This window comes from Bacillus sp. FSL K6-2944 (assembly GCF_038005385.1).
GTDB classification, from domain to species: Bacteria; Bacillota; Bacilli; order Bacillales; family Bacillaceae_G; genus Bacillus_A; species Bacillus_A cereus.
This window is the reverse complement of sequence record NZ_JBBOTE010000004.1, coordinates 1-115,343: the sequence shown is the minus strand read 5'-3', so window position 1 is coordinate 115,343 and position 115,343 is coordinate 1. Positions and strand designations below refer to the sequence as shown.

The window sequence follows — 115,343 nt, the reverse complement described above, 5'->3', positions numbered from 1 at the left end:
CGCAGTCTTAACATTTATTGGGGGAGTTGCTCCATTAGTGACACAATTGTTAAAAGTATTTATGTAGTATATCTTTTCTAACATGTTGAAAAAGAGGTAAATACCCACGGCGTTAGTTATGGGTATCTACCTCTTTTCGTATTGAGAAAGTCACCTTTTAAATTCGGGACGACAAACAATATAAGTAATTCCCGTCCCAATTCTAAGGTAATACGCTGCAATAGGAAAGAAATCCCTATTGAAAATCAAGGGCAAATACGAGAAAAAATAAAAAAAGATTGAGTGAGTTCACTCAACCTTAAGAAGGAGACAAATGACAGATTATCACAAAGCTTATTAAATAGTATAACTCATATTGTCAGAAAATTAAATTCATTATTTGTATATCAAATGCCGTTTCTGTTGCAAAGTTTTACACTACCCTAAAAATATAGAATTAAAATACAAATAGGAAGAATAAATCGTATGAAATATACAAGATGAGGTATAGGCTATTCATAATTTTTGATCGTTTTTAAACTTTGCAACAGAACCCTCATCTAAATGCCAAACAGGGTGTGTCGCTTTGTTTTTCTTTTTCCAGATTTGATAAATCAAATTGCCATATTCATGAACTCAACGCATGATGGTCGTAGGATGAACGGATATGCCACGTTCTTTCAAGATTTCAGAAACATCACGATAGCTTAAAGAAAAACGACAATAATAGCCGACGGCTACCAAGATAATGTTTCTCTCGAATTGTTTTCCTTTAAAATATCCCATATGGTATGCTCCTCATCTCATTTTTTCTACAGTCTAGCTCAGCTCCAAAAACTTTGCAACAGAATCGTTCTAGGTCTTATATTCTAACTCCGACTCCTCTTGGAGATGTTTCTACAGGTATAGTCATTAATACAGAATTTGTATTTCCGTTTATTACTGATACATTATTTGAACCAAGATTTACAACATAAAGTAAATTTGTTAACAAATTTACTCCCACTCCTTGTGGAGTTGTTCCTACAGGTATAGTTGCTACTACAGAATTTGTATTTCCGTTTATTACTGATACGTCATTTGAGTTAAAATTTGTTACATAAATTAAATTTGTTAATGAATTTACTCCACCTTCTCGTGGAGATGATCCTACAGGTATAGTTGCTACTACAGAATTTGTATTTCCATCTATCACTGATACATTATCTGAAATGACATTTACAACATAAATTAGATTTGTTGATAAATTTACTCCCACTCCTTGTGGAGATGATCCTACAGGTATAGTTGCTACTACAGAATTTGTATTTCCGTCTATCACTGATACATTATCTGAAATAGAATTTGCAATATAGATTAAATTTGTTGATGAATTTACTCCGACTTCTTGTGGGAATGATCCTACAGGTATAGTCATTAATACAGAATTTGTATTTCCATCTATCATTGATACATTTGCTAAACTAGAATTTGTTACATACATCAAATTTGTTGATAAATTTACTCCCGCTCCTATCGGGGATGATCCTACAGGTATAGTTGCTACTACAGTGTTTGTGCTCCCGTTTATCACCGATACATTATTTGAACCGACATTTGTTACATAAATCAAATTTGTTAATGAATTTATTCCTACTTCTACTGGCGATGTTCCTACAGATATAGTTGCTACTACAGTGTTTGTGCTCCCATTTATTACCGATACATTATTTGAACCGACATTTGTTACATAAATTGTACCGATATTCAGACTTACTGGTGGACCAGTCGGTCCAGTAACTCCAGTAGACCCAGTAACTCCAGTCGGTCCAGTATCTCCAGTAGACCCAGTAACTCCAATAGACCCAGTAACTCCAGTCGGTCCAGTATCTCCAGTAGACCCAGTAACTCCAGTAGACCCAGTAACTCCAGTCGGTCCAGTATCTCCAGTAGACCCAGTAACTCCAGTAGACCCAGTAACTCCAGTCGGTCCAGTAGGCCCCGCACCGCCGCCAACATTATCAGCAGTTGTCAGAACGAGAGCAGATAAAATATTTAAAATTTGATTTCGTACGACATTTGTCATGATAAATTCAGATATCGTAATAGATAAAGTTGTATACAAAGATTGCAGCATAACGGCTACTTCAGAAGATTGTGAAGGAGTCGCCGAAACTAAGCGGTTGTTAACTGAAAGGAGAAGAAACATACTATACCGTGTAGCATCTCGTCCTTGCTGTGTAGGGAATTGATTCAGTAAAAAATTATATAAATTTAGCAGAACCGTGCGCAAAGCAGCATTATTTGCTGGAGTAGGGTTGTTCAGATATGTGTTCACTGCGACTTGCATTTGTTCGATCAAAGCAAGCAGTTGTGCTTCTTGTTCCGGTGTAATAGGAATAGTAGGTACCATCTCCGGCGAAATTGGAAGGTTATCAAATATATTGTTTTCGTTATTCATGAAAATTTCCTCCTTTTGTAAAATGAAATACACTACTTTTTCATTACGTATGCTTGGTTCGGCAAAAGCGTCGGATTCGCAAAATAGTTGATGATGACGGCCGTTTGTAAATTTTGAAACAGTGTAAGCAACTCTGCCTCTTGCGCCGGTGTAATGGGTATGGTTAGTACGAGCATGGGTGAAACGTAATGTTCATTGGTCATAAGGTCATACCTCCTGTATATTAATATTTAAGCCCTATAAATAAAAATAGTAACTACTCAGCCACCTTTCGGTGTCTTTTTTAAATTTTACTAGTTTCATATGCCTCCCATTTGTAAATACTGAGTATATCAAACAGGGGAGGTGAATCTTATGGTCGATCGAAAAATTATTTTAGATACATATAAAAAAGGACCTGAAGCTGTTATTTCTTTATTTGAAGAAACATTTTCTAAGTTAGAAAAACGTATACAAGAACTAGAAAATGCTTCAAAAAAAAACTCCAAAAATAGTCATAAGCCACCTTCTACAGATGGTTTGGGTAAGCCCGTTACAAAAAGTTTGCGCAAACCGTCTCATCGTCAAACGGGTGGCCAGTTGGGCCACAAGGGACATACTCTTGGTTTGACAGCGACTCCAGATCATACGATTACACATTCTCCTACATATTGTACTTGTTGTCATACTTCCTTGAACCACGAGCCTGTAAAAGGGTATCGCATTCGCCAAGTGTATGACTTACCACCTATTCAGATCGAAGTGACAGAACATAAAGTAGAACAGAAAGAATGCCCACATTGCCATTCTATCCAAGAAGCCCAATTTCCTTCGACAGTATCTCGTCCTGTTCAATATGGTCCAAATATAAAAAGACTGATTCCCTATTTAACGCATTATCAATGCATTTCTTTGAAGCGAACAAAAGAATTCTTTCAGGATTGTTTTGGACATTCTATAAGCGAAGGAACCCTGGTAAATCATACACAGGCTTTCGCTTCTCAATTGCAGCCATTCATAAAAGAAGTAAAGGAAAAGATTCTGCAGTCTCCTGTTGTCCATTTTGATGAAACTGGTATGCGTGTAGAAAACAAAACACAATGGTTACATACTGCCAGTACACCGGAGGTGACATTGCAACATATTCATCAAAAACGTGGAAAAGAAGCAATGGATGCTGGAGAAATCTTGCCATCTTTTTCTGGAATTGCGATGCATGATGGTTGGAAATCGTATGATGCGTATACAGATTGTCGTCACGTTTTATGTAATGCCCATCTCTTACGAGATTTACAAGGAATTATAGATAGTACTGGAGAACAATGGGCACAACAGATGCAGAAATTTCTAACGCAAGCGTTGACGATGAAAAAGCAATCCGAAGGTACCATGCCAAAAGCGACGCAAAAGAATCTGTTTATTATGTATCAATCCATATTGAAAGAACAACAGATTCTTTCCACGAAACAAAAGAAGAAAGGAAAGCAGACGCCTTCTCAAAATTTATGGAATCGCTTCGTCAAGTATTCTGACAGAATTCTAGCGTTTTTAGAACATCCAGCCATTCCATTTGATAACAATCAAGCAGAACGGGATATTCGGATGACGAAAGTAAAACAGAAAGTGTCTGGGACTTTCCGAAGTAAGAAAGGCGCAGAATCTTTTTGTCAGATACGAAGCTTTATGAGTACCATGAAAAAACAAAAACAATCGGTCTTACAAGCGATAAACCAAGTCATAGAAACTAGAACGGTTCCTTGGAATAACACGACTTCATAAGAGAATTTCTCTATTTGGCATAGATTCTTTCTCTGATTGGAGTATTTTCTTTTCATGTTTTCGAATCGGAAACATGTATTTGGCCTGTTTTTTTATTTGAAGAAGCTGAGTAGTTACTAAAAATACTTGGACGTCTCAAGATATTTCTAGATAATAATTTTAGGATCATTTGGGACAATTCTTTTACCTCCTGTGGATTTACCACATTTGAGGAGTGTTTCTCAGTAAACGTGCGGGCCTCCCTACTCGCAGGCTGAGCAGCCTGACCCTCGAACCTAGATGATAGTAGCTCTAGGGCGTCTTTCGATTCAGGACTAGCTCTCATACACGAGGTTATTGAGCGGCGTACACACTAGAGGATATCTCGAGACGTCCAAGAAATGATTCTAATATAGAAGGGAGGTCTCTTACATGAGATTATTTGTTGGTTTAGATGTAAGTTCGTTTGATATGAAAGCTTGCTTTTTAAATGGTGACGGAGAAAAACTGGATTCTTTTTCGGTCAGTAATGACCTACCAGGAGCTACTATACTCAAAGAAAAATTATTACAGTGTGTTGCAGGTAAAGAGGTCGACATCCTTAAGATTGGTTTAGAATCCACCTCTGTTTACAGCTTTCATCCTTCTATGTTTCTTCACCATGATATAGATTTACAGCGTTTTGGAGCAAAAGTATTTCTCCTAAACCCAAAGCAAATCGCAAATTTTAAGAAAAGCTATTCTGACATGAATAAAACCGATGAGATTGATGCCTTTGTCATTGCTGATTACTTACGATTTGACCGTAATCAAATGTCTATCGTAAAAGAAAGCCAGTACGTGGCACTGCAGCAATTAACAAAATCACGCTACCAACTCGTCAAAATGTTAGCGAAAGAAAAACAACACTTTCTTCAACACCTAAGTGTTAAATATAATACATTTTCACAAGAAGTGGATTCTTCTGTATTTGGTACCGCTACGATGGAACTCTTCCTTGAAAAATTTAGTTTAGAGGATCTTGCCAATATGTCTTTGGAAGAACTCGCTGAGTTCCTACAGGAAAAAAGCAGAAACTTATTAGCAGGTGTAGCGATTTTATTAAAAAGATTATAGACAACTTCTAAGGCACGCTTACGACGTTCTGCGTTCTTCACGCCACCGTATACGAGCAGAAGCTCAACATTTTCCACCGCAGAGAGACGCGGCAGTCAATTAAAATGCTGGAATACAAAGCCGATATATTTCATTACGAATTAAAGCGAGCTTTGACTCGTCTGCTATTAAGATATTCACATCATTCAGCATATATTCGCCTTCTGTTGGACGATCTAAATAACCAATAATATTCATAAGCGTTAACTTACCGGAACCAGAAGGTCCCATAATCGAAACAAACTCACCACTCTGAATCGTTAAAGGCGCACGGCAACATCGCCATCAAGCTAAGGAAACTGAGATACCCCAAAACCGAAAAAATGGGGTATCTCCTTTTTATATATCTAGTTCTATTTCTTTGTTCATACAACAAAATTTATACTTTTTTCCGCTATTACAGGAGCAATTCTCATAAATGTTTTCTGGCCGTTTATAATCTTTGAGGGCTCTTTTTAAATCTGATATATCTTCATTGAATTCCAATCCCACGATATAGTAGAAATTATGTGCATCACAAATGGTAGCTACTTTATGTGCCTTTTCTTTAGACGAAACCTTTACAATGATTGGATGTTCTTTCGAACCTAATGGGTACATAGTTGTTTTCCTCTTTTCTTTTTATCTCTATTGTATAAAATGTAAAGAAAAATGGAGGAGAATTTATGAAGAAATTATCAAATTTTAAAGAATTTCGTTTACTTGCAAAGGAATTACAACATGTATTTTCATCAAACTTTTTAACACATTTAGCGAAAGAAACACAGTTTGTTCAACGTACAAGTAAATTTAAAGCACAAGGGGTATGACAACCAAAAGCGAAATATGGGGCCATATGCAAAAATATTCCAATTAAACTCTTGATTGGTAGTTCAAAAGAATCTACAAATATAGTGGATTCTTTTTTATTTTTTCTAAAGAAAACCCGATAATGAAAATTCCCGTTGTCACAAAAACGACCATTTTTGTTACGGTTATTATTACTAAACTTTTAGTCTAATTAACTTGCATACTGAGTGTAACAAAAATATGTAACAATATTATTTGTAACAATATCCTCATCTAATCGTTTTTGGTACAATAGTTGGTGAAGGAGATGAGAAATATGAAGTTTGGTTATATGCGTGTTTCTACATTAGATCAAAATTTAGATCGCCAAAAGAAACAGCTTGAAGAATTTGGATGCGATCGTATTTTCTTTGAAAAAATAACCGGTACAAAACGAAACCGGCCGGAATTAAATAGTATGCTGGAATTTCTTCGTCCAGAAGATACAGTCGTTGTAACGGATTTAACTCGATTATCACGTTCTACAAAAGATCTCATTGAAATTACGGAACAAATTTCTCAAAAAGGAGCGCACTTGAAAAGTCTAAAGGAATCATGGCTTGATACAACAACAGCACATGGGAAAATGTTATTTACTATTTTCGCTGGTATTGCTCAATTTGAACGAGATTTAACATCTGAACGGACAAAAGAAGGGATTGAGGCTGCAAGGAAAAGAGGGAAACATCCTGGAAGACCAAAAACTGATGTGGAAAAGGTAGATTACGCTTTATATCTTATTAATCAAGGTATGAGTCGTACAGATGCCGCCGAGAAAGCTGGTATCTCGAGAATGACTTTGTACCGTAAAATGCAACAGTAAAATACATATAGTTTTGATTTTAGTATAGTAGGAGGAATTACATTGACCTCAATTGAACGTACAGCCTATCCAAGGTTTAAACAAAACTTAACTCGAAAAGAACTGAACGAGATTTATACCGTCACATATGAGGAGAACCAATTTGCCCATAGAGTAGCACGTGGAACTATTCCGGTCTTTAGCCTTTTAGTTATGCTAAAGTCTTTCCAACGACTAGGTTATTTTCCACGTCCAAAAGATATTCCATCTGTGATAATTCATCATATCCGTTCGAGTTTGCGTATATCAAATGAAACCGAACCAAACTTCCGAACAAAGTCCATATATCGACACCAGAAAGCAATTCGTGAGCATTTGCAAGTATTGCCCTTTGGGAAGGGTGCTTTACATATTGCTACTAATGCCATATATAAAGCATCTCAAGTGATGGATAACCCCGCTGACCTTATTAATGTTTCTATTGAAGAATTAATTAAGGAACGTTATGAATTACCAGCATTCAGTACACTAGATCGGCTTGCACGTCGAGTGAGAACGCTGGTTAATAATCTTCTTTGTAATACAATTCTCGCTCGTTTGTCTCATATAGATAAAGATAAACTCGATCAATTACTTCATACGTCAAAAGAAACTCAACATTCTGGTTTTAATTATTTGTAACTACTCAGCCACCTTTCGGTGTCTTTTTTAAATTTTACTAGTTTCATATGCCTCCCATTTGTAAATACTGAGTATATCAAACAGGGGAGGTGAATCTTATGGTCGATCGAAAAATTATTTTAGATACATATAAAAAAGGACCTGAAGCTGTTATTTCTTTATTTGAAGAAACATTTTCTAAGTTAGAAAAACGTATACAAGAACTAGAAAATGCTTCAAAAAAAAACTCCAAAAATAGTCATAAGCCACCTTCTACAGATGGTTTGGGTAAGCCCGTTACAAAAAGTTTGCGCAAACCGTCTCATCGTCAAACGGGTGGCCAGTTGGGCCACAAGGGACATACTCTTGGTTTGACAGCGACTCCAGATCATACGATTACACATTCTCCTACATATTGTACTTGTTGTCATACTTCCTTGAACCACGAGCCTGTAAAAGGGTATCGCATTCGCCAAGTGTATGACTTACCACCTATTCAGATCGAAGTGACAGAACATAAAGTAGAACAGAAAGAATGCCCACATTGCCATTCTATCCAAGAAGCCCAATTTCCTTCGACAGTATCTCGTCCTGTTCAATATGGTCCAAATATAAAAAGACTGATTCCCTATTTAACGCATTATCAATGCATTTCTTTGAAGCGAACAAAAGAATTCTTTCAGGATTGTTTTGGACATTCTATAAGCGAAGGAACCCTGGTAAATCATACACAGGCTTTCGCTTCTCAATTGCAGCCATTCATAAAAGAAGTAAAGGAAAAGATTCTGCAGTCTCCTGTTGTCCATTTTGATGAAACTGGTATGCGTGTAGAAAACAAAACACAATGGTTACATACTGCCAGTACACCGGAGGTGACATTGCAACATATTCATCAAAAACGTGGAAAAGAAGCAATGGATGCTGGAGAAATCTTGCCATCTTTTTCTGGAATTGCGATGCATGATGGTTGGAAATCGTATGATGCGTATACAGATTGTCGTCACGTTTTATGTAATGCCCATCTCTTACGAGATTTACAAGGAATTATAGATAGTACTGGAGAACAATGGGCACAACAGATGCAGAAATTTCTAACGCAAGCGTTGACGATGAAAAAGCAATCCGAAGGTACCATGCCAAAAGCGACGCAAAAGAATCTGTTTATTATGTATCAATCCATATTGAAAGAACAACAGATTCTTTCCACGAAACAAAAGAAGAAAGGAAAGCAGACGCCTTCTCAAAATTTATGGAATCGCTTCGTCAAGTATTCTGACAGAATTCTAGCGTTTTTAGAACATCCAGCCATTCCATTTGATAACAATCAAGCAGAACGGGATATTCGGATGACGAAAGTAAAACAGAAAGTGTCTGGGACTTTCCGAAGTAAGAAAGGCGCAGAATCTTTTTGTCAGATACGAAGCTTTATGAGTACCATGAAAAAACAAAAACAATCGGTCTTACAAGCGATAAACCAAGTCATAGAAACCGGAACGGTTCCTTGGAATCGCACAACTTCATAAGAGAAATTCTCTGTTTGATTTAGATTCTTTCTCTTATTGGAGTATTTTCTTTTCATGTTTTCGAATCGGAAACATGTATTTGGCCTGTTTTTTTATTTGAAGAAGCTGAGTAGTTACAATTATTTTAAAGAAGTTCCCAAAAGCCCTTCTATTACTCATATGAAAGATTTACAAAACAGACTTTCATTTATTACATCTTTCCTTCCAAACATTCATGGTAACTACTCAGCTTAATTAGGAAAAAGGGCATACCAAATACATGTTTTCATTCGAAAACATGAAAAGAAAAGACTCCAATAAGAGAAAGAATCTAAATCAAACAGAGAATTTCTCTTATGAAGTTGTGCGATTCCAAGGAACCGTTCCGGTTTCTATAACTTGGTTTATCGCTTGTAAGACAGATTGTTTTTGTTTTTTCATGGTACTCATAAAGCTTCGTATCTGACAAAAAGATTCTGCGCCTTTCTTACTTCGGAAAGTCCCAGACACTTTCTGTTTGACTTTCGTCATTCGAATATCCCGTTCCGCTTGATTATTATCAAATGGAATGGCTGGATGTTCTAAGAATGCTAGAATTCTGTCAGTATATTTGACGAAGCGATTCCATAAATTTTGAGCAGGCGTCTGCTTTCTTTTCTTTTTTAATTCTGTAGAAAAGACTGGTTGTTCTTTCAATATAGCTTGATAAACAGTAAACAGGTGCTGTTGCTTTACTTTTGGCAGATTTCCTTTGTATTGTTTTTTCAGCGTTAAAGCTTGCGTGAGAAATTTCTGCATCTGTTGCGCCCATTTTTGCCCCGTACTATCTATAATTCCTTGCAAATCTCGTAAGAGATGAGCATTACATAATACATGTCGGCAATCTGTATACGCATCATACGATTTCCAACCATCATGCATCGCAATTCCAGAAAAAGATGGCAAGATTTCTCCAGCATCCATTGCTTCTTTTCCACGTTTTTGATGAATATGTTGCAATGTCACCTCCGGTGTACTGGCAGTATGTAACCATTGTGTTTTGTTTTCTACACGCATACCAGTTTCATCAAAATGGACAACAGGAGACTGCAGAATCTTTTCCTTTACTTCTTTTATGAATGGCTGCAATTGAGAAGCGAAAGCCTGTGTATGATTTACCAGGGTTCCTTCGCTTATAGAATGTCCAAAACAATCCTGAAAGAATTCTTTTGTTCGCTTCAAAGAAATGCATTGATAATGCGTTAAATAGGGAATCAGTCTTTTTATATTTGGACCATATTGAACAGGACGAGATACTGTCGAAGGAAATTGGGCTTCTTGGATAGAATGGCAATGTGGGCATTCTTTCTGTTCTACTTTATGTTCTGTCACTTCGATCTGAATAGGTGGTAAGTCATACACTTGGCGAATGCGATACCCTTTTACAGGCTCGTGGTTCAAGGAAGTATGACAACAAGTACAATATGTAGGAGAATGTGTAATCGTATGATCTGGAGTCGCTGTCAAACCAAGAGTATGTCCCTTGTGGCCCAACTGGCCACCCGTTTGACGATGAGACGGTTTGCGCAAACTTTTTGTAACGGGCTTACCCAAACCATCTGTAGAAGGTGGCTTATGACTATTTTTGGAGTTTTTTTTTGAAGCATTTTCTAGTTCTTGTATACGTTTTTCTAACTTAGAAAATGTTTCTTCAAATAAAGAAATAACAGCTTCAGGTCCTTTTTTATATGTATCTAAAATAATTTTTCGATCGACCATAAGATTCACCTCCCCTGTTTGATATACTCAGTATTTACAAATAGGAGGCATATGAAACTAGTAAAATTAAAAAAAGCCACCGAAAGGTGGCTGAGTAGTTACCTTTTTAAATTCGATAAGTCTGTAAGACTTTTAATCTCAAATTCTGTTGAAATATCTAGTTTGATATACATACTAACCACCTCGGAGCTAGTATGTATAATCTTGTTGAAAATGTACATGTTTATTTAAGTGTGGCTGTACATATTTAAACTAGCATTTATAGGCAAAGCGTCGTTTTACCTGTCGATGATCTTGTTCAATAAGATTATTACGATATTTGATGGTACAGTGTTTGGTATGTGTATAATAATCGTCTTTCTTCAATTTTTTGAATGCACAAAGCAAAGCCGGGGCCTTGTCTGTCGTAAGAACCGATGGTTCTCCAAAATCTTTGACGAGTCGCTTCATAAACATATAAGCCGCTTGATGATCACGAGTTCTACGAAGTTGAATATCCAAAGTATGTCCATCTCCATCAATTGCACGATAAAGATAGCGCCACTCCCCTTTAACTTTGATGTAAGTCGCATCTAAATGCCAAACAGGGTGTGTCGCTTTGTTTTTCTTTTTCCAGATTTGATAAATCAAATTGCCATATTCATGAACCCAACGCATGATGGTCGTAGGATGAACGGATATGCCACGTTCTTTCAAGATTTCAGAAACATCACGATAGCTTAAAGAAAAACGACAATAATAGCCGACGGCTACCCATGCCCATCAACTTAAGAGAACAAATAAACTGAAATTCCCTTCAAAAGGGTTATAAACTGTTCAACAGATTGATTGTTCTTAAAAATCCGCATGCGAAATAAACTCTAACGAGTTTTGTTTTTTAAATTATGCAGCTTTCTTTTGTGCTCTAGCTATACTATACTCATAATGGACACCCATGATATCAAAGACAGTTTTCTTCTCATATCTGTGAGATTTCCGCCCGTTTTTCTCTAGAAGGTGGAACAGTGAACCAGAAACTTTGTTATCTCTTGGGTGTTTTGTATGGCTTGATAGAGGAGAAATAGATGATCTTGAATCATTCCAATCGCTTTATATTCACTTAATTCTTTTTGCTTCTTCTGTAACAAAAGTTGGCGCATTTTAAACATGGTAGAAGAACATAAGAAAATAGCAATCAGTTTCCCGTATAAATGGCACTCTATTCGTTCTTGTTTAACAGTGCGACAATGATCTATATGAAACAATGATCTATATGAAACAATGATTTCCACGTTTTAAAAACTATTTCTATCTGCCAACGTAAAGAGTATAGTTCATGGACTTGCTTCATCGAAACCCACTCCCACGGAGTGTTAGTTACATATACATTCAACCCAGATAATATTTTACTTTTTTTCGAATATGGTTTTCCTTTTTTCTTTTCACTTTCCATTTGTTTTTTTCGTCGTTCTCGTAATTGTTTTTCTGTTAGACGATACAGAACGAGTCGGGCAAACAAAACTTTTTGATCTCCTACATAAACATTACCTACTTCATAAGTTTCACCAGGTAACAAGCGCTCCATCATCATTTGCAAGTTGATTTTTACATATTCTGTCTGTTTTTTGAGTGCACCATTATGAAAAAATGTAGGATTAGGATTTTTGATATATACATTTGAATTTAACTTTAAGCGTGAAATAAAATATGTTCCCCGTTGATCCATTTGATCTAAATCCTCTAATGAAAAATACCCTAAATCACGAATACATAAATCGCCTGGTCGTAACGTATCTAAACATTCTGTGCCGAATGTTTTATCATTATTTTTTCCAGGCCCCACTTGAAAATTAAGAAATTGTCCACTATGTAAATCATATTCTAATTGAATTTTGATTCCAGCTGTTTGCGCACATCCACCTGAACCAGGGTATATATGCTCCAACGTATTAGGTACCTGAAACATGGTGGCATCCATGATGCGAATGCGTTGAAAATGAGCAAGAAGTTGATTAGAAATGTGAGTCTGTTCACAGATTTTTTGTTGTAATAACAAAGAAAAGATATGTTTTAAAAATAACACTGATTTTTCATTAAATCGTTTATTTAAGCCCTCCGGGCTAAGTACAGTACCTGTAACTGCATGAAGCCTACTACATAATCGGACTAAAGAATCACTGGCCACCCTTTGGCTAATCCAAATACAAATGGTAGCTAAATCTGCCCCTGAAAATTTGCGTTTTCTTTTTACAAATTTCATCTCTCTTGCTAGTTCTTCCAAAAAATCAGGTGTGATATAGCGCTGTAATTCTTCTGCAAATGGTTGTAACTCCTCTTGAAGCAAGAGATTCATAAAAAACGTCACCCTTTCTCATAGATTATTAAGAAAGAATAACGTTTTTTTGTACTTTGGGGTAGTAAAAAGCCTTAAGTTGATGGGCATGCGACGGCTACCAAGATAATGTTTCTCTCGAATTGTTTTCCTTTAAAATATCCCATATGGTATGCTCCTCATCTCATTTTTTCTACAGTCTAGCTCAGCTCCAAAAACTTTGCAACAGAATCGTTGTTCGAATGTATTTAACGTTATTTGTATTTGTTCCAACTTAATTTCGGACTATGAATATTTTCTCAATGTATAATAGATTGAATTTTCCGTTTTTAAAGTATAATACAGAAGAATAACTGTCATTATTCCCTTCTAAAAGGACGGACTATGAAATAGAACCGTTCTTTCTTTTCGCTCTTCACCTAGCTTACGGATTGCATGTTTACACTATCTATGCCTAGTATACGGTGAACGTTATGGACAAAAGAACTTCTTCCTAATGTATGTGTCGTACCAAAGGGAACGCCTAATTCTTTTGCTATCCGTACCACACCTTTAGAGCCGGAGGTTGCACCACCATGCCCCATATGTTCTAACATGAGCATGACAATATCTGCATTCCGTATCATTTTGCGTAATGTAACTTCTCGTTCCCTTTTCCCATGCGCCCACTGAAAATTTCCACCTCTAACGGTAATTTCTTCTTCAATGGCTGCTCGACCTGGTTCAAATCCTACCATCAAAATTGTCTTTCCTTCCAACGTTTGTACATACTCTTTTTGATTTTTTTCTTGCTTTCTCTTCATACGGGCTGGTTTACTAAAATCATTTACAAAACTAGACGGATACGTCCAAGCAACCCTGACAATGTCTGGAGAACTCTTGTAATAGGCAAGATCAATAATATCTCCCTGGACGACAGAAGCAGCATCTTTGGGCGGAATCCAAAATCGTTGAGGAGCTCCATTGACATATATACGATTCTGTTGCATGTCTTTCTCCACAAAAAATTGTTGTCGTTCTTCATCATATTCTACAATGGCATAGGAACAACAACCACGTTCTTCATTTGGTGGCATATGTCGCCTTTCGGCCACTTCAAATCTATGCTTATATCGTCCATCCGACACAGATGCATTTTCTGTTACATACACGCAATCCCCATGTTCTAATTCTAACGCTCTGACAATGCGTTCGGGGACAAAACATCCTATTCCTTGTAATTCGCCTCCCTTTAATTTACGCTGAAATACATACGATTCCCTCTTTTCAAAAGGTTCTGTTTTAGCAAGAGAATTTGTATGAAGGGGATTCGTCTCTGGTTCTGTGAGTTCCTTCTCTCTATGGGGTGTTTGTACGATGGTTACATCTGGTAAACGAAGGATATCTTTCATCACATGTAGATAGCTCTGTAGAACCTCCTCAGTTTTCACAATTGATTGTTCCTGTAATTCTATTTCACAAATGACCGCTTCCATACCTTTCTTTAGTTCCGACAAAATGTTTTGTTTATCCATCTTTTCCACCTCTCTAGTCACAAAATAGGTAAAGTTCAGAAAATTAAAACCTATTAGATTAATATTAACATATCCTCCATGTACAAACTACCGAATATAGAAACGTTTATATTGTGCTCATCTTCCGCCTGTTGGTCATGTATGGTGAAAAGACGGTCGAAAAAGGACCGTCTTCTAAAAAACTTCCTATATAACAACTACAAATCATATAGAAGACCGTGTACCATACTCCATCTAATTTAACAGCATTTCTCTTTTGTAGCTTTCATCATAGACATGGTAGAAGTCATCATTTCATCGCATTCGTGCATTTTGCTAACCATAGCTTTATCCATGTTTACATTCATTTGCATCATGTTGTTCATCATCATCTTCATACACTTCATTTCACACATCATTTTTTCCATAGACATCATCATACTTGTTGTACCTTCCATCATTGTTTTTTCCATGTTAACATCCTCCTACATTTTTAATTTTTTTATCTAGCAATTATAAACATTCTTTTTCTTTTTACAAATACCTCCAAATTTTTTCCTAGATAGATATTGATAAAAAAAATTTTAGTTAGGATAAAGAAAATTCCTATAAAAAGAATAATCTTTTTCATGTAAAAAACTTCCTTAACGTACGTTTTCTTTTTATGGTCATGTTTCTTTTAAGCAAAGAATAAACCTAGTAGTTCATAAAGGTGTACCTTTGCGAACTGTTAAATAAAAAAGAACAGACTATTGAAATAGTTTGTCCATAGGTAACAGATGAAATGAAAGTTACTCAAATTTATAGTATAATAAATTTCTAAATAATAAAAGGTATTAACAAAAAAGAACGGTTCTATTGGCATAGTCCGTCCTTCGAGAAGGGAATAATGGCAGTTATTCTTCTTAATTATACTTAATAAAACAGAAAATTCAATCTGTTATATATTGAGAAAATATTCATCTTCTGAAATAAGGTGGTTGTTATGAATAAAGGTGATGACATTTTAAGGTTGTTATCAGAAATCAAGTTGGAACTTAAAGAAGTAAAAGAACAGATGGAGAAAATGCAAACAAAGTTAGATACATTAGAACAACAAAATCAGGTGAAGAACAAAATAGAGCGAAAGAAGCCAAAAACAAAACCTGGTAAACAAGATAAGCGAGATTGGAAATACCCAGCTAAGCTGAAATGAAAACTGTACAGGACTAAAATCATACAGAAAAAGTGAGATAATATGAAGCGACCTCCTAGATTATCAAGTCAGGGATTTTAACCCATAATAATGAATGAAAACATTATGAATGGGGTTATACCCTATGATAATAGGAGGCCACTATGGAAAATATAATCTATATTGGGATGGATGTCCACAAGGAAAGTTTTAGCTTATGTGCACTACACGGAACAACTGGGGAAATTGTAAGAGAAGCACGATGTGCTTCAAATGTATCTCTCGTAAAAAAATTCGTTGAGAAACTGAAAACAAAATATGGTGAAGATATAAAAATTAAAGCTGGATATGAGGCTGGTTGTTTAGGGTATTCACTTCATAATCTTCTTGAACAAAATGGAATTGATTGTGATATTTTAGCTCCCACAACAATGTACAGTTCATCAAAAAATAAAATGGTTAAAAATGATAAATTCGATGCCAAAATGATTGCTCTTAATTTAGCAAATGGCACCTATAAAGAAGTATATGTTCCAGAAGAAGAGGATGTTGCCGTGAAAGAGTATATCCGCATGTTAGGTGATTTTAAAACATCTTTGAAAAAAATAAAACAACAGATAAAAGCATTCCTTTTAAGGCATGGCTATGTGTATGAAGGGAAATCAAGCTGGACAATCGCTTATATGAAATGGTTAAAGAATCTTGATCTACAAGGATTATTCAAAGAAACGTTAGGCGAATACCTATTACAGTATGATGTTCTAGTCGATAAAATTGAGCGGTTCAGTCTGAGATTAGAAGAATTATCTCATCGTGAAAGGTACGAAGAACCAATCGCAAATTTAAGATGCTTAAAAGGTATAGATACAACATCGGCAATGACTGTTCATGTGGAAATTGCAGACTTCACTCGTTTTCCCACGGCTAAAGCATTTATGGCTTATGTAGGATTGACACCAAGCGAAAGCTCAAGTGGAGAAAAAATCAGTCGACGTTCGATTACAAAACAAGGAAATTCGACCGTTAGGTCTACTCTTGTAGAATGTGCAAATGCGTTGGTAAAAGGAACAATCGGATTAAAATCGAAGCGAGTGAAAGCAAGACAAAAAGGGCAACGAAGCGAAGTGATTGCTTATGCGGATCAGGCTGTAGAAAGGTTACAAAGAAAATATTATCGCATGATATATCAAGGGAAACCTAGAAATGTTGCCGTTACAGCTATCGCAAGAGAACTGGGGTGTTTTATATGGGGATTAGAAACAGGTAAAATTCACCGAAAATAAAGAGGGAAGGATATGAAGTTGATTGATTCATTCATAGTTAGAAACCAAAGGTATCAATTGATGGCATAGATGAGCTTCAGAGATAGTGAATTACAGGTCTGGCTATCTATGACTCACCTCTTCTGGCATGGCTGAAATTCTGATAAACAAGCTATTTATTAGAATTTGAAAAGGTGTGATCCACGCAGTGAGATTATAAGAGCCTAACGACGAACCATTAACCTGAGGTAACCAATCCACGAATAACAGAGTGGTTAACTGTCGATAGATCTTATTTCTGAAGCTTTTGTATGCCATCAAGAAAAATATTATGGGTGAAAAACTATTGACAAAGGTCACTTCATAACAGGTGATAGGTACATGAATAGACAAGAATTTGAGGATACCTTACAAAATTTTTCTTTCTTTTTAGCTAGTCGTGGAAGAAAAGCATCCACAATTAAACGATATGTATATGATATTGAGGACTTTGGAAGATGGCTGCAAACATCGAACCGTTTTCAAGAAAAGAACGTATGGAACAAGATAGATAAAGAGGATTTTGAAGCCTATTTTCAGGAACTCATATACAAACGAAAGTATGGAGAGAAAACCATTCATCGTATTGCAGTCGTGTTAAAGAAATTGTATCAGTTCTTGGATATTCCAAGTCCTATTGTAGAAATGCAGGGAATTACTCCACCAAATCGGGCCCTACGCAAAGAGGATTTTATTACGAAGGAAGAAGAGAAAAAGCTGAAAACCATTCTTTCTTCACCTGAAGGATTGTCAGAAGAACAACTTTCTGTTCGACCGCTTCTCATAGATCGAAATGTATCCATCCTATCACTTCTTTTGGACTATGGGCTTACACTACAAGAACTTGTGTCGTTACAGATGCAACAGGTGCACTTTGGAAAGAATATGATTACTGTTTTACATAACAAAGGGACAGAGAGAAGGATCATGTTAAGGGAAGAGGATAAAATACGTTTATTTACGTACTATAAAGCGATACCTGAACCAGTTCGTCCTAGATATCATAGTACGGATCCTTTATTGGTCGCATTTGATTTTAAACGAGGTACATTTCGCTGGGTGTATGACAATGATGCTCCGAAAGCACTAACAGCCATTGCTGTACAAAAAATGATTCGATTAGAAGTAGCCAGAGCGCAACTGAGAAAAGGAATTTCCGCACAGCACTTACGGAATACCTTTATTCTACGTTGTCTAGAAAGAAATATGTCTACAGAGGAAATCATAAAAAGAACAGGATTCCTTTCTCATTTATCAGTAAAGCGTTATGTAGAATATGCAAATCAGCATTCACATGGAAAATAGTTTGAAAAGAATCAATTTCTATGGCATACTAAAATAGTATAAATTTATCTTTAGAAATGTAACGATGGAACCTTTTGCACTGTAGAAAGAATTGTCGTAGAACATGAAACATATGAAAAGCTCCCTAACTTGTTATATAAATCAGGGAGCAAAAGGTAGTACAGTATCGGTTGCGCTAAGTGTAGCATAAAAAGGTTCATTAGGTCTATATATTTCTGAATATTCAATTTACTTTTAAATATTAGTTCTTTAGGTTTAGAAGCTTCAGTGGAACAACTAACCTTTTGAAAAAGTGTACCGTACACTTTAATTGTCTAAAATATGGCGTATTTCTGACATATCCAGATTCGTAAACTTCGCAATATCTTCGATATCCATGCCGTTTTTATGCATGCCCTGGATCAATTGAATTTTCCCTTCTTGAATGCCTACTTCTTTTCCTTTTTCCATACCCTCTTGAAGCCCTTCTTCTCGTCCCTTTTCCATGCCTTTCTTTTCGGCATACTTATACTTAGAAGCTTCATCAATAAGAGCCTTTTGTCTCGCCTCATATGACATACGGAATGCAGGGTCTTGGCTCATCTTTTCCCACTTTTGCATCGCATCTTTTAAAATCGGATCTCGGTTCATGGCGATTTCCTCCAGTGTATGCGTTAATTGTGTATCTTCGTTTGCGGATAGTAACAGTAACCATCTCACAAAAGAGTCTTCCCACGGATTCACTTGTTCTTCTTTCCATTGTGCCATTAATTTTGGAATTTCAATTACGTGTAACTCTAAATCGTCTACGAGTAACTTTTGTAAATTGATATCCCACAGTTTTCCTGTTGTATGAAATGTTTCGTATTCTGAGAAAACAAGAAAGTTTAAAATGTTAATGGTGATGGTTTTTCTGAGTGCATCGTAAGAACCACCTTTTTGCATTTGAGAAGCATATAAGCGACTCCAATAATACAAACTACGTTTTAAAAAATCATGTTGGTCATTGAGCTGTATTTCAATAGAAATTTGAGTATTATCGTCTAAAGTTGCTAATACATCTAGAATGGACAATTTGTCCTTTTCATATTCTCGATGCAAGTGCGGGTCTTCTATTTGTAAGGTTTGAATCGGTGAAGAGAGCGAAGACGCTAAAATCACGTTCAAAAATTGCATTAAAATTTGTTCATTTCCTCTTGAGCCAAATAATTGCTTGAAAGCAAAATCAACTCGCAAATTGACTAAAGGTTGATCCATGGTTAGAGTCACCTTTCTGTTTCGTATACTATACGTTTTTTTATTCCCCTTTTTCGGGGGATGAGCAAAGAATCTATATGCCTATTGTATCGGAGAAGAGAGAGAAGAAGCAACCCTTGTGAAGATGTTTTTGGGGAATTTATTTTTAAATACATTACGGTGCGTGAAATTTTTTTCAGATTAAACATGCACCTATCTTTTTATGTCTTTTTCTATCGCGGATTTAACCTGAAATCTTTTTAACCTCCTTATCAGTTCCTGTGCAGGGATTTCGTCTTTTTACATGTAAATATATTCACTTTGTCTTTTTCTTTCATTAGAAAGGCATCTGAGCGTCCGTTTTTCTCCCTTTCCGCAAAAAAATGAACGATTTTCTCGGGTTCTAAAACTAATAAAACAAAATATACGGATTAAAGATGAACCGTCAAATGAGAAGAACAATAGTACACCGCCCGGTGTTTCAACTCTTCATACGTGTATAATTTTTGTTTATCAAATAATTTGGGCTGCTTCTGTCTATAGTATCCGAACAATTCTTCTCCGTTTTCCCGTATACGATACCGACGAGTTTGTCTGATGGTACCTGGTATTTCAGAAGCAAACTGTTTGAGTATTTGTAATGCTTGTGAAGATGGGATTTCTTCCCCTGTTACATAGGCATGGATAAAGATAAGTTCTTTTATTGTTATATAATTGTAATGTGAATTCCCACTCATAGAAGAATCCCTTCCTCGGTCATTATTTTCATCCTTACATGACTAGGCATATAAATGAATCTATCTGTTTAGCCTATAAGTATCTTCAGCGTTTGTTTCACTTTTTCATCGTCCACTCGATAAAATACTTCTAATCCTTTTCGCTCGTATGCTACGACTTTATGTGATTTTAACTTGCCAAGATGTTGCGAAACAGTGGATTGTGGCATGGCGAGATACCGTTGTAATTCAGAAACATTTAATGACGTTTTCTTTATTAATTGATGTACCATTTGGAGACGGACAGGATGTGCTAATACCCTTAATACTTCTGCAACACGTTCTAATTCATTGGGCCCCGTGTAAAAGACATTTTTCATCTTCTATTTCCTCCTTTATGTGATTTTTTATACGTCTCCTCCATCAAATTCATTTCTTTATCTCTTCATATCTATTTTATCACATCCTATCTTATATGGGCATATAATTAGGAACAGCAAAAAGGACATCTTCCCCATGAAGATGCCTTTTTTATGTAACTTTCTCTAGATGATAATACTATTATATGCAATTTACTCATACATATACTAAATAATTGTATGCTAGTAAATTAGACGTGTTATTCTTCACAAACACAACTATTCCATATGCTACGAAAGTTGCTGGCTCTACCACCCGATCCTTCACAACAATCTTGCTTGTGCCAGCGAAGAATCACGAACACGCTTTCGAATTATAAAATCTACCTCTCATTTTGTCAATAGCAGATAAATAACAAAACTATAAATAATAAACAGAATTACTTATAGTATCAGTCATATTTTAATTATAGGATTCATACCCAACTATTTTTATAAATTCGTTGCATATTTCGCAAGACGATCAGCTAAATCATTGTATTCATTACCGCTATGAGCCTTAACTTTTACAAATTGTATTTTAATATTCCGCATGTATTTTTGCATAAAATCTTGATACTCTTTTGTTTGAGGGTTTTTAGCTCTCCAAGCTTTTGTTGCGAAATTTTCAATACCTGTATAGTCATAATACAAAATCATGTGTTTCCAGCCATTCGCTAAAGCCAATTCTACCGCACGTCTTGCACCCATAAGCTCAGCACCTACATTATGAGTAGCTGTTACATCTAAGTAGGGATAGGCACTGAAATCCTTTAAGTACACTTGGTTTTGAACAATCATCACTAAGCCATATCCTGCAATTTTTCGCTTCATGTTATAACTTCCATCAATATAAACTTCTACGATGGATTCTTGTGAAACACCTGAAGAATATAACTTTGTTGGCTGTTCTTTTATGTTTTGAGAAGGAGGGGATACCTGGTACTTTTTATTTTGAATGAGAGTGGATGACAAATATTGTTGTGCTTCTTTTTTAGAAGGAAAAGAGCGGTACTGAGCACCTGAATACCCTTTTACATGCGTCTCACATTCTTTCCAAGAATAAAAAATACCGGTTTCCCTTCCTTTTCGCACAGCATATACTTTCTTTTTCATTCATCTTCCCCCTCATTTCTAACCAGCCCTCTTCTTATGTATTATGTAACTACACCTTTCCTGTAAATCCGGATTCTTTGTGATATCATTCTCTTATAATAAAGGAAAGGAAGGAAAAAATATATGGAGAATCAACCAAATTGGCAACCTATCCAAAACCTGCCTATCATTGCAAATCTAATAGATGGGCAATCTTCAGATGCTAAAGAACAATATGTAAATCTTTTAGAAGCCCTTAGCAAACCCCATGTGTTAAATGATGCAATAATTCAGCGCACCATCCATGTTTACACAGAACAACTTGAATTTGTATGGATATTTGAAGAACAGCTTTCCAAATGGAAAAAAGAAGAGCGTTTAACACCTATCGAGCAAAGTGAAATTGAACGTCTTCAAGAACAAGTGCAACAGTTACACAGTATTTTAACCGATATTTTAGCTATAACAGAAAAATTAAAAGACGGAACCTATGAAAAGGTAATGGCAAAAAGTGATTTGCAACTTGGAATAGAATCTTTGCAAAAGATTAAACGATCCGATTATTGAGAAGAAATGCTTACACAAAAACGGATTCTGCAAGAAAAACGAGAATTTGTACATTTCTAGTAAAAGCGTTATAATAGCAACCTAAAATGAATCATTACCTGGAGGTACACACATGAATAAAACAGAACTTATCAAACAAGTTGCCCAGGAAGCAAACTTAACACAAAAAGATGCAACTGCATCTGTGCAAGCTGTTCTAGATCAAATTACACAAGCTCTAGTAAAAGGCGACTCTGTACAATTAATTGGATTCGGTACATTTGAGGTACGTGAACGCTCTGCACGTACAGGACGTAATCCTCAAACAGGAGAAGAAATGTTCATTCCTGGAGGAAAAACACCTGCATTTAAAGCGGGGAAAAGCCTAAAAGAGGCTGTAAAATAGAGTACCATACATAAAAAGAAGAGGGATTCTTCATCTCTCTTCTTTTTCATATGAACCATTCCTTATTTCACTAAGTGCTGTTGCAATTCTTTCATCAGATAATCTGCACCTTCTGAGCTGACAATAATTTTACCGTTTGCTAATACAAAATTACGTTCTGAAACTTCTCCTGTCACCATGCAAATTCCATCAGGTTGATACTTCTGTAAAACAATTTTCTCTCCGTCTACAAAGATTTCAATTGGTGTTTTAGCCTCTATATCTAAGGTATTCCTTAATTCCCTAGGAAGCACAATACGCCCCAATTCATCGACTTTGCGAACTACTCCTGTTGATTTCATCAAATCTCTCCCTTTTTATCAAATCTATTTTAACAAGGTTTCTCCAAAAATCAAAAACATGAACATCCAGAAACACACACTAACAACTTGTTAGAAAGGTAAATCGTCGTCCGAAATATCAATTGGTTGACCTGAATTAGAGAATGGATCATCATTCTTTTTAAATCCAGAGTTACCAGAATTACTAGATTGATTAAATGAGTTCGAACCTTGATTACCAAAACCAGCTCCTACTGGCTGTTGATTGAATGAATTACGTTCTCCTCCACCACTATTACGTGGCTCTAAAAATTGTACGCTCTCTGCAACTACTTCCGTCACATATACACGCTTCCCGTCTTGCCCCTCATAATTACGTGTCTGAAGGCGACCATCTACACCAGCTAAACTACCTTTTTTTAGAAAGTTTGCTACATTCTCCGCAATTCTTTTCCACACTACAATATTTATGAAGTCTGCTTCTTGCTGTCCATCCTTCTTAAATTGACGGTTAACAGCTAGCGTAAATGTTGCGACCGCAACCCCATTTGGCGTGTAAAGCAAATCAGGATCCTTTGTAAGACGACCAACTAAAATTGTACGATTTAAAGACATATGGTAACTACTCAGCCACCTTTCGGTGTCTTTTTTAAATTTTACTAGTTTCATATGCCTCCCATTTGTAAATACTGAGTATATCAAACAGGGGAGGTGAATCTTATGGTCGATCGAAAAATTATTTTAGATACATATAAAAAAGGACCTGAAGCTGTTATTTCTTTATTTGAAGAAACATTTTCTAAGTTAGAAAAACGTATACAAGAACTAGAAAATGCTTCAAAAAAAAACTCCAAAAATAGTCATAAGCCACCTTCTACAGATGGTTTGGGTAAGCCCGTTACAAAAAGTTTGCGCAAACCGTCTCATCGTCAAACGGGTGGCCAGTTGGGCCACAAGGGACATACTCTTGGTTTGACAGCGACTCCAGATCATACGATTACACATTCTCCTACATATTGTACTTGTTGTCATACTTCCTTGAACCACGAGCCTGTAAAAGGGTATCGCATTCGCCAAGTGTATGACTTACCACCTATTCAGATCGAAGTGACAGAACATAAAGTAGAACAGAAAGAATGCCCACATTGCCATTCTATCCAAGAAGCCCAATTTCCTTCGACAGTATCTCGTCCTGTTCAATATGGTCCAAATATAAAAAGACTGATTCCCTATTTAACGCATTATCAATGCATTTCTTTGAAGCGAACAAAAGAATTCTTTCAGGATTGTTTTGGACATTCTATAAGCGAAGGAACCCTGGTAAATCATACACAGGCTTTCGCTTCTCAATTGCAGCCATTCATAAAAGAAGTAAAGGAAAAGATTCTGCAGTCTCCTGTTGTCCATTTTGATGAAACTGGTATGCGTGTAGAAAACAAAACACAATGGTTACATACTGCCAGTACACCGGAGGTGACATTGCAACATATTCATCAAAAACGTGGAAAAGAAGCAATGGATGCTGGAGAAATCTTGCCATCTTTTTCTGGAATTGCGATGCATGATGGTTGGAAATCGTATGATGCGTATACAGATTGTCGTCACGTTTTATGTAATGCCCATCTCTTACGAGATTTACAAGGAATTATAGATAGTACTGGAGAACAATGGGCACAACAGATGCAGAAATTTCTAACGCAAGCGTTGACGATGAAAAAGCAATCCGAAGGTACCATGCCAAAAGCGACGCAAAAGAATCTGTTTATTATGTATCAATCCATATTGAAAGAACAACAGATTCTTTCCACGAAACAAAAGAAGAAAGGAAAGCAGACGCCTTCTCAAAATTTATGGAATCGCTTCGTCAAGTATTCTGACAGAATTCTAGCGTTTTTAGAACATCCAGCCATTCCATTTGATAACAATCAAGCAGAACGGGATATTCGGATGACGAAAGTAAAACAGAAAGTGTCTGGGACTTTCCGAAGTAAGAAAGGCGCAGAATCTTTTTGTCAGATACGAAGCTTTATGAGTACCATGAAAAAACAAAAACAATCGGTCTTACAAGCGATAAACCAAGTCATAGAAACTAGAACGGTTCCTTGGAATAACACGACTTCATAAGAGAATTTCTCTATTTGGCATAGATTCTTTCTCTGATTGGAGTATTTTCTTTTCATGTTTTCGAATCGGAAACATGTATTTGGCCTGTTTTTTTATTTGAAGAAGCTGAGTAGTTACGACATATGTTTATTTCCTCCCTTAGTTCCCTTTATTTTTTAGGTTCACCAAACCATTCATACATGGCTTGACGACTAATAATCCATTCCTTCCGCTTTCCTTTCGGATGTAAAAAGAATTTGATTAAGCCTTCATCTAACATCCGTTGTAACTCTACTACTTTCTTTTCAGTCATACCTGAAGGGCTGATTTTGTGTTTCAACGTTTCACGAGGAATTCCCCAATAGAATGATGCTTCACTTGGCGTCATGTACTTTTCAATCTCTTTCATGAATATCTCCTTTATTGTGTTCCTTTTATGCTATACTGGTTCATGAAGGGAATGTGCTAGATTCCCTTCATAGTTTCACACTCATTCAAATTCCCTTCTGTTTGCTTTTTTACAACGGAGGGGTTTTATTTTTGATACTTAAATCTTGATTCTAAAATAGCCAAACGAATGAGTTTAACCTTAATTTCCTTACTCAAAGATAACCACTCCGGCGTATCAGTTGCTTCTAATGCGTAGCAAAACATTTGATAATACTTAAAATTACTAAGATGGAAATCAATTTGACCTCTTATAAGGAAATATCTTAAGTCTCGGATTACTTCAACTAACCTCTTTTCCATTGCAATCCCCCTTATTAACCACGACCTTATAAGGTAATTATAACTCCTTTCACACGACCTTACAAGGTGTTAATGTGGAATTTAAGAATTTTTATTTTTTAACACAACAGAATACGTGCAAATTAATATAAATTAACAAGAAACCCTTTAAAACATCCTTTGAGGCTCATATTCCACTTTAAATAAGTTTTTAATTCACCAGATACTTATTACATTACGGTCAATAATAAAATCCGATACAAGGTAATCTGGGAATCTTTTTTTATATGAACCTCATTTTTTGGAATAAAATAATAGATGAACTGAATATAGTCCTTTCAGCTCATCTATTAATTGCTTCAGTATGTGTACAAGAAGGAAATTGAGAGCAACCAAAAAACTTATTATCATTTTTCTTGGAATATCGAATGACTAATTGATTTTTACAGACCGGACATTTCCGTTCTGCCGGATCTACTTGCGTATAAACAGTTTCCGCTTTTTGTTCTGGATTCACTTTGTTAATTAAATTTTGAAGCTCCAAACGATCAATGAGTTTCACCTGGCATGCTTTTGCTAGTTCTTCAGCTTGTTTTGTAAATACACTATTTGTTACAATCCATGCCTCATCAGCCTTGTAGTATGCTTTCCCTGCATAAACTTCTTGTACAGCTCGAATCCCAACTCGATTTTTTATCCCATATCGTTTCGCCTGGATTACAATGCGATTTTTTCCTTTTAATATGACATCCACACCGTAGTCACAAGAGCGTTTTGTGACCTCTGGGCGGTATCCAAGCTCTCGAAAAAGAGCTTTTAGATATACCTCAAATTGAAATCCATCCATTTTGTCGATGTAACGAATCCCCGACTTCGCCATCCTCTTCAGAATTCGAATTTCACGTATTTTTCCCGCACTCCATTTTAAGATATGAAAGAACATATAAAGACCCATTCCATACAAAAAAAGCTGTAGTATACCTGGCATTGCTAATGTATTAGACACTTCGCTCCATCTCCTTTTTCGGTATTGGTTGCCTTTGTTCTAATTGCACTTGTTTATGAGGCTGTTGCTGTTTTTCTGTTGATTGTATGACTGCCTTCAGCACATCATTCCAATCTTTCACCTGTGATGGAAGATGCATTTGAACACGTGGTGTAATTGTTAAAGCTCCCATCTTTTCCGTAAATTCTTTCCCCGCTTTATCATTATCTACTGCGAGGACAATTCGATTCACGGAAAGTCCTTCATCTTTTGCCTCTTTAAATGTACGTAGAACTGTCTTCATCTTCAGACCATTCATACTGACTAGCCTTGCATTTTGAAGCCGATTTTGTTGTAACGTCCAATAGGAAAGGAGATCAATGGGGCTCTCAAAATAATAAATGGATGTTGGTTTCCCAACATCCACTGTAAATCCTGTATGCGGTTTTCCATTCGGTAAGATCTGTTTAAAAAAGCCTCGCTTATTCTCCATCTTAACCGTTCCTTGTCGTTCTGCACCTACTATATCTCCTGTTCCACCTTGTTCTCTCCATTTAAACACAACATTCTTCTTTTTATCTTGTGCGATAAGGTCCTGCCCAATCAACCAATTCACTAAGCGAGAATCAATTTTTCGCTCCTGGACTAAATATTTTTTAATTGCTTGTTTATCCTGGACTTCTAAATGTCCTGGATAACAGAATGGCCCGTTTTGTTTCGGCTCTTCTTCCTTAGAGGATGTAAAAGTCGGATAATCGCCAAGATTCACATCACGGACAGCTTCTTGAAAAGACATACCATAGTACATTCTCGCAAAACTAATGGCTCCATACCCTTTCTCTCCTCGGCTATTCCATGCATACATATTGTCACGAATTAACAAGCTATCGTGCTCCGTATGTCGGTAATAGTTTCCCTCTTGTTGAAATTTCTCCCCTTTGGCTTCTAAATACGACAACAAATCCACATCTTTTGCTTTCATGACTTCCTCCTCTGCCAGTCGATATGTCATGTTGGCACCTCCCCTTGTTGTGAATGGTTTCAAGAATAAAAAAAGAGAACTGTTTGTATCAGTTCTCTCCTATCCGTATCATATTCCCTATATTTTTATCCTTTGACTCTGTGATAAGATCAAATGGGTTTTTAGTAACCGTATAACAGCATAGCTTTTCATTCATCAACTTCATTACTTTTTGATTTTTTTCTATATAATAATTTTCAGTAAAATGAATCCAATCTACCACATTATCTTCATCAGTCGACGAGTATCGGAATAGCTTGTTTTCTTCTAATTTACAAATTAAATGCTTCATTTCTTGTAAGGGTAGCATAATCTCAAATTCAGACGTGTGAAACTCCTTGTCTAGCTCGAACAACACCGTTATATCACAGCAACCTGAACCATATGAATGCATAACATCGCATGACCAATCAACAATCGATAACAAGGTTAATAGTTTATATTTGTGTATGGATCGTTCAAAATGGACGATGGGAATATGCACAGAATCTGATTGTAACAATGCATTCATAATAATCGTTTGTTTAAGATCTAACATGGGTCTTTTTTTTGCTCTTACATGCTCCAATCGAGGTTCTAATTTGAGTAAAAGTTCATTCAAATGTGGCAAATTCTCTTCAGGTTTTTCTCTTTCTTCTAGAATATCTTGAAATTCCATTTCACCCTCTAAATAATGTTCAAGTGTTTCTCTGGTGAACAAATTAGAAAGAAAACGATAATATCTATAGTCACAAAAAATTCTTCCCTGCAATGTTTTTTCTTCAAAAAATAAGATTTCCAACGGATCACAACTTTGAAGGTCGATATTAAATTCGCTCATTTCTCTTATAAAATTCATACTGCGTTCACTCCCTCTCATTTTTTATTTTCCAAATAAAAATTTTAATCGTTTTTCTTGTGTACTGTAGGATAACCGAGCGTCAAATTTCTTCCCTGTATTTTTGGATTCAAACCCTTTAATTTGATCGGTCATATTCTTCTCTAATAATTTGATCACATTGTTACTACTAATTTTCTTTCCTGACACCGTCCCTGGGATAATAAATTCACAAGTCTTTTTATACTGTTCACATAAGTAGTTTGCTTTCCCTACAATTACTCGGCTCTTACAGAGCGGACATTTCCCTAATGTGCGGTCTTCCACCGTTGGAAAACGGAACTTTAATCCCTCTTTATCCAGATAGAGTGCCGCTGTAAATTCTCCGTTTTCTCCTTTAAACCCTTGAATGAAGTCTGAACATTGCCCCTTCAGAATTTTTTTCAGTTGAGAAGGAGGAATCGCTTTTTCTTTGATTTTGGCTGGTAACATGAACTTACAGCCATTTTTATATTCTGTGCATCCGAAAAATGTTTTCCGATGAAGAATATCCCCTTTTTTACAGTCTGGACACTTCCCAAGAGACAGCTCTTCTGTCGTCGGAAACTGGAATTGTACTTTCCCTTCTCGTAACACCAAATATGCTGAAAACTCTTTTTCACCGGATTTAAAGCCTTTTAACAGATCCGTTTTCTTGCTTTCAAATAGCTTTTTTATTTGTGCTTCAGGAATCGCTTTTTCTTTAATTTTCTTTGGCATACGGATCTCACACTCAGGATAGTTACTGCACCCATAGAAGTTTCCTTTATGAAGAATTTTCCCCTTTTTACATGGACAACGGCATACTTCAATTTGTTGATTCCAATTCAAAATCATTTCATCCGCTACTTTTTCTTCTGTTTCTCCCAGCTTCGCAACCGTATCTTTCACAAAAATATTTGTATTTTCCACAAACTCACCGTATGGCATTTCTTTCTTTTCGATCATATGAATCATCCCTTCCATTTCAGCCGTATAAGCTGGATTTTTAATTTCATCTATCGGAAACTTCTCTACAAATGCACGACCAATTTTCGTTGTACGAATCTGGCCATTGGTAACTGTGATGTAATTTCTCGTTGCAAGCTTAGGAATAAACGTCTCTTCTGTTGCGACTGTTCCAATCCGTTTTCCTTTCATTAACTCTTTTAAATGGTCATCATCTAACTTGCGACCGGCGGTCTCCATAAACGTTAGAATGGAGCTTTCTGTATGGAATGCTGGTTTCTTTGTTTTTGACTGAATGAGGTCATGTTTTACAATTTGGAATAAGTCTTCTTCATATAAAAAAGGGATTTGAAAGCTTTCCACAGACCCTTCTTCCATGTCCTCGTGAAATACGCTTAAAAATCCCTTCTCTTGAAGCACCTTCTCTTTTGTACTGTATATATTTTCATCTTGATCCATAAACTGTGCTTCACGCACCAAATAAACAGCCGGTGACATAAAGTTCCCAATAAATCGCTTTACAATCAGATCATATAATTGAATTTCTAATGGTTTTCTATCGGTCCCGTCATATGGTTTTGTTGTCGGGATGATGGCAAAGTGACTATCTACAAGTCCATCGTTAAAAGTTGCATGTTTTTCTGTAATGGTATGCGTATCTACAAGTTGCACCAAATTTGCATAATTGGTAGACTGCAAGGCTTGGAATACTTCTTGTACCCTGCCTACCTTTTCCGTCGGTAAATACCTGGACGACGAACGAGGATACGAAATCCAACCTTCTTCATATAAACTCTGAATATGCTTTTTTGCGGTTTCTGCACTTACTTTTAACTTCGCATGAGCCTCTTTATACAGATCGGTTAAGTTATATAACAATTTGGGTTTCTTTTTTCTAGTACTCTCTTTAAACTCCGTTACCGTTAATTCTGTACCAACTAATTTAGCACCAAGCTTTTGCAAAGGAGCCGGATCTAATAACTGGTCTTCTGTCTTCATAACTGCCTCTAAGCCATTGTCTGTGATGAGTTTTAGATTATAGTAGGTTTGCTCTCTATAATTCTCTATAGCTACCTCACGTTGCCAAATCTCATGTAACAGACACATTTGCACACGCCCCGTTGCCAATAAGAACTGATTTTTAGCAAGTTTTGTTGTGCATCCCCTCGTTACATTGATTCCAAGAAGATAGTCCAGGTATTGCCTCGCTTTTGCGGAGTTTGCAAGTCCGTCATAGCGTTCCCCTGGCTCTAATCTATTCAAACCTGCCTCTAATTCTGCTGGTTCATAAGAAGAAAGCCAAAGACGAGATTGTCTTTTATTTACGCCCGCATACTCATATATTTCACGATAAATCAGTTCACCTTCGCGATCTCCATCACAGGCGTTGGCCACATGATCTACGTCCTGACGTTGCAACAGGTCTACTAAAATATTGATTTGTTCAACATAGTCAGGTTTCACCTTATACTCTGGTTCGACTAAAATCGGTAAATGCTCAAACTTAAATTCTTTGTATTTTTCATCTATTTCTTCTGGATGTTTTAGCTCTAATAAATGACCCGAACACCAACTAATAATATAATCCTGATTTTCAAAGTATCCATAATACGGTTTACTACCCATATGTTTTTTGGCATTTCGAAAACGTGGTGATTTCAATAATTCGTATGCAACTTTCGGCTTTTCCGCAATAAATAATGTTTTTCCCACTATCCATTCCTCCTTATATATGTAAAATTATTAGTTTTAACGCTTCATTTTTCGTAGTTTGAATCGTTTTATCGCACATTGTCCCATCCATATACAAACGTTCATTATCACGACCACAAGCAACATGCAACCAGCAAATAACCAGGGATTCATGACATCTTTCTCCATTCCCAATCCTTCTGTAGAAAGACATACATTTGTTTTTTCTCTGATAACACCTCACGTGCAATTTGAATTTTTTCTTTCGGCAAAGAAATGAAAATTAGTTCTTCTGCACCTATCGTTTCTGCCCATACGCCGGTATAATCGATGTCTACAATCTCAACGATATTTACCATTCTTTTCTCCCCTTTCGTTGTTAAAAAGAAGAAGAGCACTGTTTAACAGTACTCTTCTTACAATGTGTCTATTAGGAACGTTCCATTTCCGTTTCCTTTTGCTGTTCTTTCTTTTTCACACCTTTAAACCGATGGAAAATCTGTGCGAATTTATTTTCGTTTTTTGGTTCTTTTTCCTGACTGGATTCTTTGTTGCTCTTTTTATCATATTCTTGTTTTTCTTGATCCAGGACTTTTTCGAGGTTAGTTAACTTTTCACGCTGAGAATCTGTTAGATTCAGCCCTTTTAATTCCTGAAGAGCTTCTTTTTTCAACCGATATACTTCAGAATAAGAATGTGTTTTCTCGAACTCTTTCATTTCTTTCACACGTTCTTCTCGACTCTTGGTATACGTTACTTCTTGTTGCCCTGGACGAGCTTCCTTCTTGACTTCTTTTGAAACCTGTTCTTTGGAATCAGAGGACTTCTCTTTATCAATCCCCAGCATTGCCAATACTTCAGTCTTATACTGATCTTTATATTGTTGCTCCTCACGGGAAGGAGCAATCTCTTCTAGTACTTGTTCCTTGTACGACTCTTTATAAGCATCTTTCGGAGTTTTTGGGGGTATCATTACCTTATCTTTTGTCTGTAATGGTTCTAAAGGCTCAAAAGACTGCTCTACATTATATTCCATCCTTTGAATGGATGTTTCCGCAATTACTCCTTGTTCAATTGCGGTTTTCCGTAATGTCGTATATTTGTCTTCTGTACGCATCACTCTCATCATACTGTCTGTATTGTATTCATCTTCTTGTCTTTTCGCTTCTACAAATGCTCGGTAGCGAGTTTCTAATTCTTTCGGTATATTTTTTACGATTTGATGTGTTTCTTTTTGCTTTTCTGTTTGCTCTTTTATTACATCAGAAAATGCCTTTTCCCCCTTTAATTGAAGAGAAGATTTCGACCAGTTCTCACCATCTATATCTTGTTCATATACTTTTACGATTCCACTATCATGATGAATATCAACTGTTACATCCCCTTGTCCCCAGTTCATCTCACTTGTAATAGAAGGGAAAGACAATCGCGTCATACCTGGTTCAACACCTCTTTCCACCTCATGCATATTCTCTTTTAGAAACCGCCCTTTTTCCTTTCCAGCCGTACTCATCGCATATTCATATAATGCATGTTTTACATCTTCTTGTTTGACTTGTTCTTGTATATTCATCTTCCATTCCTCCTTAAAATAAAAAATCACTTTTCGCTCCCAACGATAAGTGATGGTATTCTTTCTTGATTCAATTGTTTAACTAAGCCATCTATCGTTCTAGTTCCACTTCTTGTTTCTTTTTCTTTGTAACATTTTGGAACTGCGTAAAATTCGAGAATGGTTCAAATTGTTTCTCTCGATCAACTACTTTAGATGCGGTTTGTTTTGTAGCCGTAACTCCTTCTTTATTCAACTTTTCTTGCACTTTATGTTCTAATTGTGTGACAGACTCTTGTGTGATGAGTTCATTATCAATTGCTACATGTTTTGTCGCAAAATACCGTTCTTCCATTTGTACACGATGGATAATACTATCAATATCGTTTACTGTTTCATGAGATTGCGCTCGCTTAAACGATTCATATTTTCCACTTAATTCTTTTTCCATGGAAGCCGTAACATGTTTAGCTGTGTGCGGAAGCGGGTTTAATTTTTCTTCAAGAGAGCCAATCGGTGCATATCCTTCTTTTTTCATTTCTTTATATAATTCCACTTCTTTTTCACTAAACGCTGGATTCTTTTGCTCCTCTGCCTTATCGATTAAAACGCCATATCTTTCATCTTTTACAAGTTCATCTAAGCTCATCTGTGCATCCTTTTGATTTACAACAAATGATTGATTACCTTTACCATCAAAAATAGAATCTTGGACTTTTTCATATACATCTGGTCTTAAAATTTCATCCAAGGATACATTATCTCGTTCACCATACTTCTCCATTAACGAAACATACAAATCTTCACGATTCGATTTATCTGCATTCCATACTGACAAATAACTTATATCGTTTGTGACTGCATCCATCATGTGTATTCTTGCCACTTCCTCATCTTGTATATCTTTATCCAAGACCTCAATCGTTACCAAATGAGCGGGTGTTTCTTTTAAATTTTCTAATGCACTAGATTGATCCATATCCTTTATATTTTCCATACTTCCCACCTCTTTTTCATGTATTTGTTCTTTCACTTTTTCCAATGTGTTTTCAATCGTTTCAATAAATTCAGTAGAAGTTTCATGTACTTCTTTTAATAATTTAGATTTATCTTTCAGCTCTTTTCCTTGCGTCCAGTCTGCTAAATAGCCTAACGAATACGCGCTTGTATCCATTCCAAAATAGGAAGAAACCGTATAAGCTGTCATCTCTGCTTGAAACTCTTTTTCAGGTGCTGAGTAATTCATATGCGTTTCTGCTGTATGAAGTTTGGCATGGGCTAATTCATGAAGAAGCGTTTTTACATTTTGTAATTCACTATTCCTCGGATTCAAGGCAACCTCTTTCGTTAAGCTGTAGCTCACCCCCTTTGCGACCCCAAGTTCTTGTTTTGGCTCGATAATTTTCACACCGTTTTTTTCAGCAATGGCTTCCATTCCTTTGTACAAACTCCTATAATCTTGCACACTTCCTTCTAGCCAACGGTTTGGAAAGATACGAGGTAGATCTTCAGCTTTTGCGTTCGTCTGAGATACATCAAACACATATCCGACGGAGAAATATAAACGACCTGGTTTGACTTCTACATTTTTAGATTCAATCTGTTTTTTCTCTTCCTCACTTGCTTTCGCAACTGGCTTCCAAGTTCCAGTTTTATCTTTGAACTTTGCTGTTGTTCGGTTCGGAACAAGGATCTGTATTCCTTTCTCACCCTTATTAACCGAAAATCCTTTTTCGTAACTACTCAGCTTCTTCAAATAAAAAAACAGGCCAAATACATGTTTCCGATTCGAAAACATGAAAAGAAAATACTCCAATCAGAGAAAGAATCTATGCCAAATAGAGAAATTCTCTTATGAAGTCGTGTTATTCCAAGGAACCGTTCTAGTTTCTATGACTTGGTTTATCGCTTGTAAGACCGATTGTTTTTGTTTTTTCATGGTACTCATAAAGCTTCGTATCTGACAAAAAGATTCTGCGCCTTTCTTACTTCGGAAAGTCCCAGACACTTTCTGTTTTACTTTCGTCATCCGAATATCCCGTTCTGCTTGATTGTTATCAAATGGAATGGCTGGATGTTCTAAAAACGCTAGAATTCTGTCAGAATACTTGACGAAGCGATTCCATAAATTTTGAGAAGGCGTCTGCTTTCCTTTCTTCTTTTGTTTCGTGGAAAGAATCTGTTGTTCTTTCAATATGGATTGATACATAATAAACAGATTCTTTTGCGTCGCTTTTGGCATGGTACCTTCGGATTGCTTTTTCATCGTCAACGCTTGCGTTAGAAATTTCTGCATCTGTTGTGCCCATTGTTCTCCAGTACTATCTATAATTCCTTGTAAATCTCGTAAGAGATGGGCATTACATAAAACGTGACGACAATCTGTATACGCATCATACGATTTCCAACCATCATGCATCGCAATTCCAGAAAAAGATGGCAAGATTTCTCCAGCATCCATTGCTTCTTTTCCACGTTTTTGATGAATATGTTGCAATGTCACCTCCGGTGTACTGGCAGTATGTAACCATTGTGTTTTGTTTTCTACACGCATACCAGTTTCATCAAAATGGACAACAGGAGACTGCAGAATCTTTTCCTTTACTTCTTTTATGAATGGCTGCAATTGAGAAGCGAAAGCCTGTGTATGATTTACCAGGGTTCCTTCGCTTATAGAATGTCCAAAACAATCCTGAAAGAATTCTTTTGTTCGCTTCAAAGAAATGCATTGATAATGCGTTAAATAGGGAATCAGTCTTTTTATATTTGGACCATATTGAACAGGACGAGATACTGTCGAAGGAAATTGGGCTTCTTGGATAGAATGGCAATGTGGGCATTCTTTCTGTTCTACTTTATGTTCTGTCACTTCGATCTGAATAGGTGGTAAGTCATACACTTGGCGAATGCGATACCCTTTTACAGGCTCGTGGTTCAAGGAAGTATGACAACAAGTACAATATGTAGGAGAATGTGTAATCGTATGATCTGGAGTCGCTGTCAAACCAAGAGTATGTCCCTTGTGGCCCAACTGGCCACCCGTTTGACGATGAGACGGTTTGCGCAAACTTTTTGTAACGGGCTTACCCAAACCATCTGTAGAAGGTGGCTTATGACTATTTTTGGAGTTTTTTTTTGAAGCATTTTCTAGTTCTTGTATACGTTTTTCTAACTTAGAAAATGTTTCTTCAAATAAAGAAATAACAGCTTCAGGTCCTTTTTTATATGTATCTAAAATAATTTTTCGATCGACCATAAGATTCACCTCCCCTGTTTGATATACTCAGTATTTACAAATGGGAGGCATATGAAACTAGTAAAATTTAAAAAAGACACCGAAAGGTGGCTGAGTAGTTACAAATGATTAATTATTTATGATAATCTATCCCCTTTCCATCTGGCTGTGCAATCAAATTATTTCATTTCCCCAGAATACTTTGTAAATATTTTATGTTAATGTGTAATTCTTTTATCTACTGTTCGCTTTGCCAAAAACCGCTGGTAAATTTACATTACTAGCATAGTTGAAAAAACCTTATTCTTCCAATAATTCTTCATAGGTATTTTTATAAAAATCAAAGACTTCCTTCTTACGTAAATCTTCGAGTAAAAATTTTATGTCGTTGGACCTTAGCCTAGGCGAATAACCCGCTACAAGAGCTGGTAATGCTACCTTTTCTGAGTAGTAACAAATATAAGCTAAGTCATATTCAGTAAGTTTTATCATGACGACTCCTTTCTCCTCTATTTTATATTATGATTTGAGATTTAAGATGTATGTATTTTCCTCTTGACAAGCGCCTTATTATAATTTAAATCCATATTTATAAATAAAAGGGACAGGATCAAGTAAGAGCTTCGCCCCTCTGTTACATAATTATATAAAATTTTACAAAAACAATAAATTTACACCTACTGACACTAATTTCTCCTCTTCAGATTTTTTAGTGAGAAATTCTCTGTGAGAAGCTAATAAGTTTTCATTTTAATTAAAAATAACAGTCAGATTATTTTCTCAATAATAATCTGACTGTTATTTTTGTGAATAGATAGGACAACTACATGATTTCCCAGTGCCGGGAAGGGTTTTGTTGGCTTGTTTTTATAATAACATGCGGGAAGCCATATATTCAGTTCAAAAAGGCTGTTTGATAAAAGGAAAATAACTAAACATGAAGAATAGCGCAAATCTGTTAACCCGACGTCCACTCCAATCTGAGGGTGTATGTTCGGCAGGTCTTGCACTTCTGTGTTAACTAACCGTAATACATAATACAAATTAAATAAAATTTAGTTTTGACCACTTTAGTTTATTTCCCACAAAAGCAATGTTTTCATTCTTTTGTATTGTCAAGGAAGATTGTATGTTCTCTTCTAGAGTGTAGGGGGGACGTGTAGTATGTAAAATCAAAGACGCCTTCTTTAATGACTTGAAGGCGTTCGATTTATATAATTTTTTTCAACAACCTTCAAGATGAGGATGTATCATCGTCCCAACGATACCGCGGTGTTTCTCAGATTCGCATGGACACTTATATTTTCTATCTCGTGGTTTGTTCTTTTTCGTGCATGTTTGACTTATATAAAAAGGGGTCACGTATTCCCAACTACTTTCGTTTTGTACGCAATAAATTGCGCAAGAAGATAGAATATAACCAAACTTGTAGGTTTTTTTCGTTTTACGGCTTGTTTGTTAGTTGTTCTAATCAAATGACAGAAATAGTATGATTCGTTGCAAAATCAACGATTTCACGACTCACTCTCATCCCATGCCTAAAGGCGATGGACTTTCTCATTCGGGAAAGGCTGCAGTAGAACGTAAATAATTTTACATTTATAAAGAGTAAATTATAATCTACACAAATACAAAGTGCATATTATAATCATTCATATGCTAGTATTATTTTCATTTGATTTGTTTAGAATGAGAATCAACACCTTATCAATTTGAACAAATAATCCTGATACAATTTACGAAAAAATAATACTGCACACCTAACATGTACTATACTAGCCGAGACATCTAATAAAGGACAACATTCATCATTATTGAGTGTTGTCCCTTATTATGTCTTTTTTTATTTTCAAACAATAGGTTTTTTCATGATTTGAACTACCCCACTTTCACTTCGTGTAAACAAGGAGAATCCCTAAGTAAAGAGCTCTAGTTTATTAAGCTAGCTCCGTAACTCTTGCTGTTAGAATCCTTATCGATTCATCCTTTAGATTGAACTTGTAAATCCTCTATACCGATCACATCGTGGATTTTGATGATCTCAGTTGAGACTAGTAATTTTTTCTAGCATAGGTCATGTATTCATGAATGCTAGCTCTAGCTACTTTTATTCGCTGTTTATGCCAGCTAGAAGATCTTTTTATTCTTCTAGAAAGAACACGCTGCGCTTTCGCTAACTTCTTTTCGGATTTTTTATAGGTTGTTCAATCTGACAAAATGGTGAAATCTTTTCATCAAACATCCATTCCAATGTAAGATTATGTCTTCGGAAGTTTTGCACTTCTGTTTCAAATCACAATGATACACAGTATCTTCCAAAAGGTTTCTATCTAACTGTAGCATGTATAATACATCCTTTTTTCGCGGGTTTTGGCAAATCAAACAAGACCTTTTTTTGATAATTTCATTTTGTTTCCTACAACGACAATGTTTTCATTTGTTTATTTTACGGTATAAAATTGTACCTTGTTCTTCTTAGCTTTGAAACGTGGGGTACAATTTTATTTTTTTATAAGCGTGTATACGCAAGGTTGCGAACAGACGACTACATCGTAATACAATCCACTTCTTTTAGCCAAACACTTTCTTCCTGGTTCTTTGTATGCATGATTCCATATGGATAGGAAATGATTGCATACAAAATGAGAACAGCCAATCATTTTATTGATTAGAGGCGTTCGCATTTGATTTGGATAGATACAAAACGTATAGGTTTTATTCATCATCATTCGTTTCACCCCAAATATGATTCTATTACAAACCAAACATACATGCGATAGGTTCATAAATACATCATTTCAATGTCTGAGCAATCATATTAAGTTATAAATTCTTTTATTTTTATAAATAAATATCATTTCGACATGGAATCAGACAAATAATCCAACTCAATTTATACATCATATCTCACCATTATAAATGCAAGTCCCCCTGCAACCTGCAGCATAATTTATACAGTGATGCACACAGGTTGCAATATATATGTATGCTATATTCTGAAAAATTATGTTTATTTTTATCTTATATAATATATATATACCAAAATGCCAAAACTTTTTTGGTTATATATACCAACTGTAATTAAAAAAAAAGACATAATGAATCTATCTCAATATTAGATAGATATCTATTCGCATTTTTTATTATTAATTATTTTATCTATATATGGTAAATAATCCAATGGAATTTCCTTTTGATTGTGTACTTGATATCCATATAAATTACAATCATCTAACGGAATTGATTTCCGGCCACCTTGGTAAGCATTTTTTATATATTCATTCACCCGATGAAAAGACATTAAATACACTATATTTAATGTACGAAATTCTAATAAAAAAAAACACACTGCTCCCATTTTTTCCGCTTGTTCTAAATATAAAACTTGATGCTCGCGAATATTTTTCAATGGAAAACTACTAGAATTCATTGTTGATTTCGCCTCAAAAGCCACAGCATATCCATTGTATACACCCTCATAGTCTACAGTGCTTTTTTTCACGTACAAACCTGATACAATATGCCTCCCTTTGCTTTTTAACACTTGTATAGGTGTAGGTCTTTTGGTAATTAATGCACGACTTTTTTGTTGATAAATTTCATTAGATTGATTAATATTACTTTCTAATGATAGCCCTTTATTTTTTTGCCCCATAACATTCTCCTTTCTCTTTTCATAGAACTTACTAAATCCAGCCCCTATGTATTCTAAGGTATGTGGTTGTGCTTTATTTATACCATCAATTTTAATTTTAAATGGCAGTTATGAGACAAACTTTTTCTATCATATTTGTAATAATGTGCTATGTATTAATTTTGTACATAAGGGGGATATTCATGGCTATTCAATTATTCGTTCCGAAATTCGAAATTTCTGAATGTTTACAAGAAATTCAACAATGTTTAGAAAAGGGATGGACCGGTTTAGGTTATAAAACCGTAGAATTTGAACAAGAATGGAATAAATACACAGGGTTTCCTAATTCTCATTTTGTTAATTCAGCTACCGCGGGACTTCATCTAGCTGTCAAAGTTTTAAAAATGTACCACAAATGGGACGATGATGATGAAATTATTTCTACACCTCTAACATTTATATCTACAAACCATGCCATTAAATATGAAAATTTAAAAGTCATTTTTGCAGATGTGGATCAATACCTTTGTCTGAATCCACAAGATGTTGAAAATAAGATTACAAAAAAAACACGAGCAATTATGTATGTTGGAATTGGAGGAAACACCGGCCAATATCAACAGATTGTAGAAATATGTAAAAAGTATAATTTACTTCTCATTGTTGATGCAGCTCATATGGCTGGAACGCGTTTAATGGGAGAAATCCCCGGGAAAGAAGCTGATGTCGTTGTATATTCATTTCAAGCCGTAAAAAACCTGCCCACAGCTGATTCTGGAATGATTTGTTTTCAAAACAATGATTATGATAAATTATGTAGAAAATTAACATGGATGGGTATTGACAAGACCACTTATGAACGAGTTGAAAAAAAAGGTGCTTATAAATGGATGTATGATGTAGAGCATGTTGGCTATAAATACCATGGAAATTCTATTATTGCAGCTATCGGATTAGTACAATTAAAATATTTAGATCGCGATAACGCTTATCGTAGACAACTGGCACAGTGGTACGATGAACGATTAAGTCCTTACACTTCTAAAATAATGATTATTCCACAGCCTAACGGGTGTGAATCTTCTTATCATACCTATATAATTCAAGCTAAAAATAGAAATGAATTATTATTAGCATTGAATCAGGCCGATATATATCCTGGTGTACATTATAGAGATAATACCCAGTACCCAATGTATGCTTATGGAAAAGATACTTGCCCACGTGCTCATGAAATATCTGAACACGTAATTTCTTTACCTTTACATCTTCATTTATCAAAAAATGATGTGGATTATGTGTGTGAGCAAGTTATTAAATATGTAGAGCAGTAAGTGATGAAATGATATATTATTCCAAGAATGAAAAATTATCAATTCGAAACATTAAAGAAGCTGATATAGAAATGATACGAATGTGGAGAAATCAAAACAATATTAAACAGTATTTTATTAATACCGATACGATAACTAAACAACAAAAAAATGGTTTATTGATTATGTAAAAAAGAAGCCGATCAAATGTTCATGGTACAAGAACATGAACATTTTAAACCAGTAATCGGAACGACTGCCCTATATAATATTGATACAAAAAACATTCTGCAAATTTTGGAAGGTTAATGATTGGACATATCCCTGCTCAGAGAAAAGGATTTGGCACACAAGCTACTATCTTAACTTGTAAATATGCTTTTGAAAGATTAAATATGTCTGAAGTTTATTTGTACGTTTTACCTCTTAACACCCGTGCTATAACACTTTATAAAAAAATTGGGTTTCTACCTACTTAATATGCAAGATAATAAAATGTATATGGTACTAGATAAAAACAATTTCTTAATTAATCATACTGACTAAGCACATATTATTTATTTTAGTTGTTTGAAATCCCCCCACTTTCACTTCTTTTAGAAGAGGGGGATTCCTAAGTAAGGAGTTCTAACAAGCTCTAATTTATTAGGCTAGTTTCGCAGTCCCATTTAACTATGTTTACATTTTTAACCTCCTTGTTTTGATATCCTCAACAAGAACATCATTGGCTGGCAGTAAATGTTTTCGATACGACAATAACTTGTTTGCCGTACCACTATGCTCTGTATTCGAGCATAGTTCTGAATCGTGACCACAATACCTACCTACTTGCTTTTGCTAACGTATGCTTCCGCAATATATTCAATACTTGCAACCCTCTATACCAATCACATCGTGATTTTTGATAATTTCAGCTAAGACTTTGTCCCATTAATCTTTTCTAATGTTCGTCATGTATTCGTGAATGCTAGCTACTTGTACTCGCTGTTTATGCCAGCGAGTAGATCCTTTTATTCTTCTAGAAAGAATATAGCATTTTCACCAATTTCTCTTCTCATGACCGAAAAAACTTCGGATTTTTATAGGTTGTTCTATCTGACAAAATGGCAAAATCTTTTCATCTCACATCCATTCCGATGTAAGATTGTATCTTCGGAAGTTCTTGTACTTCTGTTTCAATTCATAATGACACAAAGCACCTACCAAAAGAATTCCGTCTACCTGTAGCATGTAAGTCCCTTTACTTCACGACTTTTGGCAAAGCGAATAAGCCTCGTTTCGGCAACTTTATTTTGTTTCCTACAACAGCAATGTTTTCATTTGTTTGCTTTATGGTATCAGATGATACCTTGTTCTTCTTAGAGTTGTTTTGTTTTTTTTGCAAAGTCTTGTATAAAAATCCGAAAAGTTGCGAACAGACAATTACATCGCAATGCTATCCACTACTTTCACTTAAAGCTTTTCCTTTTTTTTCATTCTAGGGACCGTATAGATATTTAAACGATCCATTTAGCAGATTTCTACGTGATATGAAGTGTGCCTAACTTGTGCTTCAACAAATCAAAATTACGATTATATATGTCGGTTACTACGGTATGAACCTTGAAACGATTTAACTTTCCATTTACCATGAATGAGATTGAAATGCGGGTGTAGTCAAATGAATCGTTTTGGCTATTCCACACACAAACGTGTCCACAGACTTAGTAAATGCTGAAGATGAGGAAATGCCTCTCTGACTTTTTTAGAAATCACTCCTTTGCTTTTCACCATTGTACCAGCAGGGCTACGTATCGGTAGTGTATGCAAAAAAACAAGTGAACATGGTGTGTCATATTTCATTGCGACTATTACAACATCCAGCTCGTTACATACCTCTTGAACCGATTCTATAAAACGTTCTTCTATAATCATGCATCATGAGTATATTGTATCCGTTTAATAAAAACTACAACAAAAAATACCCAGATTTCGGATATTTAAAGTGCTACAAACCTTCCAGTTTTTAGTAGCACTCTATATCCAACCTCCCTTTCATCCCGTGTCTAAAAGCGATAGGCTTTCTCGTTCGGAAAGGACTATAATCAAAGATTAAAACCGCTAAGGTACATATGATATTTTTCAATGAATTGGTTTTTAACAACCATTACAACTCACAAAAAATGGTATACAACTCCAAATAAATCACATACTAATTTACATCTAAACATATTGCAAATTAATTTACAAAAAAAGGAAGAATGATTTTATGGAACGACCATCCACATTATCTTGTAATTTAAGTCTCAATTTTGAAAACCTACAATATCGATTATCATCTAACTTTGATATTATATATCGGGAATTTGATATTCCAGATTTCTCACGGCACGCTGTTTTGATTTACTTAAAAACAATAACAGATGTACAAATGCTGCAAGATTATATCTTGCGTCCATTATTACAACGTTCAATAAAACAAAAATCTAAAAACGCTAATATCACTGTATCGACTGTTACAAACCGTATTGAATTATGCGATATCCAAATTTTTTCTGAATTAGATACTATCGTTTCTCATCTTTTCGCTGGTTCCTGTGTATTATTGTTAGAAAATATGAACATCGCTTTTATCTTAGATACTTCTAAAATAATGAATCGAGCGATTTCTGAGCCAACAACTGAAAGTAGCATACACGGCTCAAAAGAAAGTTTTGTAGAAATACTGTCTATCAATGTATCTATGTTAAGACGTAACTTTAAATCAGCTCATTTATCTATACAAAAATCAACAATAGGTGTGCAAACACAACGCGATGTAGCAGTAGTTTATTTAGATCATCTTACAAACAAAAAATTCGTAACTGCAATAACTGAAAGAATTTGTGCTATCGATATAGATGATATTTTAGACAATAGTTGTTTAGAACAACTTCTTAGCAATAACTCATATTCACCATTCCCTCAAATGATACAGACTGAGAGACCTGATCGAGTTATACAGGGTCTACTAAAAGGACAAGTTGCTATTATTTTAGATGGATCACCATTTGTTTTACTAACTCCCATTACCTTAGCATTATTATTACATACTCCTGAAGACGATACAGAAAGATGGTGGATTGGAACAACCTTCCGCCTATTACGCTTATTTTGTTGTTTATTGGCACTACTACTACCAGGCTTATACATCACTTTTATTTCTTTTCATCCAGGGCTTATTCCATGGCAATTGATTATCTTTATTCAATCTAGTAGAGGTGGTGTTCCTTTCTCAACATTTATAGAAACATTTTTAATGGCGTTTACGATTGAATGTCTAGGAGAGGCCGGAATTAGGTTACCTAGATCCAGCGGGCAAGCAGTAGGCATTGTTGGTGGACTTGTTATTGGACAATCCGCTGTAGAAGCTGGGCTTGTCAGTCCGGTTACAGTGGTTATAATTGCCCTAACGACATTATGTTCCTTTGCTATTCCTCAATATGGATTGGGGCTTTCTATTCGACTATTACGGTTTTTATTCATTATAAGTGCTGCCATTTTCGGGCTATATGGCATTATCTTTGCATTTCTTTTCTTATGTGCCCATCTTGTAAAATTGCAAAATTTTGGAGTGAATTATTTAGGGTATTTTGTTCATTATCAATCTCAAGACTGGAAAGATACTTTCATTCGTCTCCCAATACAATGGAATATATTTCGAAATTCTATTTTTAAAACCAAAAATCGTAAGCGTATCAACTTAAAAAAAAGAAAGAAAGGTGTAACATGAATCAAATGACCAAAAAAAAAATTTCTACATCTCAAGTAACAATTGCCATCTCAACAGCTTTAATTGCAGATGGTTTTATTGTCAATTCCCGTAGCATTGCTCAAAATATGCAAACACCTGATGTATGGATATCATTTTTTCTAGGTGGACTCGTCAGTTTAGTTTGTGGACAGTGTTGTGCCAAATTAGCTCAACACTATCCTCGACAAACCTTTTTTCAATTTGTACAACTCTTACTTGGAAAACCGATAGGTATATGTATAGGAATTATATACATAATATGGTATACTATGGTAGCCGCTTATCAAATTCGAATATTAGGCGAGTTCGCTCAACAATTCTTATTAAATCGTACCCCTCTATTCATTGTCATGTGCCTTCCTATTCTTGTTGGCTCCTATTTACTGCACAGCGGGATACAACCTATGGTAAGATTCTTTCAATTATTTTTCCCTCTCACAATTTTCGTAATTCTTATCATTTTAGCTAGTGGGTTTATTAGTTTTCAATGGCAGTATTTACACCCTATACTAGGCGATGGTATTTCACCAGTTATTCATAGCGTACCTTTAACTTTCTTCTCTTATTTCGGCTATGAAACCATTCTGATTTTTGCATCTTTTATGGATAAACCCAAGCAAAGTGGAAAAGCTGTTTTTCTAGGAGTTGGTATTACTTTATTATTATACACACTTCATAGCTTTGTTCTCGTGGGAACTTTATCTATCGAGGAATTAAAAGTACTAACATGGCCTACCATGGAGTTTGCCCAACGAATCCAGGCTTGGCACTTAGAACTTATATTTTTCGTTATTTGGATTATTCAATTATTTACTACCTATGTTATAGGGCACTTTATTGCTCATTTAGGTTGTTGTTACTTAATTAAAAATCAAAAAAATATTTCTTTATATGTCCTAATGGTGATTGCATACATTCTGGCTTGTATTCCTAAAAATTTAAATGAAACTCTATTACTAGGAAATTGGATTAGTAAAATGGGCATTATATGTAGTGTAGTATTACCTTGTATATTACTCTTAATTTCATTTGTACGGAGACGATATTTATGTCATTAAAATTAAAACAATTATGGTGTGTATGTAGCATTTGTTTTCTTTTTACGGGCTGCTGGGACAGCCACGAAATTTTGTCTTTGGGATTCGTTGATGGAGTAGCTATTGAATATAGAGAGGCCAAAAATATCCGACTTATTTTACAAGTAGCTCAACCATCTTCAGATAAAACCAGCGCTAAGTATTTAAATGTTTCTCAAATCGGCCCAACAATAGTAGCCGCACTGCATAGAGCAACTTATTATTCCAATAAATTATTGAATTTCACACATGTCCATACAATCCTTATGAATGAAGAATTAGGAAAATCCAAAGATTTCACAAAAATATTAGATGCCTTTTTAAAAAATAATGAATTTAACCGAACTGCATATATGGTATTTACGCAGTCTTCTTCCGAAAAAATATTAGAAAATAGAAATTCTGATATATCTACTCCAGCAGTTTCTCTCGCTACATTAATCCAACAAGCGCATGATTCTCTAAATACTCCAGCTATAATTACACTAGGTGAATTTTCTAAAAGAATGCTGAATCACTCCAGTTTTTTAATCCCAAGAATCAATGTATCAAATCGTAAAAACACTTTAATCGGAAGTGCTGTTATTTCTGGTGAAAAACAACAATTAATAGGTTGGCTTACTCCGACTGAAACACAGACGGTTACTTTATTAACAGGTGCTAAGTATAAAAGTGGGTTGCCCCTTTATATCAATTATCATGGATCACCTATCATATATCAAGTGGATAACGTCAACGTCAATATTTCTTCTCAACTACATCATAATCAATTATCATTTTATTTAGATTTAAAATTACGAGGAAAGTTAGTAGAGAATTGGACAACTTACCAACAATTCGACTTAAAATTTTTAAAGTCGCTAGAAAAGAAAATAAACACTCACGTAAAAAATAAAGTCCAGGCCCTCATTTTTAAGATGCAAAAAGAATTACACACAGATATCGGAGATTTTTCTCGTGTAGCAAGAACCCAACAATATCCAATATGGGAGAAACACAAGCAGAACTGGGACGAATATTTCACACAGGTTCCTATCAAAGTTAAAGTTACTTCGAAAGTTCAAAAATTCAGTGTGCAGGATAAACAATAACAAGACCTCTCCCATTCTATAATCTTACACCTATTTGAAATGGAACCTACAAACACCAATTTAATCGTTCGCTTTTTTTCACAGAATCTCCCCATAATTCTACGGTAATAAAGGGTAGGAGGACCTTGACTATAGTTCTAGTGAAAAGTTCAACAATGCATAAATACGTTTTTGACACTCCCGCGGCTAAAGCCGCAAGTCCTACACCTTCCGGTGTAACAGATGGGGTTCTTAAATGACCAAACGTGCGCAGTCCATTTCTGTTTCGAACAATTTTCAAAATGAGGGAGTATCATCCCCCAAACGATATCGCGGTGTTTCTCAAATCCATATGGACACGTGTATTTTCTATCTCGTTCCTTGTTCTTTTTCCTGCATTTTGGACATGTTTGACTTGTATAAGAAGGATCCACATATTCAGCCTTTATACCAACTACTTTCGCTTTGTATGCAATAAATTGCGCAAGACAATAGAATGAACAAGTATGTAGATTATTTTCGTTTTTACGGCTTGTTCGTACTGTCTGATGCTCGTTAGTTGTTCTAATTGAATGACAGAAGTAGTATGATTCGTTGCAAAATCAACGATTTCACGAATCATTTTATGGTCTTACACCCACTTTTGTGCCGTATCTCGTATCATCAAGTTGTCGCAGATCATTCAGCTTCTTCGCTTCTTACGAACACTACAAAACTTACGTTTCATGTATTTGTTTTTCCGTTTCCAAACAAACGAACTGTACCATCATTTGTAATAGCTACTACAGGCGCTTTGAGGCCTAATTCTACTCCTAAAATGTTTGTTCCTGTTTTTCTATTATAGGAATCGTGGCAGAAATTTGAGCGATTCCTTTACCAAATTCCTTTGTGATACGACATGTACTTAACTTATGCTTCAACAAGTCGAAATTGCGATTATATGTATTGGTTATCAGGCACATACTTTTAAACGTGTGGACTTCCCATTTACAATAAATGAGATTGAAATGTGTGTAGTCAAATAAATCGTTTTGGTTATTCCACACACAAAACGATCTTTTTACGTTGGCAGAGCACGTACCGTAGTCAAACCTTTTTCTGTTTCTTCATATGCAGAATTCCATAGGGATTAGAATCGCTTGTGTTTGATTTAGATAGATACGAAACGTATAGGCTTTATTCATCATCATTCGTTTCCCCCCATTTCGATATGGTTCCATTACAAACTAAATATACATGTAGTGAAGTAACAAATTATGTCTGCCGAACAAGTAAGATAGCTTCCGCTATCCAATGGAGTGGCCAAAATGATAGCCAACGAGGGATACGGCTATTTTCATTCTTCTATGATTACTTATCCTACTTACAATGTATCAGTTTTTTCCAAAATATTAAAACAAAACACCTCAAAAAAACTACAAATAATTAAATCACTATAGATTCTATAGTTTTAGTAGTACTGGGTAACCAGCCGTACTTTCAGACCCTGCTCTAAAGACGACTTCAAAAAATCCTATAAAGAGGTACACAGAATTATTTATAGCTTAAAAATATTGCTTTATACCATCCCTCTTTTTAATAAACCAATTAAATTTTCTCAAGGTAATTGGTTTATTAAACCTTTTCAATTCCAAAAGTATTCATTTATTATCTAGTTATCATTCACAAGTACGAATCATTTTTTGTATATTAAACCAATTCATTTTGTATACTACTATTTTTTTTCAACACTTATTTATGCGAATATACTATTTATTTTATTTACATTCATATATCCTCCTTCTATACTAGTACATAAGATACTTTTAATCTCACTAATATAGTTAAAAACCGGCCTTTAAAATAGTAAATTATATTTGATTATTAATACCTGTTTCCACCTTAATAAACCATACATTACAGATTAAACTCTGCAAAGATTTTAGCTCGAATCGAAGACTCCTAAAATATTATAATATAAGATTAAGATTATGATAAAAATTATATATTGCCCTATATAATACTTCCATGGTAATCTTTTTTAATGATGCGTTATATTTACATACGTATTAAGGCAAATCGACCCTAATATGCAACACCCTATTAAAAATCAAGAGTTCCATTCTTCACAGCGTTAACTAGTTTTAAATTAATCACGTAGTCGACAATAATTTATTGCACTTACATCTTAATTATAAACATTTTTAAGGAGGGTTTTTAATTGCGTACTCGAATTAAAGAGGTTCGAAATCAATTCGGCGATACTTTACAAAGTTTATCACAAAAAATAGATTACGATTATAGTAACTTATCTAAGATTGAACGTGGCATATATAAACCATCATTGGAATTATTAGATAAGATAGCGACGGTTTACAATATTAATATTAATATTAATACTTTATTAGTTTCCGATGATACAACTCATCCATTGCATCTAACCGAGACCCCCCAACCACTTTTTTTGGATGGTCAACAACTTTCTAAAGAAGAATTAGATTTATTAATTCAAAGTATCCGTCTCTTTAGAAAAACGCTTAACGCCTATAAACCTAAATAAGCTATTTATATTTTTTTGTACAAACATCAAGTACACTATCCCCACTATAGCTATTACGAGCTAGCTTGAAATAAGGGCTTTCTCGGTTAGTCGTTACTTTTTGTTAGTAAACGAATTCGTCCAAGGACAGCCGAGCTAACCCCTTTATTCCAAAGAGTCTTTTGTTCCTATTTCATGTACATACTAATAAATGTATAATTTATTTTTTTACTATTGGTAGCTACCGTTATAACTTCCTATATATCTACAAAAGCAATCTTTAGATAATGACCTATCTTTTCTGTCTCCATAATAACTATGCCTGTTGATAGAAAAACACTTATCTTTTTTGTTAATTTTCCCCATAATCTTATAGCTTATATACTAATCCCCTCAACTGTCGTCCACAACACCTTTCCCAAGAATAAACTACTAGTGTTTGATGCACGCCTTCTATTGTTAAACGTCAATAAAAATAAGCACCCCTTTAGGCTTATGCATAAAAACATTCTTATCCTACTTTACAAGTTGTTCCATTCTTTCGAGACAAACAGAATACTCAGGCTTTATCTGCAGCAAACGATGAAAAATTATAATACAGTATGAAAACACCTAAAATCAAAGGCGAAATAAACCAAAGATACTTTTTATTATATCCGATCAAAATCCCTCTCCCACCTATCGTTGATATGGTGTCCCATACATTTGAGGAAGGAGAAGTCTTTCGGTAAATTTATAATACACTATTCTCTATTTATTTTTTTTCAGAATTATATTAATATTCTTCATGTGAATTAATAATTGCATCATTAATTCTGCATATATATTACTTTCTAATAAAAATATTAACATTGTTTCGATTTGTTTTAATTCTACTTGAACCCCTTTAATCCTTTCTTTGTTTAGCTCATCTAAATTTCTCAACAGAAACGATTCTATTTTATACATTTTTTGCGAAATTTCTAATAAAATTTTTTGGTGATGTAAATACGAATCTGTCATAGATACTCTCCTCTATATTTGTTAATACATAGCATTAGATGCTTTTAATATTTTTTCGTTCTATTTTTTTGAATACTTCGATAAATCATTTGCATCACTGCTTCCTCCTTACTCTTCCAAACGTCCTCCGCTTTTTCTAAAGAAATATATTCCAATGCTATATGAATAAAAGCCTCTTTAACTAAAAATGTTGCTACTGTACCTGTTGTATTAGAATATTTTTCTACTACTTGAAGTACTATTGATTCAATAACATCCGATTTATTAAGTTCTTCTATTTTTTCTGAATTTTCAAAAATATCTTTTTGCTTTTTCTCCAATAAATTATTCAATCCGCTTTCCACATAAGCAATTGGCATTTTTATATCTGTACGGAAGCGTATGCATTCAATTATATCTAGAACCTCTTTCGGATACTTTCTCCATTTATCGAAAACTGCTGGATATACTTTTTGCTTGCACCTTTCTTCAAAGCTTTTAATTTCTCTTTCAAAAGTATCTACGTATTTAATCTCTTCCCAATTATCTCCTAATGTTCCATTTTTATTTTTTTTACTCTTAATTATAAATTTAATTTTCTGTACCTTTCTTCCTGATTTAATTTCTTCAAACTCAAAAAATATATCTGTTTTTCGTTTTAATTCTTGCTGAGATACATTTAAAACTCGTTGCTTAAAATTTGCATACTTTGGATATATATTAAGTGCGTCTAAATAGTATCTTAAATCTTCTAAATAAATAATTCGTTCCTTTAAATCTTCATATTGTTTTAATAATTCATAAATCCGTATAGAATACGTACTTTTTAAATTCATAACATTTCCTAAACGATAGCTAGTGAACTGACTACTTAGTTCTAACAAAAATGGTTTTAACAATGGATCAAAGCGAATATCAATCGTACCTCTATTTTTATTATAAATTACTGAAGAAACCCAAGAGAGCTGCATCAAGCCCTCTTTTGTACGAATTTCAATAACTTTAGATAATAAATCTTTTGTAATTCCACTCAATTCAGTATACTTCGTAGCACCATTTAAACCTAATAATTCATGAAATTGTTTTATAGGAAAAGTATATATTTTAAAATCTCGATCTGTGGGTTCAATATTACTTGCTAAACAAAGCAATATTTTCTGCTCTATTAAATTCAAACGAGAACTTGCTTCAATTAATACATTTGATTTTGACACAATATTATGTTCTTTTATTTGCACCCTTTGCTTTTGTAACATATCCACACTCTCCTCCCTATTGAACACATCCTTCACGCTATAAATTTGGTTTAAACGTCAAAAAATATAAATGTATACACAAATTATAAAGCATATAAAAGAATTTTTTAACTCCTTCCTATAAACTAAAGATACTATTTTTGTCTTTTTTAGGGACATTTTTGTTACCTTTAGAACCATTTTTGTTATCTTTAGAACCATTTTTGTTACCTTTAGAACCATTTTTGTTATCTTTAGAACCATTTTTGTTACCTTTAGAACCATTTTTGTTACCTTTAAAACCATTTTTGTTATCTTTAAGGAACCATTTTTGTTACCTTTAGAACCATTTTTGTTATCTTTAGAACCATTTTTGTTATCTTTAATGTCTTAAAACCTTGTTATACCAAATGTTCCCTCCCCCCTTAAAACATATAAAACATATAAAACAAAAATATATATAAACATATCAAACATATTATCAATTTGGTTATTGACACAAAAAAAAAAAAAGATAAAATATAGAGTAAGGAATTAATTTTATTATTTATAGAATAAACAAATATTAAAAAATCAATAAAACCATCACAAAATTTCACATCCAAATATATTGAGATAAAACTAACCAATATCCCAATGTATACTGTATTGAATAATTATTCTTACAATTCACAATATATAGAATTTACAACAACATGTATCAAACAATTGTTTCCTGGCTCTATTCTCAAAATCCCTCTTTACATACACATAATCTTTAATACATTAAATTACTCATGTATTAATCCCATGCAATATAGCGTAAAAACTTTACTTATTACATAAAAACCTTTGATTTCCATTTTTCAACAACTATAAATTCTACTAGTGACATTCATCTAACTTTCAAAACAAAAAAATATTCCGACTGAAAATTAAATACACTTTAATAAAAAACTGTTCAAGTAAAAGTATGTTATAAACTCCCCCGCTCTTACAATCTAACTGTATTAAAAATTCACAACAGAAATATCAAATTATAGTTAAATACAACAATAATTTTTTCAAAAAAACAAGATACAGATATCCGTACCGATGATTTACATAAGTTTGCTACAAAAATCGTTAAAAACACAATATCAATCAATATCGAATGTATACAGATTATCAATATATTCAAAAATAGAAAGCCAGCCGCAACGATTAATGACATGTTTTAGTCACAATTTTAGATTAAGTTAGAATATAAGGCAAAGCTATTCCTCTTAATCATAGAAATCTCCCACTTCAAATTATCTATAAAAATGTTAAATAATAACTAATTCGACGTATTATACACACTTAATAGCTCACCTTACTATCTTGATTATAACCAAGAAATATCAATAAAACATTTTCATTTATATTAAAAGATTATCCTATTTAGGATAATCTTTTAATATAAATGAAAATAAAATATTTATAGCATACAATAATGCCCATAACAAATACCTTTTTTAATCTACTCAATTTTATTTCTTTTTTGTATACTAAAACAATATAAAATTTAAGTCATTACATTAGTAATTTAATAGCTGGCAATAAATTTATACCCTTTTTACATATTATTAAGTATTCAATCTATAAAACTTTTTTATACTCCTCTAAGTATTATGAAATAGGCTATAAAAAGATATTCAGAATTAAAAGCTTTATTACTTTTAAACTCATATATATTCCCTATACAATTACATTTAACAGTAATAACCAGTTAGCTTACATTGTCACATAACGCCTTAAACAAGGAAATAAACACTCCTTAGCTTAAAGATTAATTTAAATAGAACTAGCGTCCAACTTTAATCATAAAATATGAAAGGAGGAAATCCATTATTAACAATGGATTTATCACATGTTTATACATAATCGACAACAAGAACTCATTACTTTGTTATTACAAGACAAAGAATGGCGCACTCTTGAAGAAATATCCAGCCATTTAAATTGTTCGGTAAAAACCGTTCGAAGAGATTTGATATATTTACAAGACTACTTACCTTTGGAATGGAAAATCCAAATTGAAAAAGGAAAAGGTGTACTTTTATATAAACCACCTCATTCTTCTAGCACCGACATCTATTTGTTCTTTAAACAAAACGATTTAACTTTTCAAATCTTAGATTATTTATTACAAGGAAAAATTCATACCGTTGCCAACTTAGCAGAAGTATTATATATGCAGGTTTCTTCTTTATCTATACATCTTCAAAATGTAGAAAAATATCTAAATCAATTTGAATTACAATTACATAAAAAACCCTTACGTATTGTAGGAAATGAAATTCATATTATATATATGTTTTACGAATTATATTATACAACTTATAAATTAGAAGATTATCCATTGCTCTATAAAAACGAAATTATACAATTTCTTCTAAATTTAGAAGAGAAGTTAAACATTCAATTTTATCCTACATATAAACAAAAATTAGTTTATTTATTAGCAATTACTTTACAAAGAAAAAAACAAGGTCATAAAATAAATATATCATCAAATCATATAACACATGTAATCGATTCCCCCTTCTATAGAAAAATTAAAACAATTTCTCATACCCTATGCGGTATTAAATTAACTGAAATGGATCAGATATTCATCACTGTTGCAATTAATTGTTGCTTATTTTCCTACTCGAATATAAAAACTAATAAAAAACATATTCTACAACATTTTTATAATAAAAATATTGCTCATTATCAACATATACATAATTTAATATCCAATTTAGAATATGAATTTAAAATTACATTAAAACATGATCAAGAATTTGTATTTCAACTATTACAATATATAAGACAAATTTCATACAAATATCAGTTTGTTACTACAAGTGTTTTCCAAACATCTACATTTCATAAAAAAGTAAAAAATAATCACTATGTAACATTTTGTAAAGTGAAAAACATTTATACAAAGTGGATACAACAATATAAGCTAATACCGTATGCTCATGAAGCAGATATAATTGCTATGACACTACAACTAGAAGCAATGTTTCAATTAACAAAATTATCTCCCAAAAAAGCATTACTCTACTTAGGAGATAGCATTTTATGGAAAAGATATATACAAGGAATATTACATCATTCATTTGGAAACACATTATCAATTGTTCAAGAAGAAATATTGGATATCCAAACATTAGATATTCAAAAACTTAATATAGACTTTATTATCACTACTATACCATTTGAAAAAATAAAAATACCGGTAATTCAAATATCACCTGTTCCTACAAAAAGAGAATTAAATGATATTAGAACATTTTTATATAGTGAATTAGATGAGTATCCGGCCAAACTTTTTTAATGTAAATACATCTTCTAACCATATTTCATAATAAAAATATTGAAATGAATATAAAAGGCCTTATTTTTATGAAAATGTACACTTCAGTACTTTTCTTTAAAATTTAGGCCCTGTTTTTTTTCTCACTAATAAATAGTCAATCCCAGACAATTCAACAGCAGCACGATGTCCACCTCGATTTTTAAATAATTTTCTAATTTCTTCATATAAGTTATTATAATTTTTTTCAAGTTCGATGATGATATATCTACCTCAAGTTTATATAGTACTTGTAAACTTTGGATAATAAATTCCTCATCCCAATTTCTACATGCTACTTTTTTGCGTATATGTTTGTAAGGAAGATTAGCTTCTAATATTGCTTTTCGATGCCCACCTTTTCCGAAAATTCTAAAAATCGCACTATATAAATCCGTATGTTTTTTCTGTAAAGCACTATCTGAAATGTCTGCTCTCTGTTTATATAACATCTGTAATTTTTTTATAATCTTGTCACGATTCCACTTATTACGTTGATATATACATTGGTTTGATAAGAATGATAAAGGAATAGATTCCATTTTTTTTCTCATAAAAATCCCCCTAATATTCGAGCAAAAAAGTCTTTACTTATATATATTATGTTGTTTCAATCAATAGGGAAATTATTTATTATAATAAATAGACGGGCAAATTGTAATAAAGGAAAACGCAAGTAAGCTTTTGTGGTAAAACTAATCAGTAGATAACTTTAGTATCTTTCGGGGGCACTTTCTCATCTAATTTCCATGTTTGATTTTGGCCGCGTACTGTTTGAATTATCATATAATAAAGGGTCTTTAATCATGCATACGTGCTTGTTGTATTTCTATATTTAATTATGGATTAGATGAATAAAACAACGTGTATCTCAGACTTTATCTTTGAAAAAGGCCATCTTTATTATTTTGTATTACGCTATTTGCTGTTATAGTAAAAGTATTCTTAACCTTCTTGATATCTAGGCATAGTTATCATGTTGTCTGTGGATGGTGATAACGTTTTAATTTTCATCATCCACTATTATTTTATTTAAATTCATTAATCCCCACAAAAACCTTATAAAAACATGCCCTTAGGACAAACTGTAAGTTCTTTAATATTCATATTCCCCATGAAAACTAACAAGTCGTATAAGTTCAGATGCTCTAGACCAATAGAACGAAAATCAAGATAGTGAACAAGTCTCATATGTTACAACAATATGAGACTAGGGCTTAATTTCCCCTTTCGTATGGTATCTTATGCAAAAACATATAGATAGTTACTATCTAGCTGTAAAATTTGATAATTTATTGTATGAACAGTTCTAAATATATGTATAACGTTATTAAGATTTTTCTTGTCTTTTTAATAATAAGTACTGGAATATATTTGATTTATCGTGTGAATGGTGTTGTAATCGAAAGTATTTTATTTAGTTTTTAATATGAATTAGCCCCAAAAATATATGTTAATTTCTGATCGTTGTTATAAGCGCCTAGAACCTTCTATAATGGTTTTTATTAATTAATAGTCCAAAAGGATTCAGATGTATTTAATCACTCAATTTACTAAGCTGAAAGCAATTATTTTGAGTTATATTGTCTTTGGGTTCTTTTTACACATAATATATCTAGTTCATTTTAATTATGTTGTTAATTGAATCATTGAATTAATTTCAACTTAATAAGTTAACGAATTGGCAAATTCAAACTATTTAGTAGTTTGAATTTTTTACATTGAAAAGATTTGTTTTAACTCATTTATTATAAACAGATTTCTCTTTTATCTAAAAATGAAATTGTTTATATACAGATTTATTTTCTAGAATAAATAATAAAATCTAATATATTATATATCTTTAAAATATAAATAAAAGATAAAACTACTATACAGAGGAAAAATAATCTTTAAATATTGTAGTAATAAAGATCCATAATTACTCTAGTCATAAAAAATCATAAAAGGTAATTACTGGAAATGTGTTTACTGAATTTGATACAGATTTAAAACCACAAAATATCATCAAATGGGGATCAGAAACCTACATATAATCAGCATTAATTTGATGCAACTAACTGAATAGATAATAAGTGAAAATTCCGGTGACTTATTAACATATTTTCCACATTTTTAAATAATTACACACAAACTATTCACAAAGTGATCAATATTAGGAACAGAATTCACTTTTTAAACAAAATTCACATAAATTTTGTTGATTTTTAGTAGGTTTAGAGATAGAACATGATAATAACGGTATTTAAAGCTCTTTATTATACACATATGGTCATAATTATTAAGATATCAACAAAATTTATAAATATGTTTATGTTTTTTTGTTGATAAAACCAGAAAAAAAGACAGAATATTCTTTGTTTTATGTCAATAATATGTGAATAACTGATTTTCTTTCATGCCAAATGTATAAAAGTGTATAAAAATAGAGAGTTGTAATCACTAAAATTGAAAACTTTCTCTCTGATTTGTTGGTAGTGATATATTCCGCTGGCTATTTCTATCACGAATAGCCCTCTATTTATGTTTTTTTCAAAAATAGAGGGCTGTATATTTATATTGCTGGAAGCAGCTGATCAACAGTATATGGTATGTCACTTGTTGAACGGTAGTATGATTCTAAGGATTGTAGAAACAGAGTTAAATTAAAGTCTTCAGGGACTGCAATTACACGAATCTTTTCCTTCGGCAATTTATCAATTTTTTCAATAAATAGTTCACGAATATCACTAGGCATGTTATTTCCGGTATGACCGTTAGATTTTAATAGTTCGCGAATGTGAATCTCTAATGCTGTATATGCGTTAATATTTACTCCTTGCTCATAAGCATATTTTCTAAATAGCGATTCCTCTTGATATTGCATGTAATTACGCTGGTAAGCATCTATGGTTACAGGTACAGCATATTTAGCATGAAGAAGATCATGAGCTTTATGGAATAACTTTTGAACATTCCGTAACGAGTATATAGCAAAATGCGTACCAAATTTGAAGATGGATTCTTCTTGTTTATGTTTTGGTACGTTATTTGTAATTAAAGGATAAATACCAGTTTTAGCAGCTGTGTCTAATACACGATATTGAGAAGATTGTTTTAATAATTTACTTAGTGTATAAACAAGATTTTTAGGATATTCTTCTTGTCGATCAATTATTTCTCGTAAGCCGCGAATTACCTGGCGGATTTGACGATGACAAGAGTACTTTAAGACATTAATAAATTGATTCATATCTTTTGTAAATTCGGCAATATTCATTTCAATTAACAAGTTCTCTATGAATTGAACTTTACGTTTATATGTATCTCTTGCTGTAAATGGATCACGGTAGTCTGTCCCCTCTTCTCTCATACATAAGAAATCCGGATGTACAGATAAATACAATGTTGTATATTGCTTTTTATTCTTTTTCCCTTTTTCTAACTTGCCAATTTTGAATAAAGGAGATCCAGTAGCAGGTAGCTTCGTTGTTAATTCCTCAAGTACAGTGTGAATCTGATGTGGGTATTTTTTATGTAAGTAACGATACATACCGCCAAAATGAGTTGAATTTCCTTGTTCATCAACTTTAAATAGAGAGCGTTTCAAGGTAGTTTCGCGTTTTTGTTGCATTGCTATATCTATGAATAGTTTCTTAGCTGCAATAGATAATTCAAAGAATTCCTTTGTAAATACTATTGGACTAATAAATGTATATGCATTTGCTTTATTTGTTTCTTTATTTATGAAATCATTTAGGGTTATTTTGTATTTACCACTGTATTCATTTTCGATTGAAATGATGTTGTGGAAACTTAATTTCTTCAAAGCCACATAAAATTGTGAGTGGTGAATATGTGCAAATACTTCTTTATAGTTTTTATAATCTTCCCAAAGCATATGAATAGATACATGTGAAATTTCACCATAGGTATTACATTTTTTATGGAGAAATAGAAATACTTCTAAATCAGCATTTGTAATACCATATAGCTTATGTTTTCTACCTTCATTTTTATCAAAGATATTTCCTTTATTTAACGTTTTTTTTATTTTTAGTGAAAAAGAAGGCCTTGTTTGTTGAACAAATCCGTCTTCATCGGCAATTTTTTCTTCAGAAGACATTGATTTCACAATGTCTTCTAAATAAGTATCTTTAAAACTGTAATATTTATCTTCTAATGCTGCCACTAATTTTTTCCAAGATTTTATAGTTACAATTACTGGTGTTGTTGTTTTACCATTTAAACTACGGTTGTTCTTTAGAACGAAAGGTTTTGCCATCTTTTTCACCTCCTCGTATATTAATATTTAAGCCCTATTACAGGCTTAGATTTTCTTCTTAATAAGAGCCCTATAAATAAAAATACTTGGACGTCTCAAGATATTTCTAGATAATGATTGTAGGATCATTTGGGACAATTCTTTCACCTCCTGTGGATTTACCACATTTGAAGAGTGTTTCTCAGTGAACGTGCGGGACTCCCTACTCGCAGGCTGAGCAGCCTGCCCCTCGAACCTAGATGATAGTAGCTCTAGGGCGGCTTTCGATTCAGGACTAGCTCTCATACACGAGGTTGTTGGTCGGCGTACACACTAGAGATATCTCGAGACGTCCAAGAAATGATTCTAATATAGAAGGGAGGTCTCTTACATGAGATTATTTGTTGGTTTAGATGTAAGTTCGTTTGATATGAAAGTTTGCTTTTTAAATGGTGATGGAGAAAAACTGGATTCTTTTTCGGTCAGTAATGACCTACCAGGAGCTACTACACTCAAAGAAAAATTATTACAGTGTGTTGCAGGGAAAGAGGTCGACATCCTTAAGATTGGCCTAGAATCCACCTCTGTTTACAGCTTTCATCCTTCTATGTTTCTTCACCATGATATAGATTTACAGCGTTTTGGAGCAAAAGTATTTCTCCTAAACCCAAAGCAAGTCGCAAATTTTAAGAAAAGCTATTCTGACATGAATAAAACCGATGAGATTGATGCCTATGTCATTGCTGATTACTTACGATTTGGCCGCAATCAAATGTCTATCGTAAAAGAAAGCCAGTACGTGGCACTGCAGCAATTAACTCGATCACGATACCAACTTGTCAAAATGTTAACGAAAGAAAAACAACACTTTCTTCAACACCTAAGTTTTAAATGTAATACATTTTCACAAGAGGTGGATACTTCCGTATTTGGTAGCGCCATGACAGAACTATTTCTTGAAAAATTCAGCTTAGAGGAACTAGCTAATATGCCTTTAGAAGAACTCGCTGAGTTCCTACAGGAAAAAAGTCGAAACCGTTTTGGTGATCCAAAATGCGTAGCAGCATCCATTCAAAAAGCTGTGAAAGCTTCTTATCGCTTGGATAAGGTTGTAGAAGATTCAATAGATGTCATCTTAGGTACATCCATCGCAGTCATTCGTACGTTTCAACAGCAAATCAAGGAATTAGAAAAGTCTATTAAAAAAATCATGGCTGGTTTGACCCAAACACTTGAATCTATTCCTGGAGTAGGTCCTGTTTTCGCTGCCGGTATCATTGCTGAAATTGGCCAAATCGAAAGATTTGACGATGAAACAAAAATAGCCAAATACGCTGGATTATACTGGCGAAAGCACCAATCTGGTCGTTTTACAGCTGAAGATACTTCATTATCCCGTACAGGTAATCATTACTTGCGTTATTACTTAGTTGAAGCCGCCAATTCAGTAAGAAAGCATGTATCAGATTATCAAGAGTATTACGTGAAAAAATATAATGAAGTACCAAAACATCAACACAAACGTGCACTCGTTCTAACCGCAAGAAAATTTGTGCGATTGGTGGATGCGCTACTACGTAGCCACCAACTTTTTACGCCTGGAAGGTGTGTGAAAGAATGACATAAATTTTTGTCATCGCTACCTTTCATTATTTTCCAGTAAATTACATTCGTTACTGGTTTAGTTTCGTGATGCCTTTTTTAAACAAATTGACCTTTGGCAACTTTAAACTTTGTTATTTCTCAGTTGACATACTACCGCAGGTCTTTTATGTAACGTACAGTTTTTCTATAATTAGATATAGAATTTCATTTTTGATTATATCAAATCAAAGGTTAGTACAATCTGTCCCTTTAAGAAAAACAAATAAAAAATGAAACGCACCTTGAACGCTTGTACAGTAGGGGATTTGGCGTTTTATGAAAAAAAAATGTTGCCACTATAGGTCTGTGGAGATGATAAAAAATGAAACGTGAAACAAATTGCATTAAACCTTTACGAATCAGTAAGTTTATAGGGTTTCATGCAAAGTTCTTTTGAAAAAAAGTTGCCATCATACAGCTATAACGTTTCATGTTTTTATTGAATGAAATTATTTGATAGAAAGTAGATAATAGTTGTTATATAAGGGATTAAAATAACTTGTACTTCAAAAGTTATTGCCGTCATATAACTATAACCGTTTCATTTGATTTCAAAAATGCTGCCGTCATATAGCTATAACGTTTCATGTTATAAAAATAACTTAAATTATATTGAAAACTACTATAACCCTAGATATATATGGACTTTTGAGTGTTTTGTGATAAAAAAAGTTGCCACCATATAGCTATAATGATTTAATTTCATTTTTCTTTCTTTTTTATGAAAAGGCTGTATATCAACGTTTATTTCTAAATTACATAAAATAAATTTTTTTTGAGAAGAATGCTTCTTGGGGAATTCTTCTTTCTTTTTTAAGCGTTGTTGCCACCATATGGCTATAACGTTTCAAGAATTGATAAATTATTGCCAAAATAGAGCTATATGGGATTAAAAATACAAAGTTGATATCAGTGTAGGGTTACATGATTTCAAGTAAGGTGTTATTTGTATAGTAGGCCAATAGTTTTCAATTTTGTCTGACATACGCTAAAAATGAGAAGGTGTAGGACAAAAAGTACAGTGTTCATGAAGGTTCATTTTTCATATCTAAATTTAATTAAGCTTTGTAATGCTTTCACGGTAAATTTTGTGTTTTTTGTAAGTTGAATTAGTGATATGTTCTATTGCTTCTAAGTTTGGGCTAATTTTTTCTTAGTTCAACAGCTATAAAAGAAAAGTAATCGCTTTTAAATTTTATCAGGTATTTCAATACAGTCTATTAACGCAATAAACAAAGAATATAGGGTTTAATCACAGTAATAAATTACTTCCACATGTTGCTAAAATTTACGACTTTATTTACAATCAACAATTGAACCGGTATTGTAGAGTAGTAATTTTCTAAATAAGAATGGTTTTATCAGTTTCTGATAGAAGTATTTCTTTCCTCAAAATTATGTATGAAGGTGTAAGTTTACGTTTGTAGGTATGCGGTAAAGAGGTAAGATGTATATGTATTTCATATCTCTTTATGTAACTAGATCGGAATGAAATATTCCAGAAATGCCTTAACTTTATGATATGTAGCCATCATATGGCTATGACGTTTCACTTTTCTAAAATGTAAACGAGAATCTGCCACTGCAAGTAAGTTTGTAAGAAATACTAAGTGTAAGGTCATTCACTTTGTTAGGAGGTATTAAAATATGGAGAAAGTATTAGTATTGTTCAGTGACGCCCTCCTACTTGCTGCCCCAATTTATGAAGAAAACGAACCATTATGGGCCAAATGGAAAAAATATTATAACGAAGTACAAGAGAATCATGAAAAATTAGTAACGTCAGCTAATATATCGCCTTCGTTTTCAGCACTTGTCTCTTGGTTAGGTCAAAAACAAGAGCAAGGGATATCGGTGCTAAGTATTTATGCCAACCTGAATAAATATAAAATTGAGATTCAGAATGTACTAGGAAAGATCATTGAACAAGAATTAGGAGGGAAATTTGAAGTGCTTGAATCAGCCCAAATTTCACACTCTAAAGGCAGTAAGATTCAAGACCATATAGTAGATATATCCGGAGAATATTATCCTGTAAGTAATGATGCCATGTATTATCAATTACGTGATGGCATAGCAAAGAATCAATTTGAAGAAGATGAAATCGTAGCTAAACCGGTATTACCATTAGAAACGAAAAATTCAAGTGGAGTTGCGCAACTATCTTCACATAAGGACGAGGATTTGAGACTAGTTAACACAAACGAAGCAGAACGATGGTCTATATTAGTTGACGGAGTAATTAGTAATATGGATGATCTTACAGCAGATTGTTTGGATACAATTACAATCCAGTGGTTAAATCAAGCTAAATCTCCAGATGAATTTATAGATTTTAGTTATGAAAATGTATTAGAATTGTGTAATGTGCCAAAAGCCTCTGCAAATGGTGTAGAGTACTATCGTGCAGAAGATAAGATAAAGGTAGCGCAACGTATTGCAGCTTTGGCAAGTATTTTTATTTATTTGAATGATGAGAATGAAATTGTGGTACTAAACGACCAGGCAGAAACTGGCCAACAATTTGAAATGAAACGTGAAGTGATTAAAAGGCTGTTCGTACTGGATTCCGTAGTGTTATGGAGAGACAAGAATACCAATGAGTATATGGGAATAGAATCTTGTAAAATTAAACCAGGTAGTTTTTTATCAGGCTATTTGTATGGTTCAAATAGTACAACGGCGTTATTATCAAAAAAAGCACTAGAATATAACAGCTATAGACACAAGTTTCATAAACGTTTAATACGTTATTTATCATGGCAGTGGAGAATCCGCCAACAATACAGTACTCTAAAAAGACCATATTCGATTGGTGGAGAAAAAGGTTTGTTATCTGTAATGGGTATCAAAATAACGAATGGACGTCCACATCGAATTAGAGAACAACTAGAAAATGTTTTAATGGACTTAGAAAAAGAAAAGGTAATCTCACATTGGGCATATGCGGAAGAATTGGATGAGACAAAAATAGGAGGGCGTAATTGGTTTAAGAATTATTATGCGAAATTAGGAATCATTATTCTGCCTCCAAAAGAATTGATCAATAATATAGATAATATAGTGAAGAAAAGAACAATAGATTTACAAGAGAAACAAGAAAGTCATTATATTACAAATACAGTAAAACAACATACTATAGGATTAGAAGATATGATTCTAAAAAAAATTATGTATCAGCATGTGCATCAAAATAAAACAATGCGTGAGATGGCAGATGAAATAGGGTTATCACCTGCTACGCTATCGAGATTTTGTAATAAAAAAATGAAACGTATTTCAAAAAGTGTCAATGAAAAACTCAACAAATGGTATGAAAGACAAATAATTATAGAGTCTATGTAAAAAGAAGCAAATGCCTTATTCAAAGGTACTAGCTTCTTTTTGTTCATGTAATGGGGAACGTGTATACAAAGTTGTTTTAATTGTGTGCTCTCTAAAAGAGTACAAGAAGAACAATAGTTAACAGGATGCTATGCCATTTTAACGGTCCGTGTGAATTACCCGCCACTTAACGTCCTAACGAAAAAACCAATTACATAGCTAGTTTGAGCAAGTTGATGCTTGCGTTTATATCCTTATCTTGACACTCCCACGGCTAAAGCCGCAAGTCCTACACCTTACGGTGTAACGGATGGGATTCTTGAATGACGAAACGTTCGCAGTCCATTTCTGTTTTGAACAGTCTTCAAGATGAGGGTGTGCCATCACCCCTCCTAAGACAGACCATATAGGTTCTTAGGCTGATTGACTATTACCGCCAACCACAGTTGCGTAGCGAATGTTCATCGCTCCAACGATATCGCGATGTTTCTCAAATCCACATTGACACTTATATTTTCTATCCTGTGCCTTGTTCTTTTCAGTACACTTTGGACATGCTTGACTTGTATAAGAAGGGTTCACATATTCAACCTTTATACCAGCTAACTTTGCTTTGTACTCGACGAAGTGTGCGAGACGATAGAATGACCAAGTGTGTAGATTTTTTTCGTTTTTACGGCTTGTTCGTGCCGTCTGTCTCATGTTCGTTAGTTGTTCCAATCGAATGACAGAGATAGTATGATCCGTTGCAAAATCAATGATTTCACGACTCACTTTGTGGTCTTGGTCTTGCATCCACTTTTGTTCCTTATCATCAAGTTGCCGAAGAGCATTTAGTTTTTTAGCTTCTCCTAGCTTCCTACGAACACTTCGAAACTTACGTTTCATATATTTGTTTTTCCTACCATTTCCAAAGAAACGAACTTTGTCATCATCTGTGATGGCTACCGCAGGAACTTTGAGACCAAAGTCTACTCCTAGAATTTTCGTTCCTGTTTTTTCTATTGTAGGGACCGTGACAGATATCTGAGCGATCCATTTACCAGATTTCTTTGTGATACGAAGTGTACCTAACTTGTGTTTCAACAAGTCGAAGTTACGATTATGTTTGTCGGTTAATAAGGCGCGAACCTTTAAACGAGTTGACTTTCCATTTACCATAAACGGGATTGAAATGTGCGTGAAGTCGAATGAATCGTTTTGGTTATTCCAAACACAAACAGGTCTTTTTAGAATCGGAACGATTTGGTATGTACTCTTTTTCACTTTTGTAGAAAATACACTTTTTGCATCTTTAATTGCTTGATTTTTCACCACACTTGGAAGGTTGGCTTCCATATCCTTTGTACTTTTCTTTGTGCTTTTCTTTGCCTCAATCATTTCAGATACAAGTGTATGAATGAGTTTCATGTACTCGTGACTACTTTGTTCCAATAACTTGATTTGTTCTTTTGTCGGAAGCAATTTAACTTTGACCGTCATGGTTTGTGTCACAAGTTTCACCCCCTTGTTTTTTGACTTTCTACATACTGTTTTATTGTCTCACTTGATACATTCCCAGCAGTAGAAACAAAATAGGAACGAGTCCACAGGCTTGGCAAATGCGCGTGATGAGGAAACGCTTCTCTTAAACGCTTTGATGTCACTCCTTTGATTTTTGCCATTGTATCAGCAGGACTGAGTGTTGGAAGGGTATGCAAGAACAAGTGAACGTGGTCTTTGTCACATTCCATCGCGACAATAACAACATCCAGTTCGATACATATCTCTTCAACCAACTCTTTGAAACGTTCTTCTACTTTTGTGTGAAGAAAAACCTTTCTTCTGTATCGTGGGCAAAACACAAAATGGTAGTTTATTAATGATACGGTTGTTTTGGCTCTTCTATAATCATTCATCATGTTCATAGTGTATCAGTTTTGATATTTAACTATAACAAGAAAGGTGGAAAAATAAATGATACCAACATTTTGGATACTTAAAGTGCCACAACATGGACAGTCCCACTCAAGGAGGTTTAGTTTTTTGACATCTTTGTTTTTGTAACCACAGCAAGAATATAGTTGGCTACTTGCATAATTCTTAGGTGCGATAATCAAATCACGACCTTTCCATACGGCTTGTAGTCCAGATATTTTCTTCATTTAGCCCAAGATATTTCACGACTTGTTTTTGCTAACGTATGGTTTTTTATATGTTCTTCACTTTCAAGTCTTCTATCACAATTACTTGGTTTTCGTTTGTGATTTCGCTACTTATTTTGTGAAGAAAATCATTACGTTGATTCGCAATCTTTTCATGAAGTCTTGCGACTTTTAACCTAGCTTTATTTCGATTGGCCGAACCCTTCTTTTTACGTGACAAAGAACGTTGTAGAAACGCTACTCTTTTTTCAGCTTTTCTCAACCATGTAGGGTTACTATATTTCGTACCATTAGACAATATTGCAAGGTCTTTTAAGCCAACATCAATCCCCACTTGTGTATCCATTTTAGGGAATAGCTTTTCCTCTTCTGCTACCAATACGGATATAAAATATTTACCAGTAGGTGTTTGAGAAATTGTAACAGATTTTATCCATTCAAAGAATTGTCTGTGTAGCTTCGGTGGTTATCTTTCTTACTTTTAAACTTTGGAAATCCAACGGATTTATCACGTAAGAAATTAGCGTATACCTTATTTAGATTCTACTAACACCAAGCTATCAACTTCCCTTAGAAAAGGAAAATCAGTTTTATATTGTGCAGGTGTAGGATATTTGATGGATGTATCTATGCATGTTTGGGATGCTTGATACGAACGCAACCAAATGTTTTTGCGAAAAATAATCGTTGTTCATCATTCGGATAGATACGATACTTATATGCTTTCAACATGACCTCCACCGCACTTTTCACCTTGATTGTCAATATTCTTTTAACTACATCTAGTGTTGCGTCACCAGTAGTCGCTAAACAGAAACTTCTTGACCAAAACATTTCTTTCCACCGTTTCTTTTTTACTTGCGGAAAATCTCTCTTAATGAGTCGAGACCTTGCACTTTTATAAGCCTGAATAAACTTTGTCGTTTCTGTATTGGGATGTACCTTGAACAAAGTCGGAGCATGGTCTACACCATGATGCTATCCGACTAAAGTTACATTGTATGTTTTAGACAGTCGTACAAAATACATTTCTTCTATATTTTACAACTAACACAAGAGGATCATGCAATAAGAATACTGCATGATGATTACGATCTCATTGCATTGATATACCAATCTTTTATTTTGATAAGACTAATTATATCAAAATAAAAACAAAAAAATAAAAAGCCAAGCCAAGTTCTTTTTGGCTACGCCGAACCGAAATTCATATCCCCCTACCGTTGGTCTAGCGCCCTTCACATGCTTGTGGAAGGAGAATTTTTTCGGATAGTGCGTTAAAATTAGGGGCTCTGGTTAGTGCTAGTTAACGAATTGAATATATCTGAGCAATTATTACCCACATATTACCTGAAATGAAGTGATTATGACAGCCCTTTCGTGTTTAGGTTTTCAATAGTTACCATGAAGTGTCTACATTTGTTCGTATTCAGTCAAGGTAGATACAAAGTATTTACTATCAGATGGTATAGAAAATTCACATGATTTGAGTTTTGCTACTTTAATATGAATGCATAATACTTCCATTTACTATATAGGTTGTATAGGAAGCTTTTGTTTATTTAGTTGTTCTTAATTTATATTGTATTTCTCATATCTTCCTTCACGCTTAGTCAGATTTGATTATGTGCGCTTTGTATATAACTGAAATATATAGGCTTAATTATGTTTGGCCCCCCTCCCCTCACTTAATGATTAAGAAAAAATTCCAAATCTTATATGAATACATGTTGCCGTTTCTGTATTAGATTGTATCTGAGACAAAATATGAACGTGTTAAACTTTCTGATGCCTCTTTCGTGGGAGAATAAGAAGTAGAGTGTATGCTAAACAGAAGTACATCTCCGCCTATCGTTGAATTCGCAAATCGATGTTGGCGGAGTTTACGTGCTTCATACCGCTGTTAGTTAATATGAAATTGATAAAACTTAATTTAAAAAGTAGACAAATAAATAAAAATAAGTCACAAGTTTATGTAGTATTCTGAAGATTCTAGAGACAACTTAACATAACAATGACGTTCCTCCTATTTTTATATTTATACTATGTTTTTATTTTGAAGGTATATACCTTTTGTTGTGCAATATTTTTTGATCCGCGTTTATTCTTCAGCATTTCTTTGCTATTCAACATGTCTATCACAACTTATTTCATATGTACGAGAAATTTGATATTTTTGTTTTTTATCGAGTCTGATTCTTATTTTTCTCGTAGTCAACAGCTAAAACAGTGCAAATTTTTATATAGAATCACAATCTTTTCTACTCCCGAATTAGTGACCTTTTCAATGAGTTGAATGATTCCTTTTTACTCTAGTTAATTCTAGTTGTTTAACGTTTAAGCTATTTTTCTTATTAAATGAGCAAATTCACCTATGGAATCGTACTGAATCTATTACTCTCTTCCTTTTTTGAATATCAAATAAAAAAAGAAAAAGAAATTATATTTTACGGGTTCATTTATACAGCGTTCATATAAAACTTATAAATAAGACTTGTTTATAAGTTTTATATGAATTTCATACTGTATTTTACATGTATGAAATTCATATTTAATCTTTCTATACAAGTGTTTTTTTATAAGACGTATTTATGCAACTTATATATAAGTTGCATAATGAAATGATTATAATAAAAGTATATTATTTTGAGGATATATAGTTTAGAGATTTGATTTCAGAGAGAATCCTACATGTTTTTTGTGTGTTTGTTCATTTTTTAATATGTATTGTTAATTATATGAACGCTAATATTAACATGTGTTATTCACTACTTGCATATACGTCTTATATATCTAATGTTGATATACAAGACATTAAGACTAATTTTATGTATTGTAACGTATATATAAGACTTATTTATAATGACTTGATATACATCCTACAATGATGTAAGATGTTTTTAGGAATAATTAACCAACATTTTAAGGGGGGGGCAAATTGAACGAAGTATTGAGTAGGAAATATAAACAAAACAAATTTACTGAAGAAGTTGTGGAAATGTTTGCAGATATTATTGAAGAAGACACTGTACTTTACAATGTGTTTCATTACATAGGATCTCAAGTCAATAAACAATATCAAGAGACAAAATATATGAGAGGTATTTCAATAAATGAGATAGTAGAACATGTTGTTGTTGATAGGAGGGTAAAGAAGCCTAGGGGTAGGTCTTACTCATTAGAATTTGAAAGGACTAACATTTCCAGAAGATCGGCAGAAGGAAGTGTAGGCACTTTAGCTGCTATGTCCTTAATAACAGAAAAGATTATGCACCCATATAAGTTTTTGGTTTCAACTATTCGAGGGCAACAAGTTTTAATCGAATTAGAGAAGCGTAAACAAAATATAAACCGAATAGAGGAGAGATAATATAATGGCGAAAAAATTTTTGAAGAATGAAGTAGCGGTGAAAATGACTATGGTCGGTTTTGGACAAGCGGGAACTAGAATGGTAGATAAGTTTGCTGAATATACCTACACGGACGGTACAGCAGTTTATAATTGTCTTGCATTGAATAGTAATGACGGAGATTTAGCAGAACTGAAACATGTTCCAAAAAGTAATCAAGTTTCATTGAAATTAGGCGGTTTAGGTAAGAATCCAGAACGCGCTATAAAGGTTTTAGAATCTAACGATGAAGCTAAAGATAGGTTGAAAAATTTTATAACGGAGCGTGTTCGACCATCTGACGAATTAGTGTTATTTTTTGCAGGATTAGGTGGTGGTACGGGTACATCTACAATTATTAAAGCGATTGAAGAATTCACTGCTTATCATAATAAACCTGTAATTGCTGAAGAACTTAAAAATATGGCCATGAAAATTCCTAGAGAAGAATTAATAGAAAATCAGCAAAAATATGCAAGAATTGCATTTAATAATGCAATAGAGCGTAAGGATTTCATTAAAATGGGGATTGTAGTTACACTGCCAGTTAGAGCGGATGGACCAGATGTGTTAAGACAAGTAAATAAGTTTTCTCAAGAAATATGGAAATTAGCAAATAATCCAGCAAAAGGCGTTGCATTTGTTGTATTTGCAGATAATCAACATTTTTATGATGAGTTTAAAGGGTTAAACGAAAATGAGAAAAAGGGCATTACAAATTCACGAGACTATGCAAATCAGCGCATTGGAGATATTATTCATGAGTTAAATACAGCAGCAAATGGTGGAGGAACATCTGTAATTCTAGATTCTCAGGACTTTAAGCGGATTTTATTGGAAAAAACAGGTTGTTTAGTAATCAATAAAGTTTCGCGGAATATGAATCAAATTGAAAATAGTAAAGAGATTGTAGATTTGTTTACAGAGTCCTTGAAAGGCAGCTCCTTCCATCACCCCATAGACCTGATGAAGACAAATGAAAATGGAGATTTAGAAGCATCAAAGATACATCATTTTGGTATGTTAGCAATTTTAGATGAACAAAAAAATATTGATGATTCATTTATGGATGATGCAAAAGTCGAAGTGACAAACAGACTCCCTATTAACGGCACTGTTTTTAATGGCTATTTAGTCAGTAAAAATGATTTTATGGGGAGTGTATATACATTTTATAAAACAGATGCACTCCCATCTAGATTATCGAAAGGATTAGTTGAAGAATATAATGAATTTAAAGCAAAACAAAGCCAAATTCATTATACAAAATCCCAAATTACTACAATTAATGAACAAGACTTAGATGATGATTTTAATATTAAATTTGGGGATTATTTCGAATTAGAACCAGTTGAAGATGACATATCTGAAAAAAAAAGTGATGAAGCATTAGAAGCATTTATGGATCCAGATACCATGTTTGGAGCGGAATAGAAAAATAAGCCTGGAATTTACCAGGCTTATTTTTCTATTTTTAATGTATTTTTCATGTGTTCAATCATATTCTCATCAATATAGTTCTCTATGAAAAGTTGTTTTTTCGCAAGGTCTTCTTCTTTTTTAAACCAACCCACTTTCTTAATACGAGTTTCTTCTGATTGTGTACTCCATTCTTTTTCGGCCTTTTTTCTCAATTCCTTACGTGCTCTATGCTGGATTATCATATTATCTAGCCGTTCTTGTCTTTGGCGCGCTTTTAACATTTCAGGATCCTCTGGTTTAGGTAATATAGTGTGTATAGTATCTTTAAGTTGTTCTTGATATTTTAATTCAATAGTTTGCAAATGCATTTGAACCTTTTGCTCTACTATTCTTTCAATAGTAGTTGCTATTTCATGCATGTTAAATTGAGCTGAGATTTCACTGGTTTGATTTTCTGGAGAAACGGGTCTTAGTTCAAATTGATGTGGTAAAAGCTCAATAATTGCATCTAGTGACCATTTTTCATCCCTCTTTAGCTTTATAAATAAAGCTATGTCTAAATCCAGGGTGTTATATAATTTTTCATTTGTATTATTGGTTCTTAATGTACCGTGTATCCCCTTTTCTTCTAGAGTATTAAACCAATTGTATACAGTGTTATGATGCCGGCCCACTAATTTTGAGAATTCTGTTATTCTCCATGCTTTTTCAAAAATATCTTCATGACTAGAATGTCCGTTTGTATTATTGGTATCATGTTCAATCATTGTTATACCTCCTTAGAATATAATGGTAAAGACAAAATGGAATTAACATAGCAAGTAACATTAACATGTTGAGTAGTTTTCGATAGCGCGAAACTCAATACCTCCTATTAATTGATATCTACATAAAATATATAATTAACATGTAAAAAAACACGTACCTGTATGATGGTATAAAATACAGATTTGAATGAACCTACTATCAATGTTATGTCGATAAAAAATAAGTGCTATTGCTATAAGATTGATAAATAAAACCTATATTAATGATAAGAAAATATAAGTGATTTGTAAACAAATTATATGAGGCCTATAAATATTAAAAAGAAAGCCTTATATTAAGGATAACAAAAATATACAGTGATATTAAAGTAACTAGTGCTAGGTTGATGACTATTAACCGTTGCGAATACTCATACCATAATCTAAAATTGCTATGTTTAATAAATGCGAGTAAAACGCTGTAATAAGACAACCTTCGCGGACTTATTCAACGAATTATACCGAAAGAAATACGCTATTAATGACCGCTACAGCCAGAGCTTTCAAACTTATAGTTCACGGAGTAGATTCAAATACCTTGTCAATGTTGTGTTCACAATTCAAAGGAAATGTAACTAGAGAGCGGCGCTTTCTTCAACTTACGCGATTAATCAAAGGATACGAACTAAATCCTTTGTGTGCGGTAAACTCAATTAAGGTAGTGATTACATATCAACACTTCCCTCAAGATAAACAAATAACACAACATGTCAATTCTACATTTCATATCAATAGACAATCAATCTGTTAGTGCGAACGATGCTTCCAGGAGAGATTGTCTTTAAAGCATCGAGATAGTGTATGTTAAAATTATTTCTAAAGATGGCAACAACAAACAACACCGGAAACATTGATATGTAATTAACAATTAACATGTCAATGCTAAAACTAAACCAAGAAACGGAGCGTATTCGATTCATATTGACATGAGGTTAATAAATCAATGTATAATCAATCTAATTTCAAACGATTACGAAACATAGCTTATCACTTAATTTATGTGCAGAGGGATCAATTTTAGCAGATGAAGTTTAAATGTTTTAGAAAATACAGTTTCAAATTGTGCAGTTAATCAAAAATTCAAGCGTAAAACTTATTTTTATATACTTCTATAGTAGACGCAATTGATATGTTAAAGATTCGTCAACAGCGCCTCTGGTGATTAGAAGAAAATAATATACCACAATTACCTACTCCATATCAGTAACAGATTGCTTAGTGTGAATAAGGTTTCGGAAAAATAAAATCGTATTTATACTGTTAATGTTATTTTTATGTGGTGTTAACAGCAAATGACGAAATAAACATCCGCATGTCAATATCAATCCACATGTCAATGACAACAAGAGTGCTATGTGTATCCTTCGCATTGACATAAAATGAATATGATATATATTGGGGTTTAATATTAAAAGCTTGTTAAAGAAGGTTTATTACTGGTGATGCACTTCTAGAGCAGTCTATTTTAATAGACAATCATTTCGTTTGGAAAACGAGAATTTGATATATACATATTAATATCATGTCAATAGTAGCTCTGTACAATCAGAAATCAATAATATAACATGTCAATTCTACATTCTATATTATTGATAAATCGACTTACTAGTGTAAACGATATTCTGAGAGAAGGAGTTGTTATTTCAATTAATTGTATTATACTTTGTTATGCTCTTCTGATATTAACAATAAGTACGGCGGGAGATTTGACATGTTAATGTTAGGTTATATGTTAATTATAAAAGTGACGATAGAAGACATTGTTATTGTAGTTTTTATTAATAAAAGAGTGAATTTTTGGATATCTTGGGTTTAATATAAACAGTTCCACAAGATTTTTAGAAAGAAATGGTGAATCGGTGTTTTTAGTATCAAACAATGAAGAATAATAGCGAGGAAGTGATACATGTTAATGTTTAAAATAGGATATATCAATATTATTTTGAATATTGACAGGAAATCGATAACTATAAATTTTGTGATATGCTAGTGGGAGCATGGACAGCTCAGGTATAGATATAGGCGTCACTCACAAGAACAACTTAATCACTTCTTGGGTATGAAAGGGAAAAGGCAGGTAAATAAAATGGTGATAGGATACTGTAGAGTTCGCTCGCCTAAACAGAAAGATGATTTGGAAAGACAAATGGATAATGTAAAAACGTATATGTTTGCTACAGACTATCCATTTGAAATCATCACTGATATAAGTAGTGGGATTAACTATAATAAAAAGGGATTACATCAACTAATTGATAAGATCACTCATTCAGAAATAGAAAAGATTGTTATTCTGTATAAAGATCGGTTCATTTGATTCGGGTATGATCGAAAACGGATGTAATACATATGGAACGACTATTGAGGTCATTGACCATACAGAAAAGACCGATGAACAAGAATGAGTAGAAGATTTCATTCAGATTATCACTGTTTTCAGCTGTAGATTGTAAGGTAACAGAGCCAATAAAGCCAAGAAGATGAGTAAGGAGTTGATGGAAAATGATACTGACGAGGAAAGTAAGAATAAGACCAAATAAAGAACAAGAACAGCAACTTTGGAAATCCGTCGGAACAGCCCGATGGGCTTATAATTGGACATGAGGTAAACAAGAAGAAAATCCAAGCCGTCTTGTTAGAATGATAATGTGAAGTTGAAAGTTCGAAATAACGAAGTGTGGATTGAAAAAGTTGGATGGATGAAAACATCAGAATCATTACCAGTCGATGTCAAGTATACGAATCCACGTCTTCATTTCGACGGGAAGTATTGATATTTGTCCGTTGGCGTAGAAAACAAGTGTCCCAAAATAGAATGAACAGATGTCTCACTAGGTATTAATGTTGGTATGAAGGAACTGACTGTTTGCTCGGATGGAGAGAAAAAGAAACATATCAACAAAACCCAAACAGTAAAAAAGGGAGAGAAACGCCTTCGTAGGTTGCAACGTCAAGTTTCTCGCAAATATGAAATGAATAAGGAGGAAAACCGTTTTACCAAAACCGGCATTATTATAAAAGTCGAAAAGAACATACAACACGTGCATAGAAGGTCGACCAATATCAGAATAAAGTATCTTCATCAAGTCACAAAAGATATCGTGAAAACCAAGCCATATCGAATTGTGATGGAAACCTGGAACATCAAAGAAATGATGAAGAATAAGCACTTGTCTAAAGCGATTGCAAAACAATGCTTATATAAGTTTAAGCGAAAAATACGGTATTGAATTTATGGAAGCTGATACATGATATCCATCTTCTAAGATGTGTTCAAGTTGTAGAAGCATCAAGAAAGATCTAAAGCTATCTGATTGCATATACAAATGTGCTTGTAGTTATGTCATAGATCGGGATTTGAATACAGTCATCAACTTGTCACGTTATGAATTAGTCAATAAACTAAACGTTATGGCTAATATGTAGGATACGTTGTATCCGAATTTATGCCCTCGGAAAGTTCTATCAAACAGTAGTTGCTTTGGGCAAAACCGGATTCGTAGAACAGGGAAATAAACAAAATTTATATACTTTTATAAGGTTTTGGAAATGGGGCTGCGCACGTTTAGTCAATCAAGAATCCCATCTGTTACATCGAAAGGTGTAGGACTTGTGGCTTTAGCTATGGGAGTGTCAAAAGAAATATATCAAAAACAGGATTTTGAGGGGATATAATCCGTGTTCATTCCTTATGGAAATAGTGGAAAATCAAATTTAGTATACAAGCATATGATATCTACCATTCAGTTAGAAAGAGATAAAAAGTAGCGCAAAAGATAATTTCAATTATCTTTTGCGCTACTTTTGGGATAGAGTAATGAAAGATAACAATATATAACAGTATTAAGGTAACCAGCTTTTAAGGGTTTCCATTAAGTCTTTTGCGCCTTCCTGGCTTAAAATTAAACGTCCGTCATACAATTCAATTTGATTTTCAGATGTTTGTCCTGTGATGAAACAAGCCCCAGGCTGTTGTTTGATGCGAACAGTTCCTTCTAGCACATACATTTCTACAGAAGTATTGGGAAGAAGATCGAGCGTCCGTCGTATCTCTTTAGGAAGAACAATTCTTCCTAAATCATCCACTCTGCGCATAACCCCTGTTTTTTTCATAAGATTCCTACTTTCCTTTTTGAATAGTATGTCCAATGTTTTACTTGTATACAATAAAATGTAGCTACTATCAGATTTTTATGCCTTTTCTATTCACTTGTGATATGTCTGATGCGAAATAAGAGGAAGTTTGTAATGTGATAACCATTGTATTTAGTAAAAAATGTAAAGTTTCAATCTAATTCTAATTTATGTATTATTATAATAATAATTTTTTTCATAGGGGTACGTCTTTTCTTATCCACTACAATAGAGATATGACATGGGGTATTACGTGAAAATAGAGCGGGTTAAAGAAATTAATGTTAGGTAATTTAGAGCCTAACATTATTGAAATTCTGAAATTAATGGTGCAGTGAAAACAAGAATCAAAACAAGTACTCCTAAGGGAAGACGTTTTTATTTAGATATCAAAGATCGAGGATAAAAAATAATGAAGATTAACACGGCATATCAAGTATCTTTAATAATACATAGGGGGAAAATATAGGGTTGGAGGAGGAAGTATGGACAGATGTTTTTTCATATTTTAACGTACTAATGAAAGGGAGTCTTTTTCCTCAAAAATTTTGCAATATGATATAATCCGTCTTATAAAAGTAAAGGATTGATATAATATGAAATTAGACATTAACAATCATTCAGTATTCTTATTGGAGTATCGTCTTGTACTAGTTGTGAAATACAGAAGAAATGTATTTGATGATGCGATATCAAACTATGCAAAAGACATGTTTGTACGATTGTCTGAAGGCTATAATATAATGTTAATGGAATCATGATATAGATCATATTCATATTTTATTCAAGGTACATCCGAATACAGAAATGATAAGGTTCATTAATGCATATAAGAGTGCAAGTTCTCGATTGATTAAAAAAGACTTTCCAAAAGTAAAACAGAAGTCTTGTTACATCGCAGAAAAACCGGTAATTCTATTGTAAGAATTACCGGTTTGTTGTAACGTGAAAGAAGAATAAAGTGTGTATATTTTCATTCTACATATAAGCCAATTGCGGCCACAATTGCTTCAGAAGCGTATTCCCATTTTCCATCTGTTAGAGTTCCTAATTGTTGTCCAATCTGAGATAGGAGATTAGGCGTAATCGGAATACCAAAATATTGAGCAATGATTGCACCGATAGGTGCCGTAATTTTCGTCCATCCACCACGATCGATTTTAATTTCTAAATTTTTGATTTCTCCAGCTTCTTTTACAAATCGATAGTATACTTGATCATCCAGGCGAAAACTTAAGTGATGCGAAATTTGGCCATTTACGACAGTTTGATTGCCTTTTTTAGAAATATAAGCCGGTTTTACATTGAATTCATGATCGAATACTTTTAATTTTTTAATTTCAGGCCCTAACATAGCTGCTTGAACCGCTTTATCTAGATTATTCATCGGAATTGCATCAAGAGTTTGTGTTTGTTCAATAAATTTGGGTGAAAACACATGAACGGCTTGTATGTACTGCGGAGGTGTTTTTTTTTCAGCAGCAAATGCGCATGTGGAAGGTCCTGTGATCAATATTGCAGCAAGAGCTGTTGTACCAATTACTTTATACGGTTTCATATTCGTATTCCTCCTTGTGCTTCTTTTTTGTGAAACTTGTCAAATCGTGTCATTTGTAAGATTGGGACCATCATATCACAAGAAAAAACAAATGGGAAGATTAAATTCTGAAATTTCAAATTTTAATTCTAGATTTGGGCATATGTCATTCGTTATATAATGATTAAAAATAACAAAGAACAGAATTCTCCGTTTGCTTAAACGTCCAGCCAACCAATCTATTTCAGATAAAGGAATAAGTTTTATAAACAAATTATGTTTCTTTTGTTATCATAAGAAAAAATAGGGGAGAATGGAATATGGATGCAAAAGTAACGAGAATTCGAATTATAAATATACAAGAACAACATTGTCGTGGATGTGAATACCTACTAGGCTCTTATCAACATTGCATCGAGAATTGTGAATGGGGAAAAGAAGTGTATCAGTTAGGAAAAAGTTTGTCTGGAGAGGAAAATACGAGTAAAAAGAACGCAGAATGGAAATGGGATCAGTTATGTGAGGATACGGTTCAATTACGGAATACGGGTCTGGACTATGTGGAAATTGCAAAGTGTTTAAAATGTCGCGTCAGTAGCTTACGTGAGCATTTGAAAAAGCGAGGATTATATAAATAATAGACCAATGATTTCAATGTCAGGATGATGTGGTCGTTGTTTGAAATTCATACCGTTGTTCTTATTAGAGAAGGTGCATTTACTGTAATTGATGAGCATAGGTGATATTCTAGCAAAACACAGCCAAAACTTGAGCTCAGGTTTTGGCTGTATAATATATGGTACATGTAAAATTGAATTTTAATTTTTCCATCTGTTAATTCTAAAATAGCTATGAGTTCTATTATACCATTATTTCTATTTTTTCTCTTTGCATGAACTTCAGATTTTAAGGTGGAGGCCTGTTTAATCTTTATTATATAAAAAGGTGATAATACTAGTTTCTCTACTATGTTTTTTAGTATCCATGTGAGTTTTAAATTCCTGTAAAATCTAAAATAACGTCTTCATATACTTGTTTTGTATGCAACAATATAATTTCTTCATCATTTCGTTTATCCATCGCGCTATTCATTTATTTAAAAAGGAATACTAACATCTATGATTATTAAAAAAGAATAACGTTTTCTTGTATTTGGGGTAGTAAAATTTTTAAGTGGATAGACATGTATGGTGAGGTCTAATAATAAACTCTTCAACTCATTGGATATTAAAAAACTTTGTAACAAAATCGAAAGAGGCCATACATCCTTTATCTTTTTGTTTTTTTCTTTTTAAATTTGCTTAATACTTCATAAACGATTGGAACAATAAGAAGTGTTAATAATGTTGAACTTGTTAATCCACCAATTACCGTCACACCAAGTCCTTTAGAAATTAAGCCGCTACCTTCAAATCCTAATGCAAGCGGGATAAGAGCCCCGATTGTTGCAATTGCAGTCATTAAAATCGGACGAAGGCGTGTTGCACCAGCTTCTAATAAAGCTTCACGTGTTGATAAACCTTCATTTTCTTTATGAATAACGCGGTCGATAAGCACGATTGCGTTTGTTACAACGATACCGATTAACATAAGCGCCCCAATCATTGCAGATACACTTAATGTTTCACCAGAGATTAATAAGGCAACAAGAGCCCCAATAATTGTGAATGGTAGCGAGAATAAAATTGCGAATGGTGCAAGGGCACCGCCAAATGTAACGACAAGAACGAAGTATACAATGGCAATCGCAGCTAACATCGCTAGGCCAAGTTGCTTGAATGATTCTTGAATATCTTTAGTAACACCGCCCATAGAAACATCTACACCAGAAGGAAGATCCATTTTATCTACTTCTTTTTGGACTGCGGCAGATGCTTTTGAAACGTCATCAGATGTTAGTTTTGCACTAACCTCTGCATAAACACGTCCATCTCGGTGTGTTACTGTATTCGATGTTTCACCTTCTTTTACAGTCATAACATCTTTCACAGCTACTTCATTACCAAGTGGTGTTGTAATTTTGCGATTTGTTAAGTCATCGATTGTTTCATAATTTTGTTTTTCAGCTTCTACATATACATTGATATCTTTACCGTCTTTTTTAATTGTTGTCAGAACAGGGCGATCATGTTGATTAGAAAGTCCCATTCCAATTTGAGCAGCCGTTAAGCCCATTTTACTTAGCTTTTCTTGATCTGCGACTAAAGTGTACTCTGCATATGTTTTTGCAATACTAGAATCTATATCTTTTAAGTCTTTATTTTTCTTCATGATATTTTGAATATCTTTTACGACAGGCTTAATGTCTTCTGAGCTATCTCCGTAAACGTATAGTTTAATTTCATTACTACCGCCACTTGCTCCGAAGTCTTGGTTTTTCCATTCGCCTTTGCCAGACATCTTCTGTAAATCTTTAACGACTTGTTCTTTCTCTTTTTCGAAGTTTTTCGTGTCGTTATCATATTGCACGAAGAACATTGCTTGGTTTGATTGACCAGGACTCATTGGATTCTCTCCACCTAATGAGAACTGAATTGTTTTGACGTCTTTATTATCTTGGAAGTGCTTCTCAGCTTTTGTTGCAATTTTTTCAACGTCTTCTAACGTTTGACCTGGTTCAGGATTATATGTTGCAATAATCATTTTTTCTTCTTCAGAAGGTAAGAAACTTACACCGATAACTGGTACAAGTGCAAGACTACCAACCAATAGAAGGACAGCGATACTTGATGTAATAATTTTGTGATTTAAAGCCCATGCAAGTATGCGTTTATAACCATTTGCTAATTTACTTGGTTTTTCTTCATGATGTACTTCTTTTTCCCTCATACTCTCTTTCTTAAATAAAGAGTGAGCTAGCATCGGTACGATTGTAACAGCTACTAGTAATGATGCTAATAAAGCGAAGACGATAGTTAAGGCAAATGGTAAGAACATTTCACCAATCATACCTTTTACTAGTCCAAGTGGTAAAAATACAGCAATTGTTACAATGGTAGAAGACATAATTGGGATAAACATTTCTTTCGTAGCTTCACGAATTAAATCTTTTCCGCGCAATTTCTCTTCTGATAACGACATACGTCGGTAAATATTTTCAATAACAACAATTGAGTCATCGACAACGCGGCCTATAGCAACGGTCATTGCTCCAAGTGTCATAATGTTAAGCGTAATATCCATTTGCTTTATGACTAAAACAGCAATTAATAAAGAAAGTGGTATTGAAACGACAGAGATTAACGTTGTTCGAATATTTCGTAGGAACAGCATAATAATAACAATCGCAAAGATAGCACCGAAAATTGCTTTGCTTAGCATTGTTTCAACTGATTTTTCAATAGGTGCACCTTGGTCGAATGTTGAAATGATCTCTAAATCTTTATATTTTTTCTCAAGATCTTTTACTTTATCTTTTACTGCATTTACAACATCAACTGTATTTGCATCAGAGGCCTTCACAATTTGAATTCCAATTGCTTCTTTTCCATTTGTTCGAGAAATGGATTCTGCTTTCCCAATTTCTTTAATGTCAGCAATTTCGTCTAATGTAACTGTTGGAATCCCGTTCATAGCAGCTGGATTCATTTGCGGCGTTTGTGCACCAGCGCCAGCATTTTGACTACCTTGACCGTTAGGTGAGGAAGGTATAGCTGGAATTTTAAGTTCTTTTAATGCTTTAATCGTTGTAATATTGCCATCTACAACAACTGATTTTTCCGTGTCTTTAAATGTGTATAAGCCAAGTGGTAAAGATACATCCGATCCCTTAATCACATTTTTTACAGTATCTTCACTTAGTCCTAATTCTTTCATTTTATCTTTCTTGAAGACAAGCTGTACTTCATCTACTTGTTGGCCAGCAATTTGGACAGATGCAACACCATCAAGTCCTTTTAATCCTGGTACAACATTTTTTTCTACATTTTCAGTTAAGGTAGCTAAAGATTCATTCTTGCTTGCTACGCTTAACGAAATAACTGGGAAAGCATTGAAGTTTACTCGTGAAACTTTAGGATCTTTAACACCTTCTGGGAGTTTTACATTTGTGAGAGCTTCTTTAATTTCTGTTTCTGCTTTTTCCATATTTTTATCAAAATCGTATTCTACTTGAATAGAAGATGCGTTTTGAAAAGATGATGAGCTTACAACGTTAACACCGCTTAAATTTTGTAGTTGTTCTTCCATCGGCTTTGAAACTTTATCAGCTACTTCTTCTGGTGTAGCACCAGGATAGACCGTAGTTACTGTCACAATCGGTGTTGTAATATCAGGAATTGTTTCCAGCTTCATATTGAGTCCAGAGTAGATCCCTGCAATAGTAACAATAATGGTTAGTAGCCAAATTGCGAACTTATTTTTTAACGAGAAATTGATGATTGTATTCATGTTTAGCTCCTTTTCATATGTATTGGAAATGAATCAATTGATAGGATTTACAGTAAAAAAAGAGTGATACTATACTGAAATAGTTCCCCATACTATACGTAAAATACAATTATTTTATTCGATGCTGGACAGAAGTTGTAATGCATTTTATTATATATTGAAAAAATAAAATTTAATTGTTGTAATTTCGTTTATGTTTAATATGGCTAATTTGAATTTTAATGGATACCAAGGAAATGGTATTTATAAATGCATAAAAAGTCAATTGGAAATGTCTCGATCTTAAGTCTTATTTATACTCTGTATAAGAAAAAACAGGAGTTTGAAGACTCCTGTTTTTCGATATACAATGAATTATTAGTATAGTTGACACTCCCACCCCTAAAGGGGCAAGCTGACTAACGTCAGTGGGATTCTTGCTACCAAAGGCGAATTCCATTTCTGGTATCGCTGACGTGCAAGATTGCGGTGTGCCATCACCACTCCCACAACAGACCATATAGGTTCGTGGGCTACGGTACTGTGACCATACCGTACAGATTGTTCATTCTCAAATGTTTTTACGTCTTTTGCATGACTATACATAAAGTATACCATGGTTTGCTATGCAAAAACGATGTTTTCATCCCACCTCTAAAGACGGACTAACGTCTTGCGTGGGCTTTCCCGCATCATAAATTCTGTAAAAAACGTAAGAAACGAGGAATTATCTAAAATAATGTAATCATATATGATTACATTATTTTCAGAGTGTTGGGAAACCCTTTAGGGGTTCCCAACATTCTGGAATCATTTTGATTTTAGCGAATAAAAACAACATAAAATAATAGAGTTTCAAAAAAAATAGCCCTCCACCAGAACTTTTTTGGTCAGATGGAGGGCTATTTTTTTCATGTTTTGACAAGCTGCAGTGAGATAAGTCTGCATTTGGACAGACTTCAGCCCTCGAAATCGAGCATATCGATAGCCATGTAGTTCTTTGGCGTCTGCAAAGCTTCGCTCTATAGTTGAACAGCGTACTTTGTACAACTTTTTCCCTGTAACTGTTAGTTTGTTTTTTCTAGCGATATCCTTATATTTCTCCCATATATGATGAGTGATAACTTTTTGTTTCTTTGAAAAACATACCTCACGTAGCGGACAAACAGCGCAGTCTTCTGGCTTCGATTTATATTTACGATATCCTTCACGATCCGTTGTCGCATACTCTAAAATACACCCCATCGGACAAACGAATGCATTCATTCATTTCTTCTACATATTTAAATTGGCTTTTTGGTACTTCTTTATTTCTTTTTCCAAATCGGCGATTCCAACTGATTGTAGAATGATCTGGAATAGTATCTGATAGAGAAAACCCTAAAAACCAACGGTAGGCGATATTCGTTTTAATCTCTTTTTCCAATTGACGCTCCGAACGAATACCGTAAAAATATCCAATAAACATCATTTTAAATAAAACGATAGGATGGATTGACGGACGTCCATTGTTTTCACAGTAATAAGGGTGTAATTTCTCTTCAATAAAATCAAAACTAATTGTCGCTTCAATCGCACGAAGGAAATGATCTTGTGGAACCAACTCTTCTACAGAAACACATACACGTTCATCACGATGATTTTTTAAAGCACCCATCATAAAAACTCTCTCCTTTTCCTCTTTTTTATCAGTGTTGACACATAAAAAGAGGTTCAGACACAAAAACAGGCTGTGGAGATGATATAGACCGTGTGAAACAAAGAGAGCTTCTTTAAGAAAGGGGTTACATGTTATTTAATTTGTCATTATAGAAAAAATGAGTTTTACAAAAGATACAGAATGTTAAACTTATAAAAGCCATTGATATCATGCACAAACGCTGATATCAATGGCTGCTGATTTCGATATGTAGCAATCAGTTTTATAAAGTATAAAAAATTATAAGCTCAGTTTTACTCTTCACCAGCAATATGTTTGTGGATTTATCTTTCTTGTCCATCTATTTGATTGGCTTGGAACTCTATTTTCAGCGCAATACTATCTCCCTGGAACATATTTTGATCTGTACCATTGTCTTCAAAGATAAATTTTATCCAGAACCAATCCATTTTTCCAGCTTTTAATCCACCTGTCTCGGCCCATTTTGAAAGGAATATTTTTTGAGAAGCAATTTCTGGTTGTTGTGATTTTAATTCTGCTAAAGTTGTTTCGTGTATAGGACTTTTCTTTGGATCCCAATCCCAAAGAAATTGTACTTTAATGTGTTTACCAAAGTCTTCAACACTATTATCTTTTTTTAAATCGTTCACAGTATAATCAACTTTCATCAGAATATCTTTGATATCCAACGTACCGCTATTTTTTATATTGAATTTTTTCAATATTTTATCCCCGGGTTTTAAATTGTCTAGATTAAGAGATGTAGTAGGCTGCATAGAAAAATCTAATGTTCCTGTAGCAAATTTATTATTTGTTACCTCTTGATCGCTAAAATATGCATATGTTCCCCCACCGACTAAAGATAAACCAAGAGCGGCAGAAACCACTCCAACACCTAATTTCTTTTTCAATGACATTTTTTGTTCCTCCCATATGATTTTTATAATCTTTCCTTACTTAATCAATAATGTCCCCTTAATACAGATATAGCATAAATTGTAAGGATTTTATATTAAAATTCAAAGAATACTTGTTGAGAAAATTATGTTGCTGTCCACCTATCCTCCATAAATAAAAAGTCCCAAAAGCTTATTCTAAAAGGGTATGAATTAGATTCGTAGATATGTCATAGTAGGTAATGACAATCAAAATTTAGATGTATAAATTGAAGTACTAAAAAAAAATTGAGTAGGGGAAATTTATCAAAAAAAGTCAACGGTGTATCTGAAAAGCAACCAGATTTAGACAAGTTACTTAATAATCTTCAAGAAGGGGGTACAGTTGTGGTATTTTGAATGGAATGATTAGTCGGAATATTAAAATATACGTTAGAACTGGTTGGAAACTTGTGGTGTTAGGAGCGAGTTGTATAGAAGTATTGTGAAAAATTACACATTTTTATTTTACAAGAAATTTATTTCTATTAAGTACTAATCTAAAGAAGAAATTTGTCTATATAATGATTTTACTATGATGTATCGATGTGGAAGTCAGTAATCATGGAACTCTGTCTTGTTATTTTTAGATATGATGATTTTTGGAACGATTGTGTCTTTTTCTTTTTTCTACAAAAAAAGTAGAATTTATCATGTTATGTCACCCATAAAACAGCAAAAAGTGCACTCCTTATTTGCTATTCTAATTTGGTTGAATCTTGATTAAGGGCATAGGGAGGAATTTTTTATGTTTAAACGTATTTTTATAAGCATTATCGTTGGGTTGTTCTGTGTTTATGTAACTGGATGTGCATCGTATACTACTTCTGTGGATAAAATATCCACTCCTTACACGAATGAAGATCTGCAAAAGGCTTTTCCTATAGGTATGCCGATAGATACCTACATAAGCAAAAAAAATGTAATGCCAATAAAACATATTTTTAATATATCACTTTCAAATGGAGATATTGGCAGAGTGCTACAGACAAAAGATGGATTTGTTATCATTTGTGGAAATGAAAAAGAAATTTTTGATGTGAAAACATTTCAGACAATAGCAGATGTGCAGAATTATAAAGAGAGCGTGCAAAAATAACATGAGAATAGCATTTTCTCAATGTTCGTCAAAAGTATATGGGATACGGTGTAGGTAATTTTTATTAGCTGGAATCTATAAAATATTCCAGCTTAATTGAACGAGAAAGGATACATCATTCGATATTTAGAAATGAGGGTTTTCTTTTTTTTTGCAAGTGAACTGTTATAGTAATTTTTTGTACATAGTAATGTATTGAAATGGTGTAAATGACCAAAAATAAATAGGGAGGTTATTTTGTGAAAAGGGCGGATGGGAAAATGAGTACATTGAAAAATTACTTTTGTGGCAAGCATAAACAATATGAACGGAGAAAAAAGAAAAAGACACAAGGAAATTTAAGTATGCGAGATATTGAAGAATTAATGGGACTCCACAGACCTCGTTATGAGCGTAGGCGTGGGGCGTTAAGACAAAAATAACACCAAGGGGTAGTAAGTGAGTGATAGAGAGTAAACACATCAAGATCTAAGGTGGTATGGATAGCAGTGTTTTTTTGTAATGGTTACAATAACCAACTAACCAGTTAACTTAAAAGAAAGAGGGTAAGTTGTACAATCTTTCGAATTGTAAGGAAACAATAATTTGTTACCTTTTTTTGTCTAGTGATTTGATGAAAAGGAATGTGACTGCATGTACTATGATTCAGGAGGCCCCTTCCTATGTCTTGGGACAACGTTTTATGTTCAGTCAAAATATAAGAGTATTTATCAAATGAGAATATCTATGGAAAAAATGATTGGTTTCAAGTATATAAAGAAGAAGTGCCCCAGTACAGCTGAAGAAAGCGTCTAAAGACAAGAGGGAAAATAGATAAATCGAGAAATTAGTAAAACGAACCCCTGTCAATTATAGACTTTAATAATTACGAATATACATAAAAAAGAAGGTAATGATAGTTCTTAGTTCGGGCACTATAGACCTTTTAGAACGAAAAGAATAGACTATTTTATAGTCTGTTCACAAATTAAGGTGATGTGAAACGGTTTAAAAAATAATAGCTATAAAAATAAAAAAGAACGGATTACATAATCCGTTCTTTAGAAAGGGAATCATAATAGAGATGTATCTTAATTATAACTGAAAACAAAAAAAATTAAATCTTTAAATATTGAGAAAGTGTTTATGATGATTTTAAGGATGTCCTAGGAAATCCAGTTAGAGGTTAAAGATGTAAAAGAACAGATACAGAAAATGCTAGCTGCATTAGAATGACAAAATCAAGTCCACCCCAATAGATTTTGGGGAATTTGAGTATAGAAGAAATATATGGGGTTTATCATATACTTTTAGAAATAGTCCAATCGTTGTTTACTGTGCAACAAGCCCCGAAGATGTAAGGACTAAGTTTACAACGTCAAAATACACAGAAACAGTACAAGCGATTGTTTAGCAGGGAGGTCTCGTTCTACTTTGATATCTTTTTTCAAGAACATTGGTAATTCTTACATTTCCATACCGCTATTTGTGCCCCTTAAATAATTTCTATATTTTCTCAGTTGACATTTCGTTCTCATGCGTGATCTTGTTCATTTCATATGAGAAGGATAATGTGCGCTTTCATTTATATTTGTGTATTCAACGATATAGAGTATTAGAATGAATTGATAATTTTCGGGCAAATACATTTACAAACATAGTGTCTTCTAATACCAGATGAACAGCAGCTAGTTTAAATGGATGAGTATAGACTTTTCAATCATCTGTCTCACTGAAATTAGTGCCGTGGTGTTTCTTTTTATATCAAAAGGAAGGAAATGGAATGAAAAGAAATAATAAACAAAAATATATTTTCACATTTCTAATATGTTACGTACCGTAAATTGCATCACTATTTTTGTTGTATTTCTATCATTATATAAATATAATACGTTTTTAGGATATTTCACTTTTAGTTATGTCGATAAAACCAATTATATATATCGAAAAGGTTTTATCAACCAAATTTATAATTACCTGTTTAAAAACACTCTTCAGATTATGATGTAAACGTTTTTAGATTGTATATAATGCAAAAACATACGAACTAGTTAAAATGTATACACGAACTTATAAACGCGTTTAAAACGATTGTGGATAATTTCCGTGTCATGGAAATTTTGTGGTTTATCTATTATCTCTTAAAAAAGATAAAATAAAGGGATGTTCAATCCATGTTTGTATTAATAAGCTCAATGTATAAGTTAACCAAGTGATATTTGTTCAATAATTTTTCTGTCAGAATCCTTTATCAGAGGTAAAAAAGAATAAGTATAATAAGTGATGTTTTTATATAATAAAAAAGTGTAACAAAAGAGAGTGTTAAGAAAATAGATTATAAACGAATATGCAGAAATGGAGCATGAATATTGAAACGAGTAACAACAGAATAAATATATTATATTATTTAAGGTTTTTTTCAAATAAAGAAGGGTTTATTAATATTACAAATTGTTCAAATGAAATATTATCATTATCAGGTTTAATTACCTTTTACTTAGAATATGGTTTTATCCGATTGTTACTGTTCCATCTAGCGAAATCTTGTATTTAGTTAACTGCAAAAAAGGTTGCTATACATTAGAAACAAGTTAAACACACCATTGGTGGAATGGAGAGAGGACACATGCAGCTCATAACATTCTTAGCTGAATTTATAAAACACCCGAAACATACTGGTGCAGTAGCACCAAGTTCAAAAATATTAGCAAAAAAAATGGTGGATGTAATTGATTTTAATAGGGGAAAATGCATTGTAGAGTTAGGTCCTGGTACAGGAGTTTTTACGAAAGAGATTGTGAAAAGAAAGAAAAAGGAGACAACATTTCTTCTTATCGAGCTTAATGAAGTGTTTTTCGAAAAGTTAAAGACAAGATTTAAAAATGAGAAGAATGTCATTGTTGTACACGGTTCAGCCGAAAATATAAAAGAGTATATGGAAGAGCTCCATATAGAATGTATTGATTATGTATTGTCAGGATTACCTTTCACTTCTTTACCAGAAGAAGTTTCAAAGCGAATTTTGAACAATGTAATGGAAGTGATGCATGAGAATGGGGAATTTATTACATTTCAATATTCACTTGTAAAAAAAAGGTTTATACAATATTTTTTTCCTGAAATTACACTAGAAAAAGTATGGTTCAATTTTCCACCAGCGTACGTTTTTAGCTGTAAAAAAACTTTAAGGAGAACGCATTTATAATGGAATTACATGAATTATTATCCTATATTGAGCAATACGGTTATTGGGCATTGTATTTTTGCCTATGGTTAGGTATTATCGGTATGCCGATTCCAGACGAAATGATTGTGATGAGTGGTGGTTTTGTATCTTCAGTCGGTATATTAAGTGTCATTCCTACTTTTTTGTTAACATATTTAGGAGTGGTATCTGGACTTTCGCTGGGATATATACTTGGGAAAATATTTGGAACAAAAGTGCTGGATAAGTTAATGAAAAAGAAAAAAGCGAAGTATCTTATAACATCGCAAGAGATGGTTAGAAAATACGGTCATTTTGCTTTAATTATCAGTTATTTTATACCTGTAGTAAGACATGTTGTACCATATTTAGTCGGAATGAATAACATGTCATTTAAAAGGTATGCGATTTATTCATATGTAACAGGATTTGTTTGGGTATTAGTTTACTTCGTTATTGGGTCTATATTTGGGAAACATATAGAAATGATAGTAGTGCTTGTGAATCAATATGGTATGTATTTTGGTGGAATTATTATCGTTATTTCGGTTGTTTCCTATTTGTATTTGAACAAGAGGAAGACAGTATTAAATTGATTTAATTTAATAGACGTGGGAGCTGTTATGTTTTTTGAAAAAGCGTATATATGCATCCGTAAGGTTGCGAACAGACGACGACATTGCAATACTATTGACTTCTTTTAGCCAAACCCAAACAAACATGTTCTTCGTGGCAGGAAGTTTGATAGAGCACGTACCATATGTTAGACCTCTTCCTGTTGCTTTGTATGGAAGGTTTTTTAACGAATTTCCTGAAAGAATTCTCCTTCCTCAAGCGTGTGAAGGGGTAACCCAACGGTAGGTGGGAGATGAATGTCAGTTTGGCGTAACCAAAAGGTTTTCCTTTTTATTTTGCCTCTGATGTAATCAGTCGTATAAATTATAAAGGATGTTATATAAATGAAATGGGACAGTAATAACCATTCAGTATTCTTGTTAAATTATCACCTTGTGTTGGTCGTGAAGTATAGAAGAAATGTGTTTGATGATATGTCAGACTATGCAACAGATATATTTGTTCGACTATCTGAAAACTATAACATCACACGAGTTGAATGGAATCATGATGTAGACCATGTTCGAGTTTTATTCAAGGCACACCCTAATACCGAAATGACAAAATGCATCAATGCTTATAAAAGTGCAAGTTCTCGATTTATGAAAAGAGACTTTCCACAAGTGAAAAAGAAACTTTGGAAAGAGATGTTTTGGTCAAGAAGTTTTTGCTTGCGAACTACTGGTGGTTCGCCAATAGACGTAGTAAAAACATATATTGAAAATCAAAGTGAAAAGTGAGATGAAATGATAGGGCAAAGCAGAATAAAGCATATACATTCCGTTTGTATCCAACAGAAGACCAAGCACATCTTATGCGTAAAACCTTCGGTTGTGTACGTTTCGTGTATAACAGAATGTTAGCTGAACGGAAAGAAGTGTATGAAAAACATAAAGATGATACGAATCAACCAAAGAAACAAAAGCTTCCAACTCCTGCAAAATACAAAGCAGCATTTGAGTGGTTAAAAGAAGTTGATTCATTCATAGTTCGAGACCAAAGGTATCAATTGATGGTATAGATGAGCTTCATAGATAGTGAATTCCAGGTCCGGCTATCTATGACTCACCTCTTCTGGCACAGTGGAAATTCTGATACACCAGCTATTTATTAGAATGTGAAAAGTTGTAATCCACGCAGTGAGATTATAAGAGCCTAACAACGGACCATTAACCTGAGGTAACTAATCCACGAATAACAGAGTGGTTAACTGTCGATAGATTTTATTTCTGAAGCTTTTGTATGCCATCAAGAAAATATTAGGGGTAAAGAAACTATTGACAAAGGTCACTTCATAACAGGTGAGATACAGAGTGCTACTAAAAAACGTAAGGTTGTGGCACTTTAGTTATCCAAAATGTTGGTTTTATATTTTTTATCTCATTCGTTGTAGTTTGTTTATTAAGCGGATACAATATAATCATAATGAATGATTATAGAAGAACGAAAACGACCGTATCATGAATAAACTACCATTTTGTATTTTGTCCACAATACAGAAGAAAAGTTTTTCTTAACACAGAAGGAAAAGAGCGTTTCAAAGAGTGGGTTCAGGACATATGTAACGAACTGAACATTATTCTTGTATACGCTTCCAACAAGTGGTCCTGTTGATACAATGGCAAAAATCAAAGGAAATGTTATTCAGAAGGAACAAAACTTAACCAGGGCATCGCTTCAGAATCGGTTATTGTGAGAAGAAGTGCAAGAGAAAAAGAATGTTACGTTGATTTTGTTGAAAGGCTTTCATATAAAAGGAATAATACAAGTGCATGACTTATATTCAATTTTAGTAGAGGCGGAAGGGGAACGAACGTTGGTATATAAACATGCTGTTTCAACCATTCGTTTTTAAAAGAAAAGAAGCATGAATGTAAAAAAACATGCTTCTTTCGATTAATAGATAATTATTTTTTTACAGCTTCTTTGAGTAGCTTACCTGCTTTAAAGGCAGGTGTTTTTCCTGCAGGAATGGTCATAGGTTTTCCTGTTTGTGGATTCCGTCCTTCACGTGCAGAACGCTCTCGTACCTCGAATGTACCGAACCCAATTAGTTGGACGGTGTCTCCATTTTGCAAAGCTTTTTGGATGGATTCAAATACGGTATTTACCGCTAGACATGCTTGTGTTTTCTTTAGTCCTGTTTCTATTGCTACTTTTTGGATTAATTCGGTTTTATTCATTGTGCACCTCTTATTATGATAGTTATTTATTTTAGTATAAGGGGAGAAAGGGTACTGTGCAAGAAAGTTCTTGAGGTGTGAAATTTATCTTCATTGACAACGAAAAAACGTGTATGTGAGGAAAATAGCCTATAAAAAAATAAGGAGAAAAAAGATGATAAAAGGTTTTGATATAGCGCTAAACGAACTTGAACGAAGTGTGGAAATACTGAAAGTATTGGCGCATCCTATGCGCTTACAAATTGTACATCAATTAGTAAAGGAAAGATCATTAAATGTGTCTGCATTACAACAAATTTTAAATTTACCGCAATCTACGGTTTCACAACATCTTCATAGAATGAGAAATCATAAGGTGTTATCGTATGAACGCAAAGGAACCGAGGTATTTTATCGAGTAGACGATGCACAAGTGAAACGAACGGTGACGATACTTATGGATAGGGAATAAGCGGATATATTTGTGTATCAGACTAGTCATGTACAGATACACATAATAACCTACATGATTATAGTATAACAGTGAAAAAATTGATTTTTATTCATGCTTACGTAACAAGAATAGCAATCTTTCTTTAATAGGTATTACGGATTCTAGGACAGTTTGTTTCTGAAGAAATTCGAAACTGTATTACCAAAAATCGTCGGTAGTGTATACGGAAAACAGAAAGGCCCTTCTAGGATATTAGTTTTTAACGAATTTCCCGAAAGAATTCTCTTTCCTCAAGAGTGTGAAGGGATAACCCAACGGTATGTGGGAGATGAATGTCAGTTTGGCGTAGCCAAAGGTTTTCCTTTTTATTTCGCCTCTGATATAAGCAGTCTTATAAATTATAAAGGTTGGTATATAAATGAGATAGGAATAACCATTCCGTATTCTTGTTGTATTATCACCTTGTGTTGGTCGTAAAATACAGAAGAAATGTGTTTGATGATATGTCAGACTATGCAAAAGATATGTTTGTTCGACTATCTGAAAACTATAACATCACATGAGTTGAATGGAATCATGATGTAGACCATGTTCAAGTTTTATTCAAGGCCCACCCTAATACCGAAATGACAAAATGCATCAATGCTTATAAAAGTGCAAGTTCTCGACTTATTAAAAGAAACTTTGGAAAGAGATGTTTTGGTCAAGAAGTTTTTGCTTGCTAACTATTGGCGAACCACCAATAATTGGCAAGCAAAAATATATATTGAAAATCAAAGTGAAAAGTGAGGTGAAATGATAGGGCAAAGCAGAATAAAGCATATACATTCCGTTTGTATCCAACAGAAGACCAAGCACACCTTATGCGTAAAACCTTCGGTTGTGTACGTTTCGTGTATAACAGAATGTTAGCTGAACGGTCATATCAAATTGCTAAAACTGAAAATGGTACGTATCAAACAGCATAGAGAAATACCACAAGACCATATAATTAAGTCATGTACTATGTGTCCATTTTGCCTGCATATGAAAAAGAAATCGTACAAAAAGAAGTAGAAACAGTTGTTGGATTAGACTTTACGATGGATCAATTATACGTCAGTTCTGAGGATGAGAGAGCCAATTATCCTAAATTCTATCGTGAAATATTAGACCGATTAGCAAATGCTCAACGAGCATTATCAAGACGTACAAAAGGTTCAGGTCGTTGGAATAAACAACGTATCCGTGTAGCTAAGCTGCATGAAAAAGTAGCAAATCAACGTAAGAACTTCCTTCATCATAAATCTAAAGAGCTAGCGACTCATTTTGATGTTGTAGCTATTGAAGATCTAAATAGGAAGGGCATATCGCAAGCACTTCATTTTGGAAAAAGCGTCGCTGATCATGCTTGGGGTATGTTCACTTCTTACCTAGCTTATAAACGAAATGAACAAGGCAAACAGCTTGTGAAAATAGATAAATGGTTTCCTTCCACCAAAACATGTAGCAGTTGTGGAAATGTAAAACATATGTCATTGTCTGAGCGAGTCTATTCTTGAATATGCGGTGTAAATCTCGATAGAGATGTAACGCAGCTATCAATATCAAAAATGAAGTAATACGCCTATTAGCGTTAACATAGATAGTAATAAAATAACCTTTGTTAGCTAGGCTGTCTTAGGACGTTAAGTTGCGGGTAGTTCACAAACTCAAAAAAGTGATACAGAACTCATAAACCATGATTTAAACAGGGAAATTTTTAAAACATATTATTTTTAGAATGTTTAATAATAATATATTAATCGGAGATGCTGGTCCTATCCCTTATAGAAGAAATCCATCCACTAATTACAATCCCAATAAATATAGTCCAAAATAGGGTTTTCCAAGTTGTAGATTCCGGAAAGGAATGTGCAATCATGCTTAAAGGAGAATGGGCTAATGCATATACTGCTAGCTTAATACCAACCCAGCCTATGACTAAAGATACCGTAATGTTTAATTTTGGTCTACTCTTTATTATTTTCTCGAAGGCAGAAGTAGAAAAGCGCATAATGATTAAACCAATCATACCGCCTATTAAAACAAGAGAAAATTGACCTATATCAAGTTCACCAATAGTACCTAAGTTTGTTTTAGGTAAATTCATCGTTAATGCCACCGCTACGAAAATAGAATCAATAGCAAACGCAAGATCAATGAGTTCAACTTTTAAGAGTATCCGCCAAAAATCTTCTTGTTTTTTTATATGCTTTCCTTTCGTTGCTTGTTGATTTTCCTTTTCAAATAAATTCTTTGTAGCTATATACAGTAAATAAAGTGATCCTAGCGCTTGTACTTGCCATAAATCAAGAAGTAAGGAAATCATGCATAATGCTATAAATCGGAATATTAATGCTCCTGTCAAACCGTAAAATAATTCTTTTTTTCGTTGGTTTTCTGGTAATTTTTTCATAAGAAAAGCAAACACAATCGCATTATCAATAGTTAAAATACCTTCTAAAATAATTAAAATCAGTAATGCCCAAATATATTCTATTAACAATAACATCTTCCTTTCTTTAGTAAAGTGAAATGCGAATCAAGCGATAGTTTTCCATGCTATCCGTAAAATTATCCGGTATGTGCATCTGTTGTATGTAAAAAGGAGTTTGAGTTTCTGTTATGGAAACGTACGAACAGTTACTGTAGTGGTATTTGAGGGCTTTCTTGTGTCAAGATAGACAATATCGAATACAGAGTATTAGTAAAAAAATTTAAAAATAACTAAAAATCATCTAACAGCATGGAAAATACGGCAAGATTTTAATAAAAGTTTGTGGTTAATATCAAATGGACAACTGATTTTAAGAGAAAATAATATCAATATGAGCTTCTATTATGTTAACTGTAAGAGGAATATATTTAGCGCAGGTTTAATAAATGCAAATATAAAATCAACTAAAAAGGGTGTTAATTCCTTATGTATTCTTAAATTCTTTGTTTGTGTAGTATTATTTTTTTCAAATCGATTGTTGTCAATTCATTTAAAATAGGTGTTTTCATGTTCCATTTTTTTCATTAAAATTAACAATAATAACAAACCATTTAATAAATATAAACATAGAATAATGTAAGGGACAGCATCCAAGCGTTCCAAACACCCATGCCAAGAAATAAAACTACAAATTATTTCTTGGCCCCTTTTACATAAAAATAAAATAAATTTCATCAAAAATGTACAAGCTTCTTTTCACCTTATTCATAAAATATTAGTAAGGATCTATCAATCCTTACCTCCACTAACTTCAACTCAAAATTACCCAAAACGAAAAAAAGCAAAACAGAGTAATTTAAATTACTCTGTTTTGCTTTTTAAATACAAACTAAAATGTACAAATCTAACTTTATTATAAAGATAAGCTCTATAGCTCACTTATTCTATTTTTCTTTAAGAAGATCCTTACAAAAAATCGATTTTTTATACAACGTTGCACCCTAATACAAAACATTCATGTCTAAAAAGCCTCGAAGTCTCCACATTTTATAAAACCATGCATAGAAGGTAAATAAGGATAACAAACAAATCCAATAATAACAATAATTCATCCTAGTGATATTACCGGTTTAAAGCCCGCTATTAATTCGCTTAAAACACATCAGAATAATGTGATAAATTTGTGTGTGTTATGATAAAATATATAAAATAGTGAATTTAGTATCGATTTTAATAAATTCCAAAGAAAAGCTCATTTTTACAAGAAATGAGCTTTTCTGTTTCAGGCTAACAACCATGTATCATTTCAACCTTTATTAGGGGAAAGATTGAAAGAAAAGTTTAGCTTAGTTACATTTTTGCATATATGTATGAGAAAGTGAATTGATAATCTTTATTCTGAGTATTATGAAATTTAACTGATGTTTTACAGTAAACAACCGACACATATAATCGCAATTTCGAGTTGTTGAAGCACAAGTTAGATACAATTCGTATCATAAAGGAATCTGATAAGTGGATTGCTCAAATTTTTGTCACAATTCCTATATGTAGAAAAAATAGGAACAAACCTTTTAGAAATTGATTTAGATCTCAAGGTGCCTGCGGTAGCCATCACAGATGAGGGTAGGATTTGTTTTTTGGGAAACGGAAAAACAAATGCATGATACGTAAGTTTCGTAATGTTCGTCAGAATCTAGGAGAAGTGAAGAAGCTGCATGCTCTGCGACAACTTGATAATATGGGACAAAAGTAAAAGAATGAAGCATATTTCAAGAAAGGTTAAACTACCCGTCCCTTATAGAATAAAAGAAACAGGTAGCATGGGTGGTGTTCTTACAGAATTTATGATGCGGGAAAGCCCACGCAAGACGTTAGTCCGTCTTTAGACGTGGGATGAAAGCATCGTTTTTGCATAGCAAACCATGGTATACTTTATTTATAGTCATGCAAAAGACGTAAAAACATTTGAGAATGAACAATCTGTACGGTATGGTCACAGTACCGTAGCCCACGAACCTATATGGTCTGTTGTGGGAGTGGTGATGGCACACCGCAATCTTGCACGGCAGCGATACCAGAAATGGACTTCGCCTTTGGTAGCAAGAATCCCACTGACGTTAGTCAGCTTGCCCCTTTAGGGGTGGGAGTGTCAAAATAGCAAGCTTATAAAATTAAGGGAATGTGTTTTCTATATTTTAACTTCTAGATTTCATATTCATCACAAACATTGTGATGGTCGCATTCTTTACGTTTACAGCAGAAACGGCCACAATCGGGTGAATTTACAGAGACTACGTTAATTTTATTAATGGTAATTCGTGCTAATCCAGGGAAACAATCAAAATCTGAGAGGATTATTACATTGTTTCCTTGGAATCCTTGGAATGTTGCACTTGTAGGTGGTTGACAAGCGTACTGAATAACAAGACAAGTTCCAGGAGCTAATGTTCTTAAAAATTGTAATAACTCTGGGTTATTAACATTGTTTACATTAAAAGTTTGTTCTTCTCTTCTAGGCTGTTCTCTATGACCATTACATCTGTTACAGTCACAACCTCCACCAAAACCAAAACCCATAATATTACCCCCTTTCTTTCGTTAATACATCTTATGCTCGTCTAGAAAGGATGGTGTGAGTATATGAGTCTAGTTACGTGTGGATTTTTTCTTTAAATAAAAAAGTGTTTAATATACTTTCTTTTTGCTCAATACAAATATAGTTAAGGATGATTTGTGGTTGATTTTTTCATATAGTGTAATTACGACTGTTGTTTATAAAAACAATAACTAAATTTCTTTGCGTAGGATGTGGGTACCTATAGATGATATACTGGAAAAATCATTGGATTGTACATTTGTTGATAAGTATAGGTTTCGCGGATAAAGTACACTAAAGTTGATTATTTGTGTTTTTTGCTTTAATTTTATTATGGTGTGTGTTTTATATTAGCATAAAGCTCTTACTATCTAACAGCCGTTTTAAAGAGATTTTTTTCTTATATTTTATTGTTTTTCGACAGAAGGCTCATTATTTTGTTCGAAGCTACTAGTTCTATGACTAGTAGCTTTTTAGAAAGCATAACGTTGGGAGAAATGGAGATTCTTTAGTGGATGTGTAGATGAGTGCCCGATAGTATTTTTGAAATACAGAATGAATGTTATTCTAATTGTTCTAATAATTTCTTTTTCTGTTGATGAGTGTTTATTATTCCTCCGCAGAAAAGTCCAGCGGTAGTACCACTAGTTATAGTATATAAAAAGATAAAGTCTAAACTGTGAATAGCATCGGTATTTATGTGCATATAGGTATTTAGAGCATATTTGATAATAAAATTAATCAATATAACCATTAATGGTAGGTAGTTTTTTGAACGAAACAGTATACCATTTTTTAGAAAGAAGCGGTGTTTTCTACTATAAAGTTTATAGCCTAAAAATGTGCCGATTCCAAGAAATATAATATAGAGTAAGAAAGCATAAAAACGAAATGAGAAGTTCGCAAAAATATTATATATTCCCCATAAAATAAAAATTCCTGGAACTATGAGTGACTGAGAAATATTTACTTCGCGCTCCTGAGAAGCAGCTATGCCCCTAGAGAGTAAAAAATAAAACAATAGCCATACCCATATAGGTGTATGTTTCACAATTTCGAAAATCATCTACTATACACATCCTTAACAATAGATATAATTGTGTATAGTTTGTTTAACTTCAATACAAATATACCTTGAAAAATAGGATGAAGTCTTTCAATGAAAGTTTATAATCCACTTTCTTCACCAGGAATTTCCGGTAACATTCAGACGGTGATGATTTTTGTTTCTTGTTAAAGTTGAGATATATGCTAAATAGGGATTTACACTGTATGGAACTATTTTCTTTTAGGGTGGTTTACAAAATATTGTTTGTGACCATACGTCCTTCTTCGAAATAGCATGTGCATAGAAATTGTATCAGAACTAAAAATACTATGTAAACAAATTAGGGAAATGGCTTAGAAACCTAGACAGAGAATGGAAGATACGAACATTCAATAATGAACGAAGTGTTAGAAGGAAAAAGAAATACAAATAGGGGCGCGTATTTTATGTATAACTTAAAAGAAGATATGTGTGAACAATTAAAAGAGGAAAAAGGGGATATTACTATATTTTTAAAGTATCCTAAAACTAATGTTAGCGTTTATTTTTTGTATTAATTTCCTTTTTTATATGGGGGTTCTAGAAATATGATGACAAACATGTCCAAGTTACTATCTGAAAACCAGTGAAAAATATTTTTTTATCTAATTAGGCCCATAGAAAACTGATTTGGAATCACTTCGCTGCATAATTTTATAAAATTTAATATAAAGATTTTTAAAAATTAAATATAATATCTAATAAGTATTATAATAAGAAGTATCAGTGCCTATTTTTTCTTCATAAAAAAGAAGAGACTAATTCTCTTCTTTTTGGGATACTTAATTTTTTTATTTTTGAGAAGTTCCCTGGTCTTGGTGATATAAAACAATACGCTGATGTAAAGGTTGAATTTTTCTGTTGGTCGCTGAATATATCTTTTGAAATTCCTTGATCTGTGCTGGTGAAATTTCTATAATTTCTTTCATGACATACCATTCTACATTTTCAGAAAGTGGTGGGGTCGTTAGAGATCCAAGGTAATGATAATAACTTTTATCGGTTGGAATCATAGAGGCGATATCCAATGTTCCGACATCTGTATTTTTCTTGCCTGTTTTTACATGATTTAGCACATCTTGAAACCCTTTATTTTCTTTTCCTTCCTGAAAAAGTACACCAATGACTGCGAGACGTCCATCTTGACTCTTATGAACAAAATGCACTTCGACAGGATAATGTTGTCCGTTTATGGTATGTTCACTGGGAGCATGAAAATGGAACTGTGTAAATGCAAATGTTCTTCCGTTGATTTGTGCTGTCCCTGTATCATCGACTTGGATGGTGTGTCCATTATCCTCTTCATCCTGTACAGTGGTATTGTAATCGAGATGTATGTCCCCAACATCCTGCATAGGAACGACTTTTGATGTGTCGATATTAATAGGAGATTGTGCATCTCCTGATTCAAATTTCCAATGATCTTGATCTTTATAATTGAGCTGTTCTGTTGATCCACTTTGTTTTAGTTGAGGTTTAGTATCCTTTTTTTGTGGTACTGTTTCTGATTTTGAGCATCCTTGTATGAGAAAAAGACAGCATGCTACTATGAGAAACTCTTGTTTTCTAATCATATTTTTGCCTCCTTTGTATTTTATTTTGATGTGAATCAAGTGCCTATATACTAGACTATATCTTTTTATTTTGTTTCATAAATACCAAAGGATTTTTGTGAAATGAAAAAAAGTATGTTCTATTGAGATGTTAATCGAGCCTTTTTACATCATTTCTCATGGTTAGTTTCTCTATTACTGGTTTTAATATACATATATTTTCTTATCTGCTGGTAGTTTATTGAACAAGAAAAAGCTATACGGTGCTACATGCTGGAATTGTTAGTTTTTTCTAAAAATTACAAAATATATGGTGTGAAAAATAACCTATTATAGTAGAGGTATTTATTATATAGGAAAGATGTGGGGGCGGTTGGTACAGAAAATACTTTTAGTAAGGGTAATTTTTATATATTTTTCTTGTAAAGGAAGCTTCAAAGATCCATTTTAATATTTTTACTGAAGTTGGACTGTGAAAATATTGAAATGGAATTTTTTAAAGAAAACCACTTGAATTCTGTTAGAATATAAGTTTTCTTTTATAAAGAAACATGTCGTGTCCGTTCTATGTTAGGATGTAAATCGTCAAATCGTTGAGGTTTCCTTATACAATGACGCTTGAATGGATGGAATGAAAAGTTTTCTTTAGAAATCTGTTTTTTTTGTAATAGTACTTATATCGAAGCTAAAATAAATACTAAATGGTATAAATAAAGAGGAACGGTGCTATTAACATGGGTTTCATTCCAAAGAAAAATAGAGTAGATATAAAAATCCATTATTTACAGGGGAAATATAGGACACCCAATAATTTAGACTTTCTATACTATTAATAGTATAGAAAGATCCAACTTGTGCAAATGTCAAAATTGGTATACAATACAAAATATGAAGACCTTACCATGTATTAAATCTCTATAACAAGGGGGTCTTATATAATTATCATCTTCTTTTCATATATATTGGATAAGAGAGGATTGGTATATTGAACAAATTATGGTCGTGCGATTCTATACAGTTATTACGAGAAATTGATCGGAAAATGAGCATACTCGAGTCTATAATTCAGCAGATTTCTGAAGGTGCGGTTGCAGAAGAAGTAGAAGGGATTCATCAGATTCTTTTAGAGGTGTCTCAACTGTTGCTCGCTTTACAACATGATCCTAAGATGGCACCATTTGTAAAAGGGTTAAGTCTACAACTTCAAAATATACAAGAACAGTGCAATCGATTATTGGGTATGAGGAGAATGCATTGATTTTTATTAGGGGACTGTAAAATATTATAGTTCCACTCGTTATGTACTGGAAGAGTACAGCAAGTTAGGTGATATTTTATATAATTACTTATTTTCTTCTTAAAAAGGAAGGCGACTACAAGAAAGAACTATCCGTAATATTCTTCAGAAGCATATTAAATTTATTAAGTTTGATGGATTTAGTGCTCATGATTTAATGTATTCCCCGAAAGAATTCTCCTTCCTCAAGCGTGTGAAGAGCGTAGTCCAAAAATAGGTGGGAGATGTATTTCGGTGTGGCATAGCCAGAAGGCTTTGCTTTTTATTTTGCCTCTGATAAAATCAGTCGTATAAATAATAGATATTGGTATAAAAATGAAAATAGATAGGAATAACCACTCAGTGTTATCGGTGTATTACCATCTTGTATTGCTTGTGAAATATAGGGGAAATACGTTCGGTGATAATAGGACTATGTAACTATCTAACTATCTACCCAATACATGTGTATTTTGTGATAGACACATATTGGAATGGAGGAGAAAGGAATTATAATCAATAAACCGAGTAGCTATTCAGTTATCCGTTGATGGCTTTTACGGATATTAATATACGCTTTGTCAAAAGAATGAAAACGCTACCATAACAAGGCATAAAATAAAATTGCAAAAACTAGGTCTTGTTTGATTTGCCAAAAGTTGCGAAGTAAAGGAACGCATTATAAATGTTACAGTTAGAGGGGGCCTGATGGCAGATATCTGGTATGATTGTTAGTTGCAACAGAAGGGTAAGAGTTTCAAAAAATACACTTGCATATAGGAATAGATGTAGGGTTGAAAGAGTTCGCTAATTGTCAGATGAAAGGACCTATAAAATTTGAAGTTTTGCAATGGATGGAAGAAAGAGATACTCATTCAAATCAGGAAAATAAAGTGTCTAAATAAATTCGTAGAGCAAGGCTATGGTTTCATTCCAAAGTGCAAGTCATGCTAGGATTTAAGACTTTTCATATAGATTGATTACGAGATTAGTCTGTTCACAATTAAAAACAACTCATGCATCAATTATTGGAAGAGTATCTTTTATTTGCACTAAAGTCTATATTCTGAATAAAACGGTTCTTTTTTTTTGTTTTTTCATATACTATTAAAAATTATTGATTTTCAAGGAGGTAGTATTATGGTTATTTTACAAGATATATATAAAGGACCTTATAATGTGTTAGCTATTTCCCCTTTACAAAACGCAGATGTTCCTGTTTCAAATTATGATGAATTAATAGAAGATTTACAAACGGAATTGTTCCTTGGACGCAGTGAAAGAGCAATTGCAAGTATTTTAGAACGTATTGCAGACAATAAAATTAATTATCAAACTATTGTTATGATGAGTTTAGGTTTGGCCTCTTTCGCTGTACCAGCATTAGGCCTTCTTACCCCTTTTGTCGGACTTTTTTTCTCACTTCTTAATCCTGGACCTGAACCACCGACTGTTGAAGATATTTTTAAAGCTATGCAGCCTGCAATTCAAGATATGATAGATAGATCACTTACTCAAACCGAATTAAACCAGATGAATAATCATTCTGACGCACTACAAAAACAACTGGGCATCTACAAAGATGCAATGGAACATTTTTATAGCTTAACAAACCCTACTGATATTCAAGCAAATGATCTTCATAATCAAATAGATTATACAAATAATGTTTTACAAACAGGCTTAAGTTTTTTCAAAACAAAAGAGTATGAAGTACTAGGATTACCGTATTATACTATGTTTGCAACAATATCTTTACTTTTACTGTCTGATAAAGTAAAACATGGGTTATCGTGGAAGTATAGTTCTGACGATATACCATTCTTTGAAGGACAATTTAATGCTGCTACGCAAGAATATAGTTCGCAAATTGTAAAGATAATGCAAACTATGACACGTGAACAAGTAGAGAGTATAGACTTTTATCAAAATGTTACAGGCTTTATGTCTACATGGCCAGGAATATCGCCTATAAACTATAAAATGAAAAATAATTTAGATAATACTCAAACATTTAAATACAAAGTATATAATCCAAATCCAGGGGATCCACCGATAACTGAGTATAAAATGTTTGATCGTACACCTATAGCCCAATTAAAGTCGGTTCCTTGTACAAATAATAAGACATTTGTAACAGCGATAGATACTATTAATAATTCTTACGGTTTAGGTATGGTAGATTTTAACACATACGCCTGGTATTTACAACCAACTGATCCTTCCGCCTGTGCACAGACCTATACTATAGACCCAATGCTCCCATTACTTGCTGAATGGTCTAGATATTTTAGCAATCCTGATTCTTTCGATCCAGGTCAACCTCCTATAGGCCGTGCATTCGCCTTTTGGACTAATCCTACTACGATTCCTGATGGAATTTTCTTTTTCCCTTATATAGACAATCTTCTGTATATTGGAGAACCTGGTTTTGGAAACAATGTCATTCATAACGGAATGAAAATATCTCAAATTAACAGTTTTTTTAATTTTAATTTTGTCAATATTTTAACGGTACCAGAAAATATCTCAAATGATGCAAATTCTATTTTATCTATTCCAGCTGAAAAGTATTCCCTAATAAATGGATGGAAATCCGTTCTAGAAGCCAATCTAAATTATCCAAATGAAGCTGTTACCGGTTCTACGCCATTAATTTCTACAGCTGTAAATCAGGATCTAGCTTTTAACGTTATTAACTTATTGCCTCCAAATGGTAGTTGGACGCAATATAAACTACGTGTTCATTATGCCACAGATGCAGATGGAGCAGAATTAAGTGTGATTAATTATGGATATAACGCACAATACTATCCTACACAAAGTAGTATAAAATTACCCAATACAGTAACTTTAAGTAACCAACAACCTTCAGATGTACAAGAAAATATATTACTAAGTTACCCAAGTACGAAAGGTTTATTGGGTAACTATATGATTTCTACAGATACGATACCAATCAATTTCGGCCAAGGTAAATGCCAGTTCACTTTACGAAATACAGGAGGTAAAAAAATTATTCTAGATCGGATTGAATTAATACCTGTTGAAAATCCTAATGCTCCTGGACCGATTGTAGATCGTATTCCTGACCAATTTTTTCCTGGAACACCTGCCCCGCCTAGCATATGGAAAAACACTAATGTTATGGCTGTACGAGCGGAATTAGATTTATATCCACTACCACCGGAATGGCTGGGGGGATATGTAGTAGACTTTCTTTTAAAAAACGTATCACAATCCACTCAACAAGCGCAAGATGGACAATTTTTATACGATCCTGTACCACAAGGATTTGATGAAATAAAAATACACGAAAGAGAATGGCCTGAAACTTTTCTGCTAGATGTATCTGTAAGCGGTACAATCTATGGACCGAAACAATCCGTATGATAAAATTCATTTTTCACTACTATAATATAAATATAAAAAACAACTATGACAAGTCAAGGAGATGAATTGTATGACAATATTAAACATGGATGAATCCATGTTCTCTCAAGTAAACTTCAACACTCTGCAAGATTTAAGGAATATTACTGCACAAGTTAACGCTTTATTTACCAATTTAACAAAAGATCAGTTAGCGTTAAATACCAGTGACTATTGGATTGACCAGGTGGTTATGAAAGTAGATTTGTTAGATCCTGCTGTATTTGGAAAAGAAAAAAAACAATTACGTCAACAAGTAAACAAAGCCAAACAATTATGTAAAATGCGTAATCTTTTGAAAAGTGGAAATTTTGAAAATATAAATACTTGGATAATAGGTCGAAAGGTAGTAATAACCAATCATAATCCATTATTTAAAGGTAAACATGCGTTATTACCACCAGCGAGTATATATCCTTCTTATGTGTATCAAAAAGTAGATGAATCGAAACTAAAATCCCATACACGATATCTATTCTCAGGTTTTGCATCACATGCGCAAGATTTACAAGTAGTCGTATCTCGTTATGGAAAAGAAGTCGATGAAACCTTACAAATCCCCTTTGAAACAGCATTTTCAACAACATCTGAAGCTACAGCAAATTGTTGTCAACCCGTTTCAAATCTAGGTGAGCCTACAACAATGATCTCTAATCCTTCGTCTTCACAAGACACACATTATTTTCAATATACAATTGATGTTGGCTCTTTACAATCTGATTATAATGTTGGCATTGAAGTTGGATTTAAAATTATTTCTCGAACAGGAATGGCTCGTTTGAGTAATATCGAACTGAGAGAGCAACGTCCTCTTACAGCTAAAGAAATCCGTGATATACAAAGAAAAGAACAAATATGGAGACAACAACTGAATCAAGAAGAGGGAAAAGTGATAACAACGTTACAAAGTATAGTGAAGCAATTAAACCGTTTGTATCAAAATGAAGATTGGAACGGAAGTATTAAATCATATGTAATGTATCAAGATGTTACCAACATTTCTTTACCAGACCTACCAAATCAAAAACATTGGTTTATGTCTGATCGAGAAGGCCCACACGCAGCCGTTACACGTATATTAAAACAAGCAGTAAATCGTGCTTTTCAACAAGTAGAAGATACCAATTGGATTAAAAACGGTAGTTTTACAAAAGGGTTCGATGGATGGTCGATAACAGGAGATGTGAATATCACCGTGCAGTATGGCCGCCCTATGTTAGAATTTAATCATTGGGATGCACAAGTTCAAAAAACAATCATAGTTCCATCAGAATTGGATAAGGAATATATATTACGTGTTCGTACACAGGGACTCGGAACGATTACCTTACAAGATGATACAAATACGTATGAATTAGCTATGAATCGAGAATCCTTTCAAATTAAAATGTTAGAACATCTATCGTTTAGTGGACCTTCTATTACAGTGAGTATTCAATCCGAAAATAATGCATTTGTATTGGATACGATTGAATTAATAGCAGAAACAAATACAGATTTACCATAAAACTACTCCTAGCTCCAATTTTCCTAATAATAAGACGGATCGTTTAGAATGGTTTAAATATGCTATTTTTCAACTGTAAGTATCATAGGATTTATACGCCGTGTGATTTTCTAATTTGAATTTTATTAGTTAAAATTAATTTAATATTTTTTCTAATAAGAATCTCCATAGGAAAACGGATTTATTATTCGTTTAGTTGCACACAATGATTATAACGAGTAACAAAGAAATAGTTTGTTTGCCAGAACTATCTTTTTGTAATTATATAAGGGTGAATTTAATTATATCGAAATAATAAATTCTGGTACAAATAAAAGATACGTTTCAAACAAAGAGGATTCCATTAGGAATCCTCTTTGTTGTAAAATCATTTTTAATTTTACAATTATACCAAAATTTTTTTAAAACAAACATGTTATGAATCAACAATTAGCTGAATATGAAATGGATGTTGATTTTGGACATAATGAATCAGAATCTTTTGGTTTACTAAATAGTTTCTTAAGTTGACCGTGTTCTTTTAACATTTTATTTCCGAAGGGTGTGATTACGATATGCGGAATTATGAGTGGAGGATCGTTTTTGGTTGAATGATTGTAACAACTGTGTAGAAGCAAGAGCCTATGATTTATCTATGATGTCTCTATAAATTCTTATATACAAGAAACTAAATAATTATTTATCAAAAGTTATACATCACACCAAATTTACCTTTGACAAAAGTATTATACTGAGTGGAGGTTCATGCTATACCTACGTATAATTTCCTCTGTAGATACGAAATAATTTCTTTTTTCGTATCTTATTTATTTTGTTAAACGTAATAAATATTCAAAAGGAGGTTTAATAAATATATAACAGATTAAACGGAGGAAGATGTGAAATGAAAAGGAAAGCATTAAAAGGATTTTTAGTAACATCAATTTTAACAGGAGGGGGGATTTTCATTCCCACTGTGACCACGCCTATAGCTTTAGCTGAAAATACACAAGAATATACAGGGCTTTCCCCTTCGTTACGAAAATTGGGAGCACAGTCTACTCTGATACAAATGTTTGTAGACCAAGCTTTGACACGCCCTAATATACGAATGAGTGAGATTCCGGCATTACTCACACGTCAAGTATTCATTAAACAAGATTTACAAGAATGGTCGTCTGAAATATATCCACATCTTATCTTAATAAATGCAAAAATTAAGGGGTTTACCTCTAAAATGAATAGTTACTATCCAACACTAAAACAATGTGTTGATAATGATGATTTTGGAAATGAATTTTCAGATAGATTAGAAGCGCTCCGAGAGTTGGGTAATTCTAATCAAGATAAAATACAAAATCATATCAATGAACTGCAATTTTTCCGAACGCAATTGGGTAATAATATAAAAGAATTAAATAAACAAATAGCAGTGGGACAACAAATCTTAACAACATCAGAATCGGGTAAGATAGATCAATATAAAAAAGATTTAGTGGATGCTAAGACTACGATACAAAAAGATTTACAAGAAATTGCATTGATACCAGGAGCTTTAAATGCCAAAGGATTTGAAATTTTTAAAGACATGTATGGTTTATCTAAAGGAATCATTACACCAGCTGCAGAAATAGCATTAGCAGCAATCAATAAAGGAAAAGAAATTGAAGAATCTATTGTAGAGGCAGAAAAGGCGGCAGAGAAGGCAGCGAAAGAAGCTGGAAAATCTACTCAAGAAATAGAATTAGCAAAAAAAGAGGCTAGAGACAAAATTGAAGAGAGTAAAAAAGGAGAATTGGCAGCCGCAGCTGCAGCAAAATCTCAAGAATATGATTTAATGAAAACAATCGATATTGAAAAAATTCAACAAACATATAATAGTTTTGCAGAAGTTAATAAATTAACAGCATCACAAAAAATATATTTAGATGATTTACAAAAACAGAATCAACTCATTTATACATTAACAACAAAATTGACTGTAGCAGATATACAAAAGGTAATGTTACTTGAGATGCAAAATGATGTAGATACGTTTGAAGAATTAATCAATCAAGAGTTAACATTACTAGATAATTATAAAAAAGATTGGGAGCAAATTAAAACGTGTATGACGCAACTCTCTACAAATACAAGTAATCATGATATGCAAGTTATCCAACTTAAAAGATTAAAAGAGTTTAGCATGCAATTAGAAGAACAAACAACTCAATTTAATAATACAGGTAATTCACTTTAATGAAATAGGCGAATAGCATAGAAGAGTGGATGAAAAAGTAAGGAGAATACATATGAAAAAATCCCCCTATAAAATTATATCTGCTGCGACCATGATAGCAGCAATAACAACAGGTAACATTCTACCTTCTACACATGTTTTAGCGCAGGAACAAATAGTGCAAGAAGAACCCAAAAGTACATATTCACTAGGACCTACAGGGATAAAAGAAGCGTTGGCTGAGACTGGATCGAATATACTGGTAATGAATTTATATGCAAGTACGATGTTAAAACAACCTAATGTGGATTTATCTGGAATAAATCTAGGGGCAGAGGGTGAAAAATTAATTAAACAAATTCATAGTGATCAAGAAATGAGTCGAGTAAATGCAAAATATTGGATGGATACCGCAAAACCGAAAATCCAAAAAACGACGCGTAATATTGTCAATTACAATACTCAGTTTCAACAGTACTACGATACGCTTGTGGATGCAGCAAAACAAAATAAGGCTCCTGAATTAAAAGAAGGATTGCAAGATCTTTATAATACAATTAATCTTAATGCAAAAGAAGTAAGTGAAGTTATACAAATTTTGCAAAAATTCAAACAAAAGCTATATGTAGATTCGACGCAGTTAAAAAATGATGTTAGTGGACCCGATGATAAAGGTGGATTAACAGCTATTTTAGCAGGTAAAGATGCACTTATCCCGCAACTTCAAAGTGAAATTGAGAGTTTACGTGGCACTCAAAAAGCACATTTAGATAATGCGTTAGGCTGGGGAATTGGCGGCGGATTAGGAATGTTTCTTTTGCTTGGCGGAGCTATTGGTGGGACAGTGGCAATTGTCGTGACGGGTGGAACAGCGACACCGTTAGTTGTTGGGGCACTTGGGGCATTAACTGCAGCAGGCGTTGCACTTGGTACAGCTTCTGGAGTAATGCTATCTAAAAATTTAACCGCATATAATCAAATTTCGGATCAGATTGGTCAACTCAGTGAACAGGTAGGTGCTGCTCAGCAGGCCGTGGTTGCACTTACAAATACAAAAGCGACATTAACGGAACTATATCAAACCGTAGATCAAGCAATTGTTTCTCTAACAAATATGAAAAAGCAATGGGACACAATGGGCGCAAATTATAGTGTATTACTAGATAGTGTGGATTCAATGCAGCCACAAAACACATCTCTATTAGTGAATGACTTAGATGCAGCTAGAAAAGAATGGAACGATATTTATCAAGATGCAGATTCAATCGCAAAAGACATGGGATTTAAAGTGGAGTGAGACTACTAAATTAGCAGAGACTGTCTAATGAAGCTAGTAGATTTATGATATTTGAAGGCTTTAAATTATATTGGAGGGAAACACATGCTTAAAAAAATACCATATAAAGTCATTGCACTTTCTACACTTTTAACCTTTACAAGTACGGCTTTAACACCGCCTGTAATGACGTTCGCAGCCGAAATGGATCAGTCTAATACTGGAGTTAATGATCTTTCTGCGAATACAGATAAGATGCAGCAAACTTTAGAAAAGGCTGGGGAATTTGCACAAATTATGAATCAATATTCATATATGTTAATTCGCAACCCAGATGTAAGCTTCGAAGGAATTGATATTAAAGGACATAGTGAATTACCTAGTAAAGTTGTACGAGATCAACAGAATGCGAGAAAACATGCTACTACATGGGATACGCAAGTCAAGCGGCAATTGATAGATACATTAACAGGGATTATTGTATATGATACTACCTTTGATAATTATTATGATACTCTGGTACAGGCAACTCGAACGGGAGATAAAGAGGTATTAAAAGAAGGTATTACGGACTTGCAATCTGATATTCAAAAGAATAAGCAGAAAGCAGTTGTCTTAATTGAGGCATTAGAACAATTAAGGGATGCGATGGGAGAAGATTCTAGAGCATTTCAAACCAATAAAGAAACGTTGAATTCAATTTTAAAAAATCAAACAACGGGTCTCGACGATGATGAGATAGCTATGCAAAAAGTGTTAGATCAAATTAATCACTTTAAACGAGTACGACGTGATGGAACTATTGTTGTTGCAGTACCGACAATATGGACATGGATAGCTGGTGGCATAATGTTAGGTGTAGCACAATCTGAATTAAATAAGTTAGAGCCACTATTATTACAACTGAATCAAACTATAGATTATAAAAAAACATTGAATCGAGTGGTAGGTGTTGCAGCGAATAGTGTGACTAAAATGCACATAGAAATTGATAATGCAATTGCAGCTGTAACATATATGAAAACCCAATGGGATGATTTAGATGCTCAATATGTGGGTGTACTTGAAAGCATTGAGGCAGCGGATAAAAAAGTAAATGCCGATAAATTTACATTCCTAATTCCTACGTTAAATACAGCAAAAGAGAACTGGAAAACGTTAAAAACAGATGCAACCACATTAAAAGAAGGATTGAAGGATTTAAAGATAGAAGAGGATTCAACACAAAATTAAAATTGAATATAGTTGATTTTCATGTATAAAGATACATGTTACTGAAGTTTGTTAGTGAAAGAAAGCTTGTATAATCATAACAAGCTTTCTTTTTTGAGCTTTTACAAATAAAGGATAATTTTATCCCTTTCGGCAAGAAGTTGGTCTTGCATTCACAGACTTGGTAAATGCTAAAGAGAAGGCAATGTCAATTCGTTACATATTTTGTGAACTGACTCTTTGAAACAGTCGTCTACTTTTGTGTTAAGAAAAATTTTTCTTCTATATTGTAGACAACATACAAAATGGTAGTTCATTCATGATAGGGTTGTTTTCATTCTTCTATAATGTATCAATTTGTTAAAACTAACCATATAATGAATATGTTCTTTAGGAGTAGGGAGGGTGCTTTTATAGATTGGTAAACATAGGTAATGAAAATATCTATATTCCGAGAACTTCCTATTTTAATTAATCCATAAGGGTATTAAGTGGTGATTTTTTACAAGTAATGAAAAACGTCTTTATTTAAACGCTTCTAGACATCTCGTATATATTGAACGCCTATCATTTAGTAAGGATTGAAGGGAATATTTCTCCGTCCGTGAACAGAATGTTATTTCTAGGGATAATTTATAGAGAAGATGAAAGGGGTGGTTTTCGTACTCTATTTTCTTTCTAGAACTTCCTATATTAAGTTAGCAAGTAGCCTCTTGTAGCTAGTTTATGAAATGCTGTTGGTATAACCAAATCGACAAAATTCGCCTACTTAATGTTAGGCTAGCGCTTTTTACACGCTTTAAGAAAGATAAATTTGTTATAGAAAGGATAATTAAATGATGGGTGCTTCACAAAATAAACATACGGTATATTCTTTTTGTGGTCCTATTTCTTCTAATTCTCATACTAAAATTTTATTTTATAATCCGTTTATTTATAAAAATGTAGGTTTTATCAGTGTTCAAAATTTCCGTGAAAGTGATTCGGCGTTTTTTATAATTATTTTGGATTCTTGTGGAAAACGAATGATGTGTATCGATTCAGATACAACGTATACAACTTCAGTTAGTCTTTTAAAATCACTAGCCGTAATTGCAAAATCTCCATATATTGTAGGGGAGTATTCTTTACAGCTTCAATATGTCTTGTGAAAATATGTATGTATTATAGGACACTTGTACAATCATTTCCTGTTATTTATCATTTTATATATTATAAATTATATTCATAATGGGAAGTGAACTAAATGTGCTATTCTTCAAATGCTAGTGGCTGTTGTCCGCCATCTCAATTTGTGTCTGAAAATATATGTGGGGTTTTTCATGCGGATTTTCCAGTCGATGTTTTTAATGATTTTACGGGATTTCACTTAGCGACAATTACAATTAAGGCAGATTCAAATTCTGCACCTATTCTAGTTACAGCCAAGACCCCTTCAGGGACCATTATTTTAGATAATGGGTTAAATCCTGATAATTCACAAACACAAACATTACCTGCTGTTAAAATTGTAACAGTTTCTCCTTTTTCAGAAAAAACATTAATAGCTGGAACATACTGTATTAATATTATTCGTAGAGTACGTTAAATCATTATTTACTAATTCCTATCAGTATATATTCTCTCTCATAATCAAAATTATATAAAATGCCTATTTTATTTAGTGTGCAATTGTATTACATGGCGGAATATATTTGTTATTACGTTGTAGTAAGTTATGTAATTAGTATTCTGTGTATATGTATTACCAACAGTCTGTGATCCTATTTTTTAAATAGGGTCTTTTAATGTTAAAAATAATAACAGTAATAAACTATTTAATGAAATTAGGAAGAATTTATCCTTTTTTCGAGGCATATTAAAATAGCGGTGTTAGTATTGTGTTTCTGCCCATCTAGTATATAGAAGTATGATTTTTCCAAGAAGATATATTTTCAAATTGTCGTTAGAAAATTATGGGGGGAGTAGTTCACATAATTATGTTGTTTTCTAGGCTCATGCGGATTCTTCGTATTTTTTCTGCATCTATGAAAGTATTTTTAAAAATTGAATAGATATATACTGTAAGAGTTACTTGCTTTTTATATAAATTAATCAATGAAAAAATCTTGTATACAATTATTTTTCCATCTAAATAAACAAATAATTTAAAGGATTGTTATTTTTAAGTAATTTAGATTTTTATTTTTTGATTAGAAATTTATAATCGTATGTAAGACGGGAAAATTCACAAAATGAACCATTTCGAGCGATTTGAATTCGGTATGTTTTTTGTTAATTCTACAGTATATGTATAGGGAGTTATCTGATATGAATTTTATTGAAATTATAAAGTATAATTTTGATTCTCTGCAATCATATAGTCAACAGGAATTAATACAATCTGTACAAACGTTAGATTTATCACTTGAAAATATCATGCCCTATATTACAGAACCACAACAGCTGGAATACGGGCGAAACATCATTTATCATACTAAAAAACTTGAGGTAATGGTCCTCTATTTTCCGAGCTTAGCAAAGACTCTGATTCATGATCATGGTACCTCCATAGGATGTGTGTATGTCGTGCAAGGTAGCTTACAAAATCATTTATATATTGAGGGTACCGGAGAGAACAAACCCACATATACTCAAGTACAGCAATTTACACAAGGTGATTTGTTTTCTATTAATAATGATACGATTCACATGATGCAAAATCCCACCCTTTTTCCAACTATTACCTTTCATGTGTATTCTCCGCCATTAGAAGGAGTCAAGACTCACTTTGCTTAAATTAATTATTCTAAGAGATAGTTACTTTTTATACTTTATTTACTTTGAAAGGAGCTATTATGAATCAATTTAAAAATCATTTTGTCCAAAGTTTGCAGGATGGGCGCAGTGTGTGGCTTGAAGGAAAAAAAATTGATGTCACAAAGAATAAGAACTTTGAAGGTACACTGACTACTATTACGAAATTATATGATTTGTTTGCGGATCCTTCTCACCAGCAATTAGTAGGTTATCTAAGTCCTAAAACGAATACATGGGTTCATAGGGCTTTTTTAGTCCCTAGTTCTTATGAAGATATATTAAAAAGAAGAGCTGCTTTTGAAACATGGAGTTATATGACAGATGGAGTTATGAGCCGTCTATCTGATTATGCTCGCTCTCGCTTAACAGGCTGGTACTCATCTCGCAAATTATATACAAAATTTGATTCGCAATTTCCTGATAAAATTACAAATTATTATGAGGAAGCCAGAGATCAACATCGTTTTATAAGTGTTATTCAACGTGATCCACAAATTAATCGATCTATTCAGCAGACAGCTAATATAGATGAATTAGGACTACTACGAATTACGAAAAAAACTACAGATGGAATTTTTTTAAGTGGCGCTAAAATGATTGGCACTGCAGCCCCCTATTCCAATGACTTACTAATTTATCCCTTGACTAGAATAAAAAGTGAATTGAGTTCCTTAGCTCATTTTCTTATAGTTGCCGCTAATTCTCCTGGCTTGCATATGGTTTGTAGGGAGTCGTTTGCAACCGATTTGTCACAACAGGAAAATGCACCTATTAGCGCAAGCTATGATGAAATGGATGCGCTATTAATCTTTGATAATGTATTTGTACCGTGGGAGCGCGTATTGTTGTACGATAGTCCAGAGGCGCTATGGGCATTAAAAGCCGATATAGCTTCTAATAGTTTGGCGTATCATCAAGCTGTTGTTCGATTATTAATAAAATTAGAATTTGTCACAGCAATTGCTTGTGAGATAGCAGAAGCTATTGGTGCTGAATCTTATTTACATGTGCAAGAAAAACTTGGAGAGCTTATTATGCAGATAGAGGTGATTCGTTCGCTTTTATTAGCAGCAGAAAGAGAAGGGGAAATAAATGAATGTAACGTATATATACCAAACTTTAAATATATTGAAACAGCAAGAAATTTAGGGACCAAGTATTATCCCAGAGCTATTGAAATTTTACAACTTATAGGAGCAGGCGGGTTTATACAATTACCTTCGAGCATAAATGATTTTCAAAGTCCATTAGCACCTTTGTTGAAAAAATATTTTAAAGGTGCTAATATCTCTGCAGACAAAAAAACTAAATTGTTCAAGCTAGCATGGGATATAATAGGTAGTCCTTTAGGATCACGGCATGAATTATATGAACGATTTTATGCTGGTGATCCCATACGTAATATGGCTAACCAGTATATAAATTATGATAAAAGTAAATTAAAAAGTATGGTTAATAAATTTTTAAATGACTAGAATGCATTTTTGCTCTTGATCATGCACAAGTGGATAATAAGTTTGTAGGTAAATTCAAGAACTTAGGAAAAAATTCTAAGTTCTTGAGGGTATCTGTAGACTATGAATTGTTCGACATGTATAGCGTGCTACATCATTA

At 33.5% G+C, this 115,343-nt stretch carries 80 protein-coding genes and 26 pseudogenes; 49 read left to right on the top strand and 57 right to left on the bottom strand.

Annotated elements, in window-relative coordinates:
- Positions 1–534: 534 nt before the first annotated feature.
- From MHH55_RS30940 to MHH55_RS30930, 3 genes and pseudogenes are all read right to left on the bottom strand, one after another.
- A pseudogene (locus MHH55_RS30940) lies at positions 535–765 on the bottom strand (IS6 family transposase); the annotation flags it as partial.
- A 76-nt stretch (positions 766–841) separates the two neighbouring features.
- A complete protein-coding gene (locus MHH55_RS30935; protein WP_139362574.1) occupies positions 842–2,419 on the bottom strand; it encodes a collagen-like repeat preface domain-containing protein in 1,578 nt (525 codons plus the stop codon).
- Positions 2,420–2,451: 32 nt separating this feature from the next.
- Complete coding sequence (locus MHH55_RS30930) at positions 2,452–2,622, bottom strand: hypothetical protein (RefSeq protein WP_176116729.1); 171 nt, start codon at positions 2,620–2,622, stop codon at positions 2,452–2,454.
- A gap of 151 nt (positions 2,623–2,773) precedes the next feature.
- Between MHH55_RS30930 and tnpC (MHH55_RS30925) the strand changes: the two genes are divergently transcribed.
- Complete coding sequence (gene tnpC, locus MHH55_RS30925) at positions 2,774–4,177, top strand: IS66 family transposase (protein ID WP_100910632.1); 1,404 nt, start codon at positions 2,774–2,776, stop codon at positions 4,175–4,177.
- A 411-nt stretch (positions 4,178–4,588) separates the two neighbouring features.
- A pseudogene (locus tag MHH55_RS30920) lies at positions 4,589–5,233 on the top strand (IS110 family transposase); the annotation flags it as partial.
- A gap of 38 nt (positions 5,234–5,271) precedes the next feature.
- Here MHH55_RS30920 and MHH55_RS30915 read toward each other — a convergent pair.
- Together MHH55_RS30915 and MHH55_RS30910 are read right to left on the bottom strand one after the other, a co-directional pair.
- Positions 5,272–5,575, bottom strand: a pseudogene (locus tag MHH55_RS30915) (ATP-binding cassette domain-containing protein); the annotation flags it as partial.
- Between the two features lie 75 nt (positions 5,576–5,650).
- Positions 5,651–5,911 carry a DNA-binding protein gene (locus tag MHH55_RS30910; RefSeq protein ID WP_078188090.1) on the bottom strand — a complete coding sequence of 87 codons (261 nt, stop codon included), beginning with the start codon at positions 5,909–5,911 and terminating at the stop codon, positions 5,651–5,653.
- Between the two features lie 65 nt (positions 5,912–5,976).
- Here MHH55_RS30910 and MHH55_RS30905 point away from each other — a divergent pair, with 65 nt between their 5' ends.
- The 4 genes and pseudogenes from MHH55_RS30905 to tnpC (MHH55_RS30890) all read left to right on the top strand — a co-directional run bounded on the left by MHH55_RS30905 (position 5,977) and on the right by tnpC (MHH55_RS30890) (position 9,124).
- The gene (locus MHH55_RS30905; protein ID WP_176116727.1) at positions 5,977–6,120 is read left to right on the top strand and encodes a hypothetical protein; all 144 of its coding nucleotides are present in this window, start codon (positions 5,977–5,979) and stop codon (positions 6,118–6,120) included.
- Positions 6,121–6,416: 296 nt separating this feature from the next.
- Positions 6,417–6,962 carry a recombinase family protein gene (locus MHH55_RS30900; protein ID WP_078188089.1) on the top strand — a complete coding sequence of 182 codons (546 nt, stop codon included), beginning with the start codon at positions 6,417–6,419 and terminating at the stop codon, positions 6,960–6,962.
- A gap of 42 nt (positions 6,963–7,004) precedes the next feature.
- A pseudogene (locus MHH55_RS30895) lies at positions 7,005–7,616 on the top strand (DUF4158 domain-containing protein); the annotation flags it as partial.
- Between the two features lie 104 nt (positions 7,617–7,720).
- Complete coding sequence (gene tnpC, locus MHH55_RS30890; RefSeq protein WP_340882053.1) at positions 7,721–9,124, top strand: IS66 family transposase; 1,404 nt, start codon at positions 7,721–7,723, stop codon at positions 9,122–9,124.
- Between the two features lie 333 nt (positions 9,125–9,457).
- Here the strand turns inward: tnpC (MHH55_RS30890) and tnpC (MHH55_RS30885) are convergent, their stop codons facing one another.
- The 5 genes and pseudogenes from tnpC (MHH55_RS30885) to MHH55_RS30865 form a co-directional block, all read right to left on the bottom strand.
- Positions 9,458–10,861, bottom strand: a complete 1,404-nt coding sequence (gene tnpC, locus MHH55_RS30885; RefSeq protein WP_340882050.1) for an IS66 family transposase — start codon at positions 10,859–10,861, stop codon at positions 9,458–9,460.
- 270 nt (positions 10,862–11,131) lie between these two features.
- Positions 11,132–11,614 (bottom strand): annotated as a pseudogene (locus MHH55_RS30880) (IS6 family transposase); the annotation flags it as partial.
- Between the two features lie 129 nt (positions 11,615–11,743).
- Positions 11,744–13,193: pseudogene (locus MHH55_RS30875) on the bottom strand (IS4 family transposase).
- 398 nt (positions 13,194–13,591) lie between these two features.
- Positions 13,592–14,686: a hypothetical protein gene (locus MHH55_RS30870; protein WP_078188107.1), complete on the bottom strand. Its 1,095-nt coding sequence runs from the start codon at positions 14,684–14,686 to the stop codon at positions 13,592–13,594.
- Between the two features lie 239 nt (positions 14,687–14,925).
- On the bottom strand, positions 14,926–15,138 hold the full coding sequence (locus MHH55_RS30865; protein ID WP_065486595.1) for a hypothetical protein: 213 nt from the start codon (positions 15,136–15,138) through the stop codon (positions 14,926–14,928).
- Between the two features lie 512 nt (positions 15,139–15,650).
- Between MHH55_RS30865 and MHH55_RS30860 the strand changes: the two genes are divergently transcribed.
- From MHH55_RS30860 to MHH55_RS30850, 3 genes are all read left to right on the top strand, one after another.
- Complete coding sequence (locus MHH55_RS30860; RefSeq protein WP_078188108.1) at positions 15,651–15,860, top strand: hypothetical protein; 210 nt, start codon at positions 15,651–15,653, stop codon at positions 15,858–15,860.
- 143 nt (positions 15,861–16,003) lie between these two features.
- The gene (locus tag MHH55_RS30855) at positions 16,004–17,122 is read left to right on the top strand and encodes an IS110 family transposase (protein ID WP_340880263.1); all 1,119 of its coding nucleotides are present in this window, start codon (positions 16,004–16,006) and stop codon (positions 17,120–17,122) included.
- 360 nt (positions 17,123–17,482) lie between these two features.
- Positions 17,483–18,445, top strand: coding sequence for a tyrosine-type recombinase/integrase (locus tag MHH55_RS30850; RefSeq protein ID WP_078187862.1), 963 nt, complete (start codon positions 17,483–17,485; stop codon positions 18,443–18,445).
- Positions 18,446–18,751: 306 nt separating this feature from the next.
- On the opposite strand, the gene MHH55_RS30845 is transcribed toward MHH55_RS30850, so the two are convergent.
- The 4 genes from MHH55_RS30845 to MHH55_RS30830 form a co-directional block, all read right to left on the bottom strand.
- A complete protein-coding gene (locus tag MHH55_RS30845; RefSeq protein WP_078187860.1) occupies positions 18,752–19,681 on the bottom strand; it encodes an Rpn family recombination-promoting nuclease/putative transposase in 930 nt (309 codons plus the stop codon).
- A 410-nt stretch (positions 19,682–20,091) separates the two neighbouring features.
- On the bottom strand, positions 20,092–20,397 hold the full coding sequence (locus tag MHH55_RS30840; protein ID WP_078187858.1) for a hypothetical protein: 306 nt from the start codon (positions 20,395–20,397) through the stop codon (positions 20,092–20,094).
- A 68-nt stretch (positions 20,398–20,465) separates the two neighbouring features.
- Positions 20,466–20,756, bottom strand: coding sequence for an ArsR/SmtB family transcription factor (locus MHH55_RS30835; protein ID WP_078187856.1), 291 nt, complete (start codon positions 20,754–20,756; stop codon positions 20,466–20,468).
- Between the two features lie 471 nt (positions 20,757–21,227).
- Positions 21,228–21,890, bottom strand: coding sequence for a ribonuclease H1 domain-containing protein (locus MHH55_RS30830; RefSeq protein ID WP_078187854.1), 663 nt, complete (start codon positions 21,888–21,890; stop codon positions 21,228–21,230).
- Positions 21,891–22,013: 123 nt separating this feature from the next.
- On the opposite strand from MHH55_RS30830, the gene MHH55_RS30825 reads away from it, so the two are divergent.
- A complete protein-coding gene (locus tag MHH55_RS30825) occupies positions 22,014–22,436 on the top strand; it encodes a hypothetical protein (protein ID WP_078187852.1) in 423 nt (140 codons plus the stop codon).
- A gap of 112 nt (positions 22,437–22,548) precedes the next feature.
- Positions 22,549–22,821: an HU family DNA-binding protein gene (locus tag MHH55_RS30820; protein WP_078187850.1), complete on the top strand. Its 273-nt coding sequence runs from the start codon at positions 22,549–22,551 to the stop codon at positions 22,819–22,821.
- A 62-nt stretch (positions 22,822–22,883) separates the two neighbouring features.
- On the opposite strand, the gene MHH55_RS30815 is transcribed toward MHH55_RS30820, so the two are convergent.
- On the bottom strand, positions 22,884–23,162 hold the full coding sequence (locus MHH55_RS30815) for an AbrB/MazE/SpoVT family DNA-binding domain-containing protein (protein ID WP_078187848.1): 279 nt from the start codon (positions 23,160–23,162) through the stop codon (positions 22,884–22,886).
- A 90-nt stretch (positions 23,163–23,252) separates the two neighbouring features.
- Positions 23,253–23,756, bottom strand: coding sequence for a single-stranded DNA-binding protein (gene ssb, locus MHH55_RS30810; RefSeq protein ID WP_078187846.1), 504 nt, complete (start codon positions 23,754–23,756; stop codon positions 23,253–23,255).
- A gap of 105 nt (positions 23,757–23,861) precedes the next feature.
- Here ssb and tnpC (MHH55_RS30805) point away from each other — a divergent pair, with 105 nt between their 5' ends.
- Positions 23,862–25,265 carry an IS66 family transposase gene (gene tnpC / locus MHH55_RS30805; RefSeq protein ID WP_100910632.1) on the top strand — a complete coding sequence of 468 codons (1,404 nt, stop codon included), beginning with the start codon at positions 23,862–23,864 and terminating at the stop codon, positions 25,263–25,265.
- Between the two features lie 148 nt (positions 25,266–25,413).
- Here the strand turns inward: tnpC (MHH55_RS30805) and MHH55_RS30800 are convergent, their stop codons facing one another.
- The 14 genes and pseudogenes from MHH55_RS30800 to MHH55_RS30735 all read right to left on the bottom strand — a co-directional run bounded on the left by MHH55_RS30800 (position 25,414) and on the right by MHH55_RS30735 (position 39,917).
- Complete coding sequence (locus tag MHH55_RS30800; RefSeq protein WP_002205092.1) at positions 25,414–25,653, bottom strand: hypothetical protein; 240 nt, start codon at positions 25,651–25,653, stop codon at positions 25,414–25,416.
- A gap of 125 nt (positions 25,654–25,778) precedes the next feature.
- Positions 25,779–25,994: a hypothetical protein gene (locus tag MHH55_RS30795; protein ID WP_078187979.1), complete on the bottom strand. Its 216-nt coding sequence runs from the start codon at positions 25,992–25,994 to the stop codon at positions 25,779–25,781.
- Positions 25,995–26,316: 322 nt separating this feature from the next.
- Positions 26,317–26,979 carry a restriction endonuclease gene (locus tag MHH55_RS30790; RefSeq protein ID WP_078187978.1) on the bottom strand — a complete coding sequence of 221 codons (663 nt, stop codon included), beginning with the start codon at positions 26,977–26,979 and terminating at the stop codon, positions 26,317–26,319.
- A complete protein-coding gene (locus MHH55_RS30785) occupies positions 26,972–27,970 on the bottom strand; it encodes a DUF3991 and toprim domain-containing protein (RefSeq protein ID WP_078187977.1) in 999 nt (332 codons plus the stop codon). Before MHH55_RS30785 ends, MHH55_RS30790 begins: the two co-directional genes overlap by 8 nt.
- 58 nt (positions 27,971–28,028) lie before the next feature.
- Positions 28,029–28,817 (bottom strand): hypothetical protein, encoded by a 789-nt coding sequence (locus tag MHH55_RS30780; protein WP_254849803.1) that lies wholly within the window; start codon positions 28,815–28,817, stop codon positions 28,029–28,031.
- Positions 28,818–28,841: 24 nt separating this feature from the next.
- Positions 28,842–31,496 carry a type IA DNA topoisomerase gene (locus MHH55_RS30775; RefSeq protein WP_340882042.1) on the bottom strand — a complete coding sequence of 885 codons (2,655 nt, stop codon included), beginning with the start codon at positions 31,494–31,496 and terminating at the stop codon, positions 28,842–28,844.
- 149 nt (positions 31,497–31,645) lie between these two features.
- Positions 31,646–31,834 carry a hypothetical protein gene (locus MHH55_RS30770; RefSeq protein ID WP_078188036.1) on the bottom strand — a complete coding sequence of 63 codons (189 nt, stop codon included), beginning with the start codon at positions 31,832–31,834 and terminating at the stop codon, positions 31,646–31,648.
- Positions 31,835–31,905: 71 nt separating this feature from the next.
- A complete protein-coding gene (locus tag MHH55_RS30765) occupies positions 31,906–33,048 on the bottom strand; it encodes a hypothetical protein (RefSeq protein ID WP_078188035.1) in 1,143 nt (380 codons plus the stop codon).
- A gap of 91 nt (positions 33,049–33,139) precedes the next feature.
- Positions 33,140–34,762: pseudogene (locus MHH55_RS30760) on the bottom strand (ImmA/IrrE family metallo-endopeptidase); the annotation flags it as partial.
- A gap of 117 nt (positions 34,763–34,879) precedes the next feature.
- Positions 34,880–36,283 (bottom strand): IS66 family transposase, encoded by a 1,404-nt coding sequence (tnpC, locus tag MHH55_RS30755; RefSeq protein ID WP_100910632.1) that lies wholly within the window; start codon positions 36,281–36,283, stop codon positions 34,880–34,882.
- Positions 36,284–36,562: 279 nt separating this feature from the next.
- Positions 36,563–36,754: a hypothetical protein gene (locus tag MHH55_RS30750; RefSeq protein ID WP_078188096.1), complete on the bottom strand. Its 192-nt coding sequence runs from the start codon at positions 36,752–36,754 to the stop codon at positions 36,563–36,565.
- A gap of 732 nt (positions 36,755–37,486) precedes the next feature.
- Positions 37,487–37,790 (bottom strand): annotated as a pseudogene (locus tag MHH55_RS30745) (zinc ribbon domain-containing protein); the annotation flags it as partial.
- A 461-nt stretch (positions 37,791–38,251) separates the two neighbouring features.
- Positions 38,252–38,991, bottom strand: a pseudogene (locus MHH55_RS30740) (helix-turn-helix domain-containing protein); the annotation flags it as partial.
- A 398-nt stretch (positions 38,992–39,389) separates the two neighbouring features.
- Positions 39,390–39,917, bottom strand: coding sequence for a Holliday junction resolvase RecU (locus MHH55_RS30735; protein WP_078187402.1), 528 nt, complete (start codon positions 39,915–39,917; stop codon positions 39,390–39,392).
- Positions 39,918–40,099: 182 nt separating this feature from the next.
- Here MHH55_RS30735 and MHH55_RS30730 point away from each other — a divergent pair, with 182 nt between their 5' ends.
- The gene (locus MHH55_RS30730; protein ID WP_078187403.1) at positions 40,100–41,233 is read left to right on the top strand and encodes a DegT/DnrJ/EryC1/StrS family aminotransferase; all 1,134 of its coding nucleotides are present in this window, start codon (positions 40,100–40,102) and stop codon (positions 41,231–41,233) included.
- A 287-nt stretch (positions 41,234–41,520) separates the two neighbouring features.
- Complete coding sequence (locus tag MHH55_RS36530; RefSeq protein ID WP_078187404.1) at positions 41,521–41,691, top strand: GNAT family N-acetyltransferase; 171 nt, start codon at positions 41,521–41,523, stop codon at positions 41,689–41,691.
- Between the two features lie 233 nt (positions 41,692–41,924).
- On the opposite strand, the pseudogene MHH55_RS30725 reads toward MHH55_RS36530, so the two are convergent.
- The 3 pseudogenes from MHH55_RS30725 to MHH55_RS30715 all read right to left on the bottom strand — a co-directional run.
- Positions 41,925–42,664 (bottom strand): annotated as a pseudogene (locus MHH55_RS30725) (RNA-guided endonuclease TnpB family protein); the annotation flags it as partial.
- Between the two features lie 71 nt (positions 42,665–42,735).
- Positions 42,736–42,903 (bottom strand): annotated as a pseudogene (locus MHH55_RS30720) (RNA-guided endonuclease TnpB family protein); the annotation flags it as partial.
- Positions 42,902–43,120, bottom strand: a pseudogene (locus tag MHH55_RS30715) (IS200/IS605 family transposase); the annotation flags it as partial. The pseudogenes MHH55_RS30715 and MHH55_RS30720, both read right to left, overlap by 2 nt.
- A gap of 340 nt (positions 43,121–43,460) precedes the next feature.
- Here MHH55_RS30715 and MHH55_RS30710 point away from each other — a divergent pair.
- From MHH55_RS30710 to MHH55_RS30700, 3 genes are read left to right on the top strand one after another with little or no spacing between them, the layout of a single operon-like run.
- Entirely contained in the window at positions 43,461–44,963 is a 1,503-nt protein-coding gene (locus MHH55_RS30710) for a spore germination protein (protein ID WP_078187406.1), read from the top strand.
- A 5-nt stretch (positions 44,964–44,968) separates the two neighbouring features.
- A complete protein-coding gene (locus tag MHH55_RS30705) occupies positions 44,969–46,042 on the top strand; it encodes a GerAB/ArcD/ProY family transporter (RefSeq protein WP_176116641.1) in 1,074 nt (357 codons plus the stop codon).
- Positions 46,033–47,151, top strand: a complete 1,119-nt coding sequence (locus tag MHH55_RS30700) for a Ger(x)C family spore germination protein (protein ID WP_078187408.1) — start codon at positions 46,033–46,035, stop codon at positions 47,149–47,151. The genes MHH55_RS30705 and MHH55_RS30700 overlap by 10 nt, the downstream gene beginning before the upstream one ends.
- A gap of 149 nt (positions 47,152–47,300) precedes the next feature.
- Here MHH55_RS30700 and MHH55_RS30695 read toward each other — a convergent pair.
- Positions 47,301–48,317 (bottom strand): annotated as a pseudogene (locus MHH55_RS30695) (zinc ribbon domain-containing protein).
- 1,013 nt (positions 48,318–49,330) lie between these two features.
- Between MHH55_RS30695 and MHH55_RS30685 the strand changes: the two are divergent.
- Positions 49,331–49,669 (top strand): helix-turn-helix domain-containing protein, encoded by a 339-nt coding sequence (locus tag MHH55_RS30685; protein WP_078187409.1) that lies wholly within the window; start codon positions 49,331–49,333, stop codon positions 49,667–49,669.
- A 729-nt stretch (positions 49,670–50,398) separates the two neighbouring features.
- On the opposite strand, the gene MHH55_RS30680 is transcribed toward MHH55_RS30685, so the two are convergent.
- Together MHH55_RS30680 and MHH55_RS30675 are read right to left on the bottom strand one after the other, a co-directional pair.
- Complete coding sequence (locus tag MHH55_RS30680; protein ID WP_078187410.1) at positions 50,399–50,650, bottom strand: hypothetical protein; 252 nt, start codon at positions 50,648–50,650, stop codon at positions 50,399–50,401.
- A gap of 44 nt (positions 50,651–50,694) precedes the next feature.
- On the bottom strand, positions 50,695–51,885 hold the full coding sequence (locus MHH55_RS30675) for a replication initiation protein (protein ID WP_078187411.1): 1,191 nt from the start codon (positions 51,883–51,885) through the stop codon (positions 50,695–50,697).
- 1,849 nt (positions 51,886–53,734) lie between these two features.
- Between MHH55_RS30675 and MHH55_RS30670 the strand changes: the two genes are divergently transcribed.
- A complete protein-coding gene (locus tag MHH55_RS30670) occupies positions 53,735–55,195 on the top strand; it encodes a BglG family transcription antiterminator (protein WP_340882031.1) in 1,461 nt (486 codons plus the stop codon).
- Between the two features lie 125 nt (positions 55,196–55,320).
- Here MHH55_RS30670 and MHH55_RS30665 read toward each other — a convergent pair whose 3' ends face one another.
- Together MHH55_RS30665 and MHH55_RS30660 are read right to left on the bottom strand one after the other, a co-directional pair.
- The gene (locus MHH55_RS30665; RefSeq protein ID WP_340882028.1) at positions 55,321–55,767 is read right to left on the bottom strand and encodes a hypothetical protein; all 447 of its coding nucleotides are present in this window, start codon (positions 55,765–55,767) and stop codon (positions 55,321–55,323) included.
- 2,000 nt (positions 55,768–57,767) lie between these two features.
- Positions 57,768–59,477 carry a hypothetical protein gene (locus MHH55_RS30660; RefSeq protein ID WP_078187980.1) on the bottom strand — a complete coding sequence of 570 codons (1,710 nt, stop codon included), beginning with the start codon at positions 59,475–59,477 and terminating at the stop codon, positions 57,768–57,770.
- A 370-nt stretch (positions 59,478–59,847) separates the two neighbouring features.
- Here MHH55_RS30660 and MHH55_RS30655 point away from each other — a divergent pair, with 370 nt between their 5' ends.
- Complete coding sequence (locus tag MHH55_RS30655) at positions 59,848–61,077, top strand: IS110 family transposase (protein WP_340880302.1); 1,230 nt, start codon at positions 59,848–59,850, stop codon at positions 61,075–61,077.
- Between the two features lie 1,670 nt (positions 61,078–62,747).
- The gene (locus MHH55_RS30650) at positions 62,748–64,445 is read left to right on the top strand and encodes a helix-turn-helix domain-containing protein (RefSeq protein WP_078187461.1); all 1,698 of its coding nucleotides are present in this window, start codon (positions 62,748–62,750) and stop codon (positions 64,443–64,445) included.
- Between the two features lie 393 nt (positions 64,446–64,838).
- Here the strand turns inward: MHH55_RS30650 and MHH55_RS30645 are convergent, their stop codons facing one another.
- The 6 genes and pseudogenes from MHH55_RS30645 to tnpA (MHH55_RS30620) form a co-directional block, all read right to left on the bottom strand.
- Entirely contained in the window at positions 64,839–65,918 is a 1,080-nt protein-coding gene (locus MHH55_RS30645; protein WP_078187462.1) for an RNA-guided endonuclease TnpB family protein, read from the bottom strand.
- Positions 65,919–65,923: 5 nt separating this feature from the next.
- Positions 65,924–66,325 carry an IS200/IS605 family transposase gene (gene tnpA / locus MHH55_RS30640; protein WP_078187466.1) on the bottom strand — a complete coding sequence of 134 codons (402 nt, stop codon included), beginning with the start codon at positions 66,323–66,325 and terminating at the stop codon, positions 65,924–65,926.
- A 12-nt stretch (positions 66,326–66,337) separates the two neighbouring features.
- Entirely contained in the window at positions 66,338–66,568 is a 231-nt protein-coding gene (locus MHH55_RS30635) for a transposase (protein ID WP_254849770.1), read from the bottom strand.
- Between the two features lie 46 nt (positions 66,569–66,614).
- Positions 66,615–66,956: a transposase gene (locus MHH55_RS30630; protein ID WP_254849771.1), complete on the bottom strand. Its 342-nt coding sequence runs from the start codon at positions 66,954–66,956 to the stop codon at positions 66,615–66,617.
- A gap of 239 nt (positions 66,957–67,195) precedes the next feature.
- Positions 67,196–67,300 carry a helix-turn-helix domain-containing protein gene (locus MHH55_RS30625; RefSeq protein ID WP_254849772.1) on the bottom strand — a complete coding sequence of 35 codons (105 nt, stop codon included), beginning with the start codon at positions 67,298–67,300 and terminating at the stop codon, positions 67,196–67,198.
- Positions 67,284–67,637 (bottom strand): annotated as a pseudogene (gene tnpA, locus MHH55_RS30620) (IS200/IS605 family transposase). The gene MHH55_RS30625 and the pseudogene tnpA (MHH55_RS30620) overlap by 17 nt, the downstream one beginning before the upstream one ends.
- Positions 67,638–69,506: 1,869 nt before the next feature.
- Here tnpA (MHH55_RS30620) and MHH55_RS30615 point away from each other — a divergent pair.
- Both MHH55_RS30615 and MHH55_RS30610 read left to right on the top strand, forming a co-directional pair.
- Positions 69,507–69,938, top strand: coding sequence for a hypothetical protein (locus MHH55_RS30615; RefSeq protein WP_078187463.1), 432 nt, complete (start codon positions 69,507–69,509; stop codon positions 69,936–69,938).
- A 4-nt stretch (positions 69,939–69,942) separates the two neighbouring features.
- The gene (locus tag MHH55_RS30610; RefSeq protein WP_078187464.1) at positions 69,943–71,391 is read left to right on the top strand and encodes a cell division protein FtsZ; all 1,449 of its coding nucleotides are present in this window, start codon (positions 69,943–69,945) and stop codon (positions 71,389–71,391) included.
- A 26-nt stretch (positions 71,392–71,417) separates the two neighbouring features.
- Here MHH55_RS30610 and MHH55_RS30605 read toward each other — a convergent pair whose 3' ends face one another.
- Positions 71,418–72,146: a terminase gpP N-terminus-related DNA-binding protein gene (locus MHH55_RS30605; RefSeq protein ID WP_078187465.1), complete on the bottom strand. Its 729-nt coding sequence runs from the start codon at positions 72,144–72,146 to the stop codon at positions 71,418–71,420.
- Between the two features lie 2,056 nt (positions 72,147–74,202).
- Between MHH55_RS30605 and MHH55_RS30600 the strand changes: the two are divergent.
- Together MHH55_RS30600 and MHH55_RS30595 are read left to right on the top strand one after the other, a co-directional pair.
- Positions 74,203–74,725, top strand: a pseudogene (locus tag MHH55_RS30600) (IS607 family transposase); the annotation flags it as partial.
- Positions 74,688–75,611, top strand: a pseudogene (locus tag MHH55_RS30595) (RNA-guided endonuclease InsQ/TnpB family protein). The pseudogenes MHH55_RS30600 and MHH55_RS30595, both read left to right, overlap by 38 nt.
- Positions 75,612–76,028: 417 nt before the next feature.
- Here MHH55_RS30595 and MHH55_RS30590 read toward each other — a convergent pair.
- Positions 76,029–76,298, bottom strand: coding sequence for an AbrB/MazE/SpoVT family DNA-binding domain-containing protein (locus tag MHH55_RS30590; RefSeq protein WP_078188050.1), 270 nt, complete (start codon positions 76,296–76,298; stop codon positions 76,029–76,031).
- A gap of 617 nt (positions 76,299–76,915) precedes the next feature.
- Here MHH55_RS30590 and tnpA (MHH55_RS30585) point away from each other — a divergent pair.
- Positions 76,916–77,204 (top strand): annotated as a pseudogene (gene tnpA, locus MHH55_RS30585) (IS200/IS605 family transposase); the annotation flags it as partial.
- Between the two features lie 88 nt (positions 77,205–77,292).
- Here the strand turns inward: tnpA (MHH55_RS30585) and MHH55_RS30580 are convergent.
- The gene (locus tag MHH55_RS30580) at positions 77,293–77,877 is read right to left on the bottom strand and encodes a methyltransferase (protein ID WP_078188049.1); all 585 of its coding nucleotides are present in this window, start codon (positions 77,875–77,877) and stop codon (positions 77,293–77,295) included.
- A 299-nt stretch (positions 77,878–78,176) separates the two neighbouring features.
- Here MHH55_RS30580 and MHH55_RS30575 point away from each other — a divergent pair, with 299 nt between their 5' ends.
- The gene (locus tag MHH55_RS30575) at positions 78,177–78,494 is read left to right on the top strand and encodes a hypothetical protein (protein WP_078188048.1); all 318 of its coding nucleotides are present in this window, start codon (positions 78,177–78,179) and stop codon (positions 78,492–78,494) included.
- Between the two features lie 631 nt (positions 78,495–79,125).
- On the opposite strand, the gene MHH55_RS30570 is transcribed toward MHH55_RS30575, so the two are convergent.
- The 3 genes and pseudogenes from MHH55_RS30570 to MHH55_RS30560 all read right to left on the bottom strand — a co-directional run bounded on the left by MHH55_RS30570 (position 79,126) and on the right by MHH55_RS30560 (position 84,801).
- Positions 79,126–82,245 (bottom strand): efflux RND transporter permease subunit, encoded by a 3,120-nt coding sequence (locus MHH55_RS30570; protein ID WP_340882020.1) that lies wholly within the window; start codon positions 82,243–82,245, stop codon positions 79,126–79,128.
- A gap of 834 nt (positions 82,246–83,079) precedes the next feature.
- Positions 83,080–83,884: pseudogene (locus MHH55_RS30565) on the bottom strand (transposase).
- Positions 83,885–84,207: 323 nt separating this feature from the next.
- Entirely contained in the window at positions 84,208–84,801 is a 594-nt protein-coding gene (locus tag MHH55_RS30560) for a TasA family protein (RefSeq protein WP_078186809.1), read from the bottom strand.
- Positions 84,802–85,567: 766 nt separating this feature from the next.
- On the opposite strand from MHH55_RS30560, the gene MHH55_RS30555 reads away from it, so the two are divergent.
- Together MHH55_RS30555 and MHH55_RS30550 are read left to right on the top strand one after the other, a co-directional pair.
- Positions 85,568–85,918 (top strand): hypothetical protein, encoded by a 351-nt coding sequence (locus MHH55_RS30555; RefSeq protein ID WP_078186810.1) that lies wholly within the window; start codon positions 85,568–85,570, stop codon positions 85,916–85,918.
- A gap of 239 nt (positions 85,919–86,157) precedes the next feature.
- A complete protein-coding gene (locus MHH55_RS30550) occupies positions 86,158–86,340 on the top strand; it encodes a hypothetical protein (protein ID WP_139362452.1) in 183 nt (60 codons plus the stop codon).
- 1,156 nt (positions 86,341–87,496) lie between these two features.
- Here the strand turns inward: MHH55_RS30550 and MHH55_RS36525 are convergent.
- Positions 87,497–87,595: pseudogene (locus MHH55_RS36525) on the bottom strand (hypothetical protein); the annotation flags it as partial.
- Positions 87,596–88,523: 928 nt separating this feature from the next.
- Between MHH55_RS36525 and MHH55_RS30545 the strand changes: the two are divergent.
- From MHH55_RS30545 to hfq, 6 genes and pseudogenes are all read left to right on the top strand, one after another.
- Positions 88,524–89,102, top strand: coding sequence for a class I SAM-dependent methyltransferase (locus MHH55_RS30545; RefSeq protein ID WP_078186811.1), 579 nt, complete (start codon positions 88,524–88,526; stop codon positions 89,100–89,102).
- Positions 89,102–89,698, top strand: coding sequence for a DedA family protein (locus tag MHH55_RS30540; RefSeq protein WP_078186812.1), 597 nt, complete (start codon positions 89,102–89,104; stop codon positions 89,696–89,698). Before MHH55_RS30545 ends, MHH55_RS30540 begins: the two co-directional genes overlap by 1 nt.
- Positions 89,699–90,061: 363 nt before the next feature.
- Complete coding sequence (gene tnpA, locus MHH55_RS30530; RefSeq protein WP_078186813.1) at positions 90,062–90,457, top strand: IS200/IS605 family transposase; 396 nt, start codon at positions 90,062–90,064, stop codon at positions 90,455–90,457.
- 17 nt (positions 90,458–90,474) lie between these two features.
- Positions 90,475–90,729, top strand: a pseudogene (locus MHH55_RS30525) (helix-turn-helix domain-containing protein); the annotation flags it as partial.
- 452 nt (positions 90,730–91,181) lie between these two features.
- Positions 91,182–91,353: pseudogene (locus MHH55_RS30520) on the top strand (transposase); the annotation flags it as partial.
- Positions 91,336–91,572: pseudogene (gene hfq, locus MHH55_RS30515) on the top strand (RNA chaperone Hfq). The pseudogenes MHH55_RS30520 and hfq, both read left to right, overlap by 18 nt.
- 52 nt (positions 91,573–91,624) lie before the next feature.
- Here hfq and MHH55_RS30510 read toward each other — a convergent pair.
- Positions 91,625–91,900 carry an HU family DNA-binding protein gene (locus MHH55_RS30510; protein WP_078186814.1) on the bottom strand — a complete coding sequence of 92 codons (276 nt, stop codon included), beginning with the start codon at positions 91,898–91,900 and terminating at the stop codon, positions 91,625–91,627.
- Between the two features lie 154 nt (positions 91,901–92,054).
- On the opposite strand from MHH55_RS30510, the gene MHH55_RS30505 reads away from it, so the two are divergent.
- The 3 genes and pseudogenes from MHH55_RS30505 to MHH55_RS30495 all read left to right on the top strand — a co-directional run bounded on the left by MHH55_RS30505 (position 92,055) and on the right by MHH55_RS30495 (position 93,957).
- Complete coding sequence (locus MHH55_RS30505) at positions 92,055–92,351, top strand: ArsR/SmtB family transcription factor (protein ID WP_078186815.1); 297 nt, start codon at positions 92,055–92,057, stop codon at positions 92,349–92,351.
- A gap of 428 nt (positions 92,352–92,779) precedes the next feature.
- Positions 92,780–93,122, top strand: a pseudogene (tnpA, locus tag MHH55_RS30500) (IS200/IS605 family transposase).
- Between the two features lie 44 nt (positions 93,123–93,166).
- A pseudogene (locus MHH55_RS30495) lies at positions 93,167–93,957 on the top strand (RNA-guided endonuclease InsQ/TnpB family protein).
- Between the two features lie 156 nt (positions 93,958–94,113).
- On the opposite strand, the gene MHH55_RS30490 reads toward MHH55_RS30495, so the two are convergent.
- Entirely contained in the window at positions 94,114–94,866 is a 753-nt protein-coding gene (locus tag MHH55_RS30490) for a TerC family protein (protein WP_078186816.1), read from the bottom strand.
- Positions 94,867–96,229: 1,363 nt separating this feature from the next.
- On the opposite strand from MHH55_RS30490, the pseudogene MHH55_RS30485 reads away from it, so the two are divergent.
- A pseudogene (locus MHH55_RS30485) lies at positions 96,230–96,544 on the top strand (RNA-guided endonuclease TnpB family protein); the annotation flags it as partial.
- 452 nt (positions 96,545–96,996) lie between these two features.
- Here MHH55_RS30485 and MHH55_RS30480 read toward each other — a convergent pair.
- From MHH55_RS30480 to MHH55_RS30470, 3 genes are all read right to left on the bottom strand, one after another.
- Positions 96,997–97,371 carry a hypothetical protein gene (locus MHH55_RS30480; protein WP_078186817.1) on the bottom strand — a complete coding sequence of 125 codons (375 nt, stop codon included), beginning with the start codon at positions 97,369–97,371 and terminating at the stop codon, positions 96,997–96,999.
- Between the two features lie 581 nt (positions 97,372–97,952).
- Positions 97,953–98,456: a hypothetical protein gene (locus MHH55_RS30475; RefSeq protein ID WP_078186818.1), complete on the bottom strand. Its 504-nt coding sequence runs from the start codon at positions 98,454–98,456 to the stop codon at positions 97,953–97,955.
- 812 nt (positions 98,457–99,268) lie between these two features.
- On the bottom strand, positions 99,269–100,051 hold the full coding sequence (locus MHH55_RS30470; RefSeq protein ID WP_139362453.1) for a carbonic anhydrase family protein: 783 nt from the start codon (positions 100,049–100,051) through the stop codon (positions 99,269–99,271).
- Between the two features lie 964 nt (positions 100,052–101,015).
- Here MHH55_RS30470 and MHH55_RS30465 point away from each other — a divergent pair.
- From MHH55_RS30465 to MHH55_RS30435, 6 genes are all read left to right on the top strand, one after another.
- Positions 101,016–101,288 (top strand): hypothetical protein, encoded by a 273-nt coding sequence (locus MHH55_RS30465; protein WP_078186819.1) that lies wholly within the window; start codon positions 101,016–101,018, stop codon positions 101,286–101,288.
- Positions 101,289–102,446: 1,158 nt separating this feature from the next.
- The gene (locus MHH55_RS30455) at positions 102,447–104,699 is read left to right on the top strand and encodes an insecticidal delta-endotoxin Cry8Ea1 family protein (protein ID WP_340882011.1); all 2,253 of its coding nucleotides are present in this window, start codon (positions 102,447–102,449) and stop codon (positions 104,697–104,699) included.
- A gap of 70 nt (positions 104,700–104,769) precedes the next feature.
- The gene (locus MHH55_RS30450) at positions 104,770–106,245 is read left to right on the top strand and encodes a hypothetical protein (protein WP_078186821.1); all 1,476 of its coding nucleotides are present in this window, start codon (positions 104,770–104,772) and stop codon (positions 106,243–106,245) included.
- A gap of 883 nt (positions 106,246–107,128) precedes the next feature.
- Positions 107,129–108,463: an HBL/NHE enterotoxin family protein gene (locus MHH55_RS30445; RefSeq protein WP_078186822.1), complete on the top strand. Its 1,335-nt coding sequence runs from the start codon at positions 107,129–107,131 to the stop codon at positions 108,461–108,463.
- Positions 108,464–108,515: 52 nt separating this feature from the next.
- The gene (locus MHH55_RS30440; protein WP_078186823.1) at positions 108,516–109,739 is read left to right on the top strand and encodes an HBL/NHE enterotoxin family protein; all 1,224 of its coding nucleotides are present in this window, start codon (positions 108,516–108,518) and stop codon (positions 109,737–109,739) included.
- A gap of 84 nt (positions 109,740–109,823) precedes the next feature.
- On the top strand, positions 109,824–110,951 hold the full coding sequence (locus MHH55_RS30435; protein ID WP_078186824.1) for an HBL/NHE enterotoxin family protein: 1,128 nt from the start codon (positions 109,824–109,826) through the stop codon (positions 110,949–110,951).
- Between the two features lie 188 nt (positions 110,952–111,139).
- Here MHH55_RS30435 and MHH55_RS30430 read toward each other — a convergent pair.
- Positions 111,140–111,247, bottom strand: a pseudogene (locus MHH55_RS30430) (transposase); the annotation flags it as partial.
- Positions 111,248–111,769: 522 nt separating this feature from the next.
- On the opposite strand from MHH55_RS30430, the gene MHH55_RS30425 reads away from it, so the two are divergent.
- The 4 genes from MHH55_RS30425 (at position 111,770) to MHH55_RS30410 (ending at position 115,204) form a co-directional block, all read left to right on the top strand.
- Entirely contained in the window at positions 111,770–112,081 is a 312-nt protein-coding gene (locus MHH55_RS30425) for a hypothetical protein (RefSeq protein ID WP_078186826.1), read from the top strand.
- Positions 112,082–112,176: 95 nt separating this feature from the next.
- Positions 112,177–112,518 carry an S-Ena type endospore appendage gene (locus MHH55_RS30420; protein WP_078186827.1) on the top strand — a complete coding sequence of 114 codons (342 nt, stop codon included), beginning with the start codon at positions 112,177–112,179 and terminating at the stop codon, positions 112,516–112,518.
- Between the two features lie 722 nt (positions 112,519–113,240).
- Positions 113,241–113,708, top strand: coding sequence for a cysteine dioxygenase (locus MHH55_RS30415; protein WP_078186828.1), 468 nt, complete (start codon positions 113,241–113,243; stop codon positions 113,706–113,708).
- Between the two features lie 59 nt (positions 113,709–113,767).
- Positions 113,768–115,204, top strand: a complete 1,437-nt coding sequence (locus MHH55_RS30410; protein WP_078186829.1) for a 4-hydroxyphenylacetate 3-hydroxylase family protein — start codon at positions 113,768–113,770, stop codon at positions 115,202–115,204.
- The last annotated feature ends 139 nt before the right edge of the window (positions 115,205–115,343 follow it).

Excerpts from the sequence above, each read along its gene's own strand:
- MHH55_RS30935 (WP_139362574.1), bottom strand. The coding sequence starts at position 2,419 with ATGAATAACGAAAACAATATATTTGATAACCTTCCAATTTCGCCGGAG.
- MHH55_RS30930 (WP_176116729.1), bottom strand. The coding sequence starts at position 2,622 with ATGACCAATGAACATTACGTTTCACCCATGCTCGTACTAACCATACCC.
- tnpC (WP_100910632.1), top strand. The coding sequence starts at position 2,774 with ATGGTCGATCGAAAAATTATTTTAGATACATATAAAAAAGGACCTGAA.
- MHH55_RS30910 (WP_078188090.1), bottom strand. The coding sequence starts at position 5,911 with ATGTACCCATTAGGTTCGAAAGAACATCCAATCATTGTAAAGGTTTCG.
- MHH55_RS30905 (WP_176116727.1), top strand. The coding sequence starts at position 5,977 with ATGAAGAAATTATCAAATTTTAAAGAATTTCGTTTACTTGCAAAGGAA.
- MHH55_RS30900 (WP_078188089.1), top strand. The coding sequence starts at position 6,417 with ATGAAGTTTGGTTATATGCGTGTTTCTACATTAGATCAAAATTTAGAT.
- tnpC (WP_340882053.1), top strand. The coding sequence starts at position 7,721 with ATGGTCGATCGAAAAATTATTTTAGATACATATAAAAAAGGACCTGAA.
- tnpC (WP_340882050.1), bottom strand. The coding sequence starts at position 10,861 with ATGGTCGATCGAAAAATTATTTTAGATACATATAAAAAAGGACCTGAA.
- MHH55_RS30870 (WP_078188107.1), bottom strand. The coding sequence starts at position 14,686 with ATGGATAAACAAAACATTTTGTCGGAACTAAAGAAAGGTATGGAAGCG.
- MHH55_RS30865 (WP_065486595.1), bottom strand. The coding sequence starts at position 15,138 with ATGGAAAAAACAATGATGGAAGGTACAACAAGTATGATGATGTCTATG.
- MHH55_RS30860 (WP_078188108.1), top strand. The coding sequence starts at position 15,651 with ATGAATAAAGGTGATGACATTTTAAGGTTGTTATCAGAAATCAAGTTG.
- MHH55_RS30855 (WP_340880263.1), top strand. The coding sequence starts at position 16,004 with ATGGAAAATATAATCTATATTGGGATGGATGTCCACAAGGAAAGTTTT.
- MHH55_RS30850 (WP_078187862.1), top strand. The coding sequence starts at position 17,483 with ATGAATAGACAAGAATTTGAGGATACCTTACAAAATTTTTCTTTCTTT.
- MHH55_RS30845 (WP_078187860.1), bottom strand. The coding sequence starts at position 19,681 with ATGGATCAACCTTTAGTCAATTTGCGAGTTGATTTTGCTTTCAAGCAA.
- MHH55_RS30840 (WP_078187858.1), bottom strand. The coding sequence starts at position 20,397 with ATGAGTGGGAATTCACATTACAATTATATAACAATAAAAGAACTTATC.
- MHH55_RS30835 (WP_078187856.1), bottom strand. The coding sequence starts at position 20,756 with ATGAAAAATGTCTTTTACACGGGGCCCAATGAATTAGAACGTGTTGCA.
- MHH55_RS30830 (WP_078187854.1), bottom strand. The coding sequence starts at position 21,890 with ATGAAAAAGAAAGTATATGCTGTGCGAAAAGGAAGGGAAACCGGTATT.
- MHH55_RS30825 (WP_078187852.1), top strand. The coding sequence starts at position 22,014 with ATGGAGAATCAACCAAATTGGCAACCTATCCAAAACCTGCCTATCATT.
- MHH55_RS30820 (WP_078187850.1), top strand. The coding sequence starts at position 22,549 with ATGAATAAAACAGAACTTATCAAACAAGTTGCCCAGGAAGCAAACTTA.
- MHH55_RS30815 (WP_078187848.1), bottom strand. The coding sequence starts at position 23,162 with ATGAAATCAACAGGAGTAGTTCGCAAAGTCGATGAATTGGGGCGTATT.
- ssb (WP_078187846.1), bottom strand. The coding sequence starts at position 23,756 with ATGTCTTTAAATCGTACAATTTTAGTTGGTCGTCTTACAAAGGATCCT.
- tnpC (WP_100910632.1), top strand. The coding sequence starts at position 23,862 with ATGGTCGATCGAAAAATTATTTTAGATACATATAAAAAAGGACCTGAA.
- MHH55_RS30800 (WP_002205092.1), bottom strand. The coding sequence starts at position 25,653 with ATGAAAGAGATTGAAAAGTACATGACGCCAAGTGAAGCATCATTCTAT.
- MHH55_RS30795 (WP_078187979.1), bottom strand. The coding sequence starts at position 25,994 with ATGGAAAAGAGGTTAGTTGAAGTAATCCGAGACTTAAGATATTTCCTT.
- MHH55_RS30785 (WP_078187977.1), bottom strand. The coding sequence starts at position 27,970 with ATGACATATCGACTGGCAGAGGAGGAAGTCATGAAAGCAAAAGATGTG.
- MHH55_RS30780 (WP_254849803.1), bottom strand. The coding sequence starts at position 28,817 with ATGAATTTTATAAGAGAAATGAGCGAATTTAATATCGACCTTCAAAGT.
- MHH55_RS30770 (WP_078188036.1), bottom strand. The coding sequence starts at position 31,834 with ATGGTAAATATCGTTGAGATTGTAGACATCGATTATACCGGCGTATGG.
- MHH55_RS30765 (WP_078188035.1), bottom strand. The coding sequence starts at position 33,048 with ATGAATATACAAGAACAAGTCAAACAAGAAGATGTAAAACATGCATTA.
- tnpC (WP_100910632.1), bottom strand. The coding sequence starts at position 36,283 with ATGGTCGATCGAAAAATTATTTTAGATACATATAAAAAAGGACCTGAA.
- MHH55_RS30750 (WP_078188096.1), bottom strand. The coding sequence starts at position 36,754 with ATGATAAAACTTACTGAATATGACTTAGCTTATATTTGTTACTACTCA.
- MHH55_RS30735 (WP_078187402.1), bottom strand. The coding sequence starts at position 39,917 with ATGGGGCAAAAAAATAAAGGGCTATCATTAGAAAGTAATATTAATCAA.
- MHH55_RS30730 (WP_078187403.1), top strand. The coding sequence starts at position 40,100 with ATGGCTATTCAATTATTCGTTCCGAAATTCGAAATTTCTGAATGTTTA.
- MHH55_RS36530 (WP_078187404.1), top strand. The coding sequence starts at position 41,521 with ATGATTGGACATATCCCTGCTCAGAGAAAAGGATTTGGCACACAAGCT.
- MHH55_RS30710 (WP_078187406.1), top strand. The coding sequence starts at position 43,461 with ATGGAACGACCATCCACATTATCTTGTAATTTAAGTCTCAATTTTGAA.
- MHH55_RS30705 (WP_176116641.1), top strand. The coding sequence starts at position 44,969 with ATGACCAAAAAAAAAATTTCTACATCTCAAGTAACAATTGCCATCTCA.
- MHH55_RS30700 (WP_078187408.1), top strand. The coding sequence starts at position 46,033 with ATGTCATTAAAATTAAAACAATTATGGTGTGTATGTAGCATTTGTTTT.
- MHH55_RS30680 (WP_078187410.1), bottom strand. The coding sequence starts at position 50,650 with ATGACAGATTCGTATTTACATCACCAAAAAATTTTATTAGAAATTTCG.
- MHH55_RS30675 (WP_078187411.1), bottom strand. The coding sequence starts at position 51,885 with ATGTTACAAAAGCAAAGGGTGCAAATAAAAGAACATAATATTGTGTCA.
- MHH55_RS30670 (WP_340882031.1), top strand. The coding sequence starts at position 53,735 with ATGTTTATACATAATCGACAACAAGAACTCATTACTTTGTTATTACAA.
- MHH55_RS30665 (WP_340882028.1), bottom strand. The coding sequence starts at position 55,767 with ATGAGAAAAAAAATGGAATCTATTCCTTTATCATTCTTATCAAACCAA.
- MHH55_RS30660 (WP_078187980.1), bottom strand. The coding sequence starts at position 59,477 with ATGGCAAAACCTTTCGTTCTAAAGAACAACCGTAGTTTAAATGGTAAA.
- MHH55_RS30655 (WP_340880302.1), top strand. The coding sequence starts at position 59,848 with ATGAGATTATTTGTTGGTTTAGATGTAAGTTCGTTTGATATGAAAGTT.
- MHH55_RS30650 (WP_078187461.1), top strand. The coding sequence starts at position 62,748 with ATGGAGAAAGTATTAGTATTGTTCAGTGACGCCCTCCTACTTGCTGCC.
- tnpA (WP_078187466.1), bottom strand. The coding sequence starts at position 66,325 with ATGATGAATGATTATAGAAGAGCCAAAACAACCGTATCATTAATAAAC.
- MHH55_RS30635 (WP_254849770.1), bottom strand. The coding sequence starts at position 66,568 with ATGAAGAAAATATCTGGACTACAAGCCGTATGGAAAGGTCGTGATTTG.
- MHH55_RS30625 (WP_254849772.1), bottom strand. The coding sequence starts at position 67,300 with ATGTTGAAAGCATATAAGTATCGTATCTATCCGAATGATGAACAACGA.
- MHH55_RS30610 (WP_078187464.1), top strand. The coding sequence starts at position 69,943 with ATGGCGAAAAAATTTTTGAAGAATGAAGTAGCGGTGAAAATGACTATG.
- MHH55_RS30605 (WP_078187465.1), bottom strand. The coding sequence starts at position 72,146 with ATGATTGAACATGATACCAATAATACAAACGGACATTCTAGTCATGAA.
- MHH55_RS30590 (WP_078188050.1), bottom strand. The coding sequence starts at position 76,298 with ATGAAAAAAACAGGGGTTATGCGCAGAGTGGATGATTTAGGAAGAATT.
- MHH55_RS30580 (WP_078188049.1), bottom strand. The coding sequence starts at position 77,877 with ATGAAACCGTATAAAGTAATTGGTACAACAGCTCTTGCTGCAATATTG.
- MHH55_RS30575 (WP_078188048.1), top strand. The coding sequence starts at position 78,177 with ATGGATGCAAAAGTAACGAGAATTCGAATTATAAATATACAAGAACAA.
- MHH55_RS30570 (WP_340882020.1), bottom strand. The coding sequence starts at position 82,245 with ATGAATACAATCATCAATTTCTCGTTAAAAAATAAGTTCGCAATTTGG.
- MHH55_RS30560 (WP_078186809.1), bottom strand. The coding sequence starts at position 84,801 with ATGTCATTGAAAAAGAAATTAGGTGTTGGAGTGGTTTCTGCCGCTCTT.
- MHH55_RS30555 (WP_078186810.1), top strand. The coding sequence starts at position 85,568 with ATGTTTAAACGTATTTTTATAAGCATTATCGTTGGGTTGTTCTGTGTT.
- MHH55_RS30545 (WP_078186811.1), top strand. The coding sequence starts at position 88,524 with ATGCAGCTCATAACATTCTTAGCTGAATTTATAAAACACCCGAAACAT.
- MHH55_RS30540 (WP_078186812.1), top strand. The coding sequence starts at position 89,102 with ATGGAATTACATGAATTATTATCCTATATTGAGCAATACGGTTATTGG.
- tnpA (WP_078186813.1), top strand. The coding sequence starts at position 90,062 with ATGAAATGGGACAGTAATAACCATTCAGTATTCTTGTTAAATTATCAC.
- MHH55_RS30510 (WP_078186814.1), bottom strand. The coding sequence starts at position 91,900 with ATGAATAAAACCGAATTAATCCAAAAAGTAGCAATAGAAACAGGACTA.
- MHH55_RS30505 (WP_078186815.1), top strand. The coding sequence starts at position 92,055 with ATGATAAAAGGTTTTGATATAGCGCTAAACGAACTTGAACGAAGTGTG.
- MHH55_RS30490 (WP_078186816.1), bottom strand. The coding sequence starts at position 94,866 with ATGTTATTGTTAATAGAATATATTTGGGCATTACTGATTTTAATTATT.
- MHH55_RS30480 (WP_078186817.1), bottom strand. The coding sequence starts at position 97,371 with ATGGGTTTTGGTTTTGGTGGAGGTTGTGACTGTAACAGATGTAATGGT.
- MHH55_RS30475 (WP_078186818.1), bottom strand. The coding sequence starts at position 98,456 with ATGATTTTCGAAATTGTGAAACATACACCTATATGGGTATGGCTATTG.
- MHH55_RS30470 (WP_139362453.1), bottom strand. The coding sequence starts at position 100,051 with ATGATTAGAAAACAAGAGTTTCTCATAGTAGCATGCTGTCTTTTTCTC.
- MHH55_RS30455 (WP_340882011.1), top strand. The coding sequence starts at position 102,447 with ATGGTTATTTTACAAGATATATATAAAGGACCTTATAATGTGTTAGCT.
- MHH55_RS30450 (WP_078186821.1), top strand. The coding sequence starts at position 104,770 with ATGACAATATTAAACATGGATGAATCCATGTTCTCTCAAGTAAACTTC.
- MHH55_RS30445 (WP_078186822.1), top strand. The coding sequence starts at position 107,129 with ATGAAAAGGAAAGCATTAAAAGGATTTTTAGTAACATCAATTTTAACA.
- MHH55_RS30440 (WP_078186823.1), top strand. The coding sequence starts at position 108,516 with ATGAAAAAATCCCCCTATAAAATTATATCTGCTGCGACCATGATAGCA.
- MHH55_RS30435 (WP_078186824.1), top strand. The coding sequence starts at position 109,824 with ATGCTTAAAAAAATACCATATAAAGTCATTGCACTTTCTACACTTTTA.
- MHH55_RS30425 (WP_078186826.1), top strand. The coding sequence starts at position 111,770 with ATGGGTGCTTCACAAAATAAACATACGGTATATTCTTTTTGTGGTCCT.
- MHH55_RS30420 (WP_078186827.1), top strand. The coding sequence starts at position 112,177 with ATGTGCTATTCTTCAAATGCTAGTGGCTGTTGTCCGCCATCTCAATTT.
- MHH55_RS30415 (WP_078186828.1), top strand. The coding sequence starts at position 113,241 with ATGAATTTTATTGAAATTATAAAGTATAATTTTGATTCTCTGCAATCA.
- MHH55_RS30410 (WP_078186829.1), top strand. The coding sequence starts at position 113,768 with ATGAATCAATTTAAAAATCATTTTGTCCAAAGTTTGCAGGATGGGCGC.